This is a genomic window from Micromonospora sp. CA-246542, from assembly GCF_050942905.1.
Lineage (GTDB): Bacteria > Actinomycetota > Actinomycetes > Mycobacteriales > Micromonosporaceae > Micromonospora.
Window position 1 is genome coordinate 6,715,178 of record NZ_CP192040.1, and the last position, 113,294, is coordinate 6,828,471.

103 protein-coding genes, 3 tRNA genes, 1 other RNA gene and 2 pseudogenes (2 of these 109 running past the window's edge) are annotated in these 113,294 nt (G+C 72.0%); 50 read left to right on the top strand and 59 right to left on the bottom strand.

Features of this window, described 5'->3' with window-relative positions; genetic code table 11:
- Positions 1-333, top strand: a pseudogene (locus ACQP0N_RS31285) (FtsK/SpoIIIE domain-containing protein); its annotated part reaches 2,214 nt to the left of the window's first position; the annotation flags it as partial.
- Positions 334-520: 187 nt separating this feature from the next.
- Positions 521-1,219 (top strand): hypothetical protein, encoded by a 699-nt coding sequence (locus ACQP0N_RS31290; RefSeq protein WP_433116126.1) that lies wholly within the window; start codon positions 521-523, stop codon positions 1,217-1,219.
- Positions 1,220-1,256: 37 nt separating this feature from the next.
- Here the strand turns inward: ACQP0N_RS31290 and folE are convergent, their stop codons facing one another.
- The 4 genes from folE to ACQP0N_RS31310 all read right to left on the bottom strand — a co-directional run bounded on the left by folE (position 1,257) and on the right by ACQP0N_RS31310 (position 5,249).
- Positions 1,257-1,922: a GTP cyclohydrolase I FolE gene (folE, locus tag ACQP0N_RS31295; RefSeq protein ID WP_355052593.1), complete on the bottom strand. Its 666-nt coding sequence runs from the start codon at positions 1,920-1,922 to the stop codon at positions 1,257-1,259.
- Positions 1,923-1,957: 35 nt separating this feature from the next.
- A complete protein-coding gene (ftsH, locus tag ACQP0N_RS31300; RefSeq protein WP_355052501.1) occupies positions 1,958-3,979 on the bottom strand; it encodes an ATP-dependent zinc metalloprotease FtsH in 2,022 nt (673 codons plus the stop codon).
- A 444-nt stretch (positions 3,980-4,423) separates the two neighbouring features.
- Positions 4,424-4,999: a hypoxanthine phosphoribosyltransferase gene (hpt, locus tag ACQP0N_RS31305; protein ID WP_355052502.1), complete on the bottom strand. Its 576-nt coding sequence runs from the start codon at positions 4,997-4,999 to the stop codon at positions 4,424-4,426.
- Positions 5,000-5,099: 100 nt separating this feature from the next.
- Positions 5,100-5,249: a hypothetical protein gene (locus tag ACQP0N_RS31310; RefSeq protein WP_355052605.1), complete on the bottom strand. Its 150-nt coding sequence runs from the start codon at positions 5,247-5,249 to the stop codon at positions 5,100-5,102.
- Positions 5,250-5,387: 138 nt separating this feature from the next.
- Here ACQP0N_RS31310 and ACQP0N_RS31315 point away from each other — a divergent pair, with 138 nt between their 5' ends.
- Positions 5,388-6,368: a GlxA family transcriptional regulator gene (locus tag ACQP0N_RS31315; protein ID WP_433116129.1), complete on the top strand. Its 981-nt coding sequence runs from the start codon at positions 5,388-5,390 to the stop codon at positions 6,366-6,368.
- On the opposite strand, the gene tilS is transcribed toward ACQP0N_RS31315, so the two are convergent.
- The 3 genes from tilS to dacB form a co-directional block, all read right to left on the bottom strand.
- Positions 6,355-7,347, bottom strand: a complete 993-nt coding sequence (gene tilS, locus ACQP0N_RS31320; RefSeq protein WP_433116131.1) for a tRNA lysidine(34) synthetase TilS — start codon at positions 7,345-7,347, stop codon at positions 6,355-6,357. The two genes, ACQP0N_RS31315 and tilS, sit on opposite strands and share 14 nt — an antisense overlap.
- Positions 7,348-7,357: 10 nt before the next feature.
- Positions 7,358-8,428 carry a zinc-dependent metalloprotease gene (locus ACQP0N_RS31325; RefSeq protein ID WP_355052505.1) on the bottom strand — a complete coding sequence of 357 codons (1,071 nt, stop codon included), beginning with the start codon at positions 8,426-8,428 and terminating at the stop codon, positions 7,358-7,360.
- A gap of 134 nt (positions 8,429-8,562) precedes the next feature.
- Positions 8,563-10,107: a D-alanyl-D-alanine carboxypeptidase/D-alanyl-D-alanine endopeptidase gene (gene dacB / locus ACQP0N_RS31330; protein WP_433116133.1), complete on the bottom strand. Its 1,545-nt coding sequence runs from the start codon at positions 10,105-10,107 to the stop codon at positions 8,563-8,565.
- 454 nt (positions 10,108-10,561) lie between these two features.
- Here dacB and ACQP0N_RS31335 point away from each other — a divergent pair, with 454 nt between their 5' ends.
- Positions 10,562-11,068 carry an inorganic diphosphatase gene (locus ACQP0N_RS31335; protein WP_355052506.1) on the top strand — a complete coding sequence of 169 codons (507 nt, stop codon included), beginning with the start codon at positions 10,562-10,564 and terminating at the stop codon, positions 11,066-11,068.
- Between the two features lie 31 nt (positions 11,069-11,099).
- Here the strand turns inward: ACQP0N_RS31335 and eccD are convergent, their stop codons facing one another.
- A complete protein-coding gene (gene eccD, locus ACQP0N_RS31340) occupies positions 11,100-12,503 on the bottom strand; it encodes a type VII secretion integral membrane protein EccD (protein ID WP_433116135.1) in 1,404 nt (467 codons plus the stop codon).
- Positions 12,504-12,604: 101 nt separating this feature from the next.
- Here eccD and eccCa point away from each other — a divergent pair, with 101 nt between their 5' ends.
- From eccCa to ACQP0N_RS31360, 4 genes are all read left to right on the top strand, one after another.
- Positions 12,605-16,588: a type VII secretion protein EccCa gene (eccCa, locus tag ACQP0N_RS31345; RefSeq protein WP_433116137.1), complete on the top strand. Its 3,984-nt coding sequence runs from the start codon at positions 12,605-12,607 to the stop codon at positions 16,586-16,588.
- A 74-nt stretch (positions 16,589-16,662) separates the two neighbouring features.
- On the top strand, positions 16,663-17,994 hold the full coding sequence (gene mycP / locus ACQP0N_RS31350; protein WP_433116139.1) for a type VII secretion-associated serine protease mycosin: 1,332 nt from the start codon (positions 16,663-16,665) through the stop codon (positions 17,992-17,994).
- Between the two features lie 52 nt (positions 17,995-18,046).
- Positions 18,047-18,838, top strand: coding sequence for a phosphatase PAP2 family protein (locus ACQP0N_RS31355; protein WP_357392925.1), 792 nt, complete (start codon positions 18,047-18,049; stop codon positions 18,836-18,838).
- 37 nt (positions 18,839-18,875) lie between these two features.
- Positions 18,876-19,571 carry a phosphatase PAP2 family protein gene (locus ACQP0N_RS31360; RefSeq protein WP_433116141.1) on the top strand — a complete coding sequence of 232 codons (696 nt, stop codon included), beginning with the start codon at positions 18,876-18,878 and terminating at the stop codon, positions 19,569-19,571.
- A 13-nt stretch (positions 19,572-19,584) separates the two neighbouring features.
- Here the strand turns inward: ACQP0N_RS31360 and ACQP0N_RS31365 are convergent, their stop codons facing one another.
- From ACQP0N_RS31365 to ACQP0N_RS31390, 6 genes are all read right to left on the bottom strand, one after another.
- Positions 19,585-20,763 (bottom strand): MarP family serine protease, encoded by a 1,179-nt coding sequence (locus ACQP0N_RS31365; RefSeq protein WP_357132813.1) that lies wholly within the window; start codon positions 20,761-20,763, stop codon positions 19,585-19,587.
- A gap of 64 nt (positions 20,764-20,827) precedes the next feature.
- Positions 20,828-21,520 carry an NUDIX hydrolase gene (locus ACQP0N_RS31370; RefSeq protein WP_355052513.1) on the bottom strand — a complete coding sequence of 231 codons (693 nt, stop codon included), beginning with the start codon at positions 21,518-21,520 and terminating at the stop codon, positions 20,828-20,830.
- Positions 21,517-22,158 (bottom strand): TlpA family protein disulfide reductase, encoded by a 642-nt coding sequence (locus tag ACQP0N_RS31375; protein ID WP_433121889.1) that lies wholly within the window; start codon positions 22,156-22,158, stop codon positions 21,517-21,519. Before ACQP0N_RS31375 ends, ACQP0N_RS31370 begins: the two co-directional genes overlap by 4 nt.
- A 5-nt stretch (positions 22,159-22,163) precedes the next feature.
- Complete coding sequence (nth, locus tag ACQP0N_RS31380; protein WP_357132816.1) at positions 22,164-22,952, bottom strand: endonuclease III; 789 nt, start codon at positions 22,950-22,952, stop codon at positions 22,164-22,166.
- A gap of 40 nt (positions 22,953-22,992) precedes the next feature.
- Positions 22,993-24,171 carry a CapA family protein gene (locus tag ACQP0N_RS31385; RefSeq protein WP_433116144.1) on the bottom strand — a complete coding sequence of 393 codons (1,179 nt, stop codon included), beginning with the start codon at positions 24,169-24,171 and terminating at the stop codon, positions 22,993-22,995.
- A 56-nt stretch (positions 24,172-24,227) separates the two neighbouring features.
- Positions 24,228-24,890 (bottom strand): adenosylcobinamide amidohydrolase, encoded by a 663-nt coding sequence (locus ACQP0N_RS31390; RefSeq protein WP_433116146.1) that lies wholly within the window; start codon positions 24,888-24,890, stop codon positions 24,228-24,230.
- Between the two features lie 143 nt (positions 24,891-25,033).
- On the opposite strand from ACQP0N_RS31390, the gene ACQP0N_RS31395 reads away from it, so the two are divergent.
- The 9 genes from ACQP0N_RS31395 to ACQP0N_RS31435 all read left to right on the top strand — a co-directional run bounded on the left by ACQP0N_RS31395 (position 25,034) and on the right by ACQP0N_RS31435 (position 36,182).
- Positions 25,034-25,711 (top strand): Crp/Fnr family transcriptional regulator, encoded by a 678-nt coding sequence (locus tag ACQP0N_RS31395; RefSeq protein ID WP_007466162.1) that lies wholly within the window; start codon positions 25,034-25,036, stop codon positions 25,709-25,711.
- Positions 25,712-25,821: 110 nt separating this feature from the next.
- Positions 25,822-26,565, top strand: a complete 744-nt coding sequence (locus tag ACQP0N_RS31400) for a metallophosphoesterase family protein (protein ID WP_433116148.1) — start codon at positions 25,822-25,824, stop codon at positions 26,563-26,565.
- A gap of 499 nt (positions 26,566-27,064) precedes the next feature.
- A complete protein-coding gene (locus ACQP0N_RS31405) occupies positions 27,065-27,670 on the top strand; it encodes a TetR/AcrR family transcriptional regulator (protein ID WP_433116150.1) in 606 nt (201 codons plus the stop codon).
- 36 nt (positions 27,671-27,706) lie between these two features.
- Entirely contained in the window at positions 27,707-28,504 is a 798-nt protein-coding gene (locus ACQP0N_RS31410; RefSeq protein ID WP_433116153.1) for a TIGR03084 family metal-binding protein, read from the top strand.
- A gap of 56 nt (positions 28,505-28,560) precedes the next feature.
- The gene (locus ACQP0N_RS31415; protein ID WP_433121890.1) at positions 28,561-30,165 is read left to right on the top strand and encodes an acyclic terpene utilization AtuA family protein; all 1,605 of its coding nucleotides are present in this window, start codon (positions 28,561-28,563) and stop codon (positions 30,163-30,165) included.
- Positions 30,162-31,358, top strand: a complete 1,197-nt coding sequence (locus ACQP0N_RS31420) for an acyl-CoA dehydrogenase family protein (protein WP_433116156.1) — start codon at positions 30,162-30,164, stop codon at positions 31,356-31,358. Before ACQP0N_RS31415 ends, ACQP0N_RS31420 begins: the two co-directional genes overlap by 4 nt.
- Positions 31,355-32,956 (top strand): acyl-CoA carboxylase subunit beta, encoded by a 1,602-nt coding sequence (locus tag ACQP0N_RS31425; RefSeq protein WP_433116158.1) that lies wholly within the window; start codon positions 31,355-31,357, stop codon positions 32,954-32,956. Before ACQP0N_RS31420 ends, ACQP0N_RS31425 begins: the two co-directional genes overlap by 4 nt.
- Before the next feature lie 68 nt (positions 32,957-33,024).
- Positions 33,025-35,019, top strand: coding sequence for a biotin carboxylase N-terminal domain-containing protein (locus ACQP0N_RS31430; RefSeq protein ID WP_433116160.1), 1,995 nt, complete (start codon positions 33,025-33,027; stop codon positions 35,017-35,019).
- Positions 35,019-36,182: an acyl-CoA dehydrogenase family protein gene (locus ACQP0N_RS31435; protein ID WP_433116162.1), complete on the top strand. Its 1,164-nt coding sequence runs from the start codon at positions 35,019-35,021 to the stop codon at positions 36,180-36,182. The genes ACQP0N_RS31430 and ACQP0N_RS31435 overlap by 1 nt, the downstream gene beginning before the upstream one ends.
- Here the strand turns inward: ACQP0N_RS31435 and ACQP0N_RS31440 are convergent.
- Together ACQP0N_RS31440 and ACQP0N_RS31445 are read right to left on the bottom strand one after the other, a co-directional pair.
- Entirely contained in the window at positions 36,176-37,339 is a 1,164-nt protein-coding gene (locus ACQP0N_RS31440) for a hypothetical protein (protein WP_433116163.1), read from the bottom strand. The genes ACQP0N_RS31435 and ACQP0N_RS31440 overlap by 7 nt on opposite strands.
- Positions 37,336-38,277 carry a transporter substrate-binding domain-containing protein gene (locus ACQP0N_RS31445; RefSeq protein ID WP_433116165.1) on the bottom strand — a complete coding sequence of 314 codons (942 nt, stop codon included), beginning with the start codon at positions 38,275-38,277 and terminating at the stop codon, positions 37,336-37,338. The genes ACQP0N_RS31440 and ACQP0N_RS31445 overlap by 4 nt, the downstream gene beginning before the upstream one ends.
- Positions 38,278-38,446: 169 nt before the next feature.
- Here ACQP0N_RS31445 and ACQP0N_RS31450 point away from each other — a divergent pair, with 169 nt between their 5' ends.
- On the top strand, positions 38,447-38,788 hold the full coding sequence (locus ACQP0N_RS31450) for a hypothetical protein (RefSeq protein ID WP_433116167.1): 342 nt from the start codon (positions 38,447-38,449) through the stop codon (positions 38,786-38,788).
- Here ACQP0N_RS31450 and ACQP0N_RS31455 read toward each other — a convergent pair.
- The 8 genes and pseudogenes from ACQP0N_RS31455 to ACQP0N_RS31490 form a co-directional block, all read right to left on the bottom strand.
- On the bottom strand, positions 38,775-40,283 hold the full coding sequence (locus ACQP0N_RS31455; protein ID WP_433116169.1) for a serine/threonine-protein kinase: 1,509 nt from the start codon (positions 40,281-40,283) through the stop codon (positions 38,775-38,777). The two genes, ACQP0N_RS31450 and ACQP0N_RS31455, sit on opposite strands and share 14 nt — an antisense overlap.
- A 30-nt stretch (positions 40,284-40,313) precedes the next feature.
- Positions 40,314-40,769 carry a hypothetical protein gene (locus tag ACQP0N_RS31460; RefSeq protein WP_433116171.1) on the bottom strand — a complete coding sequence of 152 codons (456 nt, stop codon included), beginning with the start codon at positions 40,767-40,769 and terminating at the stop codon, positions 40,314-40,316.
- A gap of 145 nt (positions 40,770-40,914) precedes the next feature.
- Positions 40,915-44,548, bottom strand: a pseudogene (locus ACQP0N_RS31465) (adenylate/guanylate cyclase domain-containing protein).
- Entirely contained in the window at positions 44,545-45,381 is an 837-nt protein-coding gene (locus ACQP0N_RS31470; protein WP_433116173.1) for an MBL fold metallo-hydrolase, read from the bottom strand. Before ACQP0N_RS31470 ends, ACQP0N_RS31465 begins: the two are co-directional and overlap by 4 nt.
- 113 nt (positions 45,382-45,494) lie before the next feature.
- Positions 45,495-45,956: a RidA family protein gene (locus ACQP0N_RS31475; protein ID WP_355052533.1), complete on the bottom strand. Its 462-nt coding sequence runs from the start codon at positions 45,954-45,956 to the stop codon at positions 45,495-45,497.
- Between the two features lie 55 nt (positions 45,957-46,011).
- Positions 46,012-46,167 (bottom strand): DUF4177 domain-containing protein, encoded by a 156-nt coding sequence (locus ACQP0N_RS31480; RefSeq protein WP_007466198.1) that lies wholly within the window; start codon positions 46,165-46,167, stop codon positions 46,012-46,014.
- A 44-nt stretch (positions 46,168-46,211) separates the two neighbouring features.
- Complete coding sequence (locus ACQP0N_RS31485) at positions 46,212-46,697, bottom strand: hypothetical protein (protein ID WP_433116175.1); 486 nt, start codon at positions 46,695-46,697, stop codon at positions 46,212-46,214.
- Between the two features lie 257 nt (positions 46,698-46,954).
- Positions 46,955-47,374 (bottom strand): hypothetical protein, encoded by a 420-nt coding sequence (locus ACQP0N_RS31490; RefSeq protein WP_433121911.1) that lies wholly within the window; start codon positions 47,372-47,374, stop codon positions 46,955-46,957.
- Between the two features lie 161 nt (positions 47,375-47,535).
- Here ACQP0N_RS31490 and ACQP0N_RS31495 point away from each other — a divergent pair, with 161 nt between their 5' ends.
- The 3 genes from ACQP0N_RS31495 to ACQP0N_RS31505 are packed head-to-tail and all read left to right on the top strand — an operon-like array spanning position 47,536 to position 50,261.
- Positions 47,536-48,051, top strand: coding sequence for an Rv0361 family membrane protein (locus ACQP0N_RS31495; protein ID WP_433121891.1), 516 nt, complete (start codon positions 47,536-47,538; stop codon positions 48,049-48,051).
- 26 nt (positions 48,052-48,077) lie between these two features.
- Positions 48,078-49,055, top strand: a complete 978-nt coding sequence (locus ACQP0N_RS31500) for an ArsA-related P-loop ATPase (protein WP_355052535.1) — start codon at positions 48,078-48,080, stop codon at positions 49,053-49,055.
- Between the two features lie 57 nt (positions 49,056-49,112).
- Complete coding sequence (locus ACQP0N_RS31505; RefSeq protein WP_355052536.1) at positions 49,113-50,261, top strand: ArsA family ATPase; 1,149 nt, start codon at positions 49,113-49,115, stop codon at positions 50,259-50,261.
- A gap of 6 nt (positions 50,262-50,267) precedes the next feature.
- Here ACQP0N_RS31505 and ACQP0N_RS31510 read toward each other — a convergent pair whose 3' ends face one another.
- A complete protein-coding gene (locus ACQP0N_RS31510) occupies positions 50,268-50,588 on the bottom strand; it encodes a WhiB family transcriptional regulator (protein ID WP_355052537.1) in 321 nt (106 codons plus the stop codon).
- A gap of 403 nt (positions 50,589-50,991) precedes the next feature.
- Between ACQP0N_RS31510 and ACQP0N_RS31515 the strand changes: the two genes are divergently transcribed.
- On the top strand, positions 50,992-53,430 hold the full coding sequence (locus tag ACQP0N_RS31515; RefSeq protein WP_433116178.1) for a penicillin-binding protein: 2,439 nt from the start codon (positions 50,992-50,994) through the stop codon (positions 53,428-53,430).
- Positions 53,431-53,517: 87 nt separating this feature from the next.
- Here ACQP0N_RS31515 and ACQP0N_RS31520 read toward each other — a convergent pair whose 3' ends face one another.
- The gene (locus tag ACQP0N_RS31520; protein WP_425730834.1) at positions 53,518-53,973 is read right to left on the bottom strand and encodes a GatB/YqeY domain-containing protein; all 456 of its coding nucleotides are present in this window, start codon (positions 53,971-53,973) and stop codon (positions 53,518-53,520) included.
- A gap of 25 nt (positions 53,974-53,998) precedes the next feature.
- On the opposite strand from ACQP0N_RS31520, the gene ACQP0N_RS31525 reads away from it, so the two are divergent.
- The gene (locus ACQP0N_RS31525) at positions 53,999-54,892 is read left to right on the top strand and encodes a metallophosphoesterase (RefSeq protein WP_433116180.1); all 894 of its coding nucleotides are present in this window, start codon (positions 53,999-54,001) and stop codon (positions 54,890-54,892) included.
- Between the two features lie 171 nt (positions 54,893-55,063).
- Positions 55,064-55,140, top strand: a tRNA-Pro gene (locus tag ACQP0N_RS31530).
- Positions 55,141-55,202: 62 nt separating this feature from the next.
- Here the strand turns inward: ACQP0N_RS31530 and ACQP0N_RS31535 are convergent.
- Together ACQP0N_RS31535 and ACQP0N_RS31540 are read right to left on the bottom strand one after the other, a co-directional pair.
- Entirely contained in the window at positions 55,203-56,054 is an 852-nt protein-coding gene (locus ACQP0N_RS31535; RefSeq protein WP_433116182.1) for a hypothetical protein, read from the bottom strand.
- A 93-nt stretch (positions 56,055-56,147) separates the two neighbouring features.
- Positions 56,148-56,621: a hypothetical protein gene (locus tag ACQP0N_RS31540; protein ID WP_355052542.1), complete on the bottom strand. Its 474-nt coding sequence runs from the start codon at positions 56,619-56,621 to the stop codon at positions 56,148-56,150.
- Between the two features lie 128 nt (positions 56,622-56,749).
- On the opposite strand from ACQP0N_RS31540, the gene ACQP0N_RS31545 reads away from it, so the two are divergent.
- Positions 56,750-58,033 carry an MFS transporter gene (locus ACQP0N_RS31545; protein WP_433116184.1) on the top strand — a complete coding sequence of 428 codons (1,284 nt, stop codon included), beginning with the start codon at positions 56,750-56,752 and terminating at the stop codon, positions 58,031-58,033.
- A gap of 389 nt (positions 58,034-58,422) precedes the next feature.
- Here the strand turns inward: ACQP0N_RS31545 and ACQP0N_RS31550 are convergent, their stop codons facing one another.
- From ACQP0N_RS31550 to ACQP0N_RS31560, 3 genes are all read right to left on the bottom strand, one after another.
- Positions 58,423-60,150, bottom strand: a complete 1,728-nt coding sequence (locus tag ACQP0N_RS31550) for a bifunctional metallophosphatase/5'-nucleotidase (RefSeq protein WP_433116186.1) — start codon at positions 60,148-60,150, stop codon at positions 58,423-58,425.
- Positions 60,151-60,433: 283 nt separating this feature from the next.
- Entirely contained in the window at positions 60,434-61,087 is a 654-nt protein-coding gene (locus ACQP0N_RS31555; protein ID WP_433116188.1) for a histone deacetylase, read from the bottom strand.
- Positions 61,088-61,097: 10 nt separating this feature from the next.
- The gene (locus tag ACQP0N_RS31560; protein ID WP_433116190.1) at positions 61,098-61,877 is read right to left on the bottom strand and encodes a phosphodiesterase; all 780 of its coding nucleotides are present in this window, start codon (positions 61,875-61,877) and stop codon (positions 61,098-61,100) included.
- A 164-nt stretch (positions 61,878-62,041) separates the two neighbouring features.
- On the opposite strand from ACQP0N_RS31560, the gene ACQP0N_RS31565 reads away from it, so the two are divergent.
- Positions 62,042-63,451 carry a diguanylate cyclase gene (locus ACQP0N_RS31565; RefSeq protein WP_433116192.1) on the top strand — a complete coding sequence of 470 codons (1,410 nt, stop codon included), beginning with the start codon at positions 62,042-62,044 and terminating at the stop codon, positions 63,449-63,451.
- Positions 63,452-63,643: 192 nt separating this feature from the next.
- Here ACQP0N_RS31565 and ACQP0N_RS31570 read toward each other — a convergent pair whose 3' ends face one another.
- Entirely contained in the window at positions 63,644-64,705 is a 1,062-nt protein-coding gene (locus ACQP0N_RS31570) for an aspartate-semialdehyde dehydrogenase (RefSeq protein WP_433116194.1), read from the bottom strand.
- A 5-nt stretch (positions 64,706-64,710) separates the two neighbouring features.
- Entirely contained in the window at positions 64,711-65,976 is a 1,266-nt protein-coding gene (locus ACQP0N_RS31575; RefSeq protein WP_354856481.1) for an aspartate kinase, read from the bottom strand.
- A gap of 268 nt (positions 65,977-66,244) precedes the next feature.
- On the opposite strand from ACQP0N_RS31575, the gene ACQP0N_RS31580 reads away from it, so the two are divergent.
- The gene (locus ACQP0N_RS31580) at positions 66,245-67,030 is read left to right on the top strand and encodes a hypothetical protein (RefSeq protein WP_433116196.1); all 786 of its coding nucleotides are present in this window, start codon (positions 66,245-66,247) and stop codon (positions 67,028-67,030) included.
- Between the two features lie 84 nt (positions 67,031-67,114).
- Complete coding sequence (locus tag ACQP0N_RS31585) at positions 67,115-67,645, top strand: nitroreductase family protein (RefSeq protein WP_433116198.1); 531 nt, start codon at positions 67,115-67,117, stop codon at positions 67,643-67,645.
- Between the two features lie 2 nt (positions 67,646-67,647).
- Here the strand turns inward: ACQP0N_RS31585 and ACQP0N_RS31590 are convergent, their stop codons facing one another.
- Complete coding sequence (locus ACQP0N_RS31590) at positions 67,648-68,634, bottom strand: MarR family transcriptional regulator (RefSeq protein ID WP_433116200.1); 987 nt, start codon at positions 68,632-68,634, stop codon at positions 67,648-67,650.
- 77 nt (positions 68,635-68,711) lie between these two features.
- Here ACQP0N_RS31590 and ACQP0N_RS31595 point away from each other — a divergent pair, with 77 nt between their 5' ends.
- Together ACQP0N_RS31595 and leuA are read left to right on the top strand one after the other, a co-directional pair.
- The gene (locus ACQP0N_RS31595) at positions 68,712-69,983 is read left to right on the top strand and encodes an MFS transporter (RefSeq protein WP_433116202.1); all 1,272 of its coding nucleotides are present in this window, start codon (positions 68,712-68,714) and stop codon (positions 69,981-69,983) included.
- 237 nt (positions 69,984-70,220) lie between these two features.
- On the top strand, positions 70,221-71,972 hold the full coding sequence (leuA, locus tag ACQP0N_RS31600) for a 2-isopropylmalate synthase (RefSeq protein WP_433116204.1): 1,752 nt from the start codon (positions 70,221-70,223) through the stop codon (positions 71,970-71,972).
- Positions 71,973-72,042: 70 nt separating this feature from the next.
- Here leuA and ACQP0N_RS31605 read toward each other — a convergent pair whose 3' ends face one another.
- Positions 72,043-73,536 carry an MFS transporter gene (locus tag ACQP0N_RS31605; protein ID WP_433116205.1) on the bottom strand — a complete coding sequence of 498 codons (1,494 nt, stop codon included), beginning with the start codon at positions 73,534-73,536 and terminating at the stop codon, positions 72,043-72,045.
- A gap of 137 nt (positions 73,537-73,673) precedes the next feature.
- Here ACQP0N_RS31605 and ACQP0N_RS31610 point away from each other — a divergent pair, with 137 nt between their 5' ends.
- Positions 73,674-74,288 (top strand): HNH endonuclease family protein, encoded by a 615-nt coding sequence (locus tag ACQP0N_RS31610; protein WP_355052597.1) that lies wholly within the window; start codon positions 73,674-73,676, stop codon positions 74,286-74,288.
- Positions 74,288-74,680 (top strand): hypothetical protein, encoded by a 393-nt coding sequence (locus ACQP0N_RS31615; RefSeq protein WP_396800233.1) that lies wholly within the window; start codon positions 74,288-74,290, stop codon positions 74,678-74,680. The genes ACQP0N_RS31610 and ACQP0N_RS31615 overlap by 1 nt, the downstream gene beginning before the upstream one ends.
- A 54-nt stretch (positions 74,681-74,734) precedes the next feature.
- Here the strand turns inward: ACQP0N_RS31615 and ACQP0N_RS31620 are convergent, their stop codons facing one another.
- The 9 genes from ACQP0N_RS31620 to ACQP0N_RS31660 form a co-directional block, all read right to left on the bottom strand.
- The gene (locus ACQP0N_RS31620; protein ID WP_433116208.1) at positions 74,735-75,835 is read right to left on the bottom strand and encodes an ABC transporter ATP-binding protein; all 1,101 of its coding nucleotides are present in this window, start codon (positions 75,833-75,835) and stop codon (positions 74,735-74,737) included.
- Positions 75,832-76,818: an ABC transporter ATP-binding protein gene (locus tag ACQP0N_RS31625; protein WP_433116210.1), complete on the bottom strand. Its 987-nt coding sequence runs from the start codon at positions 76,816-76,818 to the stop codon at positions 75,832-75,834. Before ACQP0N_RS31625 ends, ACQP0N_RS31620 begins: the two co-directional genes overlap by 4 nt.
- A gap of 49 nt (positions 76,819-76,867) precedes the next feature.
- The gene (locus tag ACQP0N_RS31630; protein ID WP_433116212.1) at positions 76,868-77,881 is read right to left on the bottom strand and encodes an ABC transporter permease; all 1,014 of its coding nucleotides are present in this window, start codon (positions 77,879-77,881) and stop codon (positions 76,868-76,870) included.
- Entirely contained in the window at positions 77,878-78,885 is a 1,008-nt protein-coding gene (locus tag ACQP0N_RS31635) for an ABC transporter permease (protein WP_433116214.1), read from the bottom strand. Before ACQP0N_RS31635 ends, ACQP0N_RS31630 begins: the two co-directional genes overlap by 4 nt.
- A 97-nt stretch (positions 78,886-78,982) precedes the next feature.
- A complete protein-coding gene (locus ACQP0N_RS31640) occupies positions 78,983-80,656 on the bottom strand; it encodes an ABC transporter substrate-binding protein (protein ID WP_433116216.1) in 1,674 nt (557 codons plus the stop codon).
- A 253-nt stretch (positions 80,657-80,909) separates the two neighbouring features.
- On the bottom strand, positions 80,910-81,353 hold the full coding sequence (locus ACQP0N_RS31645) for a hypothetical protein (RefSeq protein ID WP_433116218.1): 444 nt from the start codon (positions 81,351-81,353) through the stop codon (positions 80,910-80,912).
- Positions 81,354-81,439: 86 nt separating this feature from the next.
- Positions 81,440-82,033 carry a recombination mediator RecR gene (gene recR, locus ACQP0N_RS31650; RefSeq protein ID WP_355052561.1) on the bottom strand — a complete coding sequence of 198 codons (594 nt, stop codon included), beginning with the start codon at positions 82,031-82,033 and terminating at the stop codon, positions 81,440-81,442.
- An 8-nt stretch (positions 82,034-82,041) separates the two neighbouring features.
- Complete coding sequence (locus ACQP0N_RS31655) at positions 82,042-82,350, bottom strand: YbaB/EbfC family nucleoid-associated protein (protein WP_007466279.1); 309 nt, start codon at positions 82,348-82,350, stop codon at positions 82,042-82,044.
- Between the two features lie 154 nt (positions 82,351-82,504).
- A complete protein-coding gene (locus ACQP0N_RS31660; protein WP_433116220.1) occupies positions 82,505-83,707 on the bottom strand; it encodes a hypothetical protein in 1,203 nt (400 codons plus the stop codon).
- Between the two features lie 119 nt (positions 83,708-83,826).
- On the opposite strand from ACQP0N_RS31660, the gene ACQP0N_RS31665 reads away from it, so the two are divergent.
- The gene (locus ACQP0N_RS31665) at positions 83,827-84,567 is read left to right on the top strand and encodes a DUF998 domain-containing protein (RefSeq protein ID WP_433116222.1); all 741 of its coding nucleotides are present in this window, start codon (positions 83,827-83,829) and stop codon (positions 84,565-84,567) included.
- Here ACQP0N_RS31665 and ACQP0N_RS31670 read toward each other — a convergent pair.
- Positions 84,464-87,412: a DNA polymerase III subunit gamma and tau gene (locus ACQP0N_RS31670; protein WP_433116224.1), complete on the bottom strand. Its 2,949-nt coding sequence runs from the start codon at positions 87,410-87,412 to the stop codon at positions 84,464-84,466. The two genes, ACQP0N_RS31665 and ACQP0N_RS31670, sit on opposite strands and share 104 nt — an antisense overlap.
- 205 nt (positions 87,413-87,617) lie before the next feature.
- An RNA gene (gene ffs / locus ACQP0N_RS31675) (signal recognition particle sRNA small type) lies at positions 87,618-87,707 on the bottom strand.
- Between the two features lie 82 nt (positions 87,708-87,789).
- Between ffs and ACQP0N_RS31680 the strand changes: the two genes are divergently transcribed.
- The 5 genes from ACQP0N_RS31680 to ACQP0N_RS31700 all read left to right on the top strand — a co-directional run bounded on the left by ACQP0N_RS31680 (position 87,790) and on the right by ACQP0N_RS31700 (position 92,849).
- Positions 87,790-87,874: transfer RNA gene (locus ACQP0N_RS31680), tRNA-Ser, on the top strand.
- 76 nt (positions 87,875-87,950) lie between these two features.
- Positions 87,951-88,787 carry a class I SAM-dependent methyltransferase gene (locus ACQP0N_RS31685; protein WP_433116225.1) on the top strand — a complete coding sequence of 279 codons (837 nt, stop codon included), beginning with the start codon at positions 87,951-87,953 and terminating at the stop codon, positions 88,785-88,787.
- A 246-nt stretch (positions 88,788-89,033) separates the two neighbouring features.
- Positions 89,034-89,588: a hypothetical protein gene (locus ACQP0N_RS31690; protein ID WP_433121892.1), complete on the top strand. Its 555-nt coding sequence runs from the start codon at positions 89,034-89,036 to the stop codon at positions 89,586-89,588.
- 92 nt (positions 89,589-89,680) lie between these two features.
- A complete protein-coding gene (locus ACQP0N_RS31695) occupies positions 89,681-90,175 on the top strand; it encodes a hypothetical protein (RefSeq protein ID WP_433121893.1) in 495 nt (164 codons plus the stop codon).
- Positions 90,176-90,428: 253 nt separating this feature from the next.
- Complete coding sequence (locus ACQP0N_RS31700) at positions 90,429-92,849, top strand: hypothetical protein (RefSeq protein ID WP_433116227.1); 2,421 nt, start codon at positions 90,429-90,431, stop codon at positions 92,847-92,849.
- Between the two features lie 47 nt (positions 92,850-92,896).
- On the opposite strand, the gene ACQP0N_RS31705 is transcribed toward ACQP0N_RS31700, so the two are convergent.
- A complete protein-coding gene (locus ACQP0N_RS31705) occupies positions 92,897-94,519 on the bottom strand; it encodes a carboxylesterase/lipase family protein (protein WP_433116229.1) in 1,623 nt (540 codons plus the stop codon).
- Between the two features lie 176 nt (positions 94,520-94,695).
- Between ACQP0N_RS31705 and ACQP0N_RS31710 the strand changes: the two genes are divergently transcribed.
- On the top strand, positions 94,696-95,631 hold the full coding sequence (locus ACQP0N_RS31710; RefSeq protein ID WP_433116231.1) for a TetR/AcrR family transcriptional regulator C-terminal domain-containing protein: 936 nt from the start codon (positions 94,696-94,698) through the stop codon (positions 95,629-95,631).
- 4 nt (positions 95,632-95,635) lie between these two features.
- Here ACQP0N_RS31710 and ACQP0N_RS31715 read toward each other — a convergent pair whose 3' ends face one another.
- The gene (locus tag ACQP0N_RS31715) at positions 95,636-96,268 is read right to left on the bottom strand and encodes a TetR/AcrR family transcriptional regulator (RefSeq protein ID WP_433116233.1); all 633 of its coding nucleotides are present in this window, start codon (positions 96,266-96,268) and stop codon (positions 95,636-95,638) included.
- A gap of 129 nt (positions 96,269-96,397) precedes the next feature.
- On the opposite strand from ACQP0N_RS31715, the gene ACQP0N_RS31720 reads away from it, so the two are divergent.
- From ACQP0N_RS31720 to ACQP0N_RS31745, 6 genes are all read left to right on the top strand, one after another.
- The gene (locus ACQP0N_RS31720; RefSeq protein ID WP_357132926.1) at positions 96,398-97,147 is read left to right on the top strand and encodes an SDR family oxidoreductase; all 750 of its coding nucleotides are present in this window, start codon (positions 96,398-96,400) and stop codon (positions 97,145-97,147) included.
- Positions 97,148-97,438: 291 nt separating this feature from the next.
- On the top strand, positions 97,439-98,296 hold the full coding sequence (locus ACQP0N_RS31725; RefSeq protein ID WP_433116234.1) for an isocitrate lyase/PEP mutase family protein: 858 nt from the start codon (positions 97,439-97,441) through the stop codon (positions 98,294-98,296).
- 1 nt (position 98,297) lies between these two features.
- On the top strand, positions 98,298-98,873 hold the full coding sequence (locus tag ACQP0N_RS31730) for a histidine phosphatase family protein (RefSeq protein WP_433116236.1): 576 nt from the start codon (positions 98,298-98,300) through the stop codon (positions 98,871-98,873).
- A gap of 12 nt (positions 98,874-98,885) precedes the next feature.
- The gene (locus tag ACQP0N_RS31735; protein WP_433116238.1) at positions 98,886-99,998 is read left to right on the top strand and encodes a thiamine pyrophosphate-dependent enzyme; all 1,113 of its coding nucleotides are present in this window, start codon (positions 98,886-98,888) and stop codon (positions 99,996-99,998) included.
- A gap of 21 nt (positions 99,999-100,019) precedes the next feature.
- Positions 100,020-100,874 (top strand): TauD/TfdA family dioxygenase, encoded by an 855-nt coding sequence (locus tag ACQP0N_RS31740; RefSeq protein ID WP_433116240.1) that lies wholly within the window; start codon positions 100,020-100,022, stop codon positions 100,872-100,874.
- Between the two features lie 4 nt (positions 100,875-100,878).
- A complete protein-coding gene (locus ACQP0N_RS31745; protein WP_433116242.1) occupies positions 100,879-101,655 on the top strand; it encodes a class I SAM-dependent methyltransferase in 777 nt (258 codons plus the stop codon).
- Positions 101,656-101,661: 6 nt separating this feature from the next.
- Here ACQP0N_RS31745 and ACQP0N_RS31750 read toward each other — a convergent pair whose 3' ends face one another.
- On the bottom strand, positions 101,662-102,435 hold the full coding sequence (locus ACQP0N_RS31750; protein ID WP_433116244.1) for a hypothetical protein: 774 nt from the start codon (positions 102,433-102,435) through the stop codon (positions 101,662-101,664).
- Positions 102,436-102,641: 206 nt separating this feature from the next.
- Positions 102,642-102,728, bottom strand: a tRNA-Ser gene (locus ACQP0N_RS31755).
- A gap of 75 nt (positions 102,729-102,803) precedes the next feature.
- On the opposite strand from ACQP0N_RS31755, the gene deoD reads away from it, so the two are divergent.
- Positions 102,804-103,511 carry a purine-nucleoside phosphorylase gene (gene deoD, locus ACQP0N_RS31760; protein ID WP_334627940.1) on the top strand — a complete coding sequence of 236 codons (708 nt, stop codon included), beginning with the start codon at positions 102,804-102,806 and terminating at the stop codon, positions 103,509-103,511.
- A 194-nt stretch (positions 103,512-103,705) separates the two neighbouring features.
- On the opposite strand, the gene ACQP0N_RS31765 is transcribed toward deoD, so the two are convergent.
- The 4 genes from ACQP0N_RS31765 to ACQP0N_RS31780 are packed head-to-tail and all read right to left on the bottom strand — an operon-like array spanning position 103,706 to position 107,188.
- Positions 103,706-104,905 carry an ABC transporter permease gene (locus ACQP0N_RS31765; protein ID WP_433116246.1) on the bottom strand — a complete coding sequence of 400 codons (1,200 nt, stop codon included), beginning with the start codon at positions 104,903-104,905 and terminating at the stop codon, positions 103,706-103,708.
- Positions 104,905-105,588 (bottom strand): ABC transporter ATP-binding protein, encoded by a 684-nt coding sequence (locus ACQP0N_RS31770; RefSeq protein ID WP_433121894.1) that lies wholly within the window; start codon positions 105,586-105,588, stop codon positions 104,905-104,907. The genes ACQP0N_RS31765 and ACQP0N_RS31770 overlap by 1 nt, the downstream gene beginning before the upstream one ends.
- 8 nt (positions 105,589-105,596) lie before the next feature.
- A complete protein-coding gene (locus ACQP0N_RS31775) occupies positions 105,597-106,670 on the bottom strand; it encodes a peptidoglycan-binding protein (RefSeq protein WP_433116248.1) in 1,074 nt (357 codons plus the stop codon).
- Positions 106,667-107,188, bottom strand: a complete 522-nt coding sequence (locus ACQP0N_RS31780) for a hypothetical protein (protein WP_433116250.1) — start codon at positions 107,186-107,188, stop codon at positions 106,667-106,669. The genes ACQP0N_RS31775 and ACQP0N_RS31780 overlap by 4 nt, the downstream gene beginning before the upstream one ends.
- Positions 107,189-107,319: 131 nt before the next feature.
- Here ACQP0N_RS31780 and ACQP0N_RS31785 point away from each other — a divergent pair, with 131 nt between their 5' ends.
- Complete coding sequence (locus tag ACQP0N_RS31785; RefSeq protein WP_355052581.1) at positions 107,320-107,976, top strand: response regulator transcription factor; 657 nt, start codon at positions 107,320-107,322, stop codon at positions 107,974-107,976.
- Positions 107,973-109,136, top strand: a complete 1,164-nt coding sequence (locus ACQP0N_RS31790; protein ID WP_433116252.1) for a sensor histidine kinase — start codon at positions 107,973-107,975, stop codon at positions 109,134-109,136. Before ACQP0N_RS31785 ends, ACQP0N_RS31790 begins: the two co-directional genes overlap by 4 nt.
- 62 nt (positions 109,137-109,198) lie before the next feature.
- Here the strand turns inward: ACQP0N_RS31790 and ACQP0N_RS31795 are convergent, their stop codons facing one another.
- The 4 genes from ACQP0N_RS31795 to ACQP0N_RS31810 all read right to left on the bottom strand — a co-directional run bounded on the left by ACQP0N_RS31795 (position 109,199) and on the right by ACQP0N_RS31810 (position 111,096).
- On the bottom strand, positions 109,199-109,750 hold the full coding sequence (locus ACQP0N_RS31795; RefSeq protein ID WP_433121895.1) for a nucleoside deaminase: 552 nt from the start codon (positions 109,748-109,750) through the stop codon (positions 109,199-109,201).
- A 31-nt stretch (positions 109,751-109,781) separates the two neighbouring features.
- A complete protein-coding gene (locus tag ACQP0N_RS31800) occupies positions 109,782-110,309 on the bottom strand; it encodes a tRNA adenosine deaminase-associated protein (RefSeq protein WP_355052583.1) in 528 nt (175 codons plus the stop codon).
- A 117-nt stretch (positions 110,310-110,426) separates the two neighbouring features.
- Positions 110,427-110,594: a hypothetical protein gene (locus ACQP0N_RS31805; protein WP_167626078.1), complete on the bottom strand. Its 168-nt coding sequence runs from the start codon at positions 110,592-110,594 to the stop codon at positions 110,427-110,429.
- Between the two features lie 112 nt (positions 110,595-110,706).
- Positions 110,707-111,096, bottom strand: coding sequence for a hypothetical protein (locus ACQP0N_RS31810; RefSeq protein ID WP_433116255.1), 390 nt, complete (start codon positions 111,094-111,096; stop codon positions 110,707-110,709).
- Positions 111,097-111,157: 61 nt separating this feature from the next.
- Between ACQP0N_RS31810 and ACQP0N_RS31815 the strand changes: the two genes are divergently transcribed.
- Both ACQP0N_RS31815 and ACQP0N_RS31820 read left to right on the top strand, forming a co-directional pair.
- Entirely contained in the window at positions 111,158-111,925 is a 768-nt protein-coding gene (locus ACQP0N_RS31815) for a M23 family metallopeptidase (RefSeq protein ID WP_433116257.1), read from the top strand.
- A gap of 1 nt (position 111,926) precedes the next feature.
- Entirely contained in the window at positions 111,927-112,997 is a 1,071-nt protein-coding gene (locus ACQP0N_RS31820) for a PHP domain-containing protein (RefSeq protein WP_433116259.1), read from the top strand.
- 36 nt (positions 112,998-113,033) lie between these two features.
- Here ACQP0N_RS31820 and ACQP0N_RS31825 read toward each other — a convergent pair whose 3' ends face one another.
- Positions 113,034-113,294: the end of a DMT family transporter gene (locus ACQP0N_RS31825; protein WP_433116260.1), read on the bottom strand. 798 nt of this gene lie beyond the right edge of the window; the window shows 261 of its 1,059 coding nt (coding positions 799-1,059); the start codon falls outside the window, past its right edge — the gene reads right to left on this strand; its stop codon occupies positions 113,034-113,036.

A 113,294-nucleotide genomic window follows, 5' to 3' on the forward strand; every position in this document is an offset into this window, starting at 1 on the left:
GCCGACGACGAGCTGCCGACGTACCTGGTGGTCTTCGGGTTGGATCGGCCCGGGCCCCGGGATCTCCCTGCGGATCGGTTGCGGGCGCTGCTGCGGGACGGGCCACCGGCGGGCCGGCACCTGCTGGGTTGGTGGCGGGCGGTGCCGCCGTTCGCCGCGCTGCTGGAGCCGGACGGCGAGGTCGACAAACTGGCCGCCGTCGTGGCGCTGGACGTGCCGGCCGCGCAGCTCGCCGCCGTGTTCGGCCGGCCGGTCCAGTGGCGGGCGCGCCCGGACCGGGCGGCGCTGTGGGATGGTCCCGACGAGCTGGGCACGATCCTGGTGCCGTTCGCGGACCAGACCGGCCGCACGGACCAGACAGGCCACACGGACCAGGCAGGCCGCGCGGACCAGGCAGGCCACGCGGACCAGGCAGGCCACGCGGACCAGGCAGGCCGCGCGGACCAGGCAGAGCGCGTGGACGAGACGGGTCGACCGGGCGATGCGGGGTGAGACGGCGATGCGTGCGGAAGGTGCCGACGTGACGGCGACGGTGACCGGTCCGGGTCCGCAGCGGACCGCCGGTCCGGACGCTGGCACGGCACCTGTCGACGCCTGGGCCGAGTACCTGGCGGCGGCCCGTCAGCTCGATGCGGTCCGTCGCAGCGCGGCGACCGCCGCCGGTGAGCAGGCCCGCTCGGCGGAAGCCGCCCGGGAGGAGCTGACGGTGGTGCGCGCCGGGCTGGCGACCCAGCAGGAGCGGTTGCGGGAGCGGGGCGTACCGGCGATCTCGCTGGTGCCGTCGCCACCGGAGCTGACGGAGGCCGCCCGGTCGATGGCCGGCGGCCCGGCCGCCGTCCTGGCCGCGCTGCGGACCGCGCGGGGTCGGGCCGAGGCGGCGGACGCGGCGTTGGCCGCGCGGCGCGGCCTCCGACCGACCTCCTGGCCCGCGCGGGCCCGCAACCTCCTGGTGTACGGGCCGCTGGCGCTGCTGGCGCCGCTGATCCAGATCATCGTGTACGCGACGACCGGGTCGGGCCCGGCCAGCGTGATGGCCCTGGTCGGCGGGCTGCCGATGCCGGCGGTCGCCTTCGTCGTCGGCTGGGTGTGTGTCGGCCGGGTGTTCCGTGCCGCCCCCGACGACCAGGTGGATCGCACGGTGCGCTTCGGCGTGCTTGTCTGCCTGGTGCCGGCGGTCCTGGTCACGACCGGCCTGCTGCTGGCCCTGCTGGCCGGCTGACCCGCCGAGGGCGGGCACGGCCAGATCAAGAGGTGGGTCAGCGGGGAAGGATCAGGGCCATCGCCTCGGCCCGCGACTTCGAGTCCGTCTGCAGGATGCCGCGCACCGCCGAGGTGATGGTCTTGGCCCCGGACTTCTGGATGCCGCGCATCGCCATGCACATGTGCTCGCATTCCAGCACGACCACGACGCCGCGCGGGGCCAGCTTGCTCATCAGCAGGTCGGCCACCTGCGAGGTGAGCCGCTCCTGCACCTGAGGTCGGCGGGCGAACACCTCGACGAGGCGGGCCAGCTTGGACAGGCCGGTGATCCGCCCGTCCGGGCCGGGGATGTAGCCGATGTGCGCGCTGCCGCGGAACGGCAGCAGGTGGTGCTCGCAGAGGCTCATCACGTCGATGTCGCGGACGATCACCAGCTCTTCGTGGTTGGCCTCGAAGGTGGTGCTGAGCACCTGTGCCGGGTCGACGCGCAGGCCGGCGAAGAGTTCGGCGTACGCGCGGGCGACCCGGGCGGGGGTCTGTTGGAGGCCGTCCCGGTCGGGGTCCTCGCCGACCGCGATCAGGATCTCGCGGACGGCTCTCTCGATCCGGCCGAGGTCGACCGCGTCCTCGACGGGACGGCCGGTCAGCTTGCCGCTGATCAACCGGGCGGCGACGTAGTCCAGCTCGTCGTCCCCGTCGGGTTCGGTCGCGGAAACGGCCAGCTCCCGGTGAGGGGAGCTGGCCGTCGGGTCGTTGCTCAGTGCGTACCGTCCGAGTTGTTGCTGGACGGCGACCCGCCGCCGACGGACGCTTGCGCGCCGTCGGCCTCGGCCTGTGCCTTGAGCTTGTCCTTCTCCGCAGGGGTGAGCACGGGCGGCTCGGTGGACGGCTGGCGCTTGCCGAACCCGTTGTACGGGGCGAGCGGCGGGCGCTTGACCACCCGGGAGCAGATCCGCGCCATGTCGGCCGTGGAGAGGGTCTCCTTCTCCATCAGCTCGAGCACGATGTTGTCCAGGACGTCCCGGTACTCGACCAGGATCTCCCACGCCTCGTCGTGCGCCAGCTCGATCAGGGCCCGCATCTCGCCGTCGATCTCGGCGGCGACCGAGTCCGAGTAGTCCCGCTCGTGGCCCATGTTGCGGCCGAGGAACGGCTCGTCTCCGCTGGTGCCGTACTTGATCGCGCCGAGCTTGGAGCTCATGCCGTACTGGGTGATCATCGCGCGGGCCAGCTGGGTGGCCTTCTCGATGTCGTTGCCGGCACCGGTGGTCGGCTCGTGGAAGACCAGTTCCTCGGCGGCCCGGCCGCCCAGCGCGTACGCCAGGGTGTCGATCATCTCGGCGCGGGTCTGGGTGTACTTGTCCTCGGTCGGCAGCACCAGGGTGTGGCCCAGCGAGCGGCCACGGGACAGGATCGTCACCTTGTGCACCGGCGCGGCGTGCGGCAGCGCCCAGGCGACCAGCGCGTGCCCACCCTCGTGGTACGCGGTGATCTTCTTTTCCTGGTCGCTCATCACCCGGGTCCGTCGCTGCGGACCGGCGATCACCCGGTCGATCGACTCCTCCAGGGAGTCGTTGTTGATCGCCCGCTGGTCCTTGCGGGCGGTGAGCAGGGCCGACTCGTTGATCACGTTGGCCAGGTCGGCGCCACTGAAGCCGGGGGTACGCCGGGCCACCGAGTCGAGGTCGACGTCCGGCGTGAACGGCTTGCCCTTGGCGTGCACCCGCAGGATGGCCTTGCGGCCCTCCATGTCGGGGGCGTCCACCGGGATCTGGCGGTCGAACCGGCCCGGGCGCAGCAGCGCCGGGTCGAGGATGTCCGGCCGGTTGGTGGCGGCGATCAGGATGACGCCGCCCTTGGTGTCGAAGCCGTCCATCTCGACGAGCAGCTGGTTGAGCGTCTGCTCACGCTCGTCGTGGCCGCCGCCCATGCCGGCGCCACGGTGCCGACCGACGGCGTCGATCTCGTCGACGAAGACGATCGCCGGAGCGTTGGTCTTGGCCTGCTCGAACAGGTCGCGGACCCGACTCGCGCCGACACCGACGAACATCTCGACGAAGTCCGAGCCGGAGATGGAGTAGAAGGGCACCCCGGCCTCGCCGGCGACCGCGCGGGCCAGCAGCGTCTTACCCGTTCCGGGCGGGCCGAACAGCAGCACACCCTTCGGGATCTTGGCACCGAGCGCCTGGTACTTCGCGGGGTTCTGCAGGAAGTCCTTGATCTCGTGCAGCTCCTCGACGGCCTCCTCGGCACCCGCGACGTCCGCGAAGGTCGTCTTCGGGGTGTCCTTGGTGATCATCTTCGCCTTGGACTTGCCGAAGTTGAGCACCCGGGAGCCGCCGCCCTGCATCTGCGACATGAAGAACAGCAGCAGGAGCACGAGCAGCGCGATCGGCAGCAGGTTGACCAGCAGGCTCACCCAGATGCTGTCCGAGGAGACCTTGGCGTCGGCCGGGCCGGTGACCCGGTTGGCCGCCTTGGCCGCCAGCACCTCGTTCCAGATCTCGTCGCCCACCTGGTACGGGAACTGGGCTTCGATCCGGTCGGTGGTGGTGTCACCGAACTTGGTCTTGTTCTTCAGGTCGAGCTGGAGCGTCTGCTCCTTGTCCTGGAAGATGACCTTGTTGATCTGGGCGGTGTGGAGCTGGTCGAGCGCAACGGAAGTGTCCACGCGGTGGTAGCTGGGACCAGCGGTGAACAGCTGACTGAGCACAACGGCGCCGAGGATGACCAGGATGATCCAGACCACCGGTCGGCGGAAGAAACGCGTACGTTCCATACTGTTGTCGAGCGCCGGAGCGCCCGCATCCTCCTGATCGACGTCCTGACCGTCTGATGGTGTCGCCGCGGTGAGCGGCGGCCGGAGCCGCCGTGCGGGCCGGCCTCGACCCCGAGGCACCGAAACTGCCGCGCCGCGGTCATTCGACGGTACACCGTGTACGCGAGGAGTGAGCTTGCGAGCCCCGCAGTCGTACACAATCCCAGCGATGACCCCCGCGGTCGCGCACCATCGAATCGGGTCCGGGTAGGAACCGGCGTGACGGGGAGTCCGGCCCGGCCACCCGAACGCCCGGTCACGCGGTCGAGGGGTCGGACGCGGAGTTACCTCCACGCCACCGGGGTCCACCGTAACCGTAAGAGCTGAGAGCCCGCTGAACGTCGGCTTGATGAACGCCGATACGAATCGTCCTCGCCCGGGTCGGCGGCGGGCCGACGTCCCGGCTCAGGAGCGGGCGTAGACCTCGGGCTTGAGCACCCCGACGTAGGGCAGTTCCCGGTAGCGCTCGCCGAAGTCGAGGCCGTAGCCGACCACGAACTCGGTGGGGATGTCGAAGCCGACGTACTTCACCGGCACCGGCACCTTGACCGCCTCCGGCTTACGGAAGAGCGCGACCACCTCGACGCTCGCCGCCGAGCGCGACTCCAGGTAGCGCAGCAGCCAGGAGAGCGTCAGACCGGAGTCGACGATGTCCTCGACGACCACGACGTGCCGACCGGCGATGTCACGGTCGAGGTCCTTGAGGATGCGGACCACCCCGGAGGAGGTCGTGCCCTGGCCGTACGAGGAGATGGCCATGAAGTCGAGTTCGGCCGGCGGGCCGCTTCGGCCCAGAGCCCGGGCGAAGTCCGCCATGAACATCACCGCGCCCTTGAGCACGCAGACCAGCAGCAGTCCGTCGCCCACGTGGGCGTAGTCGGCGGAGACCTGCTTGGCCAGTTCCGCTGTCTTCTCGCGGATCTGCGCCTCGGAGATGATCACGTGGTCGATGTCGGCGTCGTACCAGGAGCCGTCAGCCATGACTCCTAGCCTGCCGTACGTCGGATGGCCTCCGTCGGCGGGGCCGCACCTTTCGGCACGGTCCCGCCCAGGATTTTCACCGCAAAGGGTACTAAAGGCATCAGCTGGTACGGGACCGCCAGCGGCGGCCGTCCTCGCTGGGCTTCCAGTCGGCCGAGTCGTGGCTGTCCACGGTGAGGTTCGCCGCCGAGGCGGCGACGAGCAGGACGAGGAACAGGAGGAAGAACAGGAACTCCATGGCGGCGCTCACTTTCGCGTGATTGCTGTCGGTTTCGCCGCCGGTGCGCACCGGACTGAGACCAGTCTGCGCCGATGCGCAGCGCCCGGACAGTGGCAGAAATGCCATTGGTCATCGATTTACTGCCACCTTTCGGGTTACCCTCGTCACATGCTCCGATCCGTCGCCGTCCTTGCCCTGGACCAGGTCGCTCCCTTCGAGCTCGGGGTGCTCGCGGAGGTCTTCGGCACCGACCGGACGGCCGACGGCTTCCCCGCGTACCGCTTCGACGTGTGCAGTCCCGACGGCGCTGCCGTGCGCACCTCGGCGGGCTTCCACCTCACGCCGAACGCCGACCTGGCCCCGCTCGAGGAGGCCGACCTGGTGGCCGTTCCGGCACACGGTCAGGGCACCGTCGTACCCGACTGCGTGCTCGACGCGCTGCGCCGCGCCGACGCGCGCGGGGCCCACCTCATCAGCGTCTGCTCCGGTGCCTTCCTGCTCGGCGAGGCCGGACTGCTCGACGACCGGGAGTGCACCACCCACTGGCGGTACGTGGACGAGCTGCAACGCCGGCATCCCCGCGCCCGGGTGCGCTGCAACTCCCTGTACGTCCAGGACGGTCGGCTGCTCACCAGCGCCGGCACCGCAGCCGGTATCGACGCCTGCCTGCACCTGGTCCGCCAGGTGCACGGCTCGGCCACCGCGACCCGGCTGGCCCGGCGGATGGTGGTTCCGCCGCACCGCGACGGCGGCCAGTCGCAGTACGTCGAGGCGCCGATCCCGAAGGCCCCCGAGGCGCCCACCCTGGAACCGGTGCTGGAGTGGCTGATGGGACACCTGGACCGGACGATCACGGTGGAGGAGTTGGCCACGCGCGCCGGCATGGCCCCCCGGACCTTCGCCCGGCGGTTCCGGGCGGAGACCGGCACCACACCGCACGACTGGCTCACCAACCAGCGGGTGCTGCTCGCCCGACGCCTGCTCGAGGAGACGCCGCTGAGCGTGGAGGCCGTCGCCGATCAGGCCGGTTTCGGTGACGCCGCGGCGCTGCGCCACCACTTCAGTCGCCGGGTCGGCGCCACCCCGCACAGCTACCGGACCACGTTCCGGGACCGGACCGACGGCGCGGCGGCCCTCAGCCCGAGGTGAGGACCGCCAGTCGGTCGCCCCGGCGAAGTACGCGAATGCCCCCGGGCAGGTCGGTCGGACCCTGACCGTGCCAGTCGGTGACCAGGGCGTCCAGCGCGCCGACGTGGCGGTGCGACAGCGCGCCCCCGACCGCGCCCAACTCGAGGGCCCAGGCGTGCAGCACCCGACCGCGTACGGCGGCGGTCAGGCCGGCCAACTCCGCCACCGCGAGCCCACCGGCGGGATGCCGGGATGTCACCAGCGCCCTCGCCGCGATCTCGTCGAGGGCGGTGTTGTCCGCCGCCACCAGCCGGGCGGTACGCGCCAGGTTGTCCACCACGCCCGGCCCGAGCGCCCGCACCAACGCCGGCAGCACATCGGCCCGCACCCGGGAGCGGGCGTACGAGGGGTCGGTGTTGTGCGGGTCCTGCCAGGGGCTGAGCCCGAGGACGGCACAGGCGGCGCGGGTCTGCTCCCGGCCGATCTGGAGCAGCGGACGCACCAGCGGCACCCCGGCCAACTCCCGCCGATCGGGCATCCCGGCCAGCCCGCGCGGGCCGGCGCCCCGAGCCAGCGCGAGCAGCACCGTCTCCGCCTGGTCGTCGCGCGTGTGGCCGGTGAGCACCGCGACCGCCCCGTGCTGCCGTGCGGCCTCGGCCAACGCCTCGTAGCGGGCCTGGCGGGCCGCCGCCTCCGGCCCGCCGGGACGGCCGGCCACGTCCACCCGCACCGCCACGGCCGGCGCGAACCCGGCCTCCCGGGCCCAGGCGGCCACCGCCTCCGCGCGCCGTGCCGAACCGTCCTGGAGGCCGTGGTCGACGGTCACCAGGCCGGCGGGAAGACCCAGCCGGGGCGCCACGAACACGGTCGCCGCCGCCAGGGCCAGCGAGTCGGCCCCACCGGAGCAGGCGACCAGCACCGGACCGCCGGACGGCAGGTGGGTCAGCGCGCGACGGACCGCCACCCGGATCGCGGCCACCGGTGGGGCGAGCGCGGCCACCGGCGGACGGTCAGCCGGCGGACGGAACGGTGCCGGCCGGGCCGTGCACGCGTGCCACCCAGGCGTCCGGGTCGCCCAGCTCCGACAGCCGGGGCAGGGTGAGCGGTGAGTTGAAGATCTGGTTGAAGCCGTCCATGCCGACGCGCTCGACCACGCCGTGCACGAACTTGCGACCCTCGGCGTACTGGCGCATCTTGACGTCCACCCCGAGCAGCCGACGGATCGCCTTCTCCAACGGGTTGCCCGCCTCGCGGCGACGGTTGAACGAGGCCCGGATTCGCTCCACGCTCGGGATCACCTGCGGGCCGACGCCGTCCATCACGAACTCGGCGTGCCCCTCCAGCAGGGTCATCAGCGCGGTGAGGCGGTCGAGGACGGCCCGCTGAGCCGGGGTCTGCACGATGTCCAGCACGCTCGTCCGGCTCTCCGGGTCGCGGACCGCCTCGGACAGTGTCGCGACACCGCGCCGCAGCCGCTCGACGAGGTGTTCACCGCCGGCGGACGAGGCGTCCACGAACGCCTGGACCTCGCCGAGGAAGTAGGCCCGCATCCAGGGCACGGCGGTGAACTGGGTGCGGTGGGTGACCTCGTGCAGGCAGACCCACAGCCGGAAGTCCCGGGAGTCGGCTTCGAGCTTGCGCTCCACCTCGACGATGTTGGGCGCCACCAGGAGCAGCTGGCCCGGGTCGGCGGAGAAGACCTCGTACTGCCCGAGGACCCGGCCGGACAGGTAGGCCAGGACCGTGCCGGCCTGCACCCCGGTCAGCCGCGACCCGATCGCCTCGGTGAGCGCGCCGGGCTGCTTGTCGCCGGACAGCCGGCTGACCAGTGGGGTGATCACCTCACGCAGCCCGGCGATGTTGGTGGCCGCCCAGTCCCGCCGGTCGACCACCCGCACCGGCGGGTGCGCCACCTGCGCCCGCAGGCCGGTGTAGTCGGCCACGTGCCCGGCGGCCTCGTCGGTCAGCCGACGCAGGTCGCCGACCACGTCGGTGGCCTCGGTGTACGACACCCGGGGGCCCGACTTGCTCAACGCCCCCGCGGTGGCGGCGGCCAGATCCCAGTCCACGAACTGCGCCATGAACCCACCGTACCCGCGTCGCGACACCCCGGCCCGGGCTCGCGTCGGCGATCGACGCCGGTCGCGGCCCCGCGTTCCGACCCGGACCGGGCCCCGGAGCTGGTCAGCGGCAGCCGGAGCCGGCCCGCGGACGGTCAGCGGCAGCCGCAGCCGGCCAGTGCGGAGGCGATGCGGTCCAGCGCCGGTTGGGCGGTGTCCGTTCCGCCGGGCACCTTGTCGGTGAGCACCGCGAAGGTGAGCAGTCGGCCGTCGGCGGTGGTGACCAGGCCTGCGATGGCGTGCACCCCGGTCAGGGTGCCGGTCTTCGCGCGTACGGCGCCGGCGCCGGCGGCGGTCCCCGGGGCACCCCGGTAGCGCTCGCCCAGCGTGCCGGACCAGCCGCCCACCGGCAGGCCGCCGAAGACGCCGGCCAGTTCCGGATGATCCGGACTCGCGGCCAGTCGGATCAGGTCGGTGAGCAGGGACGGGCTGATCCGGTTGCGACGCGACAGCCCACTGCCGTCGGAGAGGGTGATCTCCTCGGCGGGCAGGCCCAGCTCCGCCACCTCGGCGTCCATCGCGGCGGCGCCGCCGTCGAACGACGCCTTCTGGCTGCGCGCCAGGGCCACCTGGCGGGCCAGCGCCTCGGCCAGCAGGTTGTCACTCTCGCTGATCATGATGTCGACCAACCGGATCAGCGGTGGCGACTGCACCACGCCCAACTCCGTACCGGCTGGCGGGGTGCCACCGGCGGCGGTCGCCAGAGCCGGAGCCGTACCCCGCTTGACGGCGCTGGTGGGTACGCCGAGCAGCCGGGCGAACGACCGGCCGGCGGCCAGGTCGGGCTCGGGGACCCGCTCGGCGCCTCCGCGCTCGGCGCCCGGGTCCTTGCGCGCCCCGTCGGTCATCAGCGCGGTCACCGCGCCGCCGTACCCGCCGGTCGGGATGTCGTCGTCCCAGCCGGGGCCGTACACCGGGCCGGAGTAGATCGTGCCGTCGACGGTGACGCTGGTCGGGGCGGTGCCGCCGAGGGCGGTACGCACCTGCGCGGCCAGGTCGTCCAGGCGTGCCGCGCCGGGGTAGTAGCCCTTCTTGTTCACCGCGAGCGTGGGGTCACCGCCGCCGACGATCACCACCTCGCCCGGTTTGGCACCGGCCACCGCCCGGGTCGGGATGCGGAATCCGGGGCCGCGGGCGGCCAGCACGGTCACCGCCGTCGCCAGTTTGGTCACCGAGGCGGGCACCGTTCCGTCGTCCGCGCCCTTGCCGTAGAGCGTCTGGCCGGTGGCCACGTCGGCCACCGAGACGTTCACCCGGTCACCCAGGGCGGGTACGTCGACCAACGGGTCGAGCGCGGCCCGTACCGCGTCGGCGCTGGGCAGCGGAGCGTTCGGGTCGGGTCCGTTCAACACGTCCGACGGGTCGGGTTCGGGGCTGGGGCCGGCGGCGGTCGACTCGGACCCCCCGTCGTCGCCCAGCCAGCCCGCGACCGGGCCGGGACGGGCCACCACGACACCCACACCGGCCAGCACCAGCAGCACCACGACGGCCAGCACGGTCACCAGTCGCCCGCGACGGCGGGGCGTGGTCGGCGGCGTCACCGGCGGTTCCACGTCGGCCGTCGAGGGCAGCGCGGAGATCGGCGGACCCAGCGGCGGTACGCCGCGCGGATCGCCGGCGGTCGGCCGCTCGCCGGGCATCGGGCCACCCCAGGTGGGGCCGCTCGGGGCGGGTCGGACCGACGCGCGACCCGGGGGTGCGCGCCGCCGGCGGGGCGGTCCGGGCCGAGGACCGGGAAGCGACCGTTGTTCGCTCCCGCCGGGGCCGAGCCGGACGGACGCCACGGCAGCGGCGGTGGCCGCTCGGGAACCGACTCCTCGGGGGTACGGGGGAAGTGCGCGTCCGGCACCGGGACTCTTCCGGTCGCCCCACCGGAGCCGGATCGTCCGGTACCGCCTGCGACGCCCCCGTCCGGACGGTAGTGTGAATCTTCCCTCCCCACGACCCCCTCCTCCCCCAACGAAAATCGGCTTGGGTGACACTACTTCGGTCCGAAGACTATGCGGCGGCCGGAGTCGACGGGTGGGCATTCACCTGTCCGGAGGGCCGCCAGTGGTTCCGTTAGCCAGCGTGGGCAGACGAGGGAGCGTGCAGATGGATTTCGACGTGACGGTTGAGATCCCGAAAGGTCACCGCAACAAGTACGAGGTGGACCACAAGACCGGCCGGATCCGGCTGGACCGCACCCTGTTCACGTCCACCCAGTACCCGGCCGACTACGGCTTCATCGAGGACACGCTGGGCGAGGACGGCGACCCGCTGGACGCGCTCGTGCTGGTCCCCGAGCCGACCTTCCCGGGCTGCCTCATCCGCTGCCGGACCATCGGCATGTTCCGGATGACCGACGAAAAGGGCGGCGACGACAAGGTCCTCTGCGTTCCCTACGAGGACCCTCGCCAGGAGCACCTGCGCGACATCCACCACCTGGGCGAGTTCGACCGCCTGGAGATCCAGCACTTCTTCGAGGTGTACAAGGACCTGGAGCCCGGCAAGTCGGTCGAGGGCGCGACCTGGGTCGGCCGCACCGAGGCCGAGGCCGAGATCCGCGCCTCCTACCAGCGGGCGCGCGACGCCGAGGCGCGCGGCGAGTCCACCCACTGACGTACGACGACCGGCCGGGCCCGGGAGCTGCTCACCCGAGCAGACCCCGGGCCTTGTCGTACAGGTCGAGCACCGCGCAGGCGACCGGCACCACGGCGACCACCAGGGCCGTGTCGGTGAGGTCCGCGACCCGCCCGAGGTACGGCGAGACCGGTCGCCGGGCGTACCCGGTGCCGGCGGCCACGGTCACCAGGCCCAGCGCCGCCCCGCCGAGGACCAGCGCCAGGCGGCCGGTGTCGTCGGCCCGGTCGACCAGCACCGCGCCCAGCACCGCGTAGCCGGCGAGCCCGGCGAGCACCGTCGGCACCCGGTGCCGCAGCGCCACGAACAGCCGCGACCGCAGCAGCAGCACGGCCGAGACCACCGCCACCAGCACCGGGCCGGCCGTCCCACCAGCCACCCCGAGTACGACAGCGGCCCCGACCGCCAGCACCGCGTGCCCGAGCAGCATCCCGGTGAGCATCTCCTCGGTGCGGGCGACCGCCGCCTGCACGCGGCCCAGGTCCGGTAGGTCCCCGGGGCGCTCCGGCTCGACGGCGGGCGGGGTGGCCGGCAGGGTGATCGGCGGCAGCGGCAGCTTGCCGAGCCGGATGGCCAGCAGCGGGATCGCCCCGATGGCGAAGACCAGTGCGCTGAGCAGCACCGCCGCCGTGCCGGCAGGGGTCAGCGGCAGCGCGCCGAGAGCCGCGCCGGCACCGAGCAGGCCGACCGTTACGCCGGCCACGAAGATCCGCTGCCGGCTCGCCACCCCGAGCAGCCCGACCAGTGCCACGAGCAGCAGCGCCACCGAGCCGGCCAGCAGTTCGGCCGCGCCGACCCAGCGCACCGGTACGAGCGGGCCGACCGGGTCACCCGAGCCGACCGCGAGGGCGCCGGCCACGAAGGCGTACGGGAGCGCGTACCCGCCGAGCGTCGCGCCGGCCGCACCGTCGCCGTTGGCGCGGCTAGCGACCGTACCCGCAACGGTGAGCAGCAGCGCCACCACGGCCGCCGCGACCCAGCCGCTGGTGGACGTCGGACCGCTGGCGAGCAGGGCGAGCAGCCCGACGGCGAGCGGTACGGCGGCACCGGCCAGACCGGCGACCCGGGTGGCGGCGGGTGACCAGGCTCCGCCACGTCGACGGGCGCCGTCGACGATCGCCTCCACGACGTCGTCGTACTCCAGCTCGGGCCAGTGGGCGCGGGCCGGCACCAGGTGCAGCACCTCGCCGTCGCGGACGCCCTGCGGCAGCAGCGCCTGCGCGGTCGCCAGCAGCGCCCCGTCGGTGCGGCGCAGCACCCAGCCGCCGTGCCGTTCCCCGTCGTCGGCCAGTCCCTCGCCGGCGTGCCGGAGCACGTCGGGCAGCAGCTCGGCCAGGGGGACCTGCTCCGGCAGGGCGACGTCCACCCGCCGCTGGGGGGCGCTGATGGTGACGCGGGCCAGTCCGGTTGTCATCGACCGGTCTCCATATCGAACGGCATCGGAGGCTGCGGGGACGACAGGACTTTACCTACCATGAGCCAGGCTCGGGTTACCCAGCGCAGTCAGGAGGCCGAGTGTCCACCGTCGTCATCAAGCGCCCACCGCGTCGGCCAGCGCCGGAGATCCCCGTCGGCGAGCTGCCCGTCGAGGCGCCGCCGGAGATCCCGGCCGTGGCCGGCGGCCGGTGGCAGCAGGCGCTGATGGTCCTGCCCATGCTCGGCGGCACGGTGGCGATGGCGATGATGTTCGGGCGGGGCGGCGGCGCGTACTCGTACGTCGTGGGCGGCATGTTCGGGCTCTCGTCGCTCGCGATGTTGGTGACCACGTGGGGCAGCGCCTCGGGCACCCCGAAGAAGTCCGAGATGATGGCGGCCCGCCGCGAGTACCTGCGCCACCTGGCGACGCTGCGCCGTCGGGTCCGGCAGACCGCCGGACAGCAGCGCGCGAGCCTGTACTACCGCCACCCCGACCCGGGCCGCCTGTGGTCGACCGTGGACAGCCGCCGGGTCTGGGAGCGCCGCCCCGGCGACCCGGACTTCGCCGTGGTTCGTGTCGCCGTCGGGCCGCAGACCCTGGCCACCCCGCTGGTGCCGCCGGTCACCCGGCCGCTCGAGGAACTGGAGCCGATGACGGCCGGCGCGCTGCGCCGCTTCCTGGACGCGTACTCGGTGGTGCCGGAGCTGCCGGTGGCCCTGTCCCTGCGCAGCTTCGCCCGGGTGCACGTGCGCAGCGCCGCCGGCAGCGGCCCGACCACCGGCGGGCCACCCACGCCCACCGGTGACCCGGCCGCGCAGGCACTGGCCCGGGCCGTGCTGATCCAGCTGGCCGTCTTCCACGCGCCCGACGAGCTGCTGATCGCGGTCTGCGCCGGCCCCGAACGCCGGGCCGCCTGGGAGTGGGTGAAGTGGCTTCCGCACGCGCACCACCCCGCACGCACGGACGCGCTCGGACCCGCCCGGCTGGTGACCTCGTCGGGCGCGGAGCTGGAACGGCTGCTCGCCGACGTGGTGGCCAGCCGCTCCCGGTTCAGCCCGGCCGGTCCGGCCACCGACGGCCCGCACGTGGTGGTGGTCCTCGACGGCGGCGACCTGACCGGCGCCACCGACCTGACCGGCGACGGCGGCATCGACGCGGTCACCGTGCTCGACCTGGAGACGCCACCGCCGCGCCTGCTCGACCGGTACGCGCTGCTGCTCGAGCTGCGCGGTCGGCGGCTGCACTCGTGGTCGGTCGAGGGGCACGCCGAGGTGGGCAGCGCCGACCACCTCGACCTCGCCGACGCCGAGGCCGTCGCCCGACGGCTGGCGCCACTGCGGCTGGCCGGCACGGCCCGCGGCCCGGACGCCCCACTGGAGATCGAGCTGGGCCTACCGGAGCTGCTCGGCCTCGGCGACCCGGAGAGCTTCACCGCCGAGCAGGGTTGGACGCCGCGCTCGCCCCGGGACCGGCTGCGGGTGCCGATCGGGGTGGGCGTCGACGGTGGCGCCATCGAACTGGACCTCAAGGAGTCCGCCCAGGACGGGATGGGCCCGCACGGTCTGCTCATCGGGGCCACCGGGTCGGGCAAGTCCGAGCTGCTCCGCACACTCGTGCTGGGGCTGGCCGCGACGCACAGCTCCGAGCAGCTCAACTTCGTCCTGGTCGACTTCAAGGGCGGTGCGACCTTCGCGCCGTTCGACCGGCTGCCACACACCGCCGCCGTGATCACCAACCTGGCCGACGCGTTGCCCCTGGTGGACCGGATGGTCGACGCGATCAACGGCGAGCTGGTCCGCCGGCAGGAACTGCTGCGCCGGGCCGGCAACTTCGCGAGCATGCGTGACTACGAGCGCAGCCGCACGGCCGGCAGCCCGCTCGCCCCGCTGCCGTCGCTGCTGCTGATCTGCGACGAGTTCTCCGAGCTGCTCTCCGCCAAGCCCGACTTCATCGACCTGTTCGTGCAGATCGGTCGGCTGGGTCGGTCGCTCGGCGTGCACCTGCTGCTCGCCAGCCAGCGCCTGGAGGAGGGCCGGCTGCGCGGGTTGGACACGCACCTGTCGTACCGGATCGGGTTGCGCACCTTCTCGGCGCTGGAGTCCCGCACGGTGCTCGGCGTGCCGGACGCCCACGAGCTGCCCCGCTCGCCGGGCCACGGTTACCTGCGCGCCGGCACCGATCCGCTGGCCCGGTTCAGGGCCGCGTACGTCTCCGGCGCCGTGCGCCGCCGGGCGGCCACGGCCGGCGGCACAGCCGGCGAGGAAGCCCGCCTGCTCACGTTCACCACCCACGCCGTACCGCTGCCCGCGCCGACGACACCGGCCCTGCCCATGGTGGCCGAGGACGAGCCCGACCGGGAAACCCTGCTCGACCTGCTGGTCGACCGGCTCGTCGGGCAGGGCCCGCCCGCGCACCAGGTGTGGCTCGCCCCGCTCGGTGACCCGCCGACCCTGGACGAGTTGGTCGGCACGGTCGAGGTGGACCCGGCGCGCGGGTTGACCGTGGCGAATCCCGAGCTACAGGGGGCGCTGGGCGTGCCGGTGGCCGTCGTGGACCGGCCGTTGGAGCAGCGCCGGGACCTGCTCTGGCTGGCCCTGGACGGTGCGGCCGGGCACGTGGCGGTGGTCGGCGCTCCGCAGAGCGGCAAGTCCACGGCACTACGGACGCTGATCTGCGCGTTGGCGCTCACCCACACCCCGGCCGAGGCGCAGGTCTACTGCCTCGACTTCGGCGGTGGCGGCCTCGCGGCGCTACGCGGCCTGCCGCACGTGGGCGGGGTGACCGGTCGCGCCGACCCGACCGCCGTACGACGCACCGTCGGCGAGCTGACCACACTCCTGGCCGACCGGGAGCGCCGCTTCGCCGAGTTGGGCGTGGAGTCGATGGCCACGTACCGGCGACGTCGGGCCGCGACGGCGACGACCGATCAGCCGGACGCCGACCCGTACGGCGACGTCTTCCTGGTGGTCGACGGCTGGAGCACCCTGCGCAGCGAGTACGAAGACCTGGAACCGCTGGTCACCGATCTGGCGACCCGTGGTCTGTCGTACGGGCTGCACGTGGTCGCCACTGCCCTGCGCTGGCTGGACTTCCGCCCGGCGATCCGGGACCTGTTCGGCTCCCGGCTGGAGCTGCGCCTCGGCGACCCGGCCGACTCCCTGGTCGCCCGGCGGGCCGCGGCGAACGTGCCGGAGCGTCCCGGCCGGGGGGTGACGGCCCAGAGCCTGCACTTCCTGACCGCGCTCCCGCGACTGGCCGGGCCGAACGGGGGCACCGCCGAGCTGGTCGAGCGGATCACCGACAGCTGGCCCGGGCCGGTCGCGCCTCCGGTCCGACTCCTCCCGCCGGTGCTGCCGTACGCCGATCTGGATCTCACCGCCACCACCGGGCTGCGGCTGCCGATCGGTGTCGCCGAGGCCGACCTACGGCCGGTGCGGCTCGACTTCGCGGCCGAGCCGCACTTCGTGGTCTTCGGGGACGCCGAGTGCGGCAAGTCGTCGTTCCTGCGGGCGCTGGCCACGTCGATCACCACCCGGTTCACGCCGGAGGAGGCCCGGGTCATCCTGGTGGACTACCGGCGCAGCCTGCTCGGCGCCATCGAGACACCGCACCTCATCGGCTACGGCACCGCGGCCGCGCACACCGCGGACCTGGTCGAGTCGGCCGCCGGTTACCTCCAGCGGCGGGCGCCCGGGCCGGAGGTCACGCCGCAGCAGTTGCGCGACCGCTCGTGGTGGTCGGGGCCGGAACTGTTCGTGCTGGTCGACGACTACGACCTGGTGGCGACCGGGCCGGCGAACCCGTTGCGGGCGCTGGAGGAACATCTGCCGCACGCCCGCGACGTCGGCCTGCACCTCGTGCTGGTCCGCCGGTCCGGCGGCGCGGGCCGGGCCCAGTACGAGCCGATCGTGCAGCGGCTGCGGGAACTCTCCACCGCCGGACTGGTGATGGCGGGCAGCCCGGAGGAGGGCGCGCTCGTCGGGCCGGTACGCCCCGGGCCGCTGCCACCGGGCCGTGGTCGGTTGGTCACCCGGCGAGAGGGCGTACGCCTCGTCCAACTCGCACATTTGCCGCCACCGTGACCTGTCTTCGCGGTTCCCCCCGTGACGCGTGGGGAAACCGGTAATCTCCGATCGTCATGGTTCCGTCGGGATGAATGGCAGTGGATGTGACTGGGGTTCGGCACAGCGCTCCGGCGGTGGCCCGGCGGGCCGGCCGGGCGCTGCTCGGCATGGCGGCGCTGGCCGCTGTCGCGGTTCCGAGCGCCGCACCCGTCGCCGCGCCGAGCGGCGGTGGGCAACTCGCCGGCGCTCCGGCCGCGTTCGCCCCCAGTGACAGCGTCTCCCGCACCGACCAGGTTCGTGACGAGCAGTGGCAGCTCGACGAGCTGAGGGCCGACACGGCCTGGCGCACCTCGACCGGTCGGGGAGTGACCGTCGCCGTGGTCGACTCCGGCGTGGACGCGAACCATCCCGACCTGGCCGGTCAGGTGCTGCCCGGGCTCGACCTGGTCGGACCGGCCGGCGGCGCCGGTCCGGATCCGGTGGGCCACGGCACCACGGTCGCCGGCCTGATCGCCGGGCGCAACGACGACAAGCGGGGTGTGGTCGGCCTGGCACCGGAGGCCCGGATCCTTCCGGTACGCGTGCTGGACGAACGCAACAAGTACGACGACGCGCTGATCGTCGCCAAGGGCGTCCGGTGGGCGGTCGACCACGGCGCCCGGGTGATCAACCTGTCGCTGGGCGGCAGTGGCGACAGCCCGGCCCTGGCCGCGGCTCTGGACTACGCGTTCGCCCGCGACGTGGTGGTGGTGGCCTGCACCGGCAACCTGGCCACGTCGACCGACTCCAAGCCCTGGTACCCGTCTCGCGAGCCGGGCGTCATCGCGGTCGCCGGGTTGGAGCGCAACAGCGACAACCTGTGGTCCGGGTCGATCACCGGTCGGGCGACGGTGCTCACCGCTCCGGCCACCGGCCTGGTCGGCGCCCGCCCGACCGACGGGTACTGGCGGGTGCAGGGCACCAGCTTCGCCGCGCCGCTGGTGGCCGCCACCGCCGCGCTGGTCCGGTCCCGCTACCCGGACATGCCCGCCGGCCAGGTGGTCAACCGGCTCGTGGTCACCGCCCGGGACATCGGCCCGACCGGCCGGGACGACCGGTTCGGGTACGGGGTGGTCGACCCGGTGGCCGCGCTGACGGCGGATGTCCCGCGCGTCGCCGCCAACCCGTTGGACGATCAGACCTCGCCCGGCGTGGTCGGCTTCGGGCCGGCGCCCGGCTCGGGCGACGACGACCCGGTGAGCGGCGCCGGCAGCGACCCGCTCGGTTTCACCGCTCCCCGGCAGCAGACGGGGTGGACGGCACGACCGGCGGGCGTGCCGGCCGAATCCGCGCCGGAGCGACTGTGGACCGGCGCCGTGCTCTTCGCCGCTCTGGTCACCGGCGCGGCGCTGATGGTGCGCCGGTTCCGCCAGCGCGCTCGCTGAACGACGCACCGGGCAGGCCTGATTGCCCGGCGGGTGGGGTAGAACCGACCGCATGAGTACGCCCGCCACCCGTACCCTCGCCACCGACCGACGCCCGTCCTGGGGGCGGCGTCGCCTCGACCCGGACCACTCGTTGGGGTTGCGGCTGACCCTGGCGGCGACGGCGGCGTTCCTGGTGCTGGTGCCGTTCGCCCTGCTGGCGCTGCTGGTGCTCGGAGCGTGGGCGCCGCTGCACCGGCTGGACTCGACGGTCACCGACGCGCTGCACGAGCACGCGGTGGACCATCCGGCCTGGGTCGTGCTGATGCGGGTGTGGAGCGAGGTGTTCGCGCCGATGCCGCTGCGGGTCGTCGTGCTGCTGGTGGTGATCTGGCTGGTGCGCCGACAGGCCCGCCGGTTGGCCCTCTGGGCGACCACCACCATGGTCGTCGGCGGATTGATGGGGCCGCTGCTCAAGCTGCTCGTCGGCCGGGACCGACCGGAACTGCTCGACCCGGTGGCGCGGGCCGCCGGCTACTCGTTCCCCTCCGGGCACGCGCTGAACGCCACCCTGGCCGCCGGCGTGCTGCTGCTGGTGTTTCTGCCGTACGTCCGGCGCGGGGCCGCGCAGGTCGCGCTCTGGGTCGCCGCGTTGCTGGTCACGCTGGTGACCGGGCTGAGCAGGGTGGTGCTCGGCGTGCACTTCGCCAGCGACGTGCTCGGCGGTTGGCTGCTCGGGGTGGCGGTGGTCGCGGCGACCACCGCCGCGTTCACCAGTTGGCGGGCGCACACGGGCCTCCGGCCGGTGCGGCCGACCCGTGACGGCGTCGCGCCGGAGGTCGAGCGGCAGCCCGACGCGACCTGAGGCGTGACGAGGACGCCGACCGGGTATTGGCCGGCTCATGTCCGACACCGTGGTCCAGATCGTCCGGCGGGTCCTGCTGCCGGTGTCCCTCCTGTTCGGCGTCATGGTGCTGCTCGGGGTACTGGTCACCCGGGTGTTGAACCGAAGCTGGCCGTTCACCGTCGAGGACGCGGTCAACCGGGAGCTCGCCGGTGACCGCACCGGCGGCTGGAACGACGTCTCGCTGGTGTTCAGCACCCTCGCCAGCACTCAGATGATCGTCGTGGTCACCGTGCTGGTGGCGCTGGCGCTGCGGCTCTGGCTGAAGCGCTGGCGGGAGCCCCTGTTCCTGTGCGCGGCCGTGACCGCCCAGGCGCTGGTGTTCCTGCTGACCACGATGGTGATCGACCGGCAACGGCCCGCGGTGGAGCACATGGACACCTCACCGCCCACGTCGAGCTTCCCGTCCGGGCACACCTCGGCGGCGGTCGCGCTCTATGTCGGCATCGCGGTGCTGATGGCCCTGCGGGCGCGCAGCACCGGCGCGAAGGTCGCCTGGTGGACGCTGCTGCTGATGGTGCCGGTGGGCGTGGCGCTGACCCGCATGTACCGGGGGATGCACCACCCGAGCGACGTGACGGCTTCCTTCCTCAACGGCGGCACCTGCGTCGCGATCATGGCGCGGGCGATCCTGGACCGGGGACTGCGCTGGGGACGCGCGAAGCTGCCGCTCGCCGAGCCTGCTCGCACCTGATCCGGTACGGCGCTCAGGTGCACTCGCCGGTGGCGACGGCCCGGTTGCGCTCGGCACCGGCCAATGCCACCGGGCGGGCCTCGGCGGCGGTCACCGCGAAGCCGGTGTTGGGGTCGTCGGCCGCCGCCGCGAAGATGACACCGAGCACCAGGCCGTTGGCCGACAGCAGCGGACCGCCGGAGTTGCCGCTGCGCACCAGGGCCCGAATCGTGTAGATCTCCCGGGTGACGTCCCCGGAGGAGTAGATGTCCGGGCCCTTGATCCGGTCGACGTCACGGACCCGGGCCGACTGCGCGTTGTACGGGCCGTCGAGCGGGAAGCCGAGCACGATGGCGTCCGAGCCGCTGCCCGCGTTGCCGGCGGCGAACCGCAGCGACGGGCCGGGAAGCCCCGGCACCAGCAGCACGGCCAGGTCCCGGTTGGGGTCGTACACCACCACCTGGCCGTCGTACCGCTCGCCGCCCAGCTCCACTGCCACCGAACGGGTGCCGGCGACCACGTGGGCGTTGGTCATGACCCGGTCGTCGGCGTACACGAAGCCGGAGCCCTCGATCCGACGCGAGCAGCTCGGCGCGGAGCCGAGCACCTTGACCACCGAACGCTGACCGTTGACCACCACCTGGGAGCCCGCGAGCGCCGGGTCGGGCGGCTCGACCTGCCGGGCCCGGGTGGGCGCGAGGCCACCGAAGACGTCCGGGAAACCGTCGGTGTCGACGGTGTCCTCCAACGCGGTCGAGAGCCGGTGTGCCTCCTCCGGCAGGATCCCGTTCACCACGCTGATCAACGCGCTGTTGCGTACCGAGGCGGCGAGCCAGGGCACCGACGACGATCCGAGTGGTACGGCGACCAGCCAGGCCAGCAGGAGCACCGCGAACAGGGAGACGAAGGCCCCACCGACGTCGTCGATGCGCCGACCCACGTCGCTGGTGATCGTCTTGCGCAGGTGCGAGCCGAGCCAGCCGGCGAGCGCCTGTCCGATCACCGCCAATCCGAAGATCGCCACCAGTGAGATCAGCACCCGGGTGCCGGCGTCGACGAACTGCCGGGCGAACAGCGGCCCTAGTTGCAGGCCGAGCAGGAGACCCAGGAAGAAGCCGGACAGCGAGGTGATGCCGATGACAAAACCCTGACGGTATCCGCTGATCGCGAACACGAGCATGAGCAGCAGCAGGACGAGATCCACGACGGACACGGGGTCCAGCGTACGGGCACCGCGCCCACCGGATGACCATCGCTTGCGGAAGGTGACCGGGTGGTCAGCGCAGGGCGGTCTCGTCGACCTCGTCGGTGCCGGCCGACGGCGCGGGAGTGGCGCCCGTGGGCGGCAGGTCGACGAGCCGGCCGGGCGACCACGGGCGGGCCCAGCCGCCCATCTCGAGCAGGGCCGCCAACACCCCGGCGGTGAAGCCCCAGACGAGCATGCCGCGCGACGAGAACGCCGGCCCCACCCAGCCGCTCGGGTGACGGACCCGCAGCCGGTTCGCCGGGTCGACCAGCTCGCGGATCGGCAGTCGTGCCACGTGGGCCACCTCGGCGGGTTCCCGGGGATGCACCGGATGCGGGTCGTGCCACCAGGCCAGCACCGGGGTGACCACGAAGTCGCTGACCGGAATCCACAGCTTCGGCAGCTCGGCCAGCACGGTCACGCTGGCCGGGTCGAGACCGACCTCCTCGTTGGCCTCGCGGAGCGCGGTGGCCCGGGCGTCGGCGTCCTCCGGGTCGGCCGCGCCGCCGGGGAAGGCCGGCTGGCCGGCATGGTTACGCAGGGTTGCGGCCCGTTGCAGGATCAGCACGTCCGGTCCGGTGTCGGGCTGCTCGCCGAGCAGCACCAGCACGGCGCTCTCCCGGCCACCCTCGGCGGGGGTGGTGAGGCGGGTGAAGTCCTCGACGCGGGCCGTGCCCAGTCGGCTCAGCAGCGGGTCGATCCAGCCGGGAGGTCGACGGGTCACGCCGCCACGCCCAGGTGCTGGCGTACCAGCGTGGTGAGCGAGGCGTCGTCGAGGGCTCCGGTGGCGTCGATGTGCCGGATCCGACCCCCCGCGTCGACGAAGAGGGTCAACGGGAAGGCGTTGCGCCTCAGTTCCCGTTGCAGCGCGTCACCCTGGTCGACGAGGATCGGAAACCGTACGCCGAAGTCCTCGCCGATGGACTGGGCGCCGCTCCGGCTGTCGCGGGTGTTGACACCGACCACCTGGAGCCGGCCGGTGGTCCGCTCGCTGAGCCGCTGGAAGGCCGGCAGTTCCTTGCGGCACGGCCCGCACCAGGACGCCCACACGTTGATCACGGCTGGCCCGGCCACGTCCCGCAGCGCGACCGGCGCACCGCCGGTGAAGCAGGCCAGGGTCAGCGCCGGCAACTCCTGCCCGCCCGCCGCCGCAGCGGTTGCGGCCGGCGGGGTGGAGACAGCCCCGGGGCTGGGTGTCGGTGCCGCATTCAACGTGCCGCAGTCGCGGAAGGGCGACGGTCGTTCGGCGGCGGCCGACTTGGATGCGGGGTCGTCGGCCGGGGTGGCGGTGCAGCCGCCGACGAACAGCGTCAGCGGCACGGCGAGTAGGGCGAGCCGCCGGGTGGCCGCACCCGTGAGCAGGCGGTTCACGGCACCTCCGCGGCGACCGCCTGCGGCGGCACCAGATCCGGGTCGACCCCGGCCGCCACGGCCAGGTCACGCGCCCGGGGGCCCTTGAGCAGCTTGGCGGCGGCGGCCGGCTCGGTCGGGCCCGTGCCGTACGAGGGGCAGAGCTTCGCGAGCGTGCACGCCCCGCAGGCCGGTTTGCGGGCGTGGCAGACCCGCCGCCCGTGGAAGATGATCCGGTGCGACAGCATCGTCCAGTCGCGCTTGGGGTACAGCGCGCCGATCGCGTGCTCGATCTTGACCGGGTCGGTCTCGGTGGTCAGCCGCCACCGGTGCACCAGCCGCTGGAAGTGGGTGTCGACGGTGATACCGGGCACGTCGAAGGCGTTGCCGAGGATGACGTTGGCGGTCTTACGGCCGATCCCGGGGAGCGTCACCAGGTCGGCGAGCCGGCCGGGAACCTGGCCGTCGTACCTGTCGACGAGGGCCTGCCCGAGCTTGAGCAGCGAGTCGGTCTTGTTGCGGTAGAACCCGGTGGGCCGGATCAGCTCCTCCATCTCGCCCCGGTCGGCACCGGCGTACGCCGCAGCGTCCGGGTAGCGGGCGAAGAGCTTCGGGGTGACCTCGTTGACCTTCTTGTCCGTGCACTGGGCGGACAGGATGGTGGCGACGGACAGCTCCAGCGCGTTGGAATGGTCCAGCTCGCAGTGCGCGTCGGGGTGCGTCTCGGTCAGCACCCGGCCGATCTTGCGGGCGCGGCGGGTGCGCCCGAGGTCGGTCTCGCTGGCGCCGGGAGGGCTACTGGTCACGACGGTCAGCCTACGTCGCGCCCCGGACGTTCCTCCCGGGTCAACCGCCGGTCGGCGCGGTGATCCTGCCCTGCCCGTCGAGCCGGGCCCCGCTGCGGGGGAAGTCGGTACGGCTCAGCTCGGCGACGAGCCCCCGGCCCCGGTCGTCCGGGTCCATCGTCGGCTTGCCGGCCGAGTTCATGTACGTCGAGGTGAACGAGCCGCCGCTCCAGCTCCCGTCGGGCTTGAGCGACACCTTCAGCACACCTCCCCAGCCGAGCCGGCCGGCGTTGCTCAGCGAGTTGCCGCCGCCGGCGAAGTTGCCCAGGCTGTACGCGATCAGCCGCCCCTTGTAGAACTCCATGCCCCGCAGCACGTGCGGCCCGTGCCCGACGATCAGGTCCGCGCCCGCGTCGATCATGGCGTGGGAGAACTTGACCGGATCGCCCCGGTTCTCGCCCAGGAACAGCTCGGTGCCCGGCTTCACCCGGGTCTTGTCCGCTCCCTCGCCACCCATGTGCACCTGCACCACGACCAGATCGGCGAGGGTGGCCGCCTTCGCGACCACCGTCTTGGCCTTGGCGATGTCGACCAGGCTGTTGGACCAGACGTACGAGGAGAAGCCGGCCACGGCGACCTTGACGCCCTTGACGTCGACCACGGTGATCTCGTCCGGCGCGCCGGTGTGCTCCAGGTCGTACTTCTCGAGCGCCTTCTGCGTGTTCTGGTAGCCCTTCGGCCCGTAGTCGTAACCGTGGTTGTTGGCCTGGTTGAGCACCCGGAACCCGGCGTCGCGCAGGTGCGCCGCGTACTCGGGCGGCGCACGGAACTGGAAGCAGCGGGTGGAGTTGGCCCCGCACTTGCCGGTGCCGGTGTCCACCGTCAGCGGCTCCTCCAGGTTGCCCATGACCAGGTCGGCCTTGAGCGCCCCGGTGACCGAGTCGAAGAATCCCTTCCCACCGGCGGCAGGCAGCCGGCCGGGCGCGTTGCCCATGATGATGTCGCCGGTCGCGGAGAGCGAGATGGCGCCGCCCCCGCTGGCGGCCGTCGCGCCTCCGCTGGCCTTCGGGCCGGCCGTGTTCAGCGGCGCGCCCGTGCCACCGCCACCGGCGCCGGGCTGCCACACCGGGGCGTCCGCGCTGTCGGCGCAGCCGGCGACGAGCAGGGCGGCCAGGAGCGCCGCGAGGCCGACGGCGACGCGGCGGAACGGGCGGGACGCGGAAGGGGCGGTAGCGTACATCGCCCGCGACCCTACCGACCTCGGAACGCGCCGACGAGGGCCGATCGGTCGGAAGTTCAGCCGGGCAGCCGGTCTGACCAGGGCACGACCGGCCGTTCACCGCCCGCGCGCACGGCGGCGTGGACGGCTCGGGCCAACGGGGCGCCCCACGTCGAGCGTGGCCCCCCGTACGCGGCCTCCGGCCCGTCCACCGGGCAGAGCACGGTGACCGCGTCGGTGGGGGTGCCCGTCCCCGGCAGTCCCAGCTCTCCGATCGCCTGGGTCTTCGCCTCGGTGGCGGTGGCGACGGCGTTGACCAGCGCCGAGTCGGCGAGCCGGGCCGGCACGTACACCACGATGTTGACCGTGCCCACCCGCTGCGTGAGCGCTCCCGCGGCCGGCGCGGCGGCGGGCACCGGCGTACCGAGCCCGACGGTCGCCCACGCCCGCACCCCGGTGTCCGTCCGGGCCACCACCTCGGTCACGTCGACGCCGGTCAGCAGACCCACCCCGGGCCCGTCCAGGGCCAGGTCCGCGGCGAGCGCGGTGAGGTGGGCGGCGGGGTCGTCCCGGTCGTACGACATCGACACGGTCGCGTTCAGCACCCAGTGTCGGACGCCGACGCCACCACCGAGCGGGCCGCTGCTGACCGCCCGCAGGGGCCCGTCGGCCCGCCAGACGAGCAGCGGTACGTTTCGCCCGTCCTCGACGCGGCTGGTCAGAATCGGGTCCCTCAGCACGTCGGGCAGGTTACGCCCACCGATCAAGATTCCAGGGGCGACCTCTGATTCGTGCTCACGTGCGCCTAGACTTGGCGGCGCGCGAGGGGATCAGCGGACGGCGGCCCCGGCCGACGGACGGCACGCGCAACCGGAGGTGCGCAATGGACGAGGTACTGGCCCGCAGCGGGATCTTCCAGGGTGTCGACCCGGAAGCTGCCGAGGCGCTCGCCAAGGAGATGGAGACGATCGAGGTCCGCAAGGGCGAGATCGTCTTCAATGAGGGCGAGCCCGGTGACAGCCTCTACATCCTGCTGTCCGGGAAGATCAAGGTCGGCCGCCGGGCGGCGGACGGCCGGCAGAACCTGATCGCGGTGATGGGCCCGTCGGACATGGTCGGCGAGCTGTCGCTCTTCGACCCGGGCCCGCGTACGGCGACCGCCACCGCGGTGACCGACACCCGGCTGGTACGGCTGCGCAAGCAGGCGCTGCGGCCGTGGCTCAACAACCGCCCGGAGATCGCCGAGCAGCTGCTCCGCGTACTCGCCCGGCGGCTGCGCCGGACCAACGACTCGCTCGCCGACCTGATCTTCACGGACGTGCCGGGCCGGGTGGCGAAGAACCTGCTCCAGATGGCCGGCCGCTTCGGCACCCGCGACGGCGGCGTCCTGCGCGTGACCCACGACCTCACCCAGGAGGAGATCGCCCAGCTCGTCGGCGCCTCCCGGGAGACGGTCAACAAGGCGCTTGCCGACTTCGCCTCGCGCGGCTGGCTGCGGTTGGACGGCAAGAGCATCATCATCCTGGACCCGGAGCGTCTGGCCCGCCGCGCCCGCGTCTGAGACATCGGTACGTCCCCGCCTTCCGTCACCGACGGCAAGGCGGGGACGTATTTGTCTGCCCGGCGCAGAATCGCTGGTTCGGGACGGCTGGCGGGGTGAAGTGTGGGGCCATGTTGAACCGGGTCGCCGTGCTCTCCGACATCCATGGTGTGCTGCCCGCGCTGGAGGCGGTGCTGGCCGAGCCGGACGTCGCCGGGGCCGACCTCATCGTGCTGACCGGTGACATCGCGGCCGGTCCGCAGCCGGTCGAGGTGCTGGACGTGCTCGCCGGGCTCGGTGACCGGGCCTGCTGGGTGGGCGGCAACTGCGAACGTGAGCTGGTCGAGGCGCGTGCGGGCCGACCCGCCTCGATCGAGGTGTCGAACTGGGCCGCCGGCCAGCTTCGGGACGATCAGGTATCCCGGCTGGCCGCGCTGCCCGCGACCGTGACGCTGGAGATCGACGGCCTGGGCCCGACCCTGTTCTGCCACGCGACGCCCCGCGACGACGAGGAGATGGTGCTCGTCGACTCCCGGATGGAACGCTGGGCGGAGGTGTTCGCCGGCCTGCCGGCCGAGGTCTCCACGGTCGTCTGCGGTCACACCCACATGCCCTTCACCCGGCTGGTCGACCGACGGCTGGTCGTCAACCCGGGCAGCGTCGGCATGCCGTACGGGGGCGCGGGCGCGTGGTGGGCCCTGCTCGGGCCGGGCGTCCAGCTCCGCCGTACCGCCTTCGACGTGGACGCGGCCTGCGCCCGCGTGGCAGCCGAGTCGGCCTTCCCCGACGCCGCGTCCTGGGCCGACGAGTACCTGCGCTCCCAACACAGCGACGCCGACGCGCTCGCCGTCTTCGGCCCCGGCGACGGCCGCTGAACCGCGCGGATCCGACGCTCTGGACCACCCGGCCCCGGCCCCGCGGCGCAGGGCCGGACGAGAGTGGCGGCCGTGCCCGAAGGTGGCCAAGGATCTGGTGGCGGCCGCGCCCGAAGGTGGCCAAGGATCTGGTGGCGCGCAGGACCCGGAGTAGGTGGTTGAGTCCTGTCGAGCTGCCCTGAATCTGGGGCAGGCGATTCGAGGCGACTCGCCGCCCCATTCCTGGGGCAGCTCGACAGGGCGCGCGGAGAGCGGACAGGCCCGAGGAGAGCGGCGGGGCCGCAGGACAGGGCCCGAGGAGCGGTGGGGCCCGAGGAGGGCGGGACAGGGCCCGAGGAGAGCGGTGGGGCCGCCCGACAGGCCGCGAGAACACCGGGTGAGAGCAGCCCCGACAGACCGCTCGCACCCGCGGGGGGAGCGGCTCCGGGCAACCGCTCCTCGCCCTGTGCCACAAAAAGTCAGTCTTGACTGTTTGTTTCTCAGGCCACAGGCTGTTCGCATGCCTCCCGCATCGACACGTGTCCCCCAGCAGGAGCGCAGTCGCGTCACCCGGGCGCGCCTGCTGGAGGCCACCGTCGACTGCCTCATCGAGCACGGCTGGTCGGGCACCACGACCACCGTCGTGGCCGCCCGGGCCGGCGTCTCGCGGGGTGCCCAGTTGCACCACTACCCCACGAAGGCCGCGCTGGTCACGGCCGCCGTGGCGCACCTGGCCGAACGCCGCGCCGACGAGCTGCGCACCGAGGCCGAGGCGTTGCCCGCCGGCCCGCAGCGACTGGACCGGGTGATCGATCTACTCGGGGTGGCCTTCACCGGGCCGCTCTTCGTCGCCGCGCTCGAACTGTGGGTGGCGGCCCGCACCGACCGCGAGCTTCGCGACGCTCTCGTGCCGTTGGAGGCGACGGTCGGCCGGGAGATGCACCGGCTCACCGTCGCGCTGCTCGGGGTCGACGAGCGTCGACCCGGCGTCCGCGAGGCGGTGCAGGCCACCCTCGACCTGATGCGCGGGCTCGGCGTGGCCAACCTGCTCAGCGACGACTCGGCCCGTCGTACCGCCCTGCTCGTCACCTGGAAACGTCAGCTCGCCACCCTGCTCACGCCCTGACCCCGCCCACCGGGGCCCGCACCGACCGGAGGCACCATGGTCGACCTCAGTGACCTGCTCGCGGATCTGACCGACGAGTGCGCCGACCTGGACGCGCTGGTCGCGCCGCTGTCCGTGGCCGACTGGGCCCGCCCGACCCCGGCGGCCGGCTGGACCATCGCGCACCAGATCGCCCACCTGGCCTGGACCGACCACGTGGCGCTGCTGGCCGCCACCGACGCCGACGCGTTCTACGCGACGGTGACCGGCGCTCCGGACGTGACCCGGCTGGTGGACGCCGGGGTCGACGAGTTCCTGGCACCCCCCGCCGACCTGCTGGCCCGCTGGCGGGCCGGCCGGGGCGCGCTCGTCGACGCACTGGCCGCCGTTCCGGCCGGCGAGAAACTGCCCTGGTACGGCACCCGGATGTCGGCCACCTCGATGGCGACCGCCCGGATGATGGAGACGTGGGCGCACGGTGAGGACGTGGCCGACGCCCTCGGTGTCGCCCGTCCGGCCACCGACCGCCTCCGCCACGTGGCGCACCTCGGTGTGCGTACCCTCGCCCATGGTTTCGTCGCCCACGGCCGGGAGGCGCCGACGATGCCGGTCCGGGTCGAGCTGGCCGCGCCCGGCGGCGACACCTGGGCCTGGGGGCCGGCGGACGCCGCCGACCGGGTGAGCGGTCCGGCCCGGGACTTCTGTCTCCTGGTCACCCAGCGCCGGCACCGGGCGGATCTCGCCCTACGGCCCACCGGCCCGGTCGCCGACGAATGGCTCGACGTGGCCCAGGCCTTCGCCGGACCGCCGGGCGACGGCCGGACGCCAGCGAGCGGGGACGGGGTACGCCCGTGATCCGTATCGGCAACGCCTCCGGCTTCTACGGTGACCGGTTCACCGCCTGGCGGGAGATGCTCGACGGCGGCGAGCTGGACGTGCTGACCGGTGACTACCTGGCCGAGTTGACCATGCTGATCCTCGGTCGGGACCGGCTTCGCGACCCCGACCTCGGCTACGCGAAGACGTTCCTGCGCCAGGCGGACACGTGCCTCGGCACGGCCCTCGACCGGGGGGTGCGGGTCGTGACCAACGCGGGCGGGTTGAACCCGGTCGGACTGGCCGCCGCCATCGAGGCGCTCGCCGGTCGCCTGGGCCTGGCGGTGCGGGTCGGGTACGTCGAGGGCGACGCCCTCCAACGGGCCGACGCGCTCACCGCGAACGCGTACCTGGGCGCGTTCGGGATCGCCGCCTGCCTCGACGCCGGGGCCGACGTGGTCGTGACGGGTCGGGTCACCGACGCGTCGCTGGTGGTGGGCCCGGCCATCGCACGGTACGGGTGGACTCGTGACGATCTCGACGAGCTGGCCGGGGCCACCGTCGCGGGGCACCTGGTCGAATGCGGCGCACAGGTCACCGGCGGCAACTTCAGCTTCTTCACGGAGCTGCCCGACGGCGGGCACCGGCCCGGCTTCCCGATCGCCGAGGTGCACCCCGACGGTTCCGCCGTACTCACCAAGCATCCGGGCACCGGGGGCGCGGTCACCGTGGAGACCGTCACCGCCCAACTGTTGTACGAGGTCGGCGGGCCGGCGTACCTGGGGCCGGACGTGGTCACCCGGCTGGACACGGTGACACTGCACCCCGACGGACCGGACCGGGTGCGCGTCACCGGCGTGCGGGGCACCCCGCCTCCGCCCACGCTCAAGGTGGGCGTCAACAACCTCGGCGGCTTCCGGAACTCGATGACGTTCGTCCTGTGCGGCCTCGACATCGAGGCGAAGGCGGCCCTCGTCCGCGGGCAGATCGCGGAGGCGGTCGGCAGTGCCGGGCTGGAGTTCACCCTCGCCCGCACGAACCACCCCGACGCCGCCGACACCGAGGCGGCCAGCGCCCTGCTGCACGTACACCTGCGCGACAGTGACCGGACGCGGGCCGGGCGGGCCTTCTCGGCCGCCGCCGTGGAGCTGGCGCTGGCCTCGTACCCGGGTAGCACGCTGACCACCCTGCCGGGCGACGCCACCCCGTACGGCGTCTTCACCGCCGACACCGTGCCGCAGGACGAGGTCGCGCAGGTGGCGGTCCTGCCCGGCGGCGAGCGGGTGTCGATCGCCCCGCCGGCCCGCACGGCCCCGATCGCCCCGGACGAGGCCGCGTCGGGTGGCGACGCGGCGGTCACCGGCCCGACCCGGCGCGGACCGCTCGGTGAGCTGGTCGGCGCGCGCTCGGGCGACAAGGGCGGGGACGCCAACCTCGGCGTCTGGGCGCGCTCCGACGCCGGGTACGCGTGGCTGCGCCCCTGGTTGACCGTCGAGCGGCTGGCCGAGCTGCTGCCGGAGACGGCGGCACTCACCGTCCGGCGCTACGAGCTGCCGAACCTGCGGGCGGTGAACTTCGTGATCGAGGGCCTGCTCGGGGCCGGGGTGGCCGCGTCCACCCGGTTCGACCCGCAGGCCAAGGCGCTCGGTGAGTTGCTCCGCGCGCGGATCGTCGACCTGCCGGCGGAGGTCGCCCGATGAGCATCGTGGACACGCCGGAGCGTCGACAGCTCCGCGAGTTGACCCGGGCGTTCGTGACCCGGGAGGTGCTGCCGCACCTGGACGACTGGGAACGGGCCGGCGAGGTCCCCCGGGCCCTGCACGCCACGGCCGCGAAGCTGGGCCTGCTCGGCATCGGCTTTCCCGAGTCGGTCGGCGGCAGCGGCGGCGACCTGCTCGACTCCATCATCGTGACCGAGGAGCTGATCCGTTCCGGCGGATCGTCCGGCCTGGTCGCGGCCCTGTTCACGCACGGCATCGCGCTGCCGCACATGGTCGCGGCCGCCGGTGCCCGCACCGGCGGATCGCTCGGCGGTCGACTCACCGGCGTCCCGTCCCCGGGTGACGACGGCCTGATCGAACGGTACGTCCGACCCACCCTGGCCGGCACGATGATCGGTGCCCTGGCCATCACCGAGCCGGACGGCGGTTCGGACGTGGCCGGCATCCGCACGACCGCTCGCCGCGACGGCGACCACTACGTGGTGAACGGGTCGAAGACCTACATCACCAGCGGTCACCGGGCCGACTTCGTGACCACGGCGGTGTGCACGGATTTCCCGGGAAGCGGCAACCTGACCCTGCTCGTGATCGACAAGGGTTCGCCCGGGTTCACCGTGGGACGCCGGTTGGAGAAGTTGGGTTGGCACTGCTCGGACACCGCCGAGCTGTCGTTCGTGGACGTACGGGTGCCGGTGACCAACCGGATCGGCGCGGAGAACACCGGCTTCCTGGCGATCATGCAGCACTTCGCGGCCGAGCGGCTCTCGCTGGCCACGCAGGCGTACGCGACCGCGCAACGCTGTGTGGAGCTGGCGGTGCGCTGGTGCCGGGACCGGCAGACCTTCGGGCGTCCGCTGGTCGGCCGGCAGGTGGTGCGGCACCGGCTGGTCGAGATGCACACGCGGGCCGAGGCGGCCCGGTCGTACGTGCACGAGGTGGCCGCCCGGGTAGCTGCGGGCGAGCCGGTGGTGACCGAGGTGGCCATGGCGAAGAACGTGGCCGTGGCCGCCTGCGACCACGTCGTCGACCAGGCCCTGCAACTGCACGGTGGCTTCGGCTACCTGCGCGACGCCGAGGTGGAACGGCACTACCGCGACGCGCGGATCCTCGGCATCGGCGGCGGCACCACCGAGATCATGAACGAGATCATCGCGAAGGGCATGGGCCTATGACCACCCTGGACAGCACGGTCGAGCTGTCCGCGCCGGCGTACGCGGCCAACCGGGCGGCGTTGCTGGAGCGACTGGCCGAGTTGGACGCCGCGCTCGACCAGGCACGCGCGGGCGGCGGTGCGAAGTACGTGTCGCGGCACCACGCACGCGGCAAGCTGCTGCCCCGGGAGCGGATCGAGTTGCTGGTCGACGCCGACAGCCCGTTCCTCGAACTGTCACCGGTCGCCGCGTACGGCACGGACTTCCCGGTGGGAGCCAGCGTGGTCACCGGCATCGGGGTCGTCGAGGGCGTGGAGTGCCTGATCGTCGCCAACGACCCGACGGTACGCGGCGGCGCGGTCAATCCATGGTCCCTCGCCAAGACCCGGCGGGCCGGTGAGATCGCCCTGGCCAACCGGCTGCCCATGGTCAACCTGGTCGAGTCGGCCGGGGCGGACCTGCCCACCCAGGCGGAGATCTTCATCCCCGGCGGTCGCGTGTTCCGTGACCTGACCCGCCTCTCGGCGGCCGGCATCCCCACGGTCAGCGTGGTCTTCGGCAACGCGACGGCCGGCGGCGCGTACGTGCCGGGGATGTCCGATCACGTGATCATGATTCGGGACAAGTCGCAGGTCTACCTCGCCGGGCCGCCGCTGGTGAAGATGGCTACCGGCGAGGTCACCGACGACGAGTCGCTGGGCGGTGCGGCGATGCACGCCGGCATGTCCGGGTTGGCCGACCACCTGGCCGAGGACGAGCGGGACGGCATCCGCCTGGCCCGTCAGTGCGTACGCCGGCTGAACTGGCGCAAGCGGGGTCCCGCACCACGTACGGCGGTGCCGCAGCCGCCGAAGTACGACCCGGAGGAGCTGCTGGGCATCGTCAGCTCCGATCTGAAGGTGCCGTTCGACCCGCGTGAGGTGCTGGCCCGCATCCTGGACGGCAGTGACTTCGACGAGTTCAAGCCGGCGTACGGGGACTCTCTGGTCACCGGCTGGGGCGAGCTGCACGGTTATCCGGTGGGCGTGCTGGCCAACGCGCGAGGGGTGCTGTTCAGCGCTGAGGCGCAGAAGGCGGCCCAGTTCATCCAGCTCGCCAACGCCTCCGACACCCCGTTGATCTTCCTACAGAACACCACCGGCTACATGGTCGGCACCGAGTACGAGCAGCGCGGCATCATCAAGCACGGCGCATTGATGATCAATGCCGTGTCCAACTCGACAGTGCCGCACCTCACGGTGAACCTCGGGGCCTCGTACGGGGCCGGCAACTACGGCATGTGCGGTCGGGCGTACGAGCCCAGGTTCCTGTTCACCTGGCCGAACGCCAAGTCGGCCGTGATGGGACCGGCACAGCTCGCCGGCGTGCTGTCGATCGTGGCCCGGCAGGCGGCCGCGGCCCGTGGACGTGACTACGACGAGGAGTCCGACGCGGCGATGCGGATGATGGTCGAGCAGCAGATCGAGTCGCAGTCGGGCGCGCTGTTCCTCTCCGGCCGGCTCTACGACGACGGGGTGATCGACCCTCGGGACACGCGTACCGTCCTCGGCCTCTGTCTGTCGGCGATCCACAACGGACCGGTGCAGGGCGCCGACGGCTTCGGCGTCTTCCGGCATTGACCCGTGAGCGCGAGGAACGCAGCGAAGCGGAGTCCCGCAGTCGCGAACGAAAGGCAGGCTCAGCGCTGATGATCACCAGACTGCTCGTGGCCAACCGGGGCGAGATCGCCCGCCGGGTCTTCGCCACCTGCCGGGCGATGGGCGTGCAGACCGTCGCCGTGCACTCGGACGCGGACGCCGACGCGCCCTTCGTCGCCGAGGCCGACCGGGCGGTCCGGCTGCCGGGCGTCACGCCGGCCGAGACGTACCTGCGGGTGGATCTCATCCTGGACGCGGCCCGGCGCAGCGGCGCGGACGCCGTCCACCCGGGTTACGGGTTCCTCGCCGAGAACGCCGAGTTCGCGGCGGCGGTAACCGACGCGGGCCTGACCTGGGTCGGCCCGCCGGCCAAGGTCATCGCCGCGATGGGTGACAAGCTGGCGGCGAAGGCGCTGCTCGCCGAGGCGGGCGTGCCGATGCTGCCGAGCTGGACCGACGCCGACCAGGTCACCGGCTTCCCGGTGCTGGTGAAGGCGTCCGCCGGTGGCGGTGGCCGGGGCATGCGGATCGTCCGGGACGCCGCCGAGCTCGCCGAGGCCGTCGCCTCCGCGCGCCGCGAGGCGGCTTCGGCGTTCGGTGACGGCACGGTCTTCATCGAGCGGTACGTCGAGCGCGGCCGGCACGTCGAGGTGCAGATCCTCGGCGACACCCACGGGACCGTGCAGGTGCTCGGCGTCCGGGAGTGCTCGATCCAGCGCCGGCACCAGAAGATCATCGAAGAGGCGCCCGGTCTCGTGCCAGCCGAGGTGCGGGAGCGTCTGCACGAGGCCGCCGAGACCGCCGGGCGGGCTGTCGACTACGTGGGCGCGGGCACTGTCGAGTTCCTGCTGACGCCCGACGGGGCGTTCCACTTCCTCGAGATGAACACCCGACTCCAGGTGGAGCATCCGGTCACCGAACTGACCACTCCGGATGGGCTGGACCTGGTCCGGATGCAGGTGCTGGTGGCCGAGGGTGAGCCGCTGCCCGCGCGTCAGCACCGTGCCGCCACGTGTGGCCACGCGATCGAGGTGCGGCTCTGCGCCGAGGAGCCGGCGCGGGGTTGGCGGCCCGCCACCGGCACCCTGCACCGCTTTCACGTGCCGGGCGTGAACCGGGAGTTCGGCGGGATCCAGCCGGCGGGCCTGCGACTCGACTCCGGCGTGCTGGCCGGCTCGGTGGTGGGCGTGCACTACGACTCGCTGCTGGCCAAGGTGGTCGCCGTGGCCCCGACCCGGTCCGAGGCCATCCGCGCGCTCGCGGGCGCGCTGGCGCGGGCCGAGATCCACGGCGTCGCCACCAACCGGGATCTGCTGGTCCGGGTACTGCGCAGCCCGGAGTTCGCGGCCGGCGAGATCGACACCGGCTTCCTGGACCGGCACCCGGAGGTATTCGCGCCGCTGCTCCCCGCCGACCAGCTCCCGGTCACCGCGCTCGCCGCCGCGTTGGCCAACGCCGCACACCGCCGATCGACCGCGCCGGTGCTCGCCGGTCTCCCCTCCGGCTGGCGCAACGTGCCGGCCGTCGGACAGGTCACCCGGTTCACCGGTCCGGACGGCGAGATCGAGGTCCGCTACCGGCTGAACCGCACCGGCGGCCTGGTCGAGTGGTCCGCCGAACGCGACACCGACGAGCGCGCCGCCGGCCCGTCCACCGTCGAGCTGGTCGAGGCCACCGGAGACCGCGTGGTCCTCGACGTCGACGGGGTGCGGCGGTCGTACCGCGTACACCGGGTGGGGTCGGAGATCTTCGTGGACGGCCCGGACGGGGCGGCGAGCCTGGCCGAGCTGCCGCGTCTGCCACTGCCGACCGCGGAGCTGGCCGCCGGGTCGCTGCTCGCGCCACTGCCCGGCGCGGTGACCCGGGTGCACGTCGAGGTCGGCCAGCGCGTCGCGGCCGGCGACCTTCTGCTGACCCTCGAAGCGATGAAGCTGGAACATCCCGTGCTCGCCCCGACCGACGGCGTGGTCGCCGAGCTGCCGGTGTCCGCCGGCGGTCAGGTACGCACGGGCGCCGTGCTGGCCGTTATCGGAAAGGACCACTGATGACCTTCGACCTCACTTCCGAACAGGACCAGTTGCGCGACGCGGTACGGGCGCTCGGCCGCCGGTACGGGCACGGCTACTTCGTCGAGAAGGCGAAGGCCGGCGAGCACACCACCGAGCTGTGGGCCGAGGCGGGCCGGCTCGGCTACCTGGGGGTCAACATCCCCACCGAGTACGGCGGTGGGGGCGGCGGCATCACCGAGCTGGCCATCGTCTGCGAGGAGTTGGCGGCGGCCGGCTGCCCGCTGCTGCTGTTGGTGGTGTCCCCCGCCATCGCGGCCACCGTGATCGCCCGACATGGCACCGAGGATCAACGCAAACGGCACCTTCCCGGTCTCGCCGACGGCTCGGCGAAGATCGTCTTCGCGATCACCGAGCCGGAGGCCGGATCCAACTTCCACCGCCTCGGCACGGTGGCCCGCCGCGACGGCGACGACTGGGTGCTCAACGGCCGCAAGTGCTACATCTCCGGGGTCGACGAGGCGGGTCACGTGCTCGTCGTCGCGAGGACGGAGGACTCCTCCACCGGAAAGCTCAAGCCCGCGCTCTTCATCGTGCCGACCGACGCGGCCGGGCTGACCCGGTCCAAGCTGGACATGGAGATCGTGTCTCCGGAGAACCAGTTCCTGCTCTACCTGGACGACGTGCGGGTGCCCGCCGAAGCGCTGGTCGGCGAGTCCCTCGACGCCGGGCTGCCGGCCCTGTTCAGTGGGCTCAACCCCGAGCGGATCACGGTGGCCGCGATGGGTGCCGGCACCGGCCGGTACGCCATCGAGCGCGCCAGCGAGTACACCGCCACCCGCAAGGTCTGGGGTGGCCGGAGCATCGGCTCCCACCAGGGGGTGTCGCATCCGCTGGCACACGCGGCCGTGCAGGTCGAGCTGGCCCGTCTGATGATCCAGAAGGCGGCCACGCTGTACGACGCCGGCCGTGACCTGGAGACCGGGGTGGCCGGCAACATGGCCAAGTACGCGGCCGGCGAGGCCGCCGCGCTCGCCGTGGACACCGCCGTGCAGGCCCTCGGCGGGGCCGGCATGACGACCGAGTACGGGGTGGCGACGCTGTTGGGCGCGGTGCGGGCGGGCCGGATAGCCCCGGTCAGCCGGGAGATGATCCTCAACTTCGTCGCCCAGCACGTCCTGGGTCAGGAGAAGTCCTACTGAGGCGAGGTGGTCAGGCCGGGGGCGCGGCAGGCGGCGTCGATACGGTGCACCGGGCGGACGCGGCGGCCCAGCCCCTCCAGCAGCGAGTCCTCGACGTGGAAGTCGTGGATGCGCAGCCGGTGCCGGGGCAACTCCTCCTCGCTCGGGCAGAGCACCTGCGCCCGGACGAGGCCGACGGGCACGTACCGGACCCCACCCCGTTCCTGCAGGATCACCATGTTGACGTCGTCGGTGGTCACCACGTGCCCTCGTACGTCCTCGGTCGGGCCGTTCTCGGCGCCCACGGTGGTGACGGTGAGCGGCAGGACCGGTGTGCTGATCACCGGCAGCGCGGCCCAGAGCAGCATGGCCAGCACCGCCACCTCGGTCACCGACGCCAGCGGACGGATGACCACGCCGGGCAGCGGCCCGGCGATGAACAGCGCCAGCACCGGCGGGACCGTCAGCAGCGCCAGCACCAGCAGGTCACCCTCCGCGCCGGCGGCGCGCAGGGTGGGCACCATCAGCCACCCGTACCCGGCGAACAACGCGATGATCGCCAGGAACCGGGGTACGACCCATTCGTGCAACCGCTCCGGCCGGAGCTGGAACGCGGCCGCGAACGCCGGCAGCAGCAGCGGCAGGTAGAGCAGCGGCCAGGTGAGCAGGGCGAGCAGAAAGCTGGCCAGCACGAACCAGGCCGGGGTGAGGTCCGCCCAGCGGGCGAAGAGTGGACGACGTCGGGTGCCGGGTGGCAGGCGCTCCACGCTCACCGCCAGCACCGCGCCGAGCGCGAAGACGGCGACCAGCCCGGTCGAGAGCAGTCGGGCCGCGGTGGTGAGGAAACCCGCGAGCAGGTTGACCGTCCCGACGTTGGCGACCAGCAACAGGGTGGTCTGCAGCTCGCCGCCCGCCTCCACGCCGAGCCGGAGCACCGAGAAGATCGCCGGCACGCCCACGACCGCGGTCCAGAACGACTGGCTGGCCCGCGCCCGCCGTTCCGCCGGGTCCCACCGCACCGGCACGGCGTCGGCGACCCGGTCCGTGTCGGCGGTGGGTTCGGCGCGCGGCCCCTCGTCGGCGTCCGGATCCACGTGGTCGGTCGGTACGGACGCGCGTGGCGTCGGCACTGGGACGTCGGCGTCCGCGTCACCGGTCGCGGTCCTTGCCGCGCTCAACGCCGGGGCGCCTTGTCGTCGAAGTCGACAAGCTTCGGCACCTCCAGCGGCTGCGGCTGGCTCCTCTCGACCCGCAACCACGGGCCCAGGGTCCGGTTGTACGCCGTCTGCCACGGACTGGCCTGCCCGTCGCGCCCCTGCAGGTAGCTCTTGTGCAGGAAGAACGCGACCAGGTCACGCAGCGCCGGGTCGCCGATCGGCACACCGATGCCCAGCAGCTCGCTCGTACCGAAGGGCAGGTCGACGATCTCGAACTCCTTGGGGTACGTGGCGAGGAAGCCCGCGAGGATCGTCTCGTCCGAGCTGACCGCGTCGTACCGGCCGGCCCGGATGCCGTCCACGCAGTCCCAGACGTCCTTCACCACCAACGCCTTGACCTGGCGCTTCTCCAGCTCGGTCTCGGTGGTGGAGCCGCCGCTGGTGCAGATCTTGTACTTCGGGTTCCGCAGGTCCTCGATCGTGCGGATCTCGTCCTTGAGCCGGACCGGCACCAGCACCTCCTGGGTGGTGACGAAGTACGGCCCGGCGAAGCTGACCACCTTCTTGCGCTCCTCCGTCATCGAGAAGCTGGACACCACCAGGTCGACCGTGCCGCCCTGCAGGTACGGAATCCGATCCTCGGTGGCCACCGACACGAACTCCAACTGCTGTTCGCCCTGGTAGCCGAGGGAGGTGGCGATGTACCGGCCGATCTCGACGTCGAAGCCGACGTGCTGGCCGTTGCGGAGGTCGCCCATCAGCGGCTCGTTGGTGGCGACGCCGATGCGCAGCTTGGACTGGCCGTAGATGTGCGACTCGCGCATCTTCTCCTGCACGGACGGCAGGTCCGGCTCCTTGCGGCTGTCGCATCCGGCAGCGGCGGCCAGGGTGAGGGTCAGGGCGACCGCCAGCGTCGTCGCGACCGAGCGGAGCCGGGACCGGGGCATGCGTACGTTCATGGGCGACCTCGCTGACGGACCAGCCTGCGGAACACCGAGAGTAGCGAGACGGGTCCACTAAGTGTTCACGCCGATTGGCTACGTCGAGTCGTCCGTTCGATCGACGCCGATCGGCGTGGCGGATCGCCTCAGCGGTTGACAGCGAGCCGGGTCACGACATGCTGGAAGGGTGAATCGACTCTCCAGGATCGATGCGCGGATGGTGGCGGCGGTCACGGCGCCGGGTGCCCTCGCGCTGCTGATCCTGCTGGTCGTCCTGCGCCGGCAGGACCTCGTCGGGGTCGCTCTCGCGCTGTTGTGCGTGCTGTTGGCGACGGTTGCCACGGTCGCCGTGTCGGCCGCCCGCCAGCGTGACGAACGGGAGCCCGCGGAGCAGCCGCACCCCGCCGCCCCACCGGATCTGATGCCGTACGGCATCGACGCGGACACCCTCGACGCCCTGGACAGCCGGGACGCGTTGCGGGCGGTGCGGGAACGGGGACGGGCGCGGGGCGGGTTCAGCGACCGGTGAGAGTGGGGGCGGTGAGCGCGTCGACGCCCCGGCCGGCCAGGCAGCGGTAGACCCGGTCGACGTTGCCGTCCACGGGCGGCAACACCTCCAGGTGCCAGCCGGCCGGCTCGGTGATCTCGGTGGTGAGCCGGAACGTCGTGGCGCTGCACACCTGTCGTACCTGCTCGGCGGCGACCACCGCGTCGTGGTCCGCGCCCACCAGCGGCACCGGCAGGATGCCCTCGGCGTACGCCTCCCAGGTGTGCCGGCCGTCGCAGGGGACCCGCGCCGCCTCCGCGTGTTCGCCGCGGATGCGCACCGGGCCGAAGCACTCCAGTTCGGGCAGACAGCGGGCGCCACTGGGCAGTGCGGTCGGCACGCCGGCACAACCGGGCAGTGGTCCGGTCGCCGGGGCCGCGACCCGGGTCACCGAGGGAGACGGGCTGGGCGACCCGTCACTGCTGGCGACCCAGGCGCCGGTGGTGGCCGAGGCGGCGAGCGCCAGCACGCCGGCGCCTCCGAGGAACCAGCGTCGCCGCCAGCGCCGGCCGCCGGTTACGCCGGGGCGGGTCTCCTCGACCGGTGGACGGGGACCGGGGTGGCCCGTGCCGTACAGGCCGGACCTCGGCGAGCCACCGCCGATCGAGGCACCGCCGCTGATGGGGGCGCCACTCACCGGGGCGGCCGGCCCGCCGAACGGCAGGGTGGCGAGCAGGTCGTGCAGTTCGAGGGCGGACGGTCGCTCGCCCGGATCGTTGGCCATGCCGAGCCGCAGCACGTCGATCAGCTCGTCCGGCACGCCGGGCAGGGCGGGGATCGGCTGGTTGAACATCTCCAGCACGGTCACCAGACTTGGGTTGCGCTCGGACTGCCAGCGCGGCGGTCGGCCGTGCATCACGGCGTAGAGGGTGGCGCAGAGCGCGTACACGTCGACGGCCGGCGATGGCGGGCTGTGGCTGAACATCTCCGGTGGCGCGTACGCCGGGGTGAGCACCTCCAGGGTGACCGAGGCGTCCCGGGCCTCGGCCAGTACGGCCAGCCCGAAGTCGGCAAGCACCGCCGAGTTGAAGTGCGAGTAGAGGATGTTCGCGGGCTTGACGTCCCGGTGCAGCACCCCGGCGCCGTGCGAGTGGGCCAACGCGTCGGCGATCTTGATGCCGAGGTCGCGGGCCTCCACCGGGCCGAGCGGCGAGGTGCGCATCCGCTCGGCGTACGACCCGTCGCAGAGTTCCATGATCAGGTACGGGTGCTGGTCGACGGTGACGCCGACGTCGAAGAGGTCCACGACGTGCGGGTGCGACGACATCCGTCCGGCCGCCCGCGCCTCGCGCAGGAAACGGGCCTGGTCGCGTTCGCTGTCCAGCGTGCGATTCTCGACCTTGACGGCGACCTCGCGGTCGACGGAGATCTGGGTGGCCTGGTAGACAGTGGCGTAACCACCTCGGGCAAAGACCCGCAAATCAGTCAGACCGGGCACGATCGGCACCGGCAGGCCGCCGGTCGGGGTGTCGGTCACCGCTCGAAAATACCCAACCCTGCCGGTGGCTCAGCGCGCCGCGTCCGCCGAAGCGGCCGGCGCTGGAGCGGCAGAGGCGGGCGGCGTGCCCCGGCGAGCGTCCACCCGCAGGCCGACCGCGGTGGCGACCGCACCGAGCCCTTCCCACGCGGCCACGCCGAAGAACCTGTCGGGAGCGATGTCGGCCAGCACGGCGATGGTGAACACGGTGAAGGTGACCAACCGGAACACCACCGTGAACCGGTAGAACGACCGCCACTCGGTGACCGTCGCGAGCAGGTAGTAGACGCCCATGTTGAACGAGGCCATCGAGGACGCCAGCAGGAAGGTGCCGGTGTAGTCGCCGGCGGAACGGGTCGCCGGCACCTCGAACCCGAGCATGCGCAGCTGCGCCTCCGGCCAGAGCAGTCCGACGGCGCCCATCACGAGCGCCAGGACGCCGAAGACCGCGATGGTCCAGCCGGCGACGGAACGCGGCAGCTTCATGGTGGGCCTCCCCCAGGCACGGCGACGGTCACCACTGTGGAGCACCGCGCGGTGGTGACACGCTAGCCGCTCCCCGGGACAACCACATCCCCAGAACCGCCAAAACCCACCGAACCCCACCCGCCCTCGGGCGACGATCATGAAGTTATCGCGTCGACACACCGGTGTCGCTGGCAACAACTTCATGATCACCGGGCGGGGGGTTCGTGGGGGTCAGGCGTTCCTGGAGGGCTTTGGCCGCCCGTCGTTCGCTGCGCTGTTCCGTCGCGTACGCCAGGCGGACCGCCTCGTCGGCGCAGGACCGGGCCTCCTCCGGGTGACCGCAGGCCGCCAACGCCTCGGCGAGCACGCTCGCCGCGATCACCTGACTGCGTACGTCCTCGGCTGGTGCGGCGACCGCCCGTCGGGCCCAGTCCAGCGCCTGCTCCCGCTGACCGTGGGCGAGCAGCGCCGACGCGTACCGGGCCATGGTCTGGCGGCGGGACAGGAGCAGGGAGGGCGTGGTGGCGGCGGCGGTCGCCACGGGGCGAGCAGCCCGACCGCGGTCGCCGGATCGCCGGCCGCCAGTCGGGCGGTGGCCAGCAGCACCCGGGGCGCGACCTGCGCCGGCGCCTGCGGGTTGTGCGGCTCGACGGCCGTCAACACCGCCCGGGCGGCCTGCTCGGCGGTCTCGTGGTCGCCCATGTCCAGCGCCACGGAGCCGCGCAGCGTGCCGGCCATTCCGGTGAGCAGCGGGTGGGAGGTCTGTTCGGCGTACACCAGGGCGTCGCTGAGCAGGTCGGCCGCGTGTTCCGGCTCGCCCAGCCCACGCGCCACGACGGCCCGGACCACCAGCGCGAACCCGCGCCCCCAGTCGTCGGAGGCGGCCGCGAACTCGCGGTACGCGCGGCGGGCCTCCCGGTCCGCCTCGGCCAGGTCGCCCAGCTCCGCGGTGGCGAACGCGGCGACCGCGCGCAGCGTACCCACCGCCCACGCCTCGCCCACCCGTTCGCCGAAGGGCAGGAAGACCTGCGCCAGGCGGCACGCCTCCCGCAGCCGACCGGCGAGCAGCCGGGCGAAGGCGGTGGTGCCCCGCAGCCACGCCCGACCGTACGGGTCCTTCAGCTCGGCGAAGAGCCGTGCGGCCCGACCGAGCACGGCGTCGGTGCCGGCGAAGTCACCCCGGGTGGTGGTCACCCACGCCAGGTTCTGTAGCGACCAGGCCTGCCCTCGTCGATCCTGTGCGGCGAGGCTGACCTGGTACGCGGCGGCCAGCCGGCTGCTCGCCTGGCTCAGCCGACCGGCCACGAAGTCGCCCATGCCGAGCCGGCGCATGGCGGACGCGCGCAGCGTGGGCAACCCTTCGGCGGTGGCCACCTGCAACGCCTCCTGCCAGGCGGCCTCCGCCCGGCCCTGCTCACCGAGGGTCTGCTGGGCCTGCCCGGCGAGCAGCAGAGCACTGGCCCGGGTGGCGTCGTCCCCCGCGTTCGCGGCGATCTTCTCGGCGAAGGCGAGCGCGTCCACCACCCGACCGATCTGCAACAGCGCGCGGGCGTGCACCACCCGGTCGGTCGCCGGCACCCCGTCGCGGGCCAGCTCGCTGGCGCGTTCGGCGTACTCGACGGCGAGGGCGGGCTCCCCGGCGGACAGCGAGCGGCGGGCGGCCCGGCCGAGTGCGGCGATCCCGAGCGGGACCACGGCGCGGGCCGGCGCGTCCGGTCGCAGTTTCACCGCGTCGGCGAGCGTGGCCGCCCGCTGCACGTGTGCGGCGACGAAGTCGTCGCGGGCCTCCTCCGAGAAGCCGCCCGCGGTGACACCCTCGGCCGGCGCGGCCCAGCGGGCCAACGCGGCGTGCCGCTCGGCCAACTCCGCCTTGCTCACCCCGGCGTACGCGGCCTCCCGCATGAGCGGGGTGGCGAACGCGTACCCGGAGCGGGTGCGGTGCAGCATGCGGCGTTGCAGCAGCTCCTCGACGGCCCGGTCGAACTCGACGGCGACCACCGCCGACGGTCTGCCGTCCCGGCCGGCCCGCTGCTCGCGGAGAGCTTCCAACGCACCGGTCGGCACGGTGTCGCCGACGACGGCGGCGTCGCGCAGCACGGAACGGGCGTCCGGGGGCAGCGCGTCGATCCGGGCGGCGAGGACGGCCGCGAGGTCGCGGGAGAGCAGCCGGCTGCCCAGCGAGCCGGGTACCAACCGCCAGCCGGACGAGTCCTGGTCCCGCGTGTTGGCGGCGGTGGTCAGCGCGCCGCGCTCGATCAGCAGGGTGACCAACTCGGCCAGGTAGAACGGGTTGCCCTGGGCGGTGGCGAGCAGCCGGTCGGCGTCGGCCGGCGGCAACTTCCCGCCGCCGAGATAACTGGTGAGCAGGCGGGCCGCGTCGGCGCCCCGCAGCGGCGGCAGGGAGTGCACCTCGGCGTCCGCGACACGGGTCAACGCACCGGCGGTACGGACCAGCTCGGGGCGGCCGAGCAGCAGGACGAGCACCGGACCGGTGAGTCGGGAGAGGGTCGACCCGAGGGCGCTGATGGTCTCGGCGGTCGCGTCGTGCAGGTCGTCCACCACGATCACCAGCGGCGCTTCCGAGGCGAGCCCACTGAGCAGGTCGGCCACGGCGTTCGGCACCGCCTCGGCGTCGGCGGCCGCCGCACCCGCGGCGCCCCACTCGCCGTTGTCGGTGCCGGCGTGCGCGGGCAGTTCGGCGTAGCCGAGCAGGGCGAGCAGTTGGTCGTTGGCGATCGGAGCCGTCTCACCCGAGCGGGCGAGACGCTGGCCGAGGCGGCGTAGCCGCTCCTCCACGGCCGGCCGGGTCAGCGCGGTGGCCGCGTCGCTGGGGAGACCGACGGCGGCCCGGACCAGGTCGGCCAGGGCGCGAGCCGACGCCGCTCGCCGAAGGCGGCACAGCGCACCGACAGCACCCGAGCGCCGGTGTGCGCCGCGTACCGGCCGGCGCCCACGTCGTACCCGGCCGCGAGGCGCTCCACCTCGGCGGCGAACCGGGACTTGCCGATGCCCGCCTCGGCGGTCATCAGCAGCACCCGCGGATCACCCTGGTCGATCACCTCGGCGAGTCGGCCGGCGACCCGCCCGATCTCGGTCTCCCGGCCCACGTATGGTGCCTCGTCGCCGAGACCCGAGCGGGTGCCCGGCGCGTCCAACAGGCCCAGCAGCTCGTACGCCTCGACCGGTTCCCGCTTGCCCTTGAGCCGCAGCGGGCGCAGCGCCCGCCAGGAGGCGACGTGCCGGGTGGCGGCGGCGGTGCGCCCGCCGGCGTAGACCGCGCCGACGGCGGCGGCGTCGGCCAGCCGGGCGGCGGTGTTCACCGTGTCGCCGATGACCGTGTACTCGATGGCCGCCTGGATGCCCGCGATGACGTCGCCCGTGTTCAGGCCGACGCGCAGACCGAGCGGCGCGCCGCCGCCCCGCTCGTCGTCGAGCACCCGGCGCACCGCCCGCTGCATCGACAGGGCGGCCCGGACGGCCCGCTCGGCGTCGTCCTCGTGCGCCACCGGGGCCCCGAAGACCGCCATGATCCCGTCGCCGGTCAGCTTGTCGACGTGCCCGCCGAAGGTCTTGACGGCACCGGCCAGCGCGGCGAGCACGCGGTCGGTGACCGCGCCGACGCGTTCCGGGTCGAGGTCCTCCGACCAGGAGGTGAATTCGGAGAGGTCACCGAAGAGAACGGTGACGACCCGGCGCTCGGCCGCCGGCAACGTGGCGGCCGCCGGTAGCGCGGCGCCGCAGTTGTGGCAGAACCGTGCGCCGGGGACGGCTACGGTTCCGCACACCGGGCAGGTCACGTGTGCTCCAACCCACTGACCCCCGGCGCGGATTCCCCGCTGTCGACGCCCAGATACTCCAGCTGGGCACGGACCGACCATTCCGCCGCCCACCAGAGCGAGCGGTCCACGTCCGCGTAGACCGCCGCGACCACGTCGGCGGGCGTCCGAGCGCCGGCGTCGACCGCCGACCGGACCTGATCGAGCCGGGCCCGCCGGTGGGCGAGGTAGAACTCGGCGGCGGCGGCGCAGTCGGCCAGCGCCGGGCCGTGGCCCGGCAGCGCCGCGATCCCGGTGTACGCGGAAAGCAGCTCGAGGCTGCCCAGGTAGTCGCCGAGGTTCCCGTCCGGGTGGGCCACCACGGTGGTACCGCGGCCCAGGATGGTGTCACCGGTGAGCACCACCCGCTCGTCGCCGCACTCAACCAGGAAGCAGACCGAGTCGGCGGTGTGGCCGGGGGTGTTCAGCAGGTGGATCTCCAGCCCGAAGCCGCCGAGGTGCTCGCCCGGCTCGGTCAGCGGCTCGCCGCCGATCGTGTGCGCCGGGTCGGCGGCCAGGACGTGCACGCCGCCGAGCAGCTTGCTCAGCCGGACGGAGCCCTCGGTGTGGTCGGGGTGGCCGTGGGTGATCAGGACCAGCCCGATCGGGCCGTGCTCGGCGATCCGGGTCAGGTGCCCCTCGTCGGCCGGCCCCGGATCGATCACCACTGCCGGCTCATCCGGAGCCGCGCGCAGCACCCAGGTGTTGGTCCCGTCGAGGGTCATCGGCCCCGGATTGGGCGCGCGCAGCAGCGAAACCCACGCCGGCAGCTCGCCAGCCAATGCCGCCACGGCCCCCGTCACGTGCCCGCTCATGGCTGCGATCGTACGACCCCGCCCGACACTCCCCGCGATCTTGCACTTCCTGCTGCTAATTCATGCCTGTTCACGGCATTCGTCGGGACAGGAAGTGCAAGATCGCGGTGGGGTCAGGCGACTTCGACGATCAGTTCGATCTCCACCGGGGCGTCCAGGGGGAGTTCGGCCACGCCCACCGCGCTTCGCGCGTGACGGCCGGCCTCGCCGAAGACGGTGCCGAACAGGTCGGAGGCACCGTTGATGACAGCGGGCTGGCCGATGAACCCGGGGGCCGAGGCCACGAAGCCGGTCACCTTGACCACCTTGACCACGTTCTCCAGGCCGACCAGCGAGTCGACCGCCGCCAGCGCGTTGAGCGCGCACCGCTGGGCGAGATCCTTGGCCTGCTCGGCGGAGATCCCCGCGCCGACCTTGCCGGTCGCCAGGAGCTTGCCCTCGGCGATGGGCAACTGGCCCGAGACGTACACGTGCTGCCCGGACTGCACGGCCGGCACGTAGCTGGCCACCGGCGGCACCACGTCGGGCAGTTCGAGACCCAGCTCGGCGAGCTTCGCGTGGGGACCGTTGCTCATCGCGTCACCTCGTCGTTCGCGATCGCGCAGCGTCGCCACGCCGGAGTACCGGCGCTCACGCCTTGGGCCGCTTCAGGTACGCCACGAGCTGGTCCGGGTTCGGGCCGGGGACCACGGCGACGAGTTCCCACCCGTCCTCACCCCAGTTGTCGAGGATCTGCTTGGTCGCGTGGACCAGCAGAGGGACCGTGGAGTATTCCCACTTCTGCATCGCTGGAGGGCTCCCTCGTGGTGCGGACTTCGTCGAGGCACAGCCTACGGTCCGCTGGCCGGGCGGGGCGCGGGACGTTGCTCCGGCGTGGCCGGCAGCTCTCCACAGGGCCCCTCGTGCCCGTATCCCTGCGGGCAACGCGAGCGGTCGGGCAGCAACAGGTCGCAGAAGACCCGGTGCCGGTTGTTCTGGTCGTCCGCGTTGGACACGGTCGTCTCGCCCGCGTCCAGTTCCGGCAGGAAGCCCAGCGACACCGCGACCCGCCCGGCCAGCGTGGTCGCCGCCGCCAGATCGGGCACCCGGATCGGCAGATGGATGACGAAACCCGGCTCGTCGTCGTCCCGCAACCGCTCGACCGGTCGGTTCGACGCTCGGGCGGTCTCCGGCGGCTCCGAAACCCGGCGGTACGACCGCTCGTTGATGGGCAGGTTGCCGACCAGCCCGCCGGCCACCTCACCCGTGGACCCGAGCCGCCGTTGCCGGTCGTTGGTCGGGAACTGGGTGCGAGGGATGTTGTCCGCGTCGCGCATGAACTGCCTCCGGTCGTACCTCTCGGATCACGCTTCCGGTCGGGTTCAACCAACCGTTCCGGTCCCCCGCACCGGGACGAAGGTAGGTCCACGGGGGCGGTCCCGCCAACAGGACGCGCACGATCAGTCACCCAGAGTCACATATGTGACAGACCGGAGGCAGGAATCCCGACTGCGTCGGATGTCACCATCGGCTTCTCCGGGTCGAGAAGTGACGTACGGCGCGGTAGGGGCGACACCGAACCGGCGGTCGGCCGCTACCCTCTCGGTCGGACGGTCGCGCAGCGCCCGGCCGCCCGCTCGATCTCGCTCGGCGCCCGGGGTGGCGGCCGGGCGCCGCACCCCGGGGGAACGAGATGACCCAACCGCCCAGCGGCGACCAGGCCGGCCCGCGCGCTCTTCCGCCGGCCCACCCGGATCCCACCGGCCAGCCCCAGGCAGCGGCCAGCCCCGGGCAGTCCGACCCGACGACCTCCACCGGCCAGTCCGGCGGACCGGCCACACCGGGCCAGCCCGTCATCCCGGCCCAGCCCGGCCCGTCGGCGCAGCCCGCCCAGCCCGCCGGGGCCAGCCAGCCGGCGCTCCCCGATCAGAGCGCCGGGTCCGGCCCATCCACCCCCGGTGGGCAGCTCGCCCTCCCCGGCCAGCCCGTCCCCGGCCAGCCCGTCTCTGGTCAACCCGTCTCTGGTCAACCCGTCCCTGGTCAGCCCGTCTCTGGTCAGCCCGTCTCTTCCGGTCAGCTCGGGGCAGGGGCGTTTCCCGCGCAGCCGGGAGCGCCGGCCACCCCCGCCCCGCCCGGCGGCGTCCCCCGACCGGGGGCCCGGCCGACCCGTCGGCGCTGCCCGTCTCCCCGGGCGCGATTCCGCCGCCCCCGCCCGGCTACCCGCCGTACGCCGGCGGCGCCGAGCCGAAGAAGAAGCGCGGTCTGCTGATCGCGGCCATCGCGCTGGCCGTGATCATGGTGCTCTGCGTGGGCGGTGGCGTCGTGACGTTCCTGACCCTTCGTAACGCCGAGTCCGGCGAGGGCGCGAAGGAGCCGGCGGTCGCCGTCGACGAGTTCCTCACCGCCGTCTACAAGGATCGGGACGCCGGCAAGGCCGCCGATCACGTCTGCGCCGCCTCGCGCGACGACAAGAAGATCGCCGCCAAGGTGGCCGAGGTGGAGAAGTACGCCGCCACGTACCAGAACCCCCGGTTCAAGTGGACCACCCCGAAGGTCGACAACCAGACCGGCGACCGGGCCACCGTCTCCACCCGGATCACCATGACCACGGCCGACGAGAAGGTGGCCGACCAGGACCTGCGCTTCACCGTGGTGCAGAAGACGGGTTGGTGGGTCTGCGAGGTCGCGTGACCCGTCGCCCTGGATAGGCTCGACGGGTGCGTGCACCTGAGCGGCCGTCCGACCCGGCCGGTAGCGGATGGTCGGCCCGCCTCCACGTCGTGACCGGCAAGGGCGGCACCGGCAAGACCAGCGTGGCGGCGGCGCTGGCCCTGGCGCTGGCCGCCGGTGGCCGGCGCACCCTGCTGGTGGAGGTCGAGGGCCGGCAGGGCATCGCCCAACTCTTCGGCCTCGACCCGCTGCCGTACGAGGAGCGACACCTCGCTGACGCGCCGGACGGCGGCGAGGTGCGCGCGCTCGCGGTGGACGCCGAGGAGGCCCTGCTCGAATACCTCGACATGTTCTACAAGCTGGGCGCGGCGGGGCGGGCACTGCGCAAGCTGGGGGCCATCGACTTCGCCACCACCATCGCCCCGGGCCTGCGGGACGTGCTGCTCACCGGCAAGGTGAAGGAGGCCACGACCCGCACCTCGGGGCAGCGGCGCGCGTACGACGCCGTGGTGCTGGACGCGCCGCCCACCGGTCGGATCGGTCGTTTCCTCAACGTGACGGCCGAGACGGCCCGGCTCGCCAAGGTCGGCCCGATCAAGACCCAGAGCGACGGGGTCTCCGCGCTGCTGCGCTCCCCGATGACGGCCGTGCACGTGGTCACGCTCCTGGAGGAGATGCCGGTGCAGGAGACGGTCGACGCCATCGCCGACCTGACCTCCCTCGGCTTCGGCATCGGGAAGGTGATCGTCAACGGCGCCCGGCCCGCGTTGCCGGCCGGCCCGGCGGTCACCGCGGCGGACCTGCGGCGGGGTCTGGTCGCCGCTGGCCTGCCGGCCGATCAGGACATCGTGGCCGGATTGCACGACGAGGCACGGGACCAGCTCATCCGGCGCGAACTGGAGGATTCCCTCCGCGCCGACCTGGTGGAGCTGGGGCTGCCGATGGTCGAGCTGCCGTTGCTGCCGGACGGGGTGGACCGCACGGGCCTCGCGACCCTGGCCCAGGCCCTCGTCCACGCCGATTGACTCACACCTGAGCTCAGCACGGGCGCATGGACCGACGCGGCCCGATACGCTCGATTGGTGCCTTCCGAAGACGCGGCGCCGCAGCTGGACGTCGACCAGATCCTCGCCGACCCGGGCGTGCGGATCGTCGTGTGCTGCGGTGCCGGCGGGGTGGGAAAGACGACCACGGCCGCCGCGCTGGCGCTGCGGGCCGCCGAGCAGCACGGCCGCCGCACGGTGGTGCTCACCATCGACCCGGCCCGCCGGCTCGCCCAGTCGCTGGGCCTGACCGAGCTGGACAACACGCCCCGGCAGGTCAAGGGGATCGACGTCGAGGCCAGCGGCGGTGAGCTACACGCCATGATGCTGGACATGAAGCGCACCTTCGACGACGTGGTGCTCCAGCACACCGACCCGACGAAGGCCGCGGAGATCTTCGCGAACCCGTTCTACCAGGCCATGAGCTCGACATTCGCCGGCACCCAGGAGTACATGGCGATGGAGAAGCTGGGCCAGTTGCACGCGCGCGGCGAGTGGGACCTGATCGTGGTGGACACCCCGCCGTCCCGCTCGGCGCTGGACTTCCTGGACGCGCCGGCCCGACTCTCCCGCTTCCTCGACGGTCGGATGCTGCGCCTGCTGCTGGCTCCGGCGCGCAGTGGCGGGCGGAGCATGTTCAGCCTGGTCACGGCGTCGTTCGGGATGTTCTCGAAGGTGGTGCAGAAGGTTCTCGGCGCGCAGCTGCTCACCGACCTGTCCGGCTTCGTGGCCGCCCTCGACTCGATGTTCGGGGGCTTCCGGCAGCGGGCCGAGCAGACGTATCGGATCCTCCAGGCGGGGGAGACGGCCTTCCTGCTGGTCGCGACGCCGGAGCCGGACGCGGTCCGGGAGGCCGCCTACTTCGCGGGCCGCCTGCGCGAGGAGAAGATGCCGCTCGCCGGCCTGGTGCTCAACCGGGTGCACCGCCCGGTGGTTCCGAAGCTGGACGCCGAGCGGAGTCGCGCCGCCGCGGAGCGGCTGGCCGAGCTGGGTGGACACGAGGGCACCGCCGACGTGCTGCGGGCGCACGCGGCGCTGGCGCGTCAGGCGGTACGCGAGCAGCAGGTCGCCGCGCGGTTCACCGAGGCGTTCCCGGCGGTGCCGGCGGTGTCGGTGACGGCGCAGCCCGCCGACGTGCACGACGTCGACGGGCTACGGACGATCGGCGCGGCGATCAGCCGGTCGTGAGCGGCGTCAGGTTGCCGCGGTGACCAGGATCTTGTCCTTGCCGGCCTGGTCCTTGCTGTTCTTCTTCATCGCTGCCTCGAACATCTTGCGCCAGCTCGTCACCTGCGGGTGACGACGCAGCAACGCTCGGCGTTCCCGTTCGGTCATACCGCCCCACACACCGAACTCGATCCGGTTGTCCAGCGCGTCGGCCAGGCACTCGTACCGAACTGGGCAGCTCCGGCAGATCCGCTTGGCCACGTTCTGTTCGGCGCCCTGTACGAACAACGCGTCCGGGTCCCCGTTCTGACACGCCGCCAGCGACGGCCAGTCAGTGATCATGCCCATGTGTACTCGTCCCCCCTTGCAGTACCTACCGACCTCGTTGCACGGCAGCCGGCAATTTCCCCCCGATCGCCCGGCTCGCCTTCCCCAAGGCGGCGCGGACGACATGTGGCGCTGTCGCCGCCATCATCATGCTCCGTAGTCGACCGATTACGCAACGTTGTCGGCGAAATCCATCATTCCGGACACTCCCGGCTTCCCGGGCTCTCGACCGCCGGTTACCCCGCCGAGGTCCACGAAAACGCTGCGCCGCCTCTACCGAACGGAGGAGACTCACGCCGATCACACGCAACCTCGTACCGGGGGTCATGCGTTTAGCACAACGAGGGCAGCGCGCGCAGGAAATGGGGAAAGACGCCCAGGTGCCCCTCGTTCCCTACTCGCGTACCATGCCGAGGTGACCTGGATGCGGAAACGTGACCACAATGTGCTGACCAACGCCGCATCGCTGCTCATATGTGGCCTGTTGGCTGGCGTGGTGGTCGCTGCGGCGGCCTTCCCCGCGGTGGCGATGTCCGGACTGGCCGCGAAGGCCGGCGCCGAGACATTCGGCAACCTGCCAACGGAGCTGACGGTGGCCCGCGCGCCACAGATCAGCTACCTGTTGGCCTCGGACGGCAAGACACCGCTTGCGACGATGTACGACGAGAACCGCCGCGACGTGAAGCACGCCGACATCTCGCCGTACATGATCAAGGCCATCATCGCGGCCGAGGACCACGACTTCTACAAGCACAACGGCGTCGACATCAACGGCGTCGCCCGCGCGTTCGTCAACAACCAGAACGAGAGCGCCGGCCGCCAGGGCGCCTCGACGCTGACCATGCAGTACGTCCGGCTGGCGATCGCCTACTCGGCCACCCACCCGGCCGACGTGGTGGCGGCGACCGAGGACACCAGCGCCCGCAAGCTCCGCGAGATGCGCCTCGCCCTGCAGGTCGACAAGGAGTTCTCCAAGGACGAGATCCTGACCCGCTACCTCAACCTCGCCTCGTTCGGCAATGGCGCGTACGGCATCTACGCGGCCAGCCAGGTCTACTTCGGCAAGCCGCCGAGCAAGCTGAAGATCGAGGAAGCCGCGCTGCTGGCCGGCATGGTCAAGGCCCCGACGACGAACGACCCGACCACCAAGAGCGGTTACCCGCTGGCGCTGGACCGTCGTAACTACGTCATCCAGAACATGGTCGACACGAAGGCCATCACCCAGCAGGAGGCGGACGCCGCCAAGGCGGTCAAGCTGAAGGTCCAGGACAAGCGCACCCCGAACGGCTGCGTCGCCACCAACGTCAACGAGTGGGGCTTTTTCTGCGACTACTTCTACCGCTGGTGGATGCAGCAGCCGACGTTCGGCTCGACGCCGTACGACCGTGAGCGCCGGCTCAAGAGCGGCGGCTACACCGTTGTGACGTCGATCGACGTGCAGGCGCAGAAGGGCGCGGACAAGGCGGTCCGCAAGGCCAAGAGCGTGAACAGCAAGGAAGCCGCCATGGTCGCCGTGGTCGAGCCGGGCACCGGCCGGGTGCGGGCGCTGGCGGTCAACCGGCAGTTCAAGCTGGACGATCCGAAGAACCCGAAGAACAAGATCTCGAGCGATCCGGCGAAGAGCAAGCGGGGCATCAAGGGCAACTACCCGGCGACGGTCAACCCGCTGCTCACTGGCGGTGACGGCATCGCCGGCTACCAGGCCGGCTCGACCTTCAAGATCTTCACGATCGTGGCGGCCCTGGAGAAGGGCATCCCGCTCAGCTACTCGATGAACGCGCCGCAGCAGTTCAAGTCGGAGTACATCATCGACAGCAGCAGTGAGGCCGCCTGCCCCGGCACCCACTTCTACTGCCCGACCAACTCCGGCAAGAAGGCCGGTGGCGTGCAGAACATGTGGACCGCGTTCGCCCAGTCGGTCAACACCTACTTCGTGCCGCTACAGCAGCAGGTCGGCGCGGAGAACGTGGTCGACGTCGCCAAGCGGGCCGGCATCCAGTTCCGGGCCAGCAACGACGCCAAGTTCGCCGCCACCAAGGATGCGGCCCACCAGTGGGGCGCCTTCACCCTGGGCGTCTCCTCCACCACGCCGCTGGACCTGGCCAACGCGTACGCGACCCTCGCGGCGGACGGCAAGTACTGCGAGCCGATCCCGGTGCAGGAGATCCGCGACCCGGAGGGCAAGAAGCTGGACATCGCCAACCCGCGCTGCGAGAAGCGGTTCAGCACCGAGGTGGCCCGCGCCGCCGTCGACGCCGCCCGCTGCCCGGTCGGCGACAACTCCAAGACCAGCAAGTGCGGCAGCAGCCGTACGGCCGCCGCGGTGAAGGGCATCGTCGACGCGCCGGTGGCCGGCAAGTCCGGCACCACCGACTCCGAGAAGACCGCCGCGCTGGTCGCGATGACCAAGCAGTACGCGGTGGCCGGCATCATGGCCGACCCGGACTGGCCGCAGACGAACGTCAAGATGAAGCACTCCGAGAAGGACGGCATCAACCCGCCGGTGTACGAGACGCTGCGGGACGCCATGAAGAACAAACCGCGCGTCAACTTCGAACCCCCGGGCCAGAAGATCTCCGAGGGTGACCAGCGCAGCATCCCCGACGTGAAGTGCCAGCCGGTCGACACCGCGAAGTCCCGGATCAAGGGCGCGGGCTTCGAGCCGGTCGTGTCCGAAACGAAGGTGGCGTCGTCCTGCCCGGCGGGCACTGCCGCCGGCACCAGCCCGGACGGGCGCACCATCAAGGGCGGCGTGGTCACCATCCAGATCAGCACCGGCGCCGGCGGCACTCCGCCGGACAGCAACAAGCCGGGGCAGCCCGGCAACCCGCCCGGCCGACCCGGTAACCGTCCGGGCGGCTGAGGCCCGGCGACACCTGCGAACGGGCGGGCACCCTCTCTCGGGGGTGCCCGCCCGTTGCGTTGGGTCGAACCGGAGCCGCGTGGCGGATCAGAGGCCGAGCTGTCGCCGTACCTCGGCGGCCACCCGACCCCCCTCGGCCTGGCCGGCCACCGCGGCCTGGGCCGCCTTCATGGCCGGGCCCATCTGGGCCTTCCCGGTGAAGCCGCCCGCGGCGAGCGCCCCCGCGACCAGGTCGGTCAGCTCGGCATCCGAGAGCTGCTTGGGCAGGTAGCGGTCCAGCACCTCGCCCTCGGCGGTCTCCTTGGCGGCCTGCTCGGCGCGGCCCGCGTCGGCGAAGGCGGTGGCCGCCTCCCGGCGCTTCTTGGCCTCCTTGGTCAACACCGCGAGCACCTCGTCATCGGTGAGCTCGCGCTTGGCCTTGCCGGCCACCTCGGCGGTGCCGACGGCGGCCAGGGCCATCCGCAGCGTGGAGGTCGTCAGCTCGTCGCGCGCCTTGAGCGCGGAACGCATGTCGGCGGTGAGGCGGTCCTTCAGCGTGCTCATGGACGGTCAAACTACCCTGAACGCCATGCGAAAGCGCACACTATTCCGCCTCGCCGCCGGAACCGCAGCGGTTGGAGCGACCACCCTCGCGTACGCGTCGCTCATCGAGCGCAACATGTTCACCCTGCGGCGGTACGACGTGCCGATGCTCCCGGCCGACGCGGAGCCGCTGCGTGTGCTGCACCTGTCGGACCTGCACATGATGCCCGACCAGGCGCGCAAGCAGCGCTGGGTGGCGTCGCTGGCCGCCCTCGACCCCGACCTGGTGGTGGTGACCGGCGACAACATGGCGCACCCCGGGGCGGTGCCGGGCGTGCTGCGGGCGCTGCAACCGCTGCTGGACTACCCGGGCGCGTTCGTGTTCGGGTCCAACGACTACACCGGGCCGGTGCTGAAGAACCCCTTCAGCTACTTCCTGCCCGACCGGGAGTACACCGAGGGCGTCGAGCTGCCCTACGAGGAGCTACGCCAGGTCTTCACCGGCGCCGGCTGGGCAGACCTGAACAACGCCCGGACGAGCCTCAAGGCCGGCGGTCGGGAGCTGGACCTCGTCGGCGTCGACGACCCGCACATCGACCGGGACGACTACCCGGCCGTGTCGGGTCGGGTGGCGTCCTCCGCCGACCTGTCCATCGCCGTGACGCACTCCCCCGAACCGCGGGTGCTCGACCAGATGGCCGCCGACGGCTTCGGCCTCCTGCTGGCCGGGCACACCCACGGCGGGCAGGTCTGCGTCCCGGGGTACGGGGCGCTGGTCACCAACTGCGGCCTGCCCCGCTCGATGGCGCGCGGGCTGCACCGGTGGCCCGGCTCGGACTCGTGGCTGCACGTCTCCGCCGGCCTCGGCACCCACCCGACGGCCCCGGTCCGCTTCGCCTGCCCACCGGAGGCGAGCATCCTGACCCTCATCCCCCGCTAGGCTTGATCGACTCGACGTTGATCCACTCGACTTCCCGCAAACCGGCCCATCCACCCGGACCGGACACCGCGCTCTCAGGGAAGGCGAGTCGATCATCCCGGTCGGGCTCAGGCGGCGGGGGTACCGAGTTTGACCATCGGAGCGGGTGGGCTACTATTTGTCGGCACGCCTCGGGGTGTGGCGCAGCTTGGTAGCGCGCTTCGTTCGGGACGAAGAGGTCGTCGGTTCGAATCCGGCCACCCCGACCAGAGGTAAGAGGGCACATCCGATCGATCGGATGTGCCCTCTGCGTATGTCGTCAGGCCGCGACCTATCGACGTATCAACGCCTCGATACCCCGCAGTCGTTCGGCCAGTTCCGCTGCCGCCGACTGCGCGGACGCCAATGGCGGACCGAGTTGGGCGAGCTTTTGCACGTCCCGCAGCACCCGGGACTTCTGAATCGGCCGGTCCCGCGTCAGTTCCCGGACAAGGCGGTGCAGGAAGGCCATGTCGAGGTCACCCAATGTGAGTTGGTCGAAGGCGGCGGCCGTCCGATCGACCAGTTCGTGTGTCTCGGTCAACATCTGGTCGGCCAGCCCTGGCCTCCGCGCGGCCGGCAGAGCGGTCAGGGCGGTCCCGGCCGTCGCCCAGGCGTCCCGCAGGCCGGACACGGTTGCCGGCAGGTGCCCGAGGACCACCGAGTAGAGCGGCCACGTGGCGGCGAGCAGTTGCAACTGCCCGGCCAGCGCCGTCGCGTGATCGGGCACGAACGGCAGCATCTGAGCCCCGAGGATCACGTGTTGGAGATTGACGTCGTGCATGCCCTGCACGGCAGGGCCCGCCGCCGGTGCGGTGGCGGTGAGCGCCTCGGCGTACTCACGGGCCTCCCGTACGGCCTCGATCAGCTCCTCGCTGGCCAACCACTCCTGCCGGTACGACTCCTCACCGGCGACCAACTGTTGGATCACGACCAGCGCGATCGGCAACCCGAGTGCGGCGGTCGCCAGCGACGAGGCGACGTTCGTCAGGAACGGCCGGTCGGACCAGAAGCCCTCCCGATCCCCGAGCCATCCCGCTGCCAGCACCACCACGCCGACAGCCCAGGACACGAGCGCGAGCAACCGGACCGTTGGGCTGGCCGCCCGCCACGAGATCGGGATTCGGTTCTGTCGAGGTCGCACGCCCACCCCTGACGGAAACTGTGGTCGTCAGACGGCCGGAGCGTACGGCCAGCACCGTGACCGACAGCACCCCGAGTCGGGAGACGGACACCGTCAGTCGTGTCGCTCGGTGCGCTCGATCTCGCTGAACGCGGCGGCCAGGTAGTCGGCCAGCGGCGCACCCGTCACCGCCAACAGATCGGCCACGAGCAGCGGAGCATGCCGCGCCAGGGCGGACGCGCCGGGAGGCGAGTCGTCGCCCTCGGGGTCGTACACCCCCAACGCGCCAGCCAACAGTACGAGCACCACGTGCGGGTCCACATCCGAACGCCAGCGCGCCGCGTCCTGCACGCAGCGTGCCAGAACCTGGCGGATGTCGTCGCCGTCCAAGCCGTCCGGGTGGCTCTCCTCCAGCAGGAGCCGGACCACCGTGCCGAGCACCAGCCCGGACCGCTCGTCGGCCGCCAGGTCGTCCACCGTCTCGTCGTACGCCTGGCCGTCGCGGGCCTGGGCGGCGGCGACGGCTGCCGTGGCGGTCACCGCGATGGCGCGGGCGGACGCGGGCAGGTGTCGCCAGGTGCCGGTCATCGGGCCAGCATCGCAGACCGGGCCGACACCGGCGGACGTCGTGGCATTGGTCACGCCGCGCCGGGGGCAGCGCGACGTTGGTCCAAAACGGTTCGCATGCGTCACACCCACCGAACAGAATGCCGGACATGTTGCGCCGCGCCCTGCCTCGCCGTCCAGAAGCCCGCCGTATGCTCCTCGGCACCCTGCTGTCGGCGATCGGGCGTGGCCTGACCCTGCCGTTCCTGTTCATCTACCTGACCGACGTGCGAGGGCTCACCGACACCCGCGCCGGACTGGTGATCGGCTGGTACGGCGTCGTCACCCTGGCGCTGTCACCGCTGGGCGGGACGCTGATCGACCGGATCGGGGCGCGCCGGGTGGTGGTGCCATGCCTGGTGATCGAGGCGATCGGCACCGGTTCGCTGGCGCTGGTCCACTCGACCGGCTCGGCCCTGCTCGTGATGACGGTGATCGCCATCGGCAGCTCGGCGATCTGGTCCGGCGGGAACACGATCCTCGCGTCGCTCACCGACGACGGCGAACGGCAACGCGTCTTCGGTCTGAACTTCGCGCTGCTCAACCTCGGCATCGGCATCGGCGGGATGACCTCCGGGGCGATCGTCGACACGGCGCGTCCCGACACCTTCCAGACGATCTATCTGCTGGACGCGATCAGCTATCTGATGCCGGCCCTGATCCTGCTGACCCTGCCGGGCGTCGGCCACCGACTCGGTCACCGCTCGGCCGACGCCGGGCCGTCGAGCGGGGGCTACCTGACGGTGCTGCGGGACCGCCCGTTCCGCCGGCTCGTGATCTTCGGCCTGGTCCTCACCACCTGCGGGTACGCCCAGGTCGAGGTCGGATTCGCCGCGTACGCCATACGGGTCGCCGAGGTGAACCCCCGCGTCGTCGCCTGGGCGCTCGCGGGCAACACGGTGACGATCGTGCTCGCCCAACTCCTGGTCATCCGCCGGATCGAGGGCCGCAGCCGCACCGGCGCGCTCGCCGTGGTCGGGGCGGTGTTCGCCGCCGCCTGGCTGGTCCTCGGTGTCGCCGGCGTCGTCAGCACCGGCAACGCCCTGGTGGCCGCCCTGTGCGTGGTGGCCTGTTCGGCGATCTTCGGTTTCGGCGAGACGCTGCTGTCGCCGGTGATGCCGGCGCTCACCAACGCCCTGGCAACCGACGAGCTGCGCGGCAGGTACAACGCCATGAGTTCGATGATCTTCGGCATCAGCGGGGTGATCGGTCCGGTGACCGCCGGCCCGCTCATCGGCGCGGCGAACGGCATGGTCTGGGTGGCGGTCGTCGTCGGCGGCTGCCTGGCCGCTTCACTCATCGCGCTCTCGCTACGCCGGCTGCTCACCGTCGAGCAGGACGGCCGCGTGACGATCGTTCCGCCCACGCCCACCCCGGCACCCGCCTCCGCCTGACCCGCACCCGTGGGCGCCCCGGGCCTCCCCGCCCGGCGGGCTGCGCCGCTCGCATCCGCAGGCACCCCCCGACCCGGCGAGCAACCCGGCGTCCCCGCGCCCGGTGAGCACCCCTTCGGCCACCCCCGCAACTTCACCGATGCTGCTGCCTCCGCCGCGTCGGAGACGGCAACATCCCCGATACTGCGCGGATTTTGGCCGCACTCCGCGCTTGATCGTGCTCGATCCTGGATGTAGTGGCATCCCTGCACTCGCAGGCCACTACATCCATGATCGAGCGTGATCTTGCGGCACAGACCGCGTCCGGCCGCACAGGCAGCGCGGGGCCGCCGGGGACGGGTCGGGCCCCGGAGCGTCCGCTCCGGGGCCCGACGTCGCGGGGTCGGCCGTCAGGCGGCGGGAACCTCGGCGGTGGTGCGGATACGGTCGAGCGCGGGGGCGGAGACCGGCGACTGCGCGGTCAGGTACGCCACCAGAGCGTCCAGGTCGATCTGGCCGGTGACCTGGTTGGTGCCGCCGGTGAGGGCGCTGAAGCCGTCGCCGCCGCCGGCCAGGAAGTTGTTCACCGTCACCCGGTAGGTGGCGGCCGGGTCGACGGCGGTGCCGCCGATGGTGAGGCTGCCCCGGACCACACGGGTGCCGGCGCACGGGTCGGCCGCGGTGGCGCTGGTGCCGTTGAGGTCGACCACGTACCGCAGGGTGGAGGACGGGTACAGCGTCCGTCCGGTGACGAACTGCTGCTCCAGGACACAGTAGAGCTGCGCCCCGGTCAGGTCGAGGGTCACCAGGTTGTTGGCGAACGGCTGCACCGTGAACGCCTCTCCGTAGGTGACCGGTCCGGCGTCCAGGGCGGCCCGGACACCGCCCGGGTTCATGAGCGCGGCGACCGCGCCCTGCTCGTCGTCGGTTGCGGCGAGCTGGGCGTCGGCGATCACGTTGCCGATCGGCGACTCCCCACACGAGTTGGGCACCTGCGCCGAACAGGTGCCGAGCAGGTTCTCCTGCGTCGCCGACAGTGCCGTCGCGGTCACGCCGACCTGGCGGTCGGCGACCGGGCCGAGCACGGTCTTGTAGCGGTCGATCAGGGCGGTCTGCTTCGGGTCCTTGGCGACGTCCCGGGTGACGACCACGTTGTTCGCGGCGGCGGAGATCACGTCGCCGCTGCGCCGGTCGATCTTGAGGTCGATGTCGGTGACGAGGCGGCCGAAGGAGCTGGCGCTGGTGACCAGCTTGCCGTTGATGTCGCAGTTATACGCCTGGTGGGTGTGACCGCTGACCACCACATCGATCGACGGGTCCATCCGGTTGGCGATGTCCACGATGGGCCCGGTCATGCCGACGCAGTCGTTGATGCCACCGGTCGCCGCCTGGGCGCCGCCCTCGTGCAGGAGCACGACGATGGTCTGTACGCCCTTACGGCGCAGCTCGCGGGCGTACCGGTTGGCGGTCTCCGCCTCGTCGGCGAAGGTGAGACCGGCGACGCCCTGCTGGCTGACGATCTGCGGGGTGCCCTCCAGGGTCATCCCGATGAAGCCGACCTTGACGCCCTGCACCTTGTGGATCGCGTACGGCGCCATGAGCGGCTTGCCGGTGGCGGTCTTGAAGGCGTTGGCGGAGAGGTACTTGAAGCCGGCACCCCGGTACGGGGTGCCGTCGGCGCAGCCGTCCACCGGGTGGCAGCCACCGTTCTGGATGCGCAGCAGCTCGGCGGCGCCCTCGTCGAACTCGTGGTTGCCGACGCTGGCGTAGTCCAGACCGGCCATGCTCAGCGCCTCGATGGTCGGCTCGTCGTGGAACGCGGCGGAGAGCAGCGGCGACGCGCCGATCAGGTCGCCGGCGGCGACGGTGATGGTGTTCGTCTTCTTCGCGGCGGCGCGCAGCTCGGCCAGGTGGGTCGCGAGGTATTCGACGCCGCCCGCGGTCTGGCCGGCGATGGTGCCGCTGGAGCCGCTCGGCGGTTCGAGGTTGCCGTGGAAGTCGTTGAGAGCCAGCAGGGTGACGTCGACCGGCTTCGGTCGCGCGTCGGCCTGCTCGGGGGTGGTGGCGACCGCGCCGAGCGCTGCCACCGCGAGCGCGGTCAGGCCGACAGCGGCCCGACGCATCCCGGGTACGGACATGGAACTCCTCGTGAGAATCGACGCGTGCGGTGCCCGGCCTGTGGGTCGACCGGGCCGCCGACCGACACCGTCGGAAAGGGTCGGCCACGGTTGCGAAACGCCTCCCGCCCGGACAGCCTCTCATCCGGACGGCGGCCGGTCGAGTCGAGCGACGGATCGCGACCGACGCGTCGGGCTGAGCGTGAGAGCTGCGGAAATGCCCATCGTCGGACCAGGTCCACCTAACGAACAATCGATGACCGGTGGCGAAACAGCGTCGGTCGAAGGTCCAGAGGGGACGGAATCAGCCGACCACGGTGAGCGCCTCGGCGACCAGTGTGGCGACCGCCTCGGGCCGCCAGCCGTCGACGACTCCGGGTCGCCGCGCCAGGTAGTCGACGATCCGCTCGGCCGGCCAACCGTGTGACTCGTGCAGCCCTTGAGCGATCATGCGCAGGTAGGCCGGCGCCGGTGGCCGGTGCGGCACGGCGGACGCCGGTTCGGGCGCGGTGAAGGTGAGCATCGGGATGTCGGCACGCCGACCGGGGCAGACGAGGGTTTCGTAGCGTCCCGGACCGAGCGTCGCCCGTCCGTGGGTGACGGCCGCGTCGATGGCCGCGCCGGTCGCCGGGAGCAGGTCGGCGGTGTCGCCCGGTGGGCGGTACATCTCCTGGGCGGCGATGTCGGTGAACTGGTCGATGGTCACCAGGTAGGCCCGCGCGGCAGCCTCACCCGGCAGCTGCGGGTCGTAGAACGCCATGCCGCCGGTCCACGCGCCGGACTCGCCCGCGAAGTAGATCCCGCCGGGCATCCAGACCGGAGCCGACCGGCTCGGTGGACGGGTGTCGCGGCAACCCGGGTACGTGCGCCGGCCACCGGGTGGACAGCCGCCGCCGATGTACCAGGCCAGCCTGGCGGCGTGCATGTTCGACCCGTACGCGACGTACCAGACGAGCATGGCGGCTACCTCAGAAGCCGCAGGTCTGCCCGGCCGAGTGGCTGACCTGGACGGTGTGCGTCACGCAGGCGTCCGGCTCGATCCGGTGCAGCAGGAAGGCGCTCGGCTCGGCGACCCAGCCGATCACCTCGTCCGTGGCCATGGTGAGGGTGCTCTGCTTCCAGGTGCTGGGCGCCACGGTGAGCACGGTGCCCGCGTACCCCGTGGTGACCGTGCGGTGCAGGTGCCCGGCGACGACCCGCACGACGTGCCGGTGCCGGCCGATCACCTCGGCCAGGGCGGGCCCGTCGGCGAGCCGGATGGCGTCGGCCGCGGGGATGCCGACCGCGACCGGCGGGTGGTGCAGGCAGAGGATGGCGGGCACCTCCGGACGGCCCGCGAGGACCCCGTCGAGCCAGCTGAGCTGCTCCTCGCCGAGCTGGCCGGCGTCGCTGCCGGGAACGAGCGAGTCGAGCACCACGATGGTCGCCGCCTCGTGGTTGACGTGGTAGTAGGCGGAGAACCCGTCCCCGAGCCAGGGCGCGCCGCCGAACGCGTCGAGCAGCGACTCGCGGTCGTCGTGGTTGCCGGTGGTCAGGTAGATCGGCAGTGGGAACCGCCCGATCAACTCCCGCAGCGCCGCGTACTCGTCGGGTCGGCCGTGGTCGGCCAGGTCGCCGGTGATGACCACGCAGTCCGGTCGCGGGTTCAGGGCGAGCACGCGGCCGAGCGCCCGGTGCAGCCCGGCGGCGGGCTCGGCGGCGAGCAGACCGGTGGTCAGGTGCGGGTCGCTGATGTGCGCGATGAGCATCGGCTCGCCTCCAGGACGTCGGGACCCCCACGCTATCGCCCGGCACCTTTACCCACAGGCCCGTCCACAGCCTGTGGATAGCACATGTGTACGAAGCCGGAAGCCCCTCCGGAAAACGTGAGTACGCTTGATCCAGCCCCTCCCCTACCTGGAACGACGTGCGAGTGGATCATCAGCGAGTCATCCGTGACGTCACCGTCCGCCTGTCGATGGCGTCCAGCGCGCCGGAAGCCTGTCGGTGGACGGTCAGCGCACTGTCCCACCACACCCCGGCCACCATCTCGGTGCTGCTCGAAGCCCACGACCGGCTGCGGTGCGTGGCGGCGACCGGCGCGTGGCAGGTCTTCGCGACCGTGCCGGCACGCACCGGGATCGTCGGCCGGGTGTATGCCACCGGCACCGCCGCCGCGGTCCCGGACGTCACCGTCGACCCGGACTACCTACCGGTACGCCCCGACGTCACGACCGAGCTGTGCGTTCCGGTACGCGACCCGGGCGGCCGGGTGATCGGCGTACTGGACCTGCAGTGGAGTGACCCGGTCGACCTGCGGCCCTGGCGGGAGACCGCGCAGCGGCTGGCGGCCCGGCTCGGGGCGCGGATCACCACGCTGGGCGGCCCGCCGTCCGAGAGCCGCAGCGAGAAGCTGCTCCGGCACGCCGCGGCTTTGTCCGCCGCCCCCACCGAGGCGGCCGTGGTCAGCGCGGCGACCGAGGCCGCCCGGGAGGTGTCCACCCTCTCCACCGCGGTGCTGTTGGTCGGCGGCCAGCTCGGCCCGTCCCCGGCTGCGTCGAACGAACTGGAGACCCGGATCCGCGCCGAGCTGGCCGGCGCGGGCCCGGCCGCCCTGGACCGCATCGTCGAACGGGCACACCGCTACGGCGCCGGATACACGCTGGGCGAGGCCGGGCATCCCCCGACCGAGGACTATCAACCGCTGACCCGGGCGGGGGTACGTACGCTCGTCGCCGTGCCGGTCGGACCGGCGGACGCCGACGGAGTGCTGCTGGTCGCCGACGGCCGCGCCCTGCACCCGGACCCCACCACGGTCAGCCTGATGGAGCTGCTCGCCGGGCAGGCGTGGACCAGCCTGGACCGGCTGCGTACGCTCGCCCGACTGCGGGAGCAGGCCAGCTCGGACCCGCTCACCGGGCTGCGGCACACCGGCCCGTTCGGGCAGCGGATCGCGGCGGCCACCCCGGGGCGTACGGCTCTGCTGGCGATCGACGTGGACGGCTTCAAGACGGTCAACGACACGTACGGGCACCAGGCCGGCGACCAGGTGCTGGTCGGGTTGGCGCGGGCGCTGGAGGGCGCGCTGCGGCACGGCGACGAGCTGTACCGGATCGGCGGTGACGAGTTCGTCGCGGTGATCGAGGTGAGTCGCCCGGAGGAGGCCGTCCGGATCGCCGAGCGGTTGGCCGAGGCGGCCCGCCGTACCGGCCGCACGATCAGCGTGGGCGTCGCACTCCCCCGCCCCGGCGAAACCCCCGACCGCACCCTGAGAAGAGCCGACCAGGCCCTGTACGCGGTAAAACGCCAAGGCCGAGACGGAGTCCACCTAGCGGCGGCCTAACCCCACCCCCAGCCCCCCGCCCCCGGCCCCCGGCCTTCGCTGGAGCGCGTCGATCTTGCACTTTCGGTTGCCGTTCTGTCGCCTTCACTCCTTATGCGGCGACAGAAAGTGCAAGATCGACGCGGCGGGGAGCGGCGGGGAGCGCGGGGAGCGCGGGGAGCGCGGGGAGCGCGGGGAGCAGCGCCAGGGGGGTTAGGGGGTGCGGAGTTCTTTGGCTAGGAGTTCGGCTATCTGGGCGGTGTTGAGGGCTGCGCCCTTGCGGAGGTTGTCGCCGGTGACGAAGAAGTCGAGGGCGCGGGGGTCGTCCAGGGCGCGGCGGATCCGGCCGACCCAGCTCGGGTCGGTGCCGACCGCGTCGATCGGCATCGGGAACTCGCCTGCTGCGGGGTCGTCGACCACGATCACGCCGGGCGCGTTGCGCAGCGCCTCGCGGGCGCCCTCGGCGTCGACCTCGGTGGCGAAGACGGCGTGTACGGCCACCGAGTGGGCGGTGACCACCGGCACCCGGACGCAGGTGGAGCTGACCTTGAGATCGGGCAGGCCGAGGATCTTCCGCGACTCGTTGCGGATCTTCATCTCCTCCGACGACCAGCCACCGTCGGCGGACGAGCCCGCCCAGGGCACCACGTTGAGCGCCAGCGGCGCCGGGAACGGGCCGAGGTCGTCGCCGACCGCCTGACGGACGTCGCCGGTGCGTGAGCCGAGCGCGCGATCGCCGGCGACCTTGGCGAGCTGGTCGTGCAGGATGTCCACACCGGCCTGGCCGGCCCCGGAGACCGCCTGGTAGGAGGCGAGCACCAGCTCCCGCAGGCCGTACTCGCGGTGCAGCGGCGCGACCGCGATGATCATGGCGAGGGTGGTGCAGTTGGCGTTGGCGATGATGCCCCGGGGCCGGTTGCGGACCTGCTCGGGGTTGATCTCCGGAACGACCAGCGGGACGTCCCGGTCCATCCGGAAGGCGCCGGAGTTGTCGACGGCGATCGCGCCCCGCTCGACGGCGATGGGCGCCCACTCGGCGGAGACCTCGTCCGGCACGTCGAACATGGCCACGTCGACCCCGTCGAACGCCTCCGGGGTCAGCGCCTGGACGACCATCTCCTCGCCCCGGCAGCGCACCCGCTTGCCGACCGACCGCTCGGAGGCGAGGAGCCGGATCTCGCCCCAGACGTTGCGTCGCCCGGTGAGCAGCTCGCACATCACGGTGCCGACGGCACCTGTCGCTCCGACCACGGCGAGGGTGGGCAGCGCCGTCATCGGCGCTACCTACCCGTCCCGGCGTAGACCACGGCTTCGGTGTCGCCACCCAGCTCGAACTGGTCGTGGATGGCGCGGACGGCGGCGTCGAGGTCGGTGTCCCGACAGACCACGGAGACCCGGATCTCGGAGGTGGAGATCATCTCGATGTTGACCCCGGCGGCGCCGAGCGCGGCGAAGAAACCGGCGGCGACCCCGGGGTGCGAACGCATGCCGGCGCCGATCAGCGAGACCTTGCCGACGTGGTCGTCGTAGAGCAGGCCCTTGAACTTGACCGGCTCCTGGATCTTGCTGAGGGCGGCCATCGCGGTCGGACCATCGGCTTTGGGCAGGGTGAACGAGATGTCCGTCCGGCCGGTGCCCTCGGTGGAGACGTTCTGCACGATCATGTCGATGTTGATCTCGGCGCCGGCGACCGTGTCGAAGATCCGCGCGGCGGCACCCGGCTCGTCAGGTACGCCGACGATCGTGATCTTGGCTTCGCTGCGGTCGTGCGCGACCCCGGTGATCAGTGCCTGCTCCACGGAAAGGTCCTCCATCGATCCGGTGACCATCGTGCCGGTGTTGGTCGAGTATGACGAACGGACGTGGATCGGCAACCCCGCCCGGCGGGCGTATTCCACGCTACGCAGGTGAAGCACCTTCGCGCCGCACGCGGCCAGCTCGAGCATCTCCTCGTAGGTGATGTCCTTGATGTGCCGCGCGTTGGGCACGATCCGCGGGTCGGCGGTGAAGATGCCGTCCACATCGGTGTAGATCTCGCAGACGTCGGCGTGCAGGGCGGCGGCGAGCGCCACGGCGGTGGTGTCCGAACCGCCCCGGCCCAGCGTGGTGACGTCCTTGGTGTCCTGCGAGACGCCCTGGAAGCCGGCCACGATGACCACCGAACCCTCGTCGAGCGCGCCCTTGAGCCGCCCCGGGGTGACGTCGATGATCCGAGCACGGCCGTGCACCGAGGTGGTGATCACGCCGGCCTGCGAGCCGGTGAACGAGCGGGCCTCGTACCCCAGGTTGTGGATGGCCATGGCCAGCAGGGCCATGGAGATCCGCTCCCCGGCGGTGAGCAGCATGTCCAGCTCGCGGCCCGGCGGCAGCGGGCTGACCTGGTTGGCCAGGTCGAGCAGCTCGTCGGTGGTGTCCCCCATCGCGGAGACCACCACCACCACGTCGTCGCCGGCCTTGCGGGCGGCGACGATGCGCTCCGCCACCCGCTTGATCCGCTCGGCGTTGGCGACGGAGGACCCGCCGTACTTCTGCACCACGAGTGCCACGACGGTGCACTCCCTCCCAGCGACCCTGAGCGTGCCGACGCCGCCGGAACCGGGGCCGGCGGCGCGTGTCAGACCCCCTGAGCGTATCCGGCGGGTCACGACGGCGGGTCGGGTGATCCCACCATCCGGCCCGCGCGGCCGTCCGGCCGACGCGCGTGGCCAGGTCCGGGAGAGGCCAGGGGTACGCGGACAAACTGCCCCGACACGCCGGGAGGCGGCCCCTGTGCGCCGTTGCCCACAGGTGCCCCGCACCCACCAGAATGGGCCGGTGCCCGTCCTCCTCCGCCCGGCCGGCCGCGTGCTCGGACCGCTCGTGCTCGCTCTGCCGGTAGCCCTGGTCGCCTGCGACAGCGCCCAGCCCCCGCCTCCGCCGCCGGCCGATCCCGGCCCGGTCCAGGTGGACGGCACCCGTGACGAGTTGGCCGCCCTGGCCGCCGCCGCGCAGGATCGCCACCTGGTGGCGCAGTACGTCTTCAGCCGGAGTGGCCAGCCCGACCGCACGATCGTGTTCACCAGCGCGAACGACGGCAGTTGGCGGGTCGACGTGCCGGGCGGGGCGCTCGGCGGCACCGCCGACGTCTCGCTGTCCGCCACCTCCGACGGGCTGTTCCAGTGCGCCCTGCCCTCGACGGGCCACCCGGAGCCGGCGCGCTGCGTACGCCTCGGCGATCGCGACGACGCCATCCCGCGCCGGCTGGATCCCCGGATCCAGCATCCGCTCACCGACTGGTTGGACGTGTTGACGGATCGGCGCGCGCCGCTCGCGGTGGCCGTGGCGACCACGCCGAACGGCCTCACCGGCGCCTGCTACTCGGTGGACTCCACCTCCGCCTCGCTCAACGCGCCGCTGGACGTCGGCATCTACTGCTACGACCCGGACGGCACGCCGACCGGCGCCCGGACCGACGTCGGGACGCTACGGCTGGCCGCTCCGCCGGGCGCGGCGCCCGCCACGGTGCAGTTGGCGGGCCCGGTGGTGGATGCGGAACCGCTGGACACGGCGGCTCCGCCGACTCCCGACCCGGCACTCAGCCCGAGCGCGGGAACGTCCTGATCTTCGTGCCGTTACGGGTGCTCTTGCCCACATCTCCGCAGCCCACTTTCCGCTGCTAAACGCCCATACGGGACGATTGCCGACATGGCTGACCTGACTCCACTTCTCGCCTTCCGCTGGAGCCCCAGGGCCTTCGACCCGAGCGCCACCTTGACGCCGCAGGAAGCGGCATCGCTGCTGGAGGCCGCGCGGTGGGCGCCGTCGACGGACAACGGGCAGCCCTGGCGGTTCGCCCTCGGGCACCGGGACGACGACAACTTCAAGCGCATCCTGATCAACCTCCCGGACAGCGACCAGTGCTGGGCCCGGCACGCCGCGACGCTGGTCGTCGGCGCGCACACCGGCGGCGACGCCGAGCGGGCCGCGTACGACCTCGGTCAGGCGATCGCCCACCTGACTCTCCAGGCCACCGCCCTCGGCCTGCACGTACGCCAGCTCACCCGGTTCGACCGGGGCGGCCTCGCCACCGAACTCGACCTGCCCGGCGGCATCCGCCCGCTGGTGGTCACCGCCGTCGGGCGACTCGGCGACCCGTTCGCCCTGCCGGCGGAGCTGCGCGCCAGCGAGACCGGCCTGCGGCACCGCCGCCCGGTCGCGGACCTGCTGCTCGCCTGACGTCAGCCGCCCCGACTGGCGCGGAGCAGCACCGCCGCCGCGTCGGTGTTGCGGTAGAGCACGTGCCGACCCTGTCGAGCGCGGTCGACCAGGCCGGCGGCGTGCAGCGCGGTCAGGTGCGCCGAGACGTTCCCGGCGGACATCCCGGTACGTCGGGCCAGGTCGGTGGTGGTGGTCGCGGTGTCGAGCAGGTACAGCAGCGCGGCCCGGCCGGAGCCGACCACCCGGGCCAACGGGTCGCCCGGTGGTGGCGCGGCGGTCTCCCAGAGCGTCCCGACCGCCCGCACCGGGTACGCGGCCGCCGGTAGCGAGTCCTCCAGCAGGTTCCACAGCACCCGCCGCTCGGAGAACACCGTCGGGTTCAGCGCCAACCCCCGGTCCCGCAGGTCGAAGTCCCGCTCGAACGGGTCGTCGCTGACCACCCGGTCGCCGAGCCAGCGCAGGCTCGGGTGGAGCTGCTCGAAGAACCGACCGGCGCCGCTCTCGGCGAGCTGGGCGGCGCGGTACGCCACGTCGGCGTCGAGCAACGCCCGCATCCGCGACCAATCCGGGGCGATCGCCTCGTCGTACCAGACCCGCAGCGCGTCGACGAGCTGCGGCAACAGCCCGCGGGGGTCGGCGAGCAGCGCCTGCCCGAACGGGCTCAGCGGTCGTCGCCCGATGGTCGACAGCAGGTCCTGGACGACCACGGCCGGCGGCGTCGCGGCGATCTGGTCGAGCTGGTCGGCCACCTCCACGTTCGGGCGGGAGGCCGGGGTAATGAAGTCGGGCAGCGGGCAACCACGCCAGGTCAACTCCACCAGCGGTCGGACCCGGACGGCGACCTCGGGACGACGCAGGGTCACCCGGGCGCGGTCGATCCAGGGCAGGTGCACCGCGTAGCGGACCGGGCTGGCCAGCGCCCACATGCTCATGACGGTCTCGTTGACCGGCGACACGGCGAGCCGCACTCCGGCCACGTCGGCCAGGCTGAAGCGCAACTCGGACACACGCACCCCCGGGAGCAGGATTCGGTTCAGCCTAAAAGACTCGACCGACCTCGTGGGAACTCGGTTCACTTCCCGCCATGGGGACCAGAGACACCATCCGTACCGCTGTCGCGAACGTCGTACCGCCGGCCGGGTTGACCCGCGCGCTGGCCGTGCAGGCCATGGTCTACGCCGTCGGCAGTGGCCTCTTCCACGCCGGCAGCGCCGTCTTCTTCACCCGGGCGCTGGGGCTCAGCGCCGCGCAGGTCGGGCTGGGCCTGTCCATCGCGGCGGGGGTGTCGCTGCTGGGCACCGTGCCGCTGGGCGGGCTCACCGACCGGTTCGGACCGCAGCGGGTCTGGGTGGTCGGGCTGGTGCTGGACGCGGCGCTCTTCGCGTCGTACCCGTTCGTGGGCGGCTTCGCGGGTTTCCTCGCGGTCGTGGTGGCGTTGGCGGCGGTGGACGCGTCGACGGGCGTGGCCCGGCAGGTCTACTCGATCAACGCGCTCCCGCCCGCCGAACGGGTCACCGCGATGGCGTACCAGCGGTCGTCGTTGAACGTGGGGTTCGGGCTGGGCGCGGTGATCAGCGGCCTGGTGCTGGCGGTGGACACGATCGAGGCGTACCGGGCGATGGTCTGGTTCATCGCGACGGTGATCCTGGTGACGGCCGTGTTCGTGCGGCGGCTGCCCCGACTGCCACAGGTCACGAGGCCGGCGGAGCCGATGGGTCGGCTCGCCGTGCTGCGGGACCGGCCGTTCATGGTGGTGTCCCTGCTGTCCGGGCTGCTCACCGCGCACGGGGTGCTGTACCTGACGGTGCTGCCGCTGTGGATCCTCACCCACACCGACGCCCCGAAGACGGTGATCGCCGCTCTGGTGCTGCTCAACACGATCCTGATCGTGCTGCTCCAGGTACGCGTCAGCCGGGGCGCCGACACCGCCTCGGGCGCGGCGCGGGCCTCCCGCCGGGGTGGCCTGTTGATCGCCCTGTCCTGCCTGGTCCTGCCGATCTCCGGGCTCACCCGGGGCGCGCTCACCGTCGTGGTGCTGGTAGCCGCCGCGACACTGCTGATCCTCGCCGAGCTGATCCAGTCGGCGGGCGCCTGGGGGCTCACCGCCACCCTGCCGCCGGACGACCAGCGCGGCGCGTACGTGGGCGCGCTGCGGCTCGGCGAGCAGGTGCAGTACCTGATCGCCCCGGCCGGGTTGACCGCGCTCGGGGTGACCACCGGCGGGTGGGGTTGGTTACCGACGGCAGCGATCTTCGTGCTGGTCGCAGCGGCGATCGTGCCCGCCGTAGCCTGGGCCGTACGGACGCCGAGGCTGGGTTCCCAGGCCCCGGAGCCGACCATGACATCGATCCCATAGTCCGGACCAGCCTTTGCACCCTTCGTCCCATCACGTAGGGTGACCTGGTCATGTGGCGAGCGCTTCTCCTCCTTAGCCGCCGCGACGAGGCCTGACCGGCCGGCACCTCGTCGCGGAGTCGCATCGCGCCGTCCAGCACATCTGAGTTTCCTCTCGGCACCGCCGCGCACCGTCGCCTGGCAATCCGCCGACACCTTCCGATCTGCTGACGCCACATGTCCCAGGGAGCACTCCGAGATGGCTCAACCTGTCACCGACGCCGAGACCGATCCGATCGCCCGGCAACGCCCCAGCCGGATGCCGTACCACCGCTACCAGCCGTACCGGGAGCAGTTCCGGGTCGACCTGCCGGACCGCACCTGGCCCACCCGCACCGTCGAGACCGCGCCACGCTGGTGCGCGGTGGACCTGCGCGACGGTAACCAGGCGCTGATCGACCCGATGTCGCCCGAGCGCAAGCGGCGGATGTTCCAGCTGCTGGTGCAGATGGGCTACAAGGAGATCGAGGTCGGCTTCCCGTCGGCCAGCCAGACCGACTTCGACTTCGTCCGGCAGCTCATCGAGCAGGACATGATCCCGGACGACGTCACCATCCAGGTGCTCACCCAGTGCCGGGAGCACCTGATCGAACGGACCTTCGAGTCGCTGCGCGGCGCGAAGCGGGCCATCGTGCACTTCTACAACTCGACCTCGACGCTCCAGCGTCGGGTGGTCTTCGGTCTGGACCGGGACGGCATCGCCGACATCGCCACCACCGGTGCGCGGCTCTGCCAGAAGTACGCGGAGATCCACACCCCGGACACCGAGATCTTCTACGAGTACTCGCCGGAGTCGTACACGGGCACCGAGCTGGAGTACGCGCTGGAGGTCTGCAGCAAGGTCATCGACGTGATCGACCCGACGCCCGACCGCCCGCTGATCATCAACCTGCCGGCCACCGTCGAGATGGCCACCCCGAACGTGTACGCCGACTCGATCGAGTGGATGCACCGGCACCTGCCGCGCCGCGACAGCGTGGTGCTGAGCCTGCACCCGCACAACGACCGGGGCACCGGCGTGGCCGCCGCCGAGCTGGGCCTGCTGGCCGGCGCGGACCGCATCGAGGGCTGCCTGTTCGGCAACGGCGAGCGCACCGGCAACGTGGACCTGGTGACGCTGGGGCTCAACCTCTTCTCCCAGGGCATCGACCCGATGATCGACTTCTCGAACATCGACGAGATCCGCCGGGCCGTCGAGTACTGCAACCAACTGCCGGTGCACGAGCGCCACCCGTACGCGGGCGACCTGGTCTACACCGCGTTCTCCGGCTCCCACCAGGACGCCATCAAGAAGGGCTTCGACGCCCTGGCCGCCGACGCGAAGGCCGCCGGCGTACCGGTCGACGAGCACACCTGGGCGGTCCCGTACCTGCCGATCGACCCGAAGGACCTGGGACGCACCTACGAGGCGGTCATCCGGGTCAACTCGCAGTCCGGCAAGGGCGGCGTCGCGTACATCATGAAGAGCGAGCACCAGCTCGACCTGCCGCGGCGGCTCCAGATCGAGTTCTCCGGCGTCGTGCAGCAGGTCACCGACCACGACGGCGGCGAGGTCGACCCGGCCGCCATGTGGGAGATCTTCGCGACGCACTACCTGCTCGACCACCAGCCGGACCCGGCGGTCCGGTTGACCGGCTACACGATCGGCACCGCCGACGGCAAGGTCGAGATCGAGGCCCAGGTCGGTGTCGGTGGCGAGCAGCGGTCGCTCACCGCGATCGGCAACGGTCCCATCGACGCGTACGTCAACGCGCTCCAGGCGGTCGGCGTGGGCGTCCGGGTGCTCGACTACCACGAGCACGCGCTGTCCTCCGGCGGTGACGCGCAGGCCGCCGCGTACGTGGAGTGCGAGGTGGACGGTCGGACGGTCTGGGGTGTCGGCACCGACGCCAACATCGTGACGGCCTCGATCAAGGCGGTCACCAGCGCCGTCAACCGCGCCCGCCGCTGACGTGTAAGCAAGGGCCCCTTGTTAGTGCCTAGGCGCTAACAAGGGGCCCTTGCTTACATCGGGGCGTTTCTTATCGCGGGGGCGTGGCGGCGGGCATCGAGTGGCAGGGCTGCGACGGCGGGGCCTCTCGAGGTGGCCGGTGCACCAGGACGAGGGCCAGCACCGCGCCGGCCAGCAGCAGCCCCGCGCACCAGGCCAGAGCCCCCCGGAACGCGTCGGTCAGCTCGGCCTTCTGCTCGTAGCCACCACCGGACAGGCCCACCAGCAGCGGCAGCGCGGCCACGGCGAGCAGACCGCCGGCCCGGGACGCGGCGTTGTTGAAGCCGCTGGCGACGCCGGAGAACCGATCCTGCACGGCCGCGAGCACCGACGCGGTCAGCGGCGCCACCACCAGGGTCAGTCCGAGGCCGAAGAGCAGCACCCCGGGCAGCACGTCGGTCCAGTAGGACGCGCCGGGGCCGACGCCGCGCAGCAGCAGCAGGCCGACGGCGGCGATCACCGGCCCCACGGCCAGTGGCAGCCGGGGACCGATCCGGGCCGACATCGCACCGGCCCGGGCCGAGCCGATGAGCAGCAGCACCGTCATCGGCAGCAGCGCGATCCCGGTCCGGAACGCCGACCACTCGACGACGTTCTGCAGGTAGACGGCGAAAAAGAAGGTGAACCCGCCGAGCGCCGCGTAGACCACCACGGTGAAGACGTTCAGGACGGAGAAGAGCCGGCTGCTGAACAGCCCGGTGGGCAGCATCGCGGTGTCCCCGCGCCGCCGTTCCAGCAGCACGAAGGCCACCGCGGCCACCACACCGACCAGCGCGGCGATCAGCACCGGCGCCGAGGCGAAGCCGCGCGCGGGCGCGTCGATCAGGGCGTACGTGACGCCGGCGAGCGCCAGTGCGCCGAGCACCGCCCCGGCCACGTCGAAGCGGCGGCGCGTACGGCCCGGCCCGTGGGTGCGGGAGGCGTTCTCGTCGCGGCTTTCCGGCACCCAACGCAGCGCGGCCAGCACGACAAGGACAGCGATCGGCAGGTTGAGGAAGAAGATCCACCGCCACGAGAGCGTGTCGATCAGCCAGCCGCCGATGAACGGCCCCAACGCCGTGGACACTCCGGACAGTCCGGCCCACGCGCCGATCGCCCGACCCCGGTCGTCGGGGTGGAAGCTGGCCTGGAGCACCGAGAGCGATCCGGGCGTGAGGAGCGCTCCGCCCGCGCCCTGCACGATCCGGGCGGCGATGAGAGTGCCGGTGCCCTGGGCCAGCCCGCACAGCACCGACGCGAGGGTGAACCAGAGCACCCCGATGAGGAACACCCGCCGCCGGCCGAAGCGGTCCCCGAGCGATCCGCCGAGCAGGACGAACGCCGCGAGCGTCAGCAGGTACCCGTTGATGGTCCACTGAAGATCGGCGACGTTGGCCCCGAGATCCTGGCCGAGTTTCGGCAGCGCCACGTTGACGACCGTGGTGTCCAGGAAGACCATGCCGGAGGCGAGCACCGCGGCGAGCAGGGTTCCCCGGCCGGCGGCGGTGCCCATCCGCAGTGCGGGCGACGGTACGGAGGAGGTCATCCCACCAATCTTGCTTGCACATTGTGGGAGACGCCACGAAACGCCGAAACCGCCCCCGGGTACTGTGCGCAAGCGCCGGGAGCCCGCAAGCTGGAGAGGTGTCGTCTGTGCGTACCAGATCAGGAACGCGTGCGTCGATGGCCGCGCTCGTCGCGGCGCTGGCGCTCGTCATGGCCGGCTGCGTCCCGCCCGAGGAGGCGGAGACCACGCCGACGCCGGGTGGCGGCGGCGGTAACGCCGTCGAGCAGTTGGGCCAGTTGACCGTCGCCACCGCTGGCTCGATGAAGGGCTACAGCCGGGAGCGCTTCCCGCACTGGCGGGACACCGGCAAGAACTGCGACGTGCGGGACACCATCCTGCAACGTGACGGCAAGGACGTGAAGCTCTCCGGCTGCAACGTGGTCGGGGGTCGCTGGGAGAGCGTGTACGACGGCCGCAGCGCGACCGATCCCTCCGAGGTGGACATCGACCACACGGTGCCGTTGGCCAACGCGTGGCGCTCGGGCGCCGACGAGTGGGACAACGCCAAGCGTGGCGACTTCGCCAACGACACCACACGTCCGCAGCTCATCGCGGTTTCCGCGTCCTCCAATCGGGCAAAGGGTGACCAGGATCCGTCCCAGTGGAAGCCGGCGAACCGGTCGTACTGGTGCCAGTACGCCAAGGACTGGGTGACGGTGAAGCACTACTGGAAGCTGACGGTGACCAGTGCCGAGAAATCCGCGCTGACCGACATGCTGGAGGGCTGCTGATGAGCGAGGAACCTGCGACAGACGCCAAGGCGAACCCGGACACGGCCCCGTCCGCGGCCGGGATGACCGCCGACGGCACCGGCGACACGCCGGCCGCGGTGCCGGGGGCCGGCATGGTCGCGGACTCGACCGGCGCCAGTGCCCCGCAGAGCCGGACCGCCGACATCGTGCCCGGCCCGGGTGGGGTGATGACCGACGAGGTCGGCGTCGTCACCGGTGAGCTGACCCTGCGCACCGAGTACGCGGACGGCAAGGTCACGCTGCGGGTGCAGTACAAGGACGCGGACGAGTGGTACGTGGTGACCGGCGGGCTGGTCGCGCTGCCCGATCCGGCGGGGTTGGACGCGGTGCACGCCGTGGCGGTCGCCCTGCTGAACCGTCCCGAGGGCTAAGGACAGCCCGTACGCCGATCAGGGGCCGTCCGTGACGGACGGCCCCTGACCGCGTCACGGGGTGGGGATCAGCTCGCCGGGCGGGTCGACGGGGCCGGTGCCGTCGGTCGGGCGGACCAGCTCCACCTCGACCTCGTGCGGGCGGATCCGACCGGCGGCGATGTCCTCGGCGAAGTGGCAGGCCACCCGGTGCCCGCCGACCACGTCGCGCAGCTCCGGCCGCTCGCTCGCACAGCGGGTCGGCTGCGCCCACGGGCACCGGGTGTGGAACCGGCAGCCCGCCGGCGGGTTGCTGGGCGACGGCAGGTCACCGGCGAGCAGGATGCGCTCGCGGCGGTCCTCGACGACCGGGTCGGGCACCGGCACGGCCGACATCAGCGCCCGGGTGTACGGGTGCATCGGCTCGCGGTACAGGTCGTCGCTGGACGCCTCCTCGACGAGACCGCCGAGGTACATGACGCCCACCGTGTCGGCGATGTGCCGGACCACCGCCAGGTCGTGCGCGATGATCAGGTACGTCAGGCCGCGCTCGTTCTGGAGATCCTCGAGCAGGTTGAGCACCTGCGCCTGGATCGACACGTCGAGTGCGGAGACCGGCTCGTCGGCGACGATCAGGTCCGGGTTGAGCACCAGGGCCCGGGCGATGCCGATGCGCTGGCGCTGACCGCCGGAGAACTCGTGCGGGTACTTGCTGAGGGCGGACGCGGGTAGGCCCACCGCCTCCAGCGTCTCGCGCAGTCGCCGGTTCGTCTCGGCCTTGTCGCCGGCCAACCCGTGCGCCTTCAGGCCCTCCACCAGCAGCGACTCCACCGACTGCCGGGGGTCGAGGCTGGACAGCGGGTCCTGGAAGATCATCTGCATCCGGCGACGGGCCTGCCGCATCGCCTCGCCCTTGAGCGCGCGGACGTCGGTACCGTCGAACACGATCTCACCGTCGGTGGGCTCGACGAGCCGCAGCAGGCCACGGCCCAGCGTCGACTTGCCGCAGCCCGACTCGCCCACCAGGCCGTACGTCTCGCCCTTGCGGATGCTCAGTGACACACCGTCGACCGCGTAGACGTACCCGACGGTCCGGTCGATGAGCAGGCCGCTCTTGATCGGGAAGTGGACCTTGACATCGCGCAGCTCGAGCAGCGCAGGAATCTCGTCGGTCATCGGACCGCCACCTCCTCGGAGACGGGGTTGTTGCAGCGCAGGTCGCCGCCGGTGGCGGTGGGTTCGAGCGGTGGCGGCCCTTCCAGGCAGGCGTCCACGACGTTGTCGCAGCGCGGCGCGAACGCGCACCCCTCGGTCCACGGGATGTTGTCGGCGACCGACCCGCGGATCGCGTGCAGTCGCTCGCCGCGCGGGGAGTCCAGCCGCGGCACCGAGTTGAGCAGCCCGTGGGTGTACGGGTGTCGGGCGTGCGCGAACAGCTCGTGCCGTCGTGCCCGCTCGATCACCTTGCCGCCGTAGAGCACGTTGACCGTGTCACACAGCCCGGCCACCACACCCAGGTCGTGGGTGATCATGATCAGCGCGGTGCCGGTCTCGTCCACCAACTGCTTCAGCAGGGTGAGGATCTGCGCCTGGATGGTCACGTCGAGCGCGGTGGTCGGCTCGTCGGCGATCAGCAGCCGGGGCTTGCAGGCCAACGCGATGGCGATCAGGGCGCGCTGGCGCATGCCGCCGGAGATCTGGTGCGGGTACTCGCTGAGCCGCCGCTGCGGGTCGGGGATGCCGACCGCGTCGAGCAGGTCCCGTGCCTCCCGCAGCGCCTGCTTGCGGTCCCGGCCCTGGTGGCGTTCCAGCACCTCGGCCACCTGCACACCGATCGGAATGACCGGGTTCAGCGACGACAGCGGGTCCTGGAAGATCATGCCGATGTCCCGGCCGCGCCGGTCACGCATGTCGCCCGGTCGCAGCTTCAGCAGGTCGGCGCCGTCGAACAGCACCTCTCCACTGACCCTGTTGCCGCGCTTGGGCAGCAGACCCATGATGGCGAGGCTGGTCACGCTCTTGCCGCAGCCGGACTCGCCGACCAGGCCGACGGTCTGCCCCGGCTCCACCGTGAAGCTGACCTTGTCGACGGCGTTGAAGGGTCGCTCGCCGCGCCGCTGGAAGACGACGCTCAGGTCACGCACGTCGAGCAGGCTCATCGGGTCACTTCCTCACTGCTGTGGTCCTTGCTGATCGGGCACACCGCGATCACCGCCGGTTCTTCGGGTCGATGGCCTCGCGCATCGCCTCACCGAACAGGGTGAAGCCGAGCGCGACCACGATGATCGCGAGCGCCGGGTAGTAGGCCAGTTCCGGGCGTACCTCGAAGTAGCGCACGCCGGCGTCGCCGAGCATCGCGCCCCACTCGGCCCGGTCCCGGTCGGGGTCGCCGAGGCCGAGGAACGACAGCGACGCGGCCTCGATGATCGCGACGGAGAGCGTCAGCGTCGCCTGCACGATCACCGCGGTCATGGCGTTGGGCAGCATGTGCCGCAGGACGATGCTGCGCTGCTTGACGCCCAACGCTCGGGCGGCCAGCACGTGGTCGCTCTCCCGCTGGGCGAGCATCGAGCCGCGCAGCAGCCGGGCGAAGATCGGCACGTTGACGATGGCCACCGCCATGATGACCGTCCACTGGCTCGACTTGCTGGCCAGCGCGACCAGGGTGATCGCCAGCAGCAGGGCGGGCAGGGCCAGCATCACGTCGGTGATCCGCATGAGGATGTTGTCCACCCAACCGCCGACGGCGCCGGCGATCGCGCCCAACAGCACGCCGATGGCGAGCCCGATGAGGGTGGCGAGGACGCCGACGAAGAGGGTCTGCCGGCTGCCGTAGACCAGGCGGGACATCAGGTCCCGGCCCAGCTCGTCCGAACCGAGGGGGAAGCCGTCCATGGGACCGGGGATGTTGTTCGGGGTGAGCTGGTCTTTCAGCTCGTCGAAGCGCTGCACCGGGTCGTGCGGGGCGATCAGCGGGGCGAAGATCGCCACCAACACGAAGAGCGCGATGATGGTGGCGCCCACGATGGCCGCCGGGTTGCGGCGCAGCCGACGGAACGCGTCGCGGAGCAGGCTCACGCCGCCGGGGGCGGCGGTGGACTGGGCCAGTTCGTCGAGGCGGGCCTTCTTGCGGTCACTGAGACGGGTGCGGCCCGCGTCGGACGCCTGCTCCTTGTCGCTGCGGGGAGCCGGGATGCCGGCCTGCGTGTTTGGTTCGGTCATCGCACACGCACCCTGGGGTCGATGAAGGCGTAGGAGAGGTCCACCACCAGATTGACCACCACGAAGACCAGGGCGGACAGCAGGATCAGCGCCTGGAGGATCGGGTAGTCGCGGCTGCCCGTGATCGAGTCGGTGATCAGCGTACCGAGGCCACCCCAGTTGTAGACCTTCTCGGTGAGGACCGCGCCGGACAGGAGCGCGCCGGTCTGGAGACCGATGGTGGTGACCACCGGCAGGAGCGCGTTGCGCAGGATGTGCCGGCCCCGCACGGTGCGGTTCCGCAGGCCCTTGGCTTCCGCCGTGCGTACGTAGTCCTCGTTGAGCACGTCCAACACGCTGGCGCGAGTCATCCGGACGATGACCGCCAGCGGGATCGTGGCGAGCGTGAACGCCGGAAGGATCAGGTGCCAGAGCGCGTCGGCGGTGGCGTCGAACTCCCGGGTGAGCAGGCTGTCCAGGACGAAGAAGCCGGTGATGTTGGTGTTGTCCAACCCGATGCCGACCCGGCCGGACGGCGGGAACCAGTGGATGTTCTGGGTGAAGACGTCCTTGAGCAGGTAGCCCAGGAAGAAGATCGGGATCGAGACGCCGAGCAGCGTGCCCACCACCGTCAGGTGGTCGAGGAGCCGGCCGCGCCAGCGGGCGGCGAGATAACCCAGTGGGACGCCCAGCCCGACCGCGATGAGCATCGCCGCCAGGGCGAGCTCCACGGTGGCTGGGAAGGCCCGGCCGATGACCTCGGTGACCGGGTCGCCGGTACGGATCGAGTTGCCGAGGTCACCGGTGAGGATCCGCTGCATGAACTTGCCGTACTGCACGAGGATCGGCTGGTCGTAACCGAGCGCCTTGGTCAGCAGAGCCCTGGTCTCGGGGGTCGCCCGTTCACCGAGCAGCGCGTCGACCGGGCCACCGGGCAGGTTCCGCAACCAGACGAAGATCAGCGCCGACAGGGCTATCAGCGTCACCACCAGCTGTAGCAGGCGGCGGACTATGACTCGCAACATCTCTCACACACCAGACTCTCGATGGTCGCGGAATCGGCCCGGGCGGGGGAAATCCCCAACCCGGGCCGATTCCGCCTACGGCGTCAGCCGATTGACGTCACTTCTTGACGCTGACGGTGTTGAACCGCTCGTCAGTCAGCGGGCTGGCCTTCAGGCCCTCGACGTCCTTGGTGACGACGATCGCCGGCGGCGCGTGCCAGACCGGCACGGCCGGCAGCCACTTGGCCGCGATGTCCCGGTTGACCTGCTCCCAGGCGGCCTTCTTGCCGGCGTCGTCGACGGTGCCGTCGGCCTTCGCGATCGCGTCGAACATCTCGGTCATGCCCTGGTCGCCGAACTCGGCCTTGCCCCGGCCGAAGAACGTGCCGACGAAGTTGCCCGGGTCGTTGTAGTCACCGGTCCAGCCGAGGATGTGCAGGTCCTGCTTGCCGAACGTCTGCACGTCGTCCTTGAAGCCGCCGTTCCACGGGCGAGGAACCCCGTTGACCTTGATCCCCACGGCCTGGAGGTCGTTGGCGAGGATGGTGAAGATCTCCTGCGGGTTCGGCATGTACGGCCGGGAGACGTCCGGCGGGTAGTAGAAGTTCAGCGTCAGACCCTCGGCGCCTGCCTCCTTGAGGAGCTGCTTGGCCTTGTCCGGGTTGTACTCGTACTTCTGCACGTCCGGGGCGTAGCCGAGCACGGTGTCCGGCATGAACTCGTCGGCGACCTTGGCGCCGGTCGGGCCCTTGGTCTGTGCGAGCTGCTGGCGGTTGAGCGCGTAGGCGATCGCCTGCCGCACCCGCAGGTCCTTGAGCTTCGGGTTCTTCTGGTTGATGCCCAGGTAGAGGATGTTGAACGCCGGGCGGGCGATGACCTGGAAGCCCTCGTCGCCGAGCGCCTTGGTGTCGGCCGGGGCCGGGAAGTCGATGCCCTGGACGGTACCGGCACGCAGCTCCTGCTTGCGGGTGTTCTCGTCCTTGATGATCTTGATGATCATCTTGTCGACCTTGGCCTTGTCACCGAAGTAGTCCGGGTTCCGGTTGAGCGTGATCTCGCCCTTGGTCTTGTCCCAGCCACCGAAGGTGAAGGGGCCGGTACCGACCGGGTGCTCGTTGGCGAACGCGCTGTACTCGAACGAGTCGCCGTTCTGCTTCACCGTGTTGGCGTCGTACTTCTTCAGCGCCTCGGGGCTCGCGATCGAGAGCGAGGTCAGCGCGAAGGCGCCCGGGAAGGCACCCTTGTACTTCTTGAGCGAGAGGACGGCGGTTCCGTCGTCCTTGGCCTCGCACTTGTCGTAGATCGACTCGCCGGCACCCTCGGCCTCGTTCTTCGCGAAACCGCCGAAGACGTCCATGTAATAGATCATGTTCGCCTGGGCCGCGGGGCCCTGCATGTTGTACCAGCGGTCGAAGTTGTAGCAGACCGCCGCCGCGTTGAAGGGGGTGCCGTCGTGGAACTTCACGCCCTGCCGCAGCTTGAAGGTCCAGATCTTGCCCGTCGGGTCGTGCTCCCAGCTCTCGGCCAGGCCACCGGTCAGCTCGGCCGTGCCCGGCTTGTGGCTCACCAGAGTGTCGAACATCTGCCGGACCGGCCGGAACGACTCACCGTCGTCGTTGAAGATCGGATCGAAGTTCTTCGGGTCACCGGCACCCGCGAAGATGAAGGTGCCGCCAGTCTTGGCCTCGCCACTGTCGCTGCCGCGCTCGCTCTCCGCACAGCCGGCCGCGCCGACCGCCAGAGCGGCAACGGCCGCGATGGCCACAGCCGATTTGAGCCTTCTCGCCTGCATCTCTCACCTCTGTCATGCGCATGACCACGCCGAGCTGTGGCTCGGTCCGTGTGCGGGAGGCTATGACATGTAACACCGGAAGCGGAACGGCCGTCAGGCAATCGCTACCAACCCGACACCTTGCGCAGGCGTCTGACAGTCATCGGCAGGACGAACGCATCGAGCGACACATCGACCGCGTTGCTCTGGGGCGCGACGAGGCCACCGTCGGCCACCGGACGACGCGGGCCACGGACTCATCCGGAGCGGTCGATCAGGACACGGGCGGTGGGCAGACCTCCAACCGCTCGACGTCCGCACCGGCCCGGGCCGCGCCCAGGTCGTGGAACGTCACACGGTGGCACGCGTCGACGCTGACGCTGCCGAACATCGTGCCGTAGGGGGCGGAACCGTACACGGTCACCACCAGGTCAGGTGCCCGGCGGACTTCCCGCACCTCGACCTGGGTGCCCTCCGCGACCACCGCCAACCGTTCGTCGGTTGGCGTCGGGTCGTCGGTGGCGACCACAGCGTCGCCGAACGACCGGGCGTTCCGGATCACGGTTGCGTCGGCCGCGGCCTCACTCGCGCGACTCTTCGCCGCGAGTCTTTGGCTCCCCACCTCGATCGTCACGAGGACGCCGGCGAAGGCCAACGCCAGCACGGCCGTCAGCACCGCCGGGGCCCAGGACCGCTTTTCCGGACGCCGCGTCGCCACACGCCACCTCCCCAGGTACGCCGATGGGCCCGCGCTCATCGCGCGGACCCAGTCAGTTGTAGCCCACCGGTGACGATCTGTGGGGGTCAGACAGCCCGGCGGCCCTCGAAGGCACGACCCAGGGTGATCTCGTCGGCGTACTCGAGGTCGCCGCCGACCGGCAGACCGCTGGCCAGCCTGGTCACCGCGATCCCCATCGGCTTCACCATCAGCGCCAGGTAGGTGGCGGTGGCCTCGCCCTCGGTGTTGGGGTCGGTGGCGAGGATCAGCTCCCGCACCGCGCCGCCGCTCAACCGGGTCAACAGCTCCCGGATGCGCAGATTGTCCGGGCCGATCCCTTCCAGCGGATTGATCGCTCCACCCAGCACGTGGTAGCGGCCCCGGAACTCACCGGTCCGCTCGATGGCCACCACGTCCTTCGGCTCCTCCACCACACACAGCACCTCGTCGGTACGGCGCGGGTCGCGGCAGATCCGGCACTGCTCGGACTCGGCCACGTTGTAACAGGTCGTGCAGAAGCGCACCAGCTCCTTGACCTTGCGCAGCGCGCCGGCCAGCCGGTTGACGTCGGCTGGGTCGGCCGAGAGGACATGGAACGCGATCCGCTGGGCACTCTTCGGGCCCACGCCCGGCAGTCGTCCCAGCTCGTCGATCAGATCCTGGATGGCGCCTTCGTACATCTGCCGGCTCAGAAACCGGGCAGGCCGAGGCCGCCCATGCCGCCGGCGACCGGGCCCATCTTGCGCTCGGTCAGCTCACGCGCCGCCTCGGCAGCGTTGTGCACGGCCGCCACCACCAGGTCTTCCAGCGTCTCCACGTCGTCCGGGTCGACGGCCTTCGGGTCGATCTTGATGGCCTTCAGCTCACCGGAACCGGACACGGTCGCGGTGACCAGCCCACCGCCGGCCGTGCCGGTCAGCTCGGCCTCGGCCAGCTCGGCCTGAGCAGCGGCGATCTGCTGCTGCATCTTCTGCGCCTGCTTCAGCATCTGCTGCATGTTCGGCTGTCCACCTGGGCGCACGGATGGCTCCTTCTCGCACTCGTCTGCTCGGCCGCCGACCAGCCTAGCCGCTGGGACCGACGTCGCCATGCCCGGTGCGTCCGCCCACGCCGGGGCTCCCCCGCTCCTTCGCCGAGGGGGACGCCGTAACTCAAAGTCGGTCGTACTGCTCGCGTATCAGCGACTCGACGACCGGTACGGTCCCCGGCGGGCCGCCGACCGCGCTGACGATCAGAACGACCTCGTCCCGGCCGGCGACGGCCCACACACCGGTCCGCTCGGCATCGACGAAGACGGCTGATCCCGGCAATTCGGCGAGCGGCCTCACCTCGCCGGGTGTCGCCTCCCGCAGGTCGCTGTAGGTGCGCTGGAACTGATCCGCCGAGCCCGCCGAACTGAACTCGAGCAGGGTGATCGACACGAGGGTCGCGTCCGGACCGGTCCAGGCCGACGCGGCCGTTTGGATCACGTCGCCGCCCGCCTGCTCGGCGAGCAGGTGCGCCCGCGCCTCGGACAGCGGCAGAACACGGCCCAGGTCGACGTGATCGTCCCCGGCGGCCGGCGCGGCGGAGGCCCAGCCGGCGGGAGCCGCGACCATCAACGCGCCGAGATCAGGGGTCTGATCGTCGACCGAGTTGATCGCCCGCCAGGTGACCGTGCCGAGGAGGACTGCGATGCCCAGGACTGCCAGGACGCCGACGACCGGTGCGGGTCGCCGCCACCAGGGTGCCGCCGGCCGGACGTTCGGGCGTGAACCCTGCCAGACGAAGGGCGTTGAGGTCGCCGCGATCGGCGGGTTCGTCGCGGCCGGCTCGTCCACGGACACGACAGGGGCGGCCTCGGGTACGGCGGGCGCGGGCGGCTCGGGCAGAGTCGTGACGGAACGCGCGAGCAGTACCACCCCGAAGAGCCCGAGCGAGACGCCGTTGAGCAGGTCCGTGCCGGGGTGATCGTCCACCGGGAAGCCACTGACGTCGATGGCGGCCGTGGCCGGCAGGAGGGTGCCGACGCCCACCACCACACCGAGCAGTATCGCGGCCAACCGCAGCCAGAACCGCCACACCGGGCGGACCCAGGCCAGCGCCAGCAATACCAGCAACGCCGCCCACCCGACCACCAGTGGCTGCCAGTAGCCCGCCAGATCGGTCAGCATGAACGTCCGCACCTCGCTCGAGGGAGCGCGGCCGAACATCCGATCCACGGCGTACTCGCCGCGACTCACCGACACCCAGGGCAGCGACCACGCTGAGATCAGCATGACCAGACCGATGACCGCCAGCACCGCAGTCTTCGCCTGGTCACGGCCGAACCAGCCGGTGTCGGTAGCTTCCCCCGCAGTCGAGGTGATCTTCACGGCGCACATCCTGACAGCGCACGAGAAGACCGTCCACCCGTGACGGTACGGCTATCCCCACCTCGATTCGGCCGTCTACCCCCAGTGCGTCGGGCACCCCGCACTGGTGTGCTTGACGCATGAGCCTCACCCGCAGTGGTCGCGTCGCCGCGCTGTGCTGGGCGGTCGCCGCACCGGTCTTCCTCGTGGCCGGTCTCGTCACCGGCCTGCGGTGGCGCGAGCCGACCTACAGCTGGGCCACCCACAACATCAGCGACCTCGGCAACGTGCACTGCGGCATCTGGGACACCACCCGACCCCGCTTCGTCTGCTCGCCCTGGCATCCGCTGATGAACGCCGCGATGCTGGCCACCGCCGTCCTGCTCGCCATCGGGCTGCTGCTGACCTGGCGACTCCTCGGCCGGGGCGGCGTGGTGCGCTCGGCGCAGATCCTGCTGCTGCTGGCGACCGGCGGGTACGCCCTGGCCGCCCTCTATCCCGCCGACATCGACGAGAACCGGCACGTCCTGGGCGCGTTCCTGATCATGGGCGTGGGCAACGTCGGCCTGCTGCTCGCCGGCTTCGCGCCCGACTCCACGGTGCTCGGCCGATGGCGACGGATCTCCCTCGCCGCCGGGCTCACCGCGCTGGCCGGGACCGTGCTGTTCGCCGCCCAACAGGACGTCGGCATCGGCATGGGCGGCCTGGAACGCGTCGCCGTGCTGCCCTTCCCCCTGTGGGCCTGCTGCCTCGGCGTCCTGCTGGGCGAAGCGCCCGCTACCGCGCGTCCACCTCGTCGATCTTCTCGGCGCCGAAGGTCTCCCGCAGCAGCCGTACCGCCTGCTCCTCGCTCGACTCCCGGGCCGTCTTCTCGTCGATGACCTCGTCCAACGGCTCGTCGCCCGGGTCGAACCCCTCGTAGGTGGGTTTCGCCGCCGGAGCCGCGCCGCCCGGCCGTCCGCCGCGCAACGGTCCGTCGAAGTCCGGGTCGTAGGGAGGTTCGCCCGCCCATTCCGCGTCCGCGGTGGGCCGGCTCGCCGATGGGGTACGCGCACCGCGTCCCGCCGCCGCCGCGCGAGCCGCAGCGATGGCGCTGCTCACCGGTGCGCCACCGGCTGACGCCGGCTGCCGGGTCGCCGGTGTCGGGTTGTCCCGTCCGCCCGGCTTACCGCCACCGGCCAGCGCGCCGGGGCCACCCGCAACGCCTGGTCCACCGCCGTTCGCGCCACTGCCGTTCGCGCCACTGCCGTTCGCGCCACTGCCGTTCGCGCCACTGCCGTTCGTCCTTGCACCGTTCGTGCCGGTCGATGCGGGGTCGCCCGACGTGGCGTCGGAGCGTGCGGCGCCGTCGGCTGACGCGCCGCCGGGGCGGGCAGCCTCCGGCCAGGCCTCGTCGTCGGCCGCCTCGGCGGCCGGGGCTCCGCCGCCGGGGCGCGCTGCCTCCGGCCAGTCGTCCTCCAGGCCGGCGGCGGTGGTCGAGGTCGACGCGGCCGACGGGGTGCTCGTCGGGCCGGAAGCGGCAGTCGGTCCGGCGCTCGGACGGGGTGCCGCAGGCGGCGCACTCGACGGGCCGGAACCGGCAGTCGGCCCGGCGCTCGGACGGGATGCCGCAGGCGGCGCACTCGACGGGCCGGAACCGGCAGCCGCAGTCGGCCCGGCGCTCGGGCCGGGCTCGACGGGCGGCGCGCTCGTCGGACCGGCGGCGGCCGCGTTCGGTGTGGCGGGTCGGATCGGCGCGGCCGCCTGGGGACGCGGGCCGGACAGCGACGCGGCACCCCGCTCGCCGGCCACCTCGCAGCGGATCTGCCAGCGCCCGCCCAGCTCCTCGTAGAGCGCGTCGGTGAGCACCGCCGCGTGGTCGGCCATCATCTTGGCCAGCACGGAGGACTTCACGGTCAGGACCAGCATGTCGCCGTCGAGTTCGCGGACCACCGCGTCGCGCATGAGGGCGGCGATCCGCTTGTTGGTCCGGTTGACCTTGCCGACCACGTCGGGCCAGACCCGGCGCACCGCTACCGCGTCCAGCGCGGGGGCCGGGGTACCCGGGCGGGGCGGCGCGGGCGTCGCCGGGTCGGGCAGCACGGCCGACGGCGGTACCGCGCGACGCGGGGTCGAGCCGGTGCCCGGTCCGGCGGGCGACACGGGCGCGGCCGTCGGGGCGGCGGCCGACGCGCCGGGCGACACCGGAATCGGGGAGTCCGCTCCCGAGGGCGCGTGCACACCTCGGATGCCCGAGGCGACATCGGCCGAGCCGGCAACGCCACCGGCACCCGAGGCGGCATCCGGCCAGCCAGCAGCGCCACCGGCGGTCGAGGCCGCAGTTCCGGCGGCCGAGCCGCCAGCGGTCGAGCCGCCAGCGGTCGAGGCGGCAGCGGTCGGGGCGGTGGAAGCCGAGGCACCTGCGGTTCGCGGAGCCGGGGACGCCGTCGGGTCGACATCCCACGGCGGGGCGGACGTCGGGGCGGCGGCGGGTGTGGGGGCTGCGGCAGCCGGGACCGGAGGGGCGTGCTGTGGGCGTACCCCTGGGGTGGTGGCCGGCGCGGACCCGGCGGGGTCGGCGCCACCCAGGGTGAGGCGGCGTTCCATCCGTTCGAGGCGCTGGAGGAGGCCGCCGGTGGAGTCGTCCGCGCCGGGCAGCAGCATTCGGGCGCAGATCAGCTCCAGCAGCAGCCGGGGCGCGGTGGTGCCGCGCATCTCGACCAGGCCGCCGTGCACGATGTCGGCGCAGCGGGAGAGCGTGGCCGAGCCGAGTTGCGAAGCCTGGGCGGCCATCCGCTCGATCTGGTCGCCCGGGCCCTCGATGAGGCCCTTCGCGGCGGCGTCCGGCACCTGCTGGATCACGATCAGGTCGCGGAGTCGCTCCAGCAGGTCGGAGGCGAACCGGCGCATGTCGTGCCCGGCCTCGGCGACCCGGTCGACGGTGGCGTACGCAGCGGCGCCGTCACCGGCGGCCAGCGCGTCGCACATCTCGTCGATCAGCGCGGAGTCGGTGACCCCGAGCAGCGAGACGGCCCGGGCGTAGCTGACGCCCTCCGGGCCGGCGCCGGCGATGAGCTGGTCGAGCACGGAGAGGCTGTCCCGCATGCTGCCGCCACCGGCGCGCACCACGAGCGGGAAGACCGCCGGCTCGACGGCGACGCCCTCGGCCTGGGTGAGCTGCTCCAGGTACGGGCGGACCACCTTCGGCGGGAACAGCCGGAACGGGTAGTGGTGGGTCCGCGACCGGATCGTGCCGAGGACCTTCTCCGGCTCGGTGGTGGCGAAGATGAACTTGACGTACTCCGGGGGCTCCTCGACCAGCTTGAGCAGGGCGTTGAAGCCCTGGGTCGAGACCATGTGCGCCTCGTCGATGATGTAGATCTTGAAGCGGCTGCTAGCCGGCGCGAAGAAGGCACGCTCCCGCAGCTCGCGAGCGTCATCGACACCACCGTGGCTGGCCGCGTCGATCTCGATCACGTCGATCGAGCCGGCGCCGTCGGCGGCCAGCGAGCGACAGGACGCACACTTGCCGCACGGTTCGGGGGTGGGGCCCTGCTCACAGTTGAGCGAGCGGGCCATGATCCGGGCGCTGGTGGTCTTGCCGCAGCCACGGGGGCCGGAGAAGAGGTAGGCGTGATTGAGCCGGCCGCTGCGCAGCGCCTGCGACAACGGCTCGGTGACGTGCTCCTGCCCGATGACCTCGGCGAAGGTACGTGGCCGGTACTTGCGGTACAGCGCCAGCGTCACTCGTCCCGCCTCCTCTCGACCGAGCCATTCTGCGCCGGTCGGGCGCGGGTGACCACCCACCCCGCCGGGTCGCCTGGACCGTCACGCCTGGCCGCCCTGGGTTGCCGCGGCTTGATCGACTCGGCTTCCTGGAAACCGGGGTGTCCGCGCGCCTCTGACAGCCCGACATCATGCACATCGGTGTGGATCAAGGCCCCGGGAACGAAAAGGCCTCCCGTGCACCCGGCAGAGCTCGCTTATCCTTGCTGCCTTCCGGCCCTGGGGAGGTTCACGAGATACCGCCGCACGGGAGGTGACGCCAACCCTACCCGACGGCTCGTCGATCTTCAGGGGGTGGTGGGGTGTCCCGGTCGACGGCGGCCTGTATCCTGGCTCGCGGAGGATTCGCCTAGAGGCCTAGGGCGCACGCTTGGAAAGCGTGTTGGGTTTACACCCTCACGAGTTCGAATCTCGTATCCTCCGCTCGCGGAGCATGATCGACGCCCGGCAGACCGATAACAGGTCGGCCGGGCGTTGTCGTTGTGGTCTCATCGATGCCATGGCTGACTCGACCTGGCAGTGGGACGAGACGTTGTACGCCGGCAGCGCCCGTCACTACAGCGTCGGCCGGTGGCCGTACCCACCCGAAGTCGCCGAGGCCATCGGCACGGCGCTCGACCTGGACGGCACCGGCCGGCTCCTGGACGTGGGCTGCGGTCCCGGTTCGTTGACGCTGCTGCTCGCGCCCCTGTTCGAGGCGGCGGTCGGAGTGGACGCCGACCGGGACATGCTCGCCGAGGCCCAACGCCTGGCCAGCGAGGCCGAGGTGACCAACGTCGAGTGGCGGCACCTGCGGGCCGAGGAACTGCCCGCCGACCTGGGTACGTTCCGGGTCGCCACGTTTGCCCAGTCGTACCACTGGATGGATCGGCCGCTGGTGGCCCGCCGGGTCCGCGACATGCTCGCGCCCGACGGAGCCTGGGTCCACGTCGGCGCCACCACCCACCAGGGCGTCGCCGACGACGACCCGCTGCCGTACCCCCGCCCACCCTGGCCGCGGATCAATGAGCTGGTGGCGCGCTACCTGGGGCCGGTCCGCCGGGCCGGACAAGGCTCGCTGCCCACCGGCACCCCCAGTGGCGAGGGAGAGATCATGCTCGCCGCGGGCTTCTCCGGCCCGACCCGGCTGACCATCGAGCAGGGGATCGTCGCGGAGCGATCGGTGGACGAGGTGACGTCGGCGGTGTTCTCGCTGTCCAGTTCGACGCCGCACCTGTTCGGCGATGGGCTGCCCGCGTTCGAAGCTGAGTTGCGTGATCTGCTGACGACGGCGGCGCGGGATGGCGTGTTCGCCGAGCGCCGGCGCGACGTGGGCATCGTCATCTGGCGACCCTGACGCCCACGCTCTCTGGGGGCCGCGATCCAAGAACTAGCACGGCCGCGACGAGCGATGAGCGACGAGATCTTGGACAATTTCCGTTAGCTCGGAACGGAAATTGTCCAAGATCTGAAGGTGGGCCGGCCGGGGCCACTGCGGCCGCAGTGGCCGCAGTGGCCGGTACCGTGCCGGGCACGAGCGACGGCGAGGGCGACCGTCGTACACATGTTCTATCCACAGGCTGTGGACGACGGCGGGGGTGTGATGGCGTACCAGCTCAGCGCGGTGGTCGCGGACGCGGACCTGCTCCGCGAGCACACCGCCGAGCTGGACCACGCCGTCCTCGGTGAGCTGCGTCAGGATTTCGCGCTACTGCCGGTCACCCCGCAGTTGGTGGCCGAGCTGACCGGATCGCTACCGGACTACGCGGCGGACGACCGCAGCGCCGAGCAGCCGTTCGACCTCGTGTTGTCGCCGCCGCTGGCCGAGTTGCTGGCCGTGTGGTCGCGTACGGGGCCGGTGGCGTACCTGGAGGCGGAGTTCGGCGGCGGGACCGGCTACCAGTCGGCGGCGGTGTGGCTCGGCGGGGCGCTGTCCTGGGGACCGCGCTTCGACGACGTGCTGGAAGCCCCACGGGAGGAGTGGCCGATCAACTCGGCGCTCATCCGGCTCGGCGTCGAGCGTGGGGCATGGATCGATCCGTTCGCCGAGCTGGGGTTGCATCTGGAACGCAACACCGCCGGCTGGTTGGCGCACGGGCGGCGTCGACTCAGCGCCGACCACTGGGACGATCTGATCGAACAGTGGGAAAACCAGTAATCCGTCGGCGGGCAGCAACCTGAACGGCCCAGCCCCGTTGGGGACTGGGGGATTCCATGAAATTGCGACAATTCGCGTTTATTGCCATGCTGGTGACTGCCGCCTCGATCGCGGGCAGCGGTGCGCCGTCCGCTGGGCCGATGCCCGCGAACCGGCCCGCCGGCGTAGTCGAGATCATCGACCTGAACGGCCTGCGCGACATCGAGTTCGGTGACACCGAGGCCGAGCTGACCCGCCGGGGCGTCCTGCGTACCGACCTGGACGCCTGCGGACCGGTCCTGGCCGGCCACGACACGGCCAGTCCCGTCTTCGTCGAGGACAAACTGGTGCTGCTGTGGGTCGGCGACCCGATGCGGACACCGGAGGGCATAACGGCCGGCTCACCGATCGAGGAGGTCTGGGACCGCTACCCGTCGGTCACCCGGCTGCCCGCTCCACAGGGGACTCACCGGCTCGACGGGCTGCTCGCCCGCAGCGGCGACCGCGCGTACCTGTTCCTGCACGACGGGCGCACGGTCCGAAAAACCATCGCCGGGTACGCCGAGTGGGCGCGCCGCCTCTTCGACGAGGGCGCCGGCCCCTGCTGAGACGAGGGCGCCGGTCCCTGCTGAGACGAGGGCCAGCCCCTTGCCGAGACGAGGGCGCCAGCCCTTGCTGACCGGCCCGTCCCGGCCCCTGCCGACCGGCCTGGCCGGCTGAGACGGCAAGCCGATTGTCCGCGATCGACCGTCGTGAAATCATCCCCTCGCCCGCGCATCTCGCGCGACAGAAACGGGGGAAGACATCGTGCGTACACCCGCGCTCAGTCCACTGTGGAAACACCTTCCCAGATGGGCCGCGGTGGCGGCCCTGAGCCTCACGGGGGCGGGCCTGCTGGCCGGTCCCGCCACCGCCGCCCCGACGGCCGAGCAGTCGCCGCGACCGGCGCTGACCACCGAGCAACCGCCCACCGTCACCACGCCCCCGAAGTCGGCGACCACGACTCCGGCCCCGGGCCGGGTCACCTCGGACACGAAGTCCGTCGCCGGCCTCGCCGCGGCCTGCGGCGGCGAACTCCCGACGGGCACGGTCAAGAACTGCGCATCGATCACCGGGGCCGCACAGCAGAACTGGACGATCACCTCGACGGTCGACCAGGACACCCTGCTCGTCCGACTCCGCGAGGTCTCCGGTGACAGTCTCAGCGCACAGGTGAAGGGCAGCGACGGCGGTACCGTCTGCTACGTCACCTCGTACCTCAACGAGTGCAAGCTCGGCGACGCCGGTACCTACACGATCACGGTGAAGCTCTACTACGGCACCGGCAAGGGTGCCTACTCGCTGTCGGCGGAGTCGACGCGCACCCCGTCCGCCTGCGTCAACCTGCCCGAAGGCTTCTTCTCCTTCGCCTCCGCCGGACGCAGCGGCACGCTACCCGCCGGCCTTGCGGCCCGCTGTTTCACCTTCACGCAGCCCACCGGCGCGGTCCTGCACCTCGCCGACCCGGGCGGCGCCGAGGACATCCAGGGCAACATCCTGGACGCCCAGTTCCAGCCGATCTGTACGGTGAGGTACCCGACGGAGTGCACCCTCAGCGAGCCCGGACCGTACCGGCTCTTCCTGCAGGAGTTGTACGGCAACAAGGCTCCCTACACGCTGAAGATGCCCCGGATCTCGCAGTCGGTCGGCTGCCCGGCCCTGTCCCTGAGCACCTTCGGTGACCCCGGCACGGCGGTCGGGACCGGCACCGTGCAACCGTACGACGAAATCGGCTGCCAGTCGCTGCGCGTCAAAGCCCCCGGTCGGGTGGTCATCCGGATGGACCAGTACGCGAACCAGTACCTCAACTGGCGGCTGTACGACCCCGCCGGACAGGTCGTGTGCACCGAGTACGACTCCTGGCGATCCTGTGCGGTGCCGGCGGCCGGCGCGTACACGTTCGTGGCGCAGAACTGGAACTGGGAGCCGGTCACCTACCGGGTGGCGGCAGCCCGCCTCGACCGCGCCGCGGGTTGCGCCGCCTCCACCGGGCTCAACTGGGACCAGCCGGCCCTGACGGTGCACCAGACCTCGCCGGTCCAGACCAATTGCCAGCCGTTCCACGGCGTAGCCGGCGAGCGGATCATGGTCTACCGGGCCCCGGACCGGTACAACGACGTCTACTCCTCGATCGTCGACGAGCAGGGTGTCGTGCTGTGTACCGACTGGTCCGAGGAGGACGGGTGCGTACTGCCCGCCACCGGGACCTACCGCGTCGTCAGCTACCTGGCGACCTGGCCCGCCGACGCCACGGACCTCACCTACAAGATCCAGGTCCGTCGACTCTCCGACGCGGTCGGCTGCCCGACCATCGCCCCGGGCACGTACAACTCGGCGCCGGCCGGCGGCCTCGATGGCATCCGCTGCCGCACCCTGGACCTTCCCAGCGCCGGCGTGTACCGGGTCACGGCGGTGGACGACGAGAACTACCAGGCGTGGGCCACCGTCTACGACTCCGCCGGAATCAAGGTCTGCACGGGCACCCGGTGTGAGGTCCCTGCGGCGGGCAGGTACACGATGGTCCTCGCCGGGGGCGACACCACCTCGGTGATCGACAACGACTTCCGGTACGCCGTCGCGTTGCTGCCGTGGAAGACGTCGGGCTGCACGCCGGTGTCCGACACCGGCTGGCAGGACGCTCCGCTCCGGGGCAGCTTCGGCGCCGCGGGGCAGCACAACTGCCTCCAACTGCCCAGCCCGTCGGGGGCTCACGTCGTCGAGTTGGTGGCCGGAGACGCGTCCTCACCGGAGATCAGCGTGCTGAACGCCGCCGGCGATCAGGTGTGCGACTACTCCTCGCTGCGTCAGTACAGCTGCGAGCTGACCGGCGAGGCGCCCTTCTCCGTACTGCTCACCGCGGACGAGGGGGAACCCACCGCCTCGTACGCCGTGGGCTTCGCCCGGGTCGACGGGCCGCCGGCCTGCCCGGTCCTACCGGCAGACACCGCCGGCGCCACGGCGACCACCGGGGCGGACCACTTCGCGGCCTGTTACACCGTCCCGGCCGATCAGCACACCAGCCGGGAGAGCTTCACCTGGACGCGTACCGCCGGCTCGGGTGACGCCCGCCTGTCGGTCTTCGACAGCCAGGGCATCCGATACTGCGGCCCCACCAGCCCGGCCGTCGAGCGGACCGTCACCTGCACCCTGCCGGCCGGTCCGGTCACGGTGATCCTGGAGACGGATGCCGTCGACGCCTCGTACCGGTTGACCCACCGGGACGGCAACGCCCCAACCGCGTGACGCGCGGTGGGCCGGCCCTCCACCTGGTTGGAAGGCCGGCCCGCCGGTCACCCCCGATGCTCTCGCCAGAAGTTGTACGAGTGCTCCGCCGCGAAGTCCGTCGTGCCCGACCCGCCGCCACCGGCCAGCACCCGCACGTACCCGGAGCGGTCGCGCAGTCGGGGCCACCCGGGCCGACCCGTGCGGGCGAAGTCGCTCCAGGCGCGGACCATCTCGCCGGAGAGCCGCCGCTGGGTGGGCGTGAAGGCCTCGGCGTAGTCGACGTCGAACAGGTACGGCAGTTCCGCGCAGTGGTACGCGCCGGTCGGGAAGGTCGGCGCCGGCCCCTCGGCGAAGAACGGCGCATCCTCGTCGGCGAACTCGTACAGGTAGGTCGGCACGGTCCGGGCGAACGCCAGCGCGGCCGAGTAGATCGGCTCCGCGTACGCCTGATCGGTCCACACGGCCCCCAACGCCTCGCTGGCGGAGCGTGTGTCGTCGCTCGGATAGCGGGCCAGCACCTCCTGGGCCCGGTCGCCGAACATGGCGCGTACCTGCTCGCGGTACTGGTCGTCGGTGAGCGGGCACGACTCGGGCGCCTGCCCCGGGGCGGGTGGCTGTGGGCAGTTCATCCCGTTGCGTTCCATCCCCCACACCTGGAGCGTCGACTCGTCGCGGTTCGTCCCGGTCAACACCGGCACCGGGTTCAACCGGCCGCTGACCAGCGCGTCCGCCGGATCCACCGGCAGGGTACGGCCGTCGACCACCGGACCCAGGTCGACGCCCGCGCCCGGGTAGCCGACCGCGTCGACGAGCGTTGCGGCGTCCCGCCCCCGAAGGCAGACGGCGAGCACGCCGGGGTCGGTGCAACCCACCCGCCCGGCCAACTCCCGCGCCGCCTCGACCGCCTCCGCCCGGGTCTGAACGGGGTTGGCGCACGAGTTGCTCTGCATGATCGCGCGGTGGAACAGGCCGGCGGAGCCGGGCGCGGCGAGGTGGGCGCAGACACTTGTCGCGCCGGCCGACTGGCCGGCCAGGGTGACGCTGCCCGGGTCCCCGCCGAAGGCCGTCGCGTTGCGGCGCACCCAGCGCAGCGCCGCCTGCTGGTCCTGCAACCCGTAGTTGCCGGTGGACCCGTCCGGCCCGGCCAGCGCCGGATGCGCCAGGAAGCCGAGCGCACCGAGCCGGTAGTTCACCGTGACGACGATGACGTCGCCGTCGGCGGCCAGCCGCTCCCCGCCGTAGGCGTCACCCTGGCCGAAGCGGAAGTCGCCGCCGTGCAGCCACACCAGCACCGGTCGTGGCGTCCGGGCGGGGGTGCGGGGCGTGGTGACGTTGAGGTAAAGGCAGTCCTCGGACGCCGACGGGTCGTCCATCGGCAACCCCTGCAGCTGAGCGCAGGCGGGGCCGGGCCGGGTCGCGTCGCGTACGCCCGTCCACTGTGGCCCGGGTCGCGGTGGGGCCCAGCGCAGCGCGCCCAGCGGCGGACGCGCGTACGGGATGCCCTCGAACGTCAGGTGGTCGGCCGCGACGGTCCCCCGGAGGGCGCCCTGGTCGGTCCGCACCACGGCCGCGCCCTGGCGAGCGGCCGCCTCGGCGGCCGGGCCGACCGCCGTCGTTGTCACGGCCGTCGCGAGGAGCACGGTCGCGCCCATCGCGGCGACCCACCGGTGGTACGGGATGCTGGTCATCACAGTCCCCAATCATCGAACGTGGTACGGCGTACAGTCCGTCTGCGGGGAGCATGTCGTTTCGGCGACGGGTCGGCCAGTTAGCTCTAGTGCACCCACGAGCAGCCCTCAGGGAACGTCAACGGACGGGTTCGGGTGCTCTAGTGCGCTAGGCTTTGGCCGGCGGAAGGGCGACCGTGCCGGAGATCGACGAGTCCACACCCCCGTACCTGCGCATCGTCGCGGAGCTACGGCGGCGCATCGCGTCCGGTGAGCTGGGCCCCGGCGACCGGGTGCCGTCCACCCGCCAGCTCGTCCGGGAGCGGGGCGTCGCGATGGCCACCGCGAGCCGCGCCCTCACCGCGCTCCGGCAGGAGAACCTGATCCGGGCGGTGCCCGGTGTGGGCATGGTGGTCGCCGGCTCGGAGCCCGCGACGCCCGGTCGGGGCGGACGGGCCGAGGTGCGGCGCGGACCCCTCCACGCGGTGACCCGCGACCAGGTGGTGCGTACGGCCGTCGGGATCGCCGACACCGAAGGGCTGGCGGGGCTCAGCATGCGGCGCATCGCGACCGAGCTGGACGTGCCGACCATGTCGCTGTACCGGCAGGTCCACGGCAAGGAGCACCTGCTGCTGCTGATGGCGGACGCCGCCTTCGCCGCGGATCGGCTGCCCGGCACGCTCCCGCCCGGGTGGCGGGCCCAACTGGAGCTGCTCTGCCGGTTGCAGTGGTCGATCTACTGTCGACACCCCTGGCTGGCCCAGGTCGTCTCGCTGACCCGTCCGCTGATGGCCCCGCACGCCGTCGCGCACACGGAATGCGCCCTGCGCGCCCTCGCCGGATGCGGCCTGGACCGGCACACCCGACTGCACCTGGTGGTCGCCCTGGCCAACCACGTACGGGGTACGGCGGTGAACCTCCAGCAGGGGGCCGAGGCGGAACAGGACACCGGCCTGACCGATGACGAATGGATGGTGGCCCAGGCCGACGCGTTGGGCCGGCTACTCGCGGCTGGCGAGTTCCCGCACCTGGCCCGGCTCTCCCGGTCGGCAATCGACCTCAGCGCCGACAGCCTCTTCGAGTTCGGGCTGCAACGGCTCCTCGACGGGGTGGCGGCGCTCGTTCGAGCGTGAGCGCTCAGGCCGGGTTGTCCGCAGTCGCGGGGCGGCGCGCCCCGGACACGGCGGCGAACCCGGCGAGCGCGATCTCCGCCGTCTGCCGCAGCTCGTCGCGAGGGACCCCGGCGGCGGCGTGGATCGCCTGCCCCTCGGTGACGCTCATGACGAATCGGGCCAGCGCGGCCGGGTCGGCGTCGGTCGGCAGGTCACCCTCGGAGACGGCACGGGCGAACCGGTCGGCGAGGGCCCGCTCACCGGCGAGGCGGCTGGCGGCGAGGAATTCCGCGACGCCCCCGTTCTCGCTGGAACAGGCGGTGCCGCCCTGGATCGAGAGGCAGCCGGCCGGGCGGTCGGGTCGGGTGACGGCGAGCACGTTCTCGCGCAGGAGAGTGGCGACGACCTCGTACACGGTGGTCTGGGCGATCGCGTGCCGGGCGTACCCCATGTCCTGTTCGGCGTAGCGGGCCACGGCCTTGCGGAACAGCTCCTCCTTGCTGCCGAAGGCGGCATAGAGGCTCGGCTTGTTGATGCCCATGGCCGCGGTGAGGTCGGTCATCGAGGCGCCTTCGTACCCCTGACGCCAGAACACCTCAAGCGCGCGCTCCAACGCCTCGTCGACGTCGAAGCCCCGAGGACGCCCTCGTACCGGCACGGTCCACCACCTCCGGCACCCATCCTAGCCACGGTCTAACCGATCGGTACAGAAATTTGTCGCACGGCTCGGGGGTTGCTACGGTCGGATCAGTACCGCTCGGTACACAACTTCCGAAGGAGACCGATCGTGGGACAGCTCGACGGCAAGACCGCCCTCGTCACCGGGGGCACCACCGGCATCGGCCTGGCCGCCGCACGCCGCTTCGCCGCCGAAGGCGCGTACGTCTTCGTCACGGGCCGGCGCAAGGGCCCGCTGGACGAGGCGGTGAGCAGCATCGGCGTCAACGCGACAGGCATCGTCAGCGACGTCGGCAACCTCGACGACCTGGACCGGGTGATGCGGGCCATCGAGGAGCGCGGCGCGGGGCTCGACGTGCTGTTCGCCAACGCCGGCGGCGGCGAGTTCCGTCCGCTCGACTCGATCACGGTCGAGCACGTCGCCACCACCTTCGACACCAACGTCTACGGCACCATCTTCACCGTCCAGAAGGCCCTGCCCCTGCTCAACGAGGGCGCCTCGGTCGTGCTGACCGGCTCGACGTCGGCGGTCAGCGGCATTCCGGCGTTCAGCGTCTACGCCGCGTCCAAGGCCGCCATCCGCTCGTTCGGCCGCTCCTGGGCAGCCGAGCTGATGGACCGGAAGATCCGGGTCAACACACTCGTGCCCGGCTCCACCGAGACTCCCGGACTCGCGGGCCTTGCCCCCAGCCCCGGGGAGTCGCCCGCCCTGCTCAAGACGATCGCGTCCACCGTGCCCATGGGCCGCCTGGCCCACCCGGACGAGATCGCCAACGCCGTGCTCTTCCTCGCCTCCGACCAGAGCAGCTTCATGACCGGCAGCGAGCTGTTCGTCGACGGCGGCGAAACGCAGCTCTGACGGGAGGACGCCCGGTCGATCCGCAATGGGTCGCACCGGGCGTCCCCGTGTTTCCCGAACGGTGGCGGCCGCACCAGCAACCTCTTCGCCCCGACCCCGTTGAGGCCTGGGGGATTCAGTGGACGGGCTGACCTGCCGATACTGGCAGGTTGGCCAACGCATCGATTGGCATCATCCTCGAATACCGACGGAGCCGCTTCCGGGCCCGCTCGACAAGCACTGAGATCGTCGGCAGTATCACGGGAAGAGATGCCACCCCGCCCGAGGATCCCTAGTCGGAGGAGCCGCAGCGTGACGGTACGTCGAGAGAGGCCCGCAAGACGTCTTTCCGACCTGCTGACAGAGGACAGAATCGCGGTTGTCGCCGGTGCACACGACGCCCTCTCGGCCCGACTGGCCGAGCACCGGGGCTTCGACGCCATCTGGGTGAGCAGCTTCGGCGTCACGAATTCACTTGGCCTCGTCGACGAGGGTGTCATCACTCTGAATGAGATGCTGGATGCCGCCTGGCGCATCAAGCGCGCCACCTCCCACCCGGTCATCGTGGACTGCGACACCGGCTACGGAGACGTGATCAACGTGCGGCGGCTGGCCCGGGAGGCGGTGGACCGGGGCATCGATGCGATATGCCTCGAGGATCAGGCCTTCCCCAAGAGGAACACGTTCCTGGATGGCGAACACCAGCTCGACGATGTCCATCGCTTCTGCTCGAAGATCACGGCCGCCGCCGGATCCCGGACCGCCGATGACTGCCTGGTGGTAGCTCGCACCGAAGCGCTCTCCCAGGGATTCTCCGTGGACCACGCACTCGAGCGAGCGAACGCCTACGTCGAGGCCGGCGCCGACGCGATCATCATCCAGCACCGCTCGAGCGACATGCACGCGCTGGAGGCGTTCGCCGACGGCTGGCGCGGGCGGGCACCCCTCGGGGTGCTGGCCACCTCCATTCGCCAGGCAGGCTTCGAGGAGATGCAACGCGCCGGCTTCGCACTGGCCATCTACGCCAATCAGGGCCTGCGTGCCGCGGTCAGAGCCATGGACGACACGTACCAGTCCATCCTCGGCGCCGGCGGACGTCAACCGGCAGACCTGGCGCTCGCCTCGATGGAGGAGGTCCTGAAGTTGCAGTCGGAATCAGGGTGGAATTGAGATGGAGCTTCTCCTCCTGCGCCACGGTGAGACGGAATGGAATCTCACGGGCCGGATGCAGGGACTCAGCGACACCCGTCTGACCCGGGCCGGCATCGAGCAGGCTCGCGCGGCGCTCACCTCCCTACCCCCGTTCTCGCAGGTATGGACCAGCCCGCTGCAACGGGCCCGCCTGACCGCCGAAGCGATCGCGGAATCGCAGGACATCCCGTGCCGGGTCGACGAGCGGCTGATCGAACGAAGCTGGGGGGACTGGGAAGGCATGCTGCCGGAGGACGTCGACCAGAAGTGGCCGGGTTGGCGAAAAGCGGGGCGGAAGCCGGACGGATACGAACATGACGAATCCGTCTTCCGCCGCTTCCTGGAATGGCGCGACGCCGTCACCCACGACGGTTCGGCGACGCCTCTCGTAGCCGTGACCCACGGCGGTTTCATGAGCGCGGTGGTCCGCGTTCTCGGCGGCTCGGACAGCGGGTACAAGAATCTCGAAGGCGTCTGGATAGGCGATGTCGAGGATCGACCATTCATCCGACGCCACGAGGAGTTCATTCCGAACGCACGGAAGCTGACTCGATAAGGACGGGTGAGCGTGGAGGCGGCAGGCGCAGCCAAACGAATCAGAGAGACCTTCGGCCTGGTCGTCGGTGTGCCGGACTCCTCCCTGGCGTTCCTGGGTCCGATCTGGCAGCGGCCGGGCGAGGACGTGTCCGTGTGCACCAACGAGGGCTCCGCCGTGGCGCTGGCCGCCGGCTGGACGCTCGGCAGCGGCAGGTGCGCGCTGGTCTGCATGCAGAACTCGGGGCTGCTGAACGCCTTGAATCCCCTCACCTCGCTGACACATACCTCGGTCCAGTCCGTCCCACTGGTTCTCCTCATCGGCATGCGAGGCTGGGCCGGCGACGAGCCTCAACATGAGGCGGTGGGCCGCGCCACGACGAGCCTGCTTGGCGCGGCGGACATCCCGTTCCGCACGACCTGCGCGTCCGACCTGTCGGACGTCGTCTCCACGCTGGGCCTGGCCCACCAGCAGGCGGTCGCCAGCAACACGGTGACCGCGGTCCTGGTCGAGGTCGGCGCCGCGCGTCCGCCCACGCCGCCGGCCACGGGAGGCCGCGCGCAGCAGGAGTGGACCAGTCGCGACGCCGTACGACTGGTCCTGGACGCTGCCCCGTCCGCAAGCATCGTCGTCGGCTCCACCGGCTTCAACAGCAGACTCGTGCACGAGTACCGCACGGACCACCCCGGCCGGTTCGAAGAGTTCGTGTACTGCGTCGGTGCCATGGGTCACGCGTGCTCCGTCGCCCAGGGTCTGGCAGTGGCCCGACCGGACGTGCCGGTCATCTGCGTCGACGGTGACGGCTCGGCCCTGATGCATCTGGGAGCGGTGCTCCTGCCCGCCACGCTCACCGTCCCGAACTACCGGCACGTGATCGTCAACAACGGCAGCCACGAGTCGGTCGGTGGCGGCGACACGCTGGGATCCCGCTTCAGCTTCTCGGCCCTCGGGCACGACCTCGGCTGGCCTACCGGAGTGTTCCGCGGCCCGACCACGCCCGATGCCGTCACCGCGCTGGCCCGACTGCTGAACGCGTCCGGCCCGGTGCTGGTCGAGATGCTGACGCGCCCCGCAGGCATCGGGCCACCTGCTCGGCCCCGGCCGCCGTTCGTGCGGACGAGGACGACGTCCCATCGGTTCCGGTAGGACTCCGAGGAGGTATGAGTCGTGGATTTCTCTCCGTACCGGGTGTCCATGGATCCCGCCGACGTGGCGCGCCTGGAGCGACAGCCGCGCGAGACATGGCGCCGACACGTGAGCCGGATGGTTGACGCCGGCGGCATCGGTGAGGTGCTCAGCACGCGCGGCATCGCAGTGTTGTCCGGGCTCGACGATCTCTCCGGCCCGCAGTTGCGGCTCGTCTTCCCCCTGATCTGCGAGGCGCTCGGGACATTGATCCCACAGAGCGTCGGCTCCTCGGCGCAGTTGCTGAGAGAGGTGACGTACCGGGGGAACGACCTGTCGGATCGCACGCTCCGCTACTCCGACAGCCGGGCCGGCGGAAGCTTCCACACCGACGGCGTACCCGTTCCCGGCGAGGTGCCGGATCTCATCGCACTGCTCTGCCTGCGTCAGGCCGCGGCCGGCGGTGAACTCGTCTTCATAGACTCGCAGGAGATCCTGCGGCTGGCTTCGGCACAGATGCCGGACATCCTCGACGTCCTGGGTAACCAGTTCCACTTCGACCAGCGGCGCAAGGACGCGCCCGGCGCCACGATCGTACGGCGGGTCGTCGAGCGCTCGGGGGCCGACGACGGCACGCACCGCCTAACATATCTGCGGGACTACATCGAGTCCGGGCATGCGATGCCGGGGGTACGGCCGCTGTCTCCGGCCGAGACGAGGGCCATGGACCTCCTCGACGCCGTGATGGCGAGCGAGGCTCTTCACATCGAGGGGCGGCTGCTCCGGGGGCAGATCGTGATCAGCGACAACCGGCGTTACCTGCACGGGCGTCATGCCTTCGTCGACGCGTCCGAGGGCGCGGGGAGACTGATGCTACGAGCCTGGATCAGGCGATGATCAGATGAGCAAGTACATCGACTTCCACGATCCCCACAATCGGGACACCTACGTCGGGCGGTCCGCGGACCCCGCCTGGTCGGCGCTCTTCGCGCGACTCATGCGCCCGGAGGGTCGGTTGGTCGCCGACCTGGGATGCGGCGGTGGCATCTACACCAAGGCGATCGCGGGCATGGCACCGCAGCTGGTCGTCGGGGTGGACTCGTCGCACCTGTCACTGGAGTCGGCCCGGAGCTACTGCCAGGGAGTCGACCGCGTGTCATTTCTGCTGACCGACGCGGAGGCCGTGGGCGCGGCGGACGACGTCTTCGACGGAGTCGTCGAGAGAGCTCTCATCCACCACCTCACGACGTTGTACCGCAACTTCCGGGAGGCCCGCCGCATCCTGAAACCCGCCGGCCTGCTCTGGGTTCAGGACCGCACGGTGGACGACGTCCTCCTACCGCCTTCGGCGGAGCACATCCGTGGCTACTACCTCGCCTTCGACGAACGGCTGAGGGCGACCGAGATCGAACGCCGGCGACGAGAGCCGGATGTCACGGCCGCTCTCCTGGAGGCAGGCTTCCGGCTTGTCAACAGCAGCAAAGTCTGTGAGCTGCGCAAAGTGTTCCGCGAACCGGGCGAGTTGTACGAGGAGATCGTCCTGCGGCGCGGCCGGTCCCTGCTCCACGCGCTCGACGACCGGCGTATCCGTCAACTAGCCGACTACGTCGTCGAGCGGATTCCTCGTTGGCCGGCGGTCGAACGGGACACCTGGACGGTCTGGATCGCCGAAAAGTAGACGCTGTCATGACGCGTCGAGGTAGGTGTTCTGCTTCAGACCCGCATCCCAGAGAATCTTGATCTGCGACGCGTACAGCGTGTAGGTGGGGTTGCCGGGTCGCACCACGTAGGAAACCGTCGCCTGGTCGGCCTCGTTCTCGTGCAGGTAGTGCTGCACACGGATGAGGGAATTCTCCGACAGCCGGTTCACGTCGATCGCGATGAAGGCCATGGGCATGATGCGGTCCGAAACCGCGAACTGGATATTTCCGCTGTCCCGCAAACGGATGTAGAGATCCTTGAAGAGGTTTGCCTGATTCAGGTACCGCTGCTGACTGTGGCGCTCGGAGTCCGAGTACCTCATCCGCCGAAACCCTTCGAGGACGTCGAGGTCGCCCACGTTGAGCACCAGGAAGCGCACCTGCACACGTCTGTTCAGCCCGGCGAACAGATCCTTCGCGGCCACGAAGCCGGTCAACGTCGTACCACTGATGAAGACGTCGTGACGCGCCGACGCCACAGCGGTTCTCCAGTCGAAGGTGTGGCGTTCGACGAACTCGACGCCTATTCCCCGGTGGGCGAGCGTCCTCGCAATTTCCTCGGTACTCCTGGTCAGCACTCTCCATCGACTGCTGAAGAGAATGAAGAAGTCAATGACGATCATCGCCAGGAGCGCTTCAATGAAAGTGAGATGCAGATTTTGTTGATTGAGGACTTCGGTGACGACCACCGCAGTCAGCGCGAATATCGCCTGAAGGGTGATGAATGCCGCGTCCAAGAACCTCAGAAGCCTCTTCATCGCCACTCCCCGAAACGGCCGAGTCGATGGAATTCACGTGTGCGGCGCCGCCCGGACACCGAAGCTCATAGAGTTACCACAGTTAATGCGATGATCGCAACCAGTAGAAATTTCGTCTCTTCTGCAAGCCTCACGCAGAGCTTGACGGCGGAGAAAAAGCAGCGCGCCGGGGACCGTACGGTCCCCGGCGCGCTGCTACGCACGAGCGGTGGCGGCGGGATTTGAACCCGCGGAGGGCGTAAACCCTCACACGCTTTCGAGGCGTGCTCCTTAGGCCACTCGGACACGCCACCGCCGACGAGGGTACAGGACCCCGGGTTCGGACGCCGAACCGGTATCGCCCGAGCCGGCCTGGCAGGATCTTTGCCATGAGTACGCACATCGGCGCGAAGCCGGGCGAGATCGCCGAGCGGGTCCTGATGCCAGGTGACCCCCTGCGGGCCAAGTGGATCGCGGAGACCTACCTCGAGGGCGCGACCTGCTACTCGACGGTCCGGGGCATGCTGGGCTTCACCGGCCGCTGGAACGGCGTCGACGTCTCCGTCCAGGGCTCCGGCATGGGCATGCCGTCCGCCTCCATCTACGCCCACGAGCTGATCAACGAGTACGGCGTGAAGACGCTGATCCGGGTCGGCTCCTGCGGCGCTCTCAGCACCGACCTGCAACTGCGTGACGTGGTGGCGGCGATCGGGTCGTCCACCGACTCGAACATGAACCGGATGCGCTTCGACGGTCTGATCGACTACGCCCCGGTGGCCGACTTCGGGCTGCTGCGTACCTCGGTCGAGGTGGCCGAGCGGCGCGGCATCGCGATGCACGTCGGACCGATCCTGGCGGCGGACGCCTTCTACACCGACCGGCCGGACCTCTACGACACGCTCGCCGACTACGGCGTGCTGGCGGTGGAGATGGAGTCGGCGGCGCTCTACACGATCGCGGCCCGGTTCAAGGCTCGGGCGCTGACCGTGCTGACCGTCAGCGACCACATCAAGACCGGCGAGAAGACCACGTCGGAGGAGCGGGAGCAGACCTTCAGCCAGATGGTCGAGATCGCGCTCGACACGATCATCGCCTGACCTTCCGGGGCGGCGCACCGCGGAGAGCGTGATGACTCACAGGCATCTTGATGCCTCACAGTCATCACGCTCTCTCGCTTACGCCGGGCCACGCCACGCCGAGCCGGGCCACGCCACGCCGAGCTGCGCCGGCCGGGCCGGGCCGGGCAACGCCAGCCCACGCCGCGCCGCGTCAGGTCCACCCGCCACCCCGCTCAGACGGCGGTGAGCGCCTCCGTCGGGGAGAGCCGGGCGGCACGGACCGCCGGGTAGAGGCCGGCGAAGCCGCCGATGACCAGGGTCGCGCCCACCCCGCCGAGCATCGCCCACGCCGGCACCACGGTCGGCCAGTCCTGCGACAGCGCGTATCCGGTGGTGACCAGGATTCCCAGCAGCACCCCGCCGAACCCGCCGAGCGCCGAGAGCAGCAGCGATTCGGCGAGGAACTGGGTACGTACCTGACCTCGGGTGGCCCCGAGCGACCGGCGCAGGCCGATCTCGGCCCGGCGTTCCAGCACCGAGATGACCATGGTGTTGGCAACGCCGACGCCACCGACGAGCAGGGCGACCGCGCCCAGGCCGAGCAGCAGCCCGGTGAAGGCGGCGTCGGTCGCCTCGGCGGCGGCAAGCGCGTCGGACGGGCGGGACACCTCCACCTCGTTCGGCGCTTCCGGGTTTGCGGTCGCGCCGAGCACCGACCGGACGGCCTCGACCTGTGACTCCTCGGCCCTGGTGTAGACGGTGCTCGGGTGCCCGTCGAAGCCCAGGTAGTCGGTCGCCGCCGACCAGCCGACCAACGCCGACGTGTCCAGCTCCGGGGCGAGCGGCACGGCAGCGAGGACACCGACCACGGTGAACCACCGCCCGCCCAGCCACACCTGCACCTGCGGATCCGCCTCGCCGACCCCCAGCCGGTCGGCGGCGGTCGCGCCGAGGACCACCGCCGGGTAGCGGGCGGTGGCCTCGTTGAGCCACGTTCCGCTGGTCACCTCGGCTCCGACGGTGCCGAGCAGGTCCAGCCGGGCCGCCCGGGTGGCGATCCCGCCCGTCTCGGCGGCCGGAATCCGGTCCGAGCGGTAGACCTTGGCGTCGGAGACCTGCCCGGTCGCGGACACCTCGGTCACCGGACCGATTCGGCCGATCATGGCCACCGACTCCTCGGGGAGCTGGGCGTCCGCGCCGAACAGGGTGTTGCCGGGTTCCACGGTGAGCAGGTTGGTGCCGAGCGCGTCGAGTGCCCGGTCCAGCTCGGCCCGGGAAGACGAGGAGATGCCGACGACCGCGATCATCGCGGCGATGCCGATCGCGATGCCCAGCGCCGACAGGAACGCCCGCAGCGGTCGGGTCCGCAGGCCCACGCCACCGACGCGCAGGACGTCCCCGGGGCCCATCCGGGCCGGGGTGAGCACCGCCATCAGCCGACCCCGCCCGTCGCGAGGACCGAGTCGTGCCGCACCGCGCCGTCCCGCATCCGTACCTGCCGGGGCAGGCTGTCGGCGATCTCCCGATCATGGGTGATCACCACGACGGTGGTGCCGGCCCGGTGCAGCTCGTGCAGCAGTTCCAGCACTCCGGCACCGGACGTCGAGTCGAGGTTCCCGGTCGGCTCGTCGGCGAGCAGCACGGCCGGCTCACCCACCACCGCCCGGGCCACGGCCACCCGCTGCCGCTCCCCGCCGGAGAGCTCGTGCGGCCGGTGCCCCAGCCGGTGACCCAGGCCGACCCGGACCAGCGCGGCCTCCGCACGGTCGCGCCGCCTCCTCAGGGGTACGCCGGAGTAGAGCAACCCGTCGGCCACGTTGTCCACCACCGGGACGCCGGGGGCCAGGTGGAACTGCTGGAAGACGAAGCCGATGCGGGTGGCCCGCAGCGCCGACAGCTCCCGGTCGGTGAGCTTCGCCGCGTCGTACCCGTCGATGAGGACGCTGCCCGACGAGGGCCGGTCGAGGGTGCCGATGAGGTGCAGCATCGTCGATTTGCCCGATCCGGACGGGCCGACGATGGCCACCAGCTCGCCGTAGCCGATCCGCAACGACACGTCGTCCAACGCGACGACGCCGCCGGGATACCGCTTGCCGACCCGGTCCAGCACGATCACGTCGCCCGTCACGCCGGCACCACCACCGTCGTTCCCTCGGCGATTCCCTCGCCGGTGACCTCCACCCGCCCGTCGGCGAACAGGCCCGTGGTCACCGCCACGATCCGGCGGGCGCCGCCGTCGACGACCTCGACGCCGTAGCCGCCCTCGGCGAGGGCCAGCAGCGCCGCCACCGGCACGGTGAGCACGTCCGCGCGCTCCGAGGCGGTGAAGGTGACGTCGACGCTGGCCTGGTCGAAGTCGGCGAGGGCTTTCGGGTCGGTCACCGCCACGGTCACCTCGATCTTCGTCTCCGCCTCCGCCGACTGGCCGTTGGCGCCGGCGGAACCGGTCTGGATGACCGTCTCGACCGTGCTGATCGTGCCGTTCACCGCCCGACCGTCCGGCAGCTTGACCGCGACCTTCGCGTCGCGCTTGGCCAGCCGCTGGTCGTCCACGTCCAACTCGACGGTGACCACCCGGCTGGTGCCGCTGTAGGTGAGCACCGCCTGACCGGGCTGGGTGACCGCGCCGACGTCGAGCTGGTGGCTCTCCACCCGCACCTCCCCGTCGGCGTACACGACGCGTCCGGGCTCCACCCGGCCCGTCTCCGCCAGGCCGAGGTCGTCCTGCCACTCACGGACCGCGTCGGCCGTCGCGCCGGTGTACTCGTCGTCGACCGTGAAGCCGTCGTAGCCGAGCGCCGCGAGGTTCCGCTCGAACTGCGTGACGTCGGCGCCCTCCACACCGGGGGCGAGCGTCCGGTACGCGGGCAGTCCGCCGTAGAGGAGCACCACCTTCGCGTTGTCGACCAGGTAGAGCGCCTTGCCCCGCCGTACCGTCGACCCCGTCGCCGGCAGCCCGGTGAGCGTGCCGCTGAGCCTCGCCGTGGCGGTACGCGTCGTGCCGTACCCCAGCTCGCCGTCGGCGGTCTCGGAGTCGGCGAGGGTCTGCCGGGTGATGGCGGCGGTGGCCGCCGAAGCGCCGGCCTGGGCGGCGTCGCCGCCGGTCTGGCCGCCGAAGCCGACCGCGGCCGCGACCAGCAGCACGACGCCACCGACGAGGGCAGCCCGCAGCCGTGCGCGTCGGGTGGTGCCGGTCACCGGTTACCGCCGAACTGCGGCGCGTACTGCCGGCACTTCTCCATGGCGGCGCGCAGCGCCGGGTCACCGAGGTCGAGCCCGTTGTCGCCCTTGGTGATCTGGATCCGCCCGTCGGCGTCCGGGTCCGGGAAGTTCGGCACACCGTTCTCCCGCATGCACTTCGCCATGGTGCGCATCTGCTCGGCCTGCTCCGGGTTGAGCTGGGGACCCTGCCCGCCGTTGGGCAGCTTGTCGCGGCACTTCTCCATGGCGGACTGCACCTTCTGCGGGTCGACGTCTTCGCCGAACCGGAACGCCGGCCGACCGCCCGCCTCCGGGTCGGGCATCTCCACCCCGTTCTCCCGCATGCACCGGGCGAACGCGAGCTGCCGTTCCGAGTCGCCCGCCGGTGTGGCGCTCGCCGTCCCGCCGTCCTTCGCCCCGCCGGCGGTCGCGACCCCGCCGCCGTCGTCCGCCGGGCCGCACCCGGCCAGTGCCAGCACGAGCAGGGCGGGGATCGCGAGTATCTGTCGCCGCATGGTGTCCGCCTCCGTTTTCGGGTCCGGCGCGGATCGCCGGACGTTGCCGCCAGTTCACGGCAGAGGGCGTATCCGGGGCGTAACCGTGCACGGTTATGCCGCCGTTACCCGCGGGCGGGGACCATGGACGGGTGAGAGTGCTGGTGGTCGAGGACGAGAACGTGCTGGCGGACGCCATCGCCGAGTGGCTGCGCCGTGAGTCGTTCGCGGTCGACGTGGCGTACGACGGGGACGCCGCGCTGGAGCGGCTCGGCGTCAACGAGTACGCCGTGGTGGTGTTGGATCGGGACCTTCCGGTGGTGCACGGCGACGACGTGTGCCGGGCGATCGTGGACGCGGGCGGGGAGACCCGGGTGTTGATGCTGACCGCCGCCGCGGCGGTACGCGAACGCGTGGCGGGCCTGGCGATCGGCGCGGACGACTACCTCACCAAGCCGTTCGCCCTGGTGGAGTTGTCGGCGCGGGTGCACGCGTTGACCCGTCGTGCCCGCCCGGCCGCACCGCCGATGTTGCGCCGCGCCGGGATCCAGCTCGACCCGGCCCGCCACGAGGTACGCCGCGACGACCGGCACGTGGCGCTGTCCCGCAAGGAGTTCGCGGTGCTCGCCGAGTTGCTGCGCGCCGACGGCGCCGTGGTCTCCGCCGAGGACCTGCTGGAACGCGCCTGGGACGAGCACATCGACCCGTTCACCAACGCGGTGCGGGTCACCATGGTGAAGCTGCGCCGTAAGCTCGGCGACCCACCGGTGATCGAGACGGTGCCGGGAGCGGGGTACCGCATCCGATGAAACGGCTCACCATCCGCGGCCGCCTGACCCTCATCTACGGTGGGCTCTTCCTGCTGGCCGGCGTGGTCCTGCTCGCCGTCACGTACGTGCTGGTGGACCAACGGACGCCCCAGCCGTTCGGGGTGAAGGTGAGCGACCTGCCGAAGGTCACCGCGACACCGCCCAAGCCGGGCAACGGGCAGAACATCGAGACGCTGCGCGCCCTGGTCGAGGAGGCGCAGACCGAGGCGAAGCGCAACGCGTTGGAGTCGCTGCTCACCCAGGGCGGCATCGCGCTGATCGTGGTGTCGGCGGTGGCCATCGCGTTCGGCTGGCTGCTCGCCGGGCGGGCGTTGCAGCCGTTGCAGCAGGTCACCGACACCGCGCGGCGGATCGCCGGGGCGGACACCGCCGGTCGCGGGCTGCACGAGCGGATCGCGCTCGCCGGCCCCCGCGACGAGGTACGCGAACTCGCCGACACGTTCGACGAGATGCTGGAACGGTTGGACCGTTCCTTCGACGGGCAGCGCCGGTTCGTGGCGAACGCCTCGCACGAGCTGCGGACGCCGTTGGCGCTGAACCGCGCGCTGGTGGAGTTGGCCGTGACGCGGCCGGACGCGGCGGAGGAGACCCGCCGGTTGGGCGAGTCGCTGCTGGCGGTCAACGAGCGGCACGAACGGCTCATCGACGGGCTGCTGACCCTTGCCGACTCGGAGAACGAGCTGACCGAGCGTACGGCGGTCGACCTGGCGGAGGTCTGCGCGCACGTGATCGACCAGGCTGGCAAGCAGGCGCCCGACCTGCCCGTACACCGGTCGCTCGCCCCGGCCCCGGCCAACGGCGACCCGGTGCTGTTGGAACGGCTGACGTTCAACCTGGTGGAGAACGCGCTACGGCACAACCTGGCCGCCGACGGCTGGGTCGAGGTGCGCACCGCCCTGGTGGACGGACGACCCACCCTGACGGTGACCAACACCGGCCCGCTGATCGCCGGCTACGACGTCGAGACGATGTTCCAGCCGTTCCGCCGGCTGTCGCGCGAGCGGGTGGCCGGTACGCGTGGTTTCGGGTTGGGCCTGTCGATCGTCCGAGCGGTGGCCCGGGCCCACGGCGGCACCGCCGAGGCGCACCCCCGCCCGGGCGGCGGCCTGGTCGTCACGGTCACCCTGCCCGCGCCCTGACCACCCGCCTCCCCCGCGCGAGACCTCAGCGAAAGCGCGGGGCCAGCGAAGGCGCGGGGCCTTCAGCGGAAGAAGGCGCGCAGCACGGCGGCGGTCTCGGCTTCCAGCACACCGCCGTACACCTCGGGACGGTGGTTGAGCCGGCGGTCGCGCAACACGTCCCAGAGTGAGCCGGCCGCGCCGGTCTTGGGTTCCCATGCGCCGAAGACGACCGTGGAGACGCGGGCCAGCACCAGGGCGCCCGCGCACATGGTGCACGGCTCCAGCGTCACCACCAGCGTGCAGCCGTCCAGCCGCCACTCGCCGATCCGTTCGGCCCCCCGGCGCAGGGCCAGCACCTCGGCGTGGGCGGTGGGGTCGCCGGTCAGTTCCCGCTCGTTGCGCCCGATCGCCAGCTCGCCGCCGTCCGGGCCGTAGAGCACCGCGCCCACGGGAATGTCGTCGACGCCCCCGCTGGGGATCGCCGGGTCGGTGACGGCGACCTCCAGGGCTCGGCGCATCCACAGCTCGTGCCGCTGCCGTCGCCCGATCCCACCGGGGTCGGCCAGGCCCTCGCTCGCACCCGGCCCGGCACGCCGCACCGATCCGGGCGTCGGCTGGCCCGGCCGGATCATCTCCAACGATGGGTCGGTGGCGTCGGCCGGCTCAGACCTCACGCAACTCCTCGACCTCGTCGGCGCAGCCGAGCACCTCGCAGATCTCGGCGGTGACGTCCGCCGGCAGCATCCCCTCGTGGCCGCAGAGCGTCAGCAACTTCTGCGCGGAGATGCCCAGGTTGGCGAGCAGGTCGGCGTCGCCCACCGGATCGGCCTCCGGGTCGACGGCGGGCTGCTCGCTCTCCTCGTCGCCGCTGGCGGCGGGGCGCGGCTCGTCGTCGCCGTCGAGCCCGGTCACCGACGTCTTCAGGTCACCGACCAGCAGTTGACCCAGCCGGGACTCCTCGGCGTACGCCGAGTCCGATCCGAAGACCCGCAGGTCCTCGCCCTCGTCGAGACGCAGGATCACCAGGTACGCGTCGTCGGCCTCGACGAAGAGCAGCGAGGTGTCGGCTTCCAGGTCGACATCGCGCAGCCGGTCGGCGACCTCGTCGATGTCGGTGGCACCCCGAAGGTTGACCTCGGACGCGGTCCAACCACTGTCATCACGCACCACGGCCGCAGCGAAGTACGACACGGTTCCCCCAAAAGCCCTCGGCACAGCGCCGACTCGTCAAGGGTGCACGTTAGCCGGTCGGGTCGGCAGGCGACCGGTCAACGCCCCGAGACGCCGGCCAAACCTGACAAAGTCGGATCAGCCAGCTACCCGACGGCGGGTGGCGATGAGTTGGCGTAGACGCTCGGTGCGCTGTCGCTGCGGCCGGCTGCGCTGGCGTACCGCCCGTGCGCCCGCCAACTCGGCGAGCAACTGGAGGCGGCGGCGGTTGCGATCCGGGTCCTGCCGCGGGGTGGTCCAGGCCATAGTGCCGAGAGTGCCGAGTCTCGGCGGCCACGTCAAGACGGCGTTCGCTACGCAGCCAACCGGGCACGCGGCGCAGTCGTCCACGCCCTGATCCGGGCCGGTCCGGGCTCGCTCACCACAGCGGCCAGTCACCGCTCGTGGCCCAGCGCACGGCCACCACGGCGGCGGCGATGCTCCAGCCGCCGGCGGTCACGATGGCCACTCCGGTGGCCACTCCACGGTCGCCGTACCGCACCAGCGCCAGGGCGGTCGCCCAGGCGAGCAGGCCGGCCACAACCGTCCACCACGCGTAACTCACCACGTCGGTGCCGAGGAGCCCGAACAGCAGCAGCCAGGCAGCCGCGGCACCGCCGCCGGAGGCGACCCCAGCGCCGGTCACCGGGTGCGGTTCGCGGTAGGTCGGTCTGGCCGGTGGCCCGGCCGGGAAGAGCCCCGACGGGGTACGCGAGGCCGGCCGCGCGGAAGCCGGGTCCGGGACGGGGCCTTCTCGGGCGATGCTCACCGGCTGCCCTCCCTCACGCGCGTCGCTCGTCCCCACGGTACCGGTCTGTCAGGATGGCCGAATGCCCTCGCCGACGATCGGTCGCCGCGTGCGTCCGGCGTACCCGATCCTGTTGCTGCTCGCCCCGGTGCTCGCCGCCGGCTGCGCGACGACCCGGCCCGGGGTGCCGCCGGACGGCGTCGCCGCGCCGTCGCCGTCGGCGGTCTGGGCGACCGGGGAGCAGCCGGCGGCCCCGACGGTCGCGCCGACCACAAAAGCCCCGGCCAGCCCGACGCCGTCGTCGGCCAAGCCGTCGCCGAGCGCGCCCCGCGCCGGGGTCCGGCACGTCTTTCCGGTACGCGCCGACAACGTGGACTATCACACGACGCACGGTGCGTACCCGGCGACGGACGTGTTCGCGAACTGCGGTGAGCCCTTCGTGGCGGTGACCGACGGCAAGGTGCTGGAGGTGAGTCGCGTCGACAGGTACTCCAAGAGCGGGCCGCAGGGCCCGGACAACGGCGGCCTGTCGGTGTCGCTGCTCGGTGACGACGGGGTGCGCTACTACGGCTCGCACCTGAGCGTCGTCTCGTCCGGCGTCGAGGCGGGGGTCCGGGTGCGTGCCGGCCAGCAACTCGGCAAGGTGGGCCGGACCGGCAACGCCAACAACGTCTGTCACGTGCACTTCGGGATCTCGCCGCCGTGCGCCGGTAAGGACGGGTGGTGGATCCGGCGCGGCGTGATCTGGCCGGCGCGCTACCTGGACTCGTGGCGGCGCGACGGCAACCGGGAACCGGCCGCCGAGGTGACCGCGTGGCAGCGCCAACACGGCTGCCCGAAGGCTCCCTGACATGGCCGCCCGGGATCCCATCGCCGACCTGCGCCGGATCGCGTTCCTGTTGGAGCGGGCGAACGAGGCCACCTACCGGGTGCGGGCGTTCCGTTCGGCGGCCACGGCGCTGGCCGGTCTGCCGGCGGCCGAGGTGGCCGAACGGGCCGGCAACGGCACCCTCACCGAACTGGCCGGCGTCGGCGACGTGACGGCTCGCTGCGTGGCGGAGTCCCTGGCCGGTGAGGAACCGGTCTATCTGCGCCGGCTGGTGGCGACCGAGGGCAGCGACCTGGATGCCGAGGCCGCCGCGCTGCGCGCCGCCCTGCGCGGCGACTGCCACACCCACTCGGACTGGTCCGACGGCGGCTCGCCCATCGAGGAGATGGCGCTGGCCGCGGTCGAGTTGGGTCACGAGTACCTGGTGTTGACCGACCACTCGCCGCGACTGACCGTGGCCCGAGGGCTGACCGCGGAGCGGCTGCGCCGTCAGCTAGACCACGTGGCGCAGGTCAACGCGGCGCTGCCGGAGGGTTTCCGGATCCTCACCGGCATCGAGGTGGACATCCTCGCCGACGGGTCGCTCGACCAGGACGAGGAGTTGCTGGCCCGACTCGACGTGGTGGTCGGCTCGGTGCACAGCGGCCTGAAGGACGAACGGTCGAAGATGACCCGGCGCATGGTGCGGGCCGTTGCCAACCCGCACCTGGACATCCTCGGTCACGTCACCGGCCGGATGGTGTCGTCCCGGCCGGCGGGGGTGACCGGCCCGGGTGACAGGGGGCACCGGGCCCGGACCCGCGCGGAGAGCGACTTCGACGCGGACGCCGTCTTCGCCGCCTGCGCGGAACACGACACCGCAGTCGAGATCAACTCCCGGCCGGAACGGCAGGACCCGCCGAAGCGACTGATCCGACGCGCCCTGGAGGCGGGCTGCCGCTTCGCGATCGACACGGACGCGCACGCGCCCGGCCAGCTCGACTGGCAGCGGTTCGGCTGCGAGCGGGCCGCGCGCTGCGGCGTCCCGGCCGACCGGGTGGTCAACACCTGGTCGGCCGAGCAGCTCGTGGAGTGGACCCGCAACCGGGCCTGACCGGCGTTCCGTACTGGTCGGGGGCGTGGCGGTGGGTCAGCGGCGGGCGGGCTCGGCGGCCGGCGCGGCGGGCTCGACGGCGGGCGCGGCGGGCTCGACGGCGGGCGTGGCGGCGGGCGCGGCGGGTTCGACGGCGGGCGCGACGGCGGGCGCGCCCACGCCGACGACCGGTCGGGGCGTCCGACGGCCGAACACGCCCTGCGCGACCGCGACGCCCAGCAGCACGATGAGCGCACCGACCGGCTGGTGCCAGTTGAGCCGCTCGTTGAGCACCACGGCGCCGATCAGCACCGCGAA

What these genes read in the sequence shown, in the direction of transcription:
- ftsH (WP_355052501.1), bottom strand. Translation starts at nt 3,979, where the DNA reads ATGGAACGTACGCGTTTCTTCCGCCGACCGGTGGTCTGGATCATCCTG.
- hpt (WP_355052502.1), bottom strand. Translation starts at nt 4,999, where the DNA reads ATGGCTGACGGCTCCTGGTACGACGCCGACATCGACCACGTGATCATC.
- ACQP0N_RS31315 (WP_433116129.1), top strand. Translation starts at nt 5,388, where the DNA reads ATGCTCCGATCCGTCGCCGTCCTTGCCCTGGACCAGGTCGCTCCCTTC.
- ACQP0N_RS31325 (WP_355052505.1), bottom strand. Translation starts at nt 8,428, where the DNA reads ATGGCGCAGTTCGTGGACTGGGATCTGGCCGCCGCCACCGCGGGGGCG.
- dacB (WP_433116133.1), bottom strand. Translation starts at nt 10,107, where the DNA reads ATGCCCGGCGAGCGGCCGACCGCCGGCGATCCGCGCGGCGTACCGCCG.
- ACQP0N_RS31335 (WP_355052506.1), top strand. Translation starts at nt 10,562, where the DNA reads ATGGATTTCGACGTGACGGTTGAGATCCCGAAAGGTCACCGCAACAAG.
- eccD (WP_433116135.1), bottom strand. Translation starts at nt 12,503, where the DNA reads ATGACAACCGGACTGGCCCGCGTCACCATCAGCGCCCCCCAGCGGCGG.
- mycP (WP_433116139.1), top strand. Translation starts at nt 16,663, where the DNA reads ATGGCAGTGGATGTGACTGGGGTTCGGCACAGCGCTCCGGCGGTGGCC.
- ACQP0N_RS31355 (WP_357392925.1), top strand. Translation starts at nt 18,047, where the DNA reads ATGAGTACGCCCGCCACCCGTACCCTCGCCACCGACCGACGCCCGTCC.
- ACQP0N_RS31360 (WP_433116141.1), top strand. Translation starts at nt 18,876, where the DNA reads ATGTCCGACACCGTGGTCCAGATCGTCCGGCGGGTCCTGCTGCCGGTG.
- ACQP0N_RS31385 (WP_433116144.1), bottom strand. Translation starts at nt 24,171, where the DNA reads ATGTACGCTACCGCCCCTTCCGCGTCCCGCCCGTTCCGCCGCGTCGCC.
- ACQP0N_RS31395 (WP_007466162.1), top strand. Translation starts at nt 25,034, where the DNA reads ATGGACGAGGTACTGGCCCGCAGCGGGATCTTCCAGGGTGTCGACCCG.
- ACQP0N_RS31400 (WP_433116148.1), top strand. Translation starts at nt 25,822, where the DNA reads ATGTTGAACCGGGTCGCCGTGCTCTCCGACATCCATGGTGTGCTGCCC.
- ACQP0N_RS31405 (WP_433116150.1), top strand. Translation starts at nt 27,065, where the DNA reads ATGCCTCCCGCATCGACACGTGTCCCCCAGCAGGAGCGCAGTCGCGTC.
- ACQP0N_RS31410 (WP_433116153.1), top strand. Translation starts at nt 27,707, where the DNA reads ATGGTCGACCTCAGTGACCTGCTCGCGGATCTGACCGACGAGTGCGCC.
- ACQP0N_RS31415 (WP_433121890.1), top strand. Translation starts at nt 28,561, where the DNA reads ATGCTCGACGGCGGCGAGCTGGACGTGCTGACCGGTGACTACCTGGCC.
- ACQP0N_RS31420 (WP_433116156.1), top strand. Translation starts at nt 30,162, where the DNA reads ATGAGCATCGTGGACACGCCGGAGCGTCGACAGCTCCGCGAGTTGACC.
- ACQP0N_RS31425 (WP_433116158.1), top strand. Translation starts at nt 31,355, where the DNA reads ATGACCACCCTGGACAGCACGGTCGAGCTGTCCGCGCCGGCGTACGCG.
- ACQP0N_RS31430 (WP_433116160.1), top strand. Translation starts at nt 33,025, where the DNA reads ATGATCACCAGACTGCTCGTGGCCAACCGGGGCGAGATCGCCCGCCGG.
- ACQP0N_RS31435 (WP_433116162.1), top strand. Translation starts at nt 35,019, where the DNA reads ATGACCTTCGACCTCACTTCCGAACAGGACCAGTTGCGCGACGCGGTA.
- ACQP0N_RS31445 (WP_433116165.1), bottom strand. Translation starts at nt 38,277, where the DNA reads ATGAACGTACGCATGCCCCGGTCCCGGCTCCGCTCGGTCGCGACGACG.
- ACQP0N_RS31460 (WP_433116171.1), bottom strand. Translation starts at nt 40,769, where the DNA reads ATGAAGCTGCCGCGTTCCGTCGCCGGCTGGACCATCGCGGTCTTCGGC.
- ACQP0N_RS31470 (WP_433116173.1), bottom strand. Translation starts at nt 45,381, where the DNA reads ATGAGCGGGCACGTGACGGGGGCCGTGGCGGCATTGGCTGGCGAGCTG.
- ACQP0N_RS31475 (WP_355052533.1), bottom strand. Translation starts at nt 45,956, where the DNA reads ATGAGCAACGGTCCCCACGCGAAGCTCGCCGAGCTGGGTCTCGAACTG.
- ACQP0N_RS31480 (WP_007466198.1), bottom strand. Translation starts at nt 46,167, where the DNA reads ATGCAGAAGTGGGAATACTCCACGGTCCCTCTGCTGGTCCACGCGACC.
- ACQP0N_RS31485 (WP_433116175.1), bottom strand. Translation starts at nt 46,697, where the DNA reads ATGCGCGACGCGGACAACATCCCTCGCACCCAGTTCCCGACCAACGAC.
- ACQP0N_RS31510 (WP_355052537.1), bottom strand. Translation starts at nt 50,588, where the DNA reads ATGGGCATGATCACTGACTGGCCGTCGCTGGCGGCGTGTCAGAACGGG.
- ACQP0N_RS31515 (WP_433116178.1), top strand. Translation starts at nt 50,992, where the DNA reads ATGCGGAAACGTGACCACAATGTGCTGACCAACGCCGCATCGCTGCTC.
- ACQP0N_RS31520 (WP_425730834.1), bottom strand. Translation starts at nt 53,973, where the DNA reads ATGAGCACGCTGAAGGACCGCCTCACCGCCGACATGCGTTCCGCGCTC.
- ACQP0N_RS31525 (WP_433116180.1), top strand. Translation starts at nt 53,999, where the DNA reads ATGCGAAAGCGCACACTATTCCGCCTCGCCGCCGGAACCGCAGCGGTT.
- ACQP0N_RS31540 (WP_355052542.1), bottom strand. Translation starts at nt 56,621, where the DNA reads ATGACCGGCACCTGGCGACACCTGCCCGCGTCCGCCCGCGCCATCGCG.
- ACQP0N_RS31545 (WP_433116184.1), top strand. Translation starts at nt 56,750, where the DNA reads ATGTTGCGCCGCGCCCTGCCTCGCCGTCCAGAAGCCCGCCGTATGCTC.
- ACQP0N_RS31550 (WP_433116186.1), bottom strand. Translation starts at nt 60,150, where the DNA reads ATGTCCGTACCCGGGATGCGTCGGGCCGCTGTCGGCCTGACCGCGCTC.
- ACQP0N_RS31555 (WP_433116188.1), bottom strand. Translation starts at nt 61,087, where the DNA reads ATGCTCGTCTGGTACGTCGCGTACGGGTCGAACATGCACGCCGCCAGG.
- ACQP0N_RS31560 (WP_433116190.1), bottom strand. Translation starts at nt 61,877, where the DNA reads ATGCTCATCGCGCACATCAGCGACCCGCACCTGACCACCGGTCTGCTC.
- ACQP0N_RS31570 (WP_433116194.1), bottom strand. Translation starts at nt 64,705, where the DNA reads ATGACGGCGCTGCCCACCCTCGCCGTGGTCGGAGCGACAGGTGCCGTC.
- ACQP0N_RS31585 (WP_433116198.1), top strand. Translation starts at nt 67,115, where the DNA reads ATGGCTGACCTGACTCCACTTCTCGCCTTCCGCTGGAGCCCCAGGGCC.
- ACQP0N_RS31595 (WP_433116202.1), top strand. Translation starts at nt 68,712, where the DNA reads ATGGGGACCAGAGACACCATCCGTACCGCTGTCGCGAACGTCGTACCG.
- leuA (WP_433116204.1), top strand. Translation starts at nt 70,221, where the DNA reads ATGGCTCAACCTGTCACCGACGCCGAGACCGATCCGATCGCCCGGCAA.
- ACQP0N_RS31605 (WP_433116205.1), bottom strand. Translation starts at nt 73,536, where the DNA reads ATGACCTCCTCCGTACCGTCGCCCGCACTGCGGATGGGCACCGCCGCC.
- ACQP0N_RS31610 (WP_355052597.1), top strand. Translation starts at nt 73,674, where the DNA reads ATGGCCGCGCTCGTCGCGGCGCTGGCGCTCGTCATGGCCGGCTGCGTC.
- ACQP0N_RS31615 (WP_396800233.1), top strand. Translation starts at nt 74,288, where the DNA reads ATGAGCGAGGAACCTGCGACAGACGCCAAGGCGAACCCGGACACGGCC.
- ACQP0N_RS31620 (WP_433116208.1), bottom strand. Translation starts at nt 75,835, where the DNA reads ATGACCGACGAGATTCCTGCGCTGCTCGAGCTGCGCGATGTCAAGGTC.
- ACQP0N_RS31625 (WP_433116210.1), bottom strand. Translation starts at nt 76,818, where the DNA reads ATGAGCCTGCTCGACGTGCGTGACCTGAGCGTCGTCTTCCAGCGGCGC.
- ACQP0N_RS31630 (WP_433116212.1), bottom strand. Translation starts at nt 77,881, where the DNA reads ATGACCGAACCAAACACGCAGGCCGGCATCCCGGCTCCCCGCAGCGAC.
- ACQP0N_RS31635 (WP_433116214.1), bottom strand. Translation starts at nt 78,885, where the DNA reads ATGTTGCGAGTCATAGTCCGCCGCCTGCTACAGCTGGTGGTGACGCTG.
- ACQP0N_RS31640 (WP_433116216.1), bottom strand. Translation starts at nt 80,656, where the DNA reads ATGCAGGCGAGAAGGCTCAAATCGGCTGTGGCCATCGCGGCCGTTGCC.
- recR (WP_355052561.1), bottom strand. Translation starts at nt 82,033, where the DNA reads ATGTACGAAGGCGCCATCCAGGATCTGATCGACGAGCTGGGACGACTG.
- ACQP0N_RS31655 (WP_007466279.1), bottom strand. Translation starts at nt 82,350, where the DNA reads ATGCAGCAGATGCTGAAGCAGGCGCAGAAGATGCAGCAGCAGATCGCC.
- ACQP0N_RS31665 (WP_433116222.1), top strand. Translation starts at nt 83,827, where the DNA reads ATGAGCCTCACCCGCAGTGGTCGCGTCGCCGCGCTGTGCTGGGCGGTC.
- ACQP0N_RS31685 (WP_433116225.1), top strand. Translation starts at nt 87,951, where the DNA reads ATGGCTGACTCGACCTGGCAGTGGGACGAGACGTTGTACGCCGGCAGC.
- ACQP0N_RS31690 (WP_433121892.1), top strand. Translation starts at nt 89,034, where the DNA reads ATGGCGTACCAGCTCAGCGCGGTGGTCGCGGACGCGGACCTGCTCCGC.
- ACQP0N_RS31705 (WP_433116229.1), bottom strand. Translation starts at nt 94,519, where the DNA reads ATGACCAGCATCCCGTACCACCGGTGGGTCGCCGCGATGGGCGCGACC.
- ACQP0N_RS31730 (WP_433116236.1), top strand. Translation starts at nt 98,298, where the DNA reads ATGGAGCTTCTCCTCCTGCGCCACGGTGAGACGGAATGGAATCTCACG.
- ACQP0N_RS31745 (WP_433116242.1), top strand. Translation starts at nt 100,879, where the DNA reads ATGAGCAAGTACATCGACTTCCACGATCCCCACAATCGGGACACCTAC.
- ACQP0N_RS31750 (WP_433116244.1), bottom strand. Translation starts at nt 102,435, where the DNA reads ATGAAGAGGCTTCTGAGGTTCTTGGACGCGGCATTCATCACCCTTCAG.
- deoD (WP_334627940.1), top strand. Translation starts at nt 102,804, where the DNA reads ATGAGTACGCACATCGGCGCGAAGCCGGGCGAGATCGCCGAGCGGGTC.
- ACQP0N_RS31765 (WP_433116246.1), bottom strand. Translation starts at nt 104,905, where the DNA reads ATGGCGGTGCTCACCCCGGCCCGGATGGGCCCCGGGGACGTCCTGCGC.
- ACQP0N_RS31780 (WP_433116250.1), bottom strand. Translation starts at nt 107,188, where the DNA reads ATGCGGCGACAGATACTCGCGATCCCCGCCCTGCTCGTGCTGGCACTG.
- ACQP0N_RS31790 (WP_433116252.1), top strand. Translation starts at nt 107,973, where the DNA reads ATGAAACGGCTCACCATCCGCGGCCGCCTGACCCTCATCTACGGTGGG.
- ACQP0N_RS31795 (WP_433121895.1), bottom strand. Translation starts at nt 109,750, where the DNA reads ATGATCCGGCCGGGCCAGCCGACGCCCGGATCGGTGCGGCGTGCCGGG.
- ACQP0N_RS31805 (WP_167626078.1), bottom strand. Translation starts at nt 110,594, where the DNA reads ATGGCCTGGACCACCCCGCGGCAGGACCCGGATCGCAACCGCCGCCGC.
- ACQP0N_RS31815 (WP_433116257.1), top strand. Translation starts at nt 111,158, where the DNA reads ATGCCCTCGCCGACGATCGGTCGCCGCGTGCGTCCGGCGTACCCGATC.
- ACQP0N_RS31820 (WP_433116259.1), top strand. Translation starts at nt 111,927, where the DNA reads ATGGCCGCCCGGGATCCCATCGCCGACCTGCGCCGGATCGCGTTCCTG.